120 protein-coding genes, 1 tRNA gene and 2 pseudogenes (2 of these 123 running past the window's edge) are annotated in these 112,717 nt (G+C 56.9%); 62 read left to right on the top strand and 61 right to left on the bottom strand.

Going from position 1 to position 112,717, the window contains the following annotated elements; translation table 11 throughout:
- A protein-coding gene (locus L53_RS09990; protein WP_034814772.1) for a long-chain-fatty-acid--CoA ligase crosses the window boundary here: on the top strand, nt 1-1,149 show its 3' portion. Its footprint begins 423 nt before the window's first position; only the last 1,149 of its 1,572 coding nucleotides appear in the window; its start codon lies beyond the left edge, outside the window; its stop codon occupies nt 1,147-1,149.
- A gap of 55 nt (nt 1,150-1,204) precedes the next feature.
- Here the strand turns inward: L53_RS09990 and L53_RS09985 are convergent, their stop codons facing one another.
- From L53_RS09985 to L53_RS09960, 6 genes are all read right to left on the bottom strand, one after another.
- Nucleotides 1,205-1,474, bottom strand: a complete 270-nt coding sequence (locus tag L53_RS09985) for a hypothetical protein (RefSeq protein ID WP_034814770.1) — start codon at nt 1,472-1,474, stop codon at nt 1,205-1,207.
- A gap of 274 nt (nt 1,475-1,748) precedes the next feature.
- Entirely contained in the window at nt 1,749-2,270 is a 522-nt protein-coding gene (locus L53_RS09980) for a CarD family transcriptional regulator (protein WP_034814768.1), read from the bottom strand.
- A gap of 245 nt (nt 2,271-2,515) precedes the next feature.
- Nucleotides 2,516-2,860, bottom strand: a complete 345-nt coding sequence (gene fdxA / locus L53_RS09975; protein ID WP_034814766.1) for a ferredoxin FdxA — start codon at nt 2,858-2,860, stop codon at nt 2,516-2,518.
- An 85-nt stretch (nt 2,861-2,945) separates the two neighbouring features.
- Nucleotides 2,946-3,392: a TerB family tellurite resistance protein gene (locus L53_RS09970; protein ID WP_051607791.1), complete on the bottom strand. Its 447-nt coding sequence runs from the start codon at nt 3,390-3,392 to the stop codon at nt 2,946-2,948.
- Nucleotides 3,389-3,676, bottom strand: a complete 288-nt coding sequence (locus L53_RS09965; RefSeq protein WP_034814764.1) for an RNA-binding S4 domain-containing protein — start codon at nt 3,674-3,676, stop codon at nt 3,389-3,391. The genes L53_RS09970 and L53_RS09965 overlap by 4 nt, the downstream gene beginning before the upstream one ends.
- Complete coding sequence (locus L53_RS09960; protein ID WP_233347734.1) at nt 3,673-6,384, bottom strand: helicase-related protein; 2,712 nt, start codon at nt 6,382-6,384, stop codon at nt 3,673-3,675. The genes L53_RS09965 and L53_RS09960 overlap by 4 nt, the downstream gene beginning before the upstream one ends.
- A 218-nt stretch (nt 6,385-6,602) precedes the next feature.
- Between L53_RS09960 and L53_RS09955 the strand changes: the two genes are divergently transcribed.
- A complete protein-coding gene (locus L53_RS09955) occupies nt 6,603-7,739 on the top strand; it encodes an acyltransferase (RefSeq protein WP_034814760.1) in 1,137 nt (378 codons plus the stop codon).
- Between the two features lie 6 nt (nt 7,740-7,745).
- Here the strand turns inward: L53_RS09955 and L53_RS09950 are convergent, their stop codons facing one another.
- Nucleotides 7,746-8,561: a UDP-2,3-diacylglucosamine diphosphatase gene (locus L53_RS09950; RefSeq protein ID WP_034814758.1), complete on the bottom strand. Its 816-nt coding sequence runs from the start codon at nt 8,559-8,561 to the stop codon at nt 7,746-7,748.
- A gap of 135 nt (nt 8,562-8,696) precedes the next feature.
- Between L53_RS09950 and L53_RS09945 the strand changes: the two genes are divergently transcribed.
- Complete coding sequence (locus L53_RS09945; RefSeq protein ID WP_034814756.1) at nt 8,697-9,071, top strand: hypothetical protein; 375 nt, start codon at nt 8,697-8,699, stop codon at nt 9,069-9,071.
- Between the two features lie 35 nt (nt 9,072-9,106).
- On the opposite strand, the gene L53_RS09940 is transcribed toward L53_RS09945, so the two are convergent.
- Both L53_RS09940 and L53_RS09935 read right to left on the bottom strand, forming a co-directional pair.
- Nucleotides 9,107-10,036: a DMT family transporter gene (locus L53_RS09940; RefSeq protein ID WP_034814754.1), complete on the bottom strand. Its 930-nt coding sequence runs from the start codon at nt 10,034-10,036 to the stop codon at nt 9,107-9,109.
- On the bottom strand, nt 10,033-10,935 hold the full coding sequence (locus L53_RS09935; protein WP_034814751.1) for an aldo/keto reductase family oxidoreductase: 903 nt from the start codon (nt 10,933-10,935) through the stop codon (nt 10,033-10,035). The genes L53_RS09940 and L53_RS09935 overlap by 4 nt, the downstream gene beginning before the upstream one ends.
- Before the next feature lie 183 nt (nt 10,936-11,118).
- On the opposite strand from L53_RS09935, the gene gap reads away from it, so the two are divergent.
- From gap to L53_RS17140, 11 genes are all read left to right on the top strand, one after another.
- Complete coding sequence (gap, locus tag L53_RS09930) at nt 11,119-12,126, top strand: type I glyceraldehyde-3-phosphate dehydrogenase (RefSeq protein WP_034814749.1); 1,008 nt, start codon at nt 11,119-11,121, stop codon at nt 12,124-12,126.
- Between the two features lie 91 nt (nt 12,127-12,217).
- On the top strand, nt 12,218-13,414 hold the full coding sequence (pgk, locus tag L53_RS09925; protein WP_034814747.1) for a phosphoglycerate kinase: 1,197 nt from the start codon (nt 12,218-12,220) through the stop codon (nt 13,412-13,414).
- Between the two features lie 298 nt (nt 13,415-13,712).
- The gene (locus L53_RS09920; protein WP_034814745.1) at nt 13,713-14,606 is read left to right on the top strand and encodes a fructose bisphosphate aldolase; all 894 of its coding nucleotides are present in this window, start codon (nt 13,713-13,715) and stop codon (nt 14,604-14,606) included.
- Nucleotides 14,607-14,711: 105 nt separating this feature from the next.
- On the top strand, nt 14,712-16,820 hold the full coding sequence (locus tag L53_RS09915) for a M3 family metallopeptidase (RefSeq protein WP_051607790.1): 2,109 nt from the start codon (nt 14,712-14,714) through the stop codon (nt 16,818-16,820).
- Between the two features lie 5 nt (nt 16,821-16,825).
- A complete protein-coding gene (locus L53_RS09910) occupies nt 16,826-17,062 on the top strand; it encodes a DUF1272 domain-containing protein (protein ID WP_034814743.1) in 237 nt (78 codons plus the stop codon).
- Nucleotides 17,059-17,280 carry a DUF2798 domain-containing protein gene (locus tag L53_RS17760; protein WP_034814741.1) on the top strand — a complete coding sequence of 74 codons (222 nt, stop codon included), beginning with the start codon at nt 17,059-17,061 and terminating at the stop codon, nt 17,278-17,280. The genes L53_RS09910 and L53_RS17760 overlap by 4 nt, the downstream gene beginning before the upstream one ends.
- 61 nt (nt 17,281-17,341) lie before the next feature.
- Nucleotides 17,342-18,022, top strand: a complete 681-nt coding sequence (gene thiE / locus L53_RS09900; protein ID WP_034814739.1) for a thiamine phosphate synthase — start codon at nt 17,342-17,344, stop codon at nt 18,020-18,022.
- A gap of 118 nt (nt 18,023-18,140) precedes the next feature.
- Entirely contained in the window at nt 18,141-18,707 is a 567-nt protein-coding gene (gene efp, locus L53_RS09895; protein ID WP_034814737.1) for an elongation factor P, read from the top strand.
- 8 nt (nt 18,708-18,715) lie between these two features.
- On the top strand, nt 18,716-19,534 hold the full coding sequence (locus L53_RS09890) for an inositol monophosphatase family protein (RefSeq protein ID WP_034814734.1): 819 nt from the start codon (nt 18,716-18,718) through the stop codon (nt 19,532-19,534).
- A gap of 98 nt (nt 19,535-19,632) precedes the next feature.
- Nucleotides 19,633-21,129: an NAD(P)/FAD-dependent oxidoreductase gene (locus tag L53_RS09885; RefSeq protein ID WP_034814731.1), complete on the top strand. Its 1,497-nt coding sequence runs from the start codon at nt 19,633-19,635 to the stop codon at nt 21,127-21,129.
- A gap of 71 nt (nt 21,130-21,200) precedes the next feature.
- Nucleotides 21,201-21,359: a hypothetical protein gene (locus L53_RS17140; RefSeq protein ID WP_198019785.1), complete on the top strand. Its 159-nt coding sequence runs from the start codon at nt 21,201-21,203 to the stop codon at nt 21,357-21,359.
- 5 nt (nt 21,360-21,364) lie between these two features.
- Here L53_RS17140 and L53_RS09880 read toward each other — a convergent pair whose 3' ends face one another.
- The gene (locus L53_RS09880) at nt 21,365-23,197 is read right to left on the bottom strand and encodes an ABC transporter transmembrane domain-containing protein (RefSeq protein WP_034814729.1); all 1,833 of its coding nucleotides are present in this window, start codon (nt 23,195-23,197) and stop codon (nt 21,365-21,367) included.
- A 157-nt stretch (nt 23,198-23,354) separates the two neighbouring features.
- On the opposite strand from L53_RS09880, the gene rpmE reads away from it, so the two are divergent.
- The 3 genes from rpmE to L53_RS09865 all read left to right on the top strand — a co-directional run bounded on the left by rpmE (nt 23,355) and on the right by L53_RS09865 (nt 25,076).
- Nucleotides 23,355-23,573, top strand: coding sequence for a 50S ribosomal protein L31 (rpmE, locus tag L53_RS09875; RefSeq protein WP_034814727.1), 219 nt, complete (start codon nt 23,355-23,357; stop codon nt 23,571-23,573).
- 164 nt (nt 23,574-23,737) lie between these two features.
- Nucleotides 23,738-24,226 (top strand): thermonuclease family protein, encoded by a 489-nt coding sequence (locus L53_RS09870; RefSeq protein ID WP_034814725.1) that lies wholly within the window; start codon nt 23,738-23,740, stop codon nt 24,224-24,226.
- An 85-nt stretch (nt 24,227-24,311) separates the two neighbouring features.
- The gene (locus tag L53_RS09865) at nt 24,312-25,076 is read left to right on the top strand and encodes a hypothetical protein (RefSeq protein ID WP_051607789.1); all 765 of its coding nucleotides are present in this window, start codon (nt 24,312-24,314) and stop codon (nt 25,074-25,076) included.
- Here the strand turns inward: L53_RS09865 and L53_RS09860 are convergent.
- The gene (locus tag L53_RS09860; RefSeq protein WP_084333316.1) at nt 25,065-25,649 is read right to left on the bottom strand and encodes a TlpA disulfide reductase family protein; all 585 of its coding nucleotides are present in this window, start codon (nt 25,647-25,649) and stop codon (nt 25,065-25,067) included. The genes L53_RS09865 and L53_RS09860 overlap by 12 nt on opposite strands.
- 63 nt (nt 25,650-25,712) lie before the next feature.
- On the opposite strand from L53_RS09860, the gene argH reads away from it, so the two are divergent.
- The 7 genes and pseudogenes from argH (at nt 25,713) to L53_RS09830 (ending at nt 32,608) form a co-directional block, all read left to right on the top strand.
- Entirely contained in the window at nt 25,713-27,086 is a 1,374-nt protein-coding gene (argH, locus tag L53_RS09855) for an argininosuccinate lyase (RefSeq protein ID WP_084333353.1), read from the top strand.
- Between the two features lie 6 nt (nt 27,087-27,092).
- Nucleotides 27,093-27,323: a lipoprotein gene (locus tag L53_RS09850; RefSeq protein ID WP_034814721.1), complete on the top strand. Its 231-nt coding sequence runs from the start codon at nt 27,093-27,095 to the stop codon at nt 27,321-27,323.
- 10 nt (nt 27,324-27,333) lie between these two features.
- Nucleotides 27,334-27,597: a hypothetical protein gene (locus L53_RS09845; RefSeq protein WP_034814719.1), complete on the top strand. Its 264-nt coding sequence runs from the start codon at nt 27,334-27,336 to the stop codon at nt 27,595-27,597.
- A gap of 3 nt (nt 27,598-27,600) precedes the next feature.
- Complete coding sequence (gene lysA, locus L53_RS09840; RefSeq protein ID WP_034814717.1) at nt 27,601-28,875, top strand: diaminopimelate decarboxylase; 1,275 nt, start codon at nt 27,601-27,603, stop codon at nt 28,873-28,875.
- Nucleotides 28,872-30,503, top strand: a pseudogene (locus L53_RS09835) (DUF4175 family protein); the annotation flags it as partial. The gene lysA and the pseudogene L53_RS09835, both read left to right, overlap by 4 nt.
- Nucleotides 30,493-31,590 (top strand): DUF4175 family protein, encoded by a 1,098-nt coding sequence (locus L53_RS16805; RefSeq protein ID WP_084333312.1) that lies wholly within the window; start codon nt 30,493-30,495, stop codon nt 31,588-31,590. The pseudogene L53_RS09835 and the gene L53_RS16805, both read left to right, overlap by 11 nt.
- Nucleotides 31,591-31,645: 55 nt before the next feature.
- Entirely contained in the window at nt 31,646-32,608 is a 963-nt protein-coding gene (locus tag L53_RS09830; protein ID WP_051607852.1) for an MBL fold metallo-hydrolase, read from the top strand.
- On the opposite strand, the gene L53_RS09825 is transcribed toward L53_RS09830, so the two are convergent.
- The 4 genes from L53_RS09825 to L53_RS09810 form a co-directional block, all read right to left on the bottom strand.
- Nucleotides 32,605-33,177, bottom strand: a complete 573-nt coding sequence (locus L53_RS09825) for a cob(I)yrinic acid a,c-diamide adenosyltransferase (protein WP_034814712.1) — start codon at nt 33,175-33,177, stop codon at nt 32,605-32,607. The genes L53_RS09830 and L53_RS09825 overlap by 4 nt on opposite strands.
- Before the next feature lie 10 nt (nt 33,178-33,187).
- On the bottom strand, nt 33,188-33,400 hold the full coding sequence (locus L53_RS09820; RefSeq protein WP_034814710.1) for a twin transmembrane helix small protein: 213 nt from the start codon (nt 33,398-33,400) through the stop codon (nt 33,188-33,190).
- 79 nt (nt 33,401-33,479) lie between these two features.
- On the bottom strand, nt 33,480-33,788 hold the full coding sequence (locus L53_RS09815) for a cell division protein ZapA (RefSeq protein ID WP_034814708.1): 309 nt from the start codon (nt 33,786-33,788) through the stop codon (nt 33,480-33,482).
- A complete protein-coding gene (locus L53_RS09810) occupies nt 33,781-34,062 on the bottom strand; it encodes a DUF4164 family protein (RefSeq protein ID WP_034814705.1) in 282 nt (93 codons plus the stop codon). Before L53_RS09810 ends, L53_RS09815 begins: the two co-directional genes overlap by 8 nt.
- Before the next feature lie 101 nt (nt 34,063-34,163).
- Here L53_RS09810 and tkt point away from each other — a divergent pair, with 101 nt between their 5' ends.
- Nucleotides 34,164-36,140 carry a transketolase gene (gene tkt / locus L53_RS09805; protein ID WP_034814702.1) on the top strand — a complete coding sequence of 659 codons (1,977 nt, stop codon included), beginning with the start codon at nt 34,164-34,166 and terminating at the stop codon, nt 36,138-36,140.
- 42 nt (nt 36,141-36,182) lie between these two features.
- On the opposite strand, the gene L53_RS09800 is transcribed toward tkt, so the two are convergent.
- Complete coding sequence (locus tag L53_RS09800) at nt 36,183-36,545, bottom strand: hypothetical protein (protein ID WP_034814700.1); 363 nt, start codon at nt 36,543-36,545, stop codon at nt 36,183-36,185.
- A 5-nt stretch (nt 36,546-36,550) separates the two neighbouring features.
- Nucleotides 36,551-37,024: an MmcB family DNA repair protein gene (locus tag L53_RS09795; protein ID WP_034814697.1), complete on the bottom strand. Its 474-nt coding sequence runs from the start codon at nt 37,022-37,024 to the stop codon at nt 36,551-36,553.
- A gap of 201 nt (nt 37,025-37,225) precedes the next feature.
- Between L53_RS09795 and L53_RS09790 the strand changes: the two genes are divergently transcribed.
- Entirely contained in the window at nt 37,226-38,113 is an 888-nt protein-coding gene (locus L53_RS09790; protein WP_034814695.1) for an RNA polymerase factor sigma-32, read from the top strand.
- Here L53_RS09790 and L53_RS09785 read toward each other — a convergent pair.
- Nucleotides 38,110-38,877: a thermonuclease family protein gene (locus tag L53_RS09785; protein WP_051607788.1), complete on the bottom strand. Its 768-nt coding sequence runs from the start codon at nt 38,875-38,877 to the stop codon at nt 38,110-38,112. The genes L53_RS09790 and L53_RS09785 overlap by 4 nt on opposite strands.
- Nucleotides 38,878-38,970: 93 nt before the next feature.
- Between L53_RS09785 and L53_RS09780 the strand changes: the two genes are divergently transcribed.
- Nucleotides 38,971-39,047: transfer RNA gene (locus tag L53_RS09780), tRNA-Arg, on the top strand.
- A gap of 268 nt (nt 39,048-39,315) precedes the next feature.
- Nucleotides 39,316-40,389: a GGDEF domain-containing protein gene (locus L53_RS09775; protein ID WP_034814693.1), complete on the top strand. Its 1,074-nt coding sequence runs from the start codon at nt 39,316-39,318 to the stop codon at nt 40,387-40,389.
- Between the two features lie 23 nt (nt 40,390-40,412).
- Here L53_RS09775 and L53_RS09770 read toward each other — a convergent pair whose 3' ends face one another.
- Genes L53_RS09770 through L53_RS09735 form a run of 8 tightly spaced genes read right to left on the bottom strand, consistent with a single transcriptional unit; the run spans nt 40,413 to nt 46,016 of the window.
- Nucleotides 40,413-40,727 carry a hypothetical protein gene (locus L53_RS09770; protein WP_156947882.1) on the bottom strand — a complete coding sequence of 105 codons (315 nt, stop codon included), beginning with the start codon at nt 40,725-40,727 and terminating at the stop codon, nt 40,413-40,415.
- Between the two features lie 20 nt (nt 40,728-40,747).
- The gene (locus tag L53_RS09765; RefSeq protein WP_034814688.1) at nt 40,748-41,830 is read right to left on the bottom strand and encodes a flagellar biosynthesis protein FlhB; all 1,083 of its coding nucleotides are present in this window, start codon (nt 41,828-41,830) and stop codon (nt 40,748-40,750) included.
- 8 nt (nt 41,831-41,838) lie between these two features.
- Entirely contained in the window at nt 41,839-42,594 is a 756-nt protein-coding gene (locus tag L53_RS09760) for a flagellar biosynthetic protein FliR (protein ID WP_051607787.1), read from the bottom strand.
- Nucleotides 42,594-44,672, bottom strand: a complete 2,079-nt coding sequence (locus L53_RS09755) for a flagellar biosynthesis protein FlhA (RefSeq protein ID WP_034814686.1) — start codon at nt 44,670-44,672, stop codon at nt 42,594-42,596. The genes L53_RS09760 and L53_RS09755 overlap by 1 nt, the downstream gene beginning before the upstream one ends.
- A gap of 7 nt (nt 44,673-44,679) precedes the next feature.
- Nucleotides 44,680-44,943 carry a flagellar biosynthetic protein FliQ gene (locus tag L53_RS09750; RefSeq protein WP_034814684.1) on the bottom strand — a complete coding sequence of 88 codons (264 nt, stop codon included), beginning with the start codon at nt 44,941-44,943 and terminating at the stop codon, nt 44,680-44,682.
- Nucleotides 44,944-44,958: 15 nt separating this feature from the next.
- Nucleotides 44,959-45,255, bottom strand: a complete 297-nt coding sequence (locus L53_RS09745; RefSeq protein WP_034814682.1) for a flagellar hook-basal body complex protein FliE — start codon at nt 45,253-45,255, stop codon at nt 44,959-44,961.
- Between the two features lie 11 nt (nt 45,256-45,266).
- On the bottom strand, nt 45,267-45,650 hold the full coding sequence (locus tag L53_RS09740; protein WP_034814680.1) for a flagellar basal body rod C-terminal domain-containing protein: 384 nt from the start codon (nt 45,648-45,650) through the stop codon (nt 45,267-45,269).
- A gap of 3 nt (nt 45,651-45,653) precedes the next feature.
- Nucleotides 45,654-46,016 carry a flagellar biosynthesis protein FlgB gene (locus tag L53_RS09735; protein WP_233347727.1) on the bottom strand — a complete coding sequence of 121 codons (363 nt, stop codon included), beginning with the start codon at nt 46,014-46,016 and terminating at the stop codon, nt 45,654-45,656.
- Between the two features lie 82 nt (nt 46,017-46,098).
- Between L53_RS09735 and L53_RS09730 the strand changes: the two genes are divergently transcribed.
- A complete protein-coding gene (locus tag L53_RS09730; RefSeq protein WP_233347725.1) occupies nt 46,099-47,421 on the top strand; it encodes a FliI/YscN family ATPase in 1,323 nt (440 codons plus the stop codon).
- Here the strand turns inward: L53_RS09730 and L53_RS09725 are convergent.
- The 6 genes from L53_RS09725 to L53_RS09700 form a co-directional block, all read right to left on the bottom strand.
- Entirely contained in the window at nt 47,418-48,260 is an 843-nt protein-coding gene (locus L53_RS09725) for a DUF1217 domain-containing protein (RefSeq protein WP_034814678.1), read from the bottom strand. The two genes, L53_RS09730 and L53_RS09725, sit on opposite strands and share 4 nt — an antisense overlap.
- Before the next feature lies 1 nt (nt 48,261).
- The gene (locus tag L53_RS09720) at nt 48,262-48,696 is read right to left on the bottom strand and encodes a flagellar biosynthesis repressor FlbT (RefSeq protein WP_034814676.1); all 435 of its coding nucleotides are present in this window, start codon (nt 48,694-48,696) and stop codon (nt 48,262-48,264) included.
- Nucleotides 48,696-49,085 carry a flagellar biosynthesis regulator FlaF gene (flaF, locus tag L53_RS09715; RefSeq protein ID WP_034814674.1) on the bottom strand — a complete coding sequence of 130 codons (390 nt, stop codon included), beginning with the start codon at nt 49,083-49,085 and terminating at the stop codon, nt 48,696-48,698. The genes L53_RS09720 and flaF overlap by 1 nt, the downstream gene beginning before the upstream one ends.
- A 65-nt stretch (nt 49,086-49,150) precedes the next feature.
- Nucleotides 49,151-50,734 (bottom strand): flagellin, encoded by a 1,584-nt coding sequence (locus L53_RS09710; RefSeq protein ID WP_034814672.1) that lies wholly within the window; start codon nt 50,732-50,734, stop codon nt 49,151-49,153.
- A 145-nt stretch (nt 50,735-50,879) separates the two neighbouring features.
- A complete protein-coding gene (locus L53_RS09705; RefSeq protein ID WP_034814670.1) occupies nt 50,880-51,263 on the bottom strand; it encodes a hypothetical protein in 384 nt (127 codons plus the stop codon).
- Nucleotides 51,256-51,576 (bottom strand): hypothetical protein, encoded by a 321-nt coding sequence (locus tag L53_RS09700; RefSeq protein WP_034814668.1) that lies wholly within the window; start codon nt 51,574-51,576, stop codon nt 51,256-51,258. The genes L53_RS09705 and L53_RS09700 overlap by 8 nt, the downstream gene beginning before the upstream one ends.
- Before the next feature lie 237 nt (nt 51,577-51,813).
- Between L53_RS09700 and L53_RS09695 the strand changes: the two genes are divergently transcribed.
- On the top strand, nt 51,814-53,091 hold the full coding sequence (locus L53_RS09695; RefSeq protein ID WP_198019784.1) for a flagellar hook-length control protein FliK: 1,278 nt from the start codon (nt 51,814-51,816) through the stop codon (nt 53,089-53,091).
- A 12-nt stretch (nt 53,092-53,103) separates the two neighbouring features.
- The gene (locus tag L53_RS09690; RefSeq protein WP_034814663.1) at nt 53,104-53,772 is read left to right on the top strand and encodes a flagellar hook assembly protein FlgD; all 669 of its coding nucleotides are present in this window, start codon (nt 53,104-53,106) and stop codon (nt 53,770-53,772) included.
- A gap of 44 nt (nt 53,773-53,816) precedes the next feature.
- On the opposite strand, the gene fliL (L53_RS09685) is transcribed toward L53_RS09690, so the two are convergent.
- Genes fliL (L53_RS09685) through L53_RS09650 form a run of 8 tightly spaced genes read right to left on the bottom strand, consistent with a single transcriptional unit; the run spans nt 53,817 to nt 60,588 of the window.
- Nucleotides 53,817-54,362: a flagellar basal body-associated protein FliL gene (gene fliL, locus L53_RS09685; protein WP_034814661.1), complete on the bottom strand. Its 546-nt coding sequence runs from the start codon at nt 54,360-54,362 to the stop codon at nt 53,817-53,819.
- A gap of 9 nt (nt 54,363-54,371) precedes the next feature.
- The gene (locus tag L53_RS09680) at nt 54,372-55,082 is read right to left on the bottom strand and encodes a flagellar basal body L-ring protein FlgH (RefSeq protein ID WP_034814660.1); all 711 of its coding nucleotides are present in this window, start codon (nt 55,080-55,082) and stop codon (nt 54,372-54,374) included.
- On the bottom strand, nt 55,079-55,486 hold the full coding sequence (gene flgA / locus L53_RS09675; RefSeq protein WP_051607784.1) for a flagellar basal body P-ring formation chaperone FlgA: 408 nt from the start codon (nt 55,484-55,486) through the stop codon (nt 55,079-55,081). The genes L53_RS09680 and flgA overlap by 4 nt, the downstream gene beginning before the upstream one ends.
- Before the next feature lie 4 nt (nt 55,487-55,490).
- Nucleotides 55,491-56,276, bottom strand: coding sequence for a flagellar basal-body rod protein FlgG (gene flgG, locus L53_RS09670; RefSeq protein ID WP_034814657.1), 786 nt, complete (start codon nt 56,274-56,276; stop codon nt 55,491-55,493).
- Between the two features lie 28 nt (nt 56,277-56,304).
- Nucleotides 56,305-57,018, bottom strand: coding sequence for a flagellar hook-basal body complex protein (locus L53_RS09665; protein WP_034814655.1), 714 nt, complete (start codon nt 57,016-57,018; stop codon nt 56,305-56,307).
- Nucleotides 57,018-58,763, bottom strand: coding sequence for a hypothetical protein (locus tag L53_RS09660; protein WP_034814653.1), 1,746 nt, complete (start codon nt 58,761-58,763; stop codon nt 57,018-57,020). The genes L53_RS09665 and L53_RS09660 overlap by 1 nt, the downstream gene beginning before the upstream one ends.
- Nucleotides 58,763-59,629: a flagellar motor stator protein MotA gene (gene motA / locus L53_RS09655; RefSeq protein WP_034814651.1), complete on the bottom strand. Its 867-nt coding sequence runs from the start codon at nt 59,627-59,629 to the stop codon at nt 58,763-58,765. The genes L53_RS09660 and motA overlap by 1 nt, the downstream gene beginning before the upstream one ends.
- 41 nt (nt 59,630-59,670) lie before the next feature.
- The gene (locus L53_RS09650) at nt 59,671-60,588 is read right to left on the bottom strand and encodes a FliM/FliN family flagellar motor switch protein (RefSeq protein ID WP_198019783.1); all 918 of its coding nucleotides are present in this window, start codon (nt 60,586-60,588) and stop codon (nt 59,671-59,673) included.
- 168 nt (nt 60,589-60,756) lie between these two features.
- Between L53_RS09650 and L53_RS09645 the strand changes: the two genes are divergently transcribed.
- From L53_RS09645 to L53_RS09625, 5 genes are read left to right on the top strand one after another with little or no spacing between them, the layout of a single operon-like run.
- Nucleotides 60,757-61,611 carry a flagellar motor protein MotB gene (locus L53_RS09645; RefSeq protein WP_034814648.1) on the top strand — a complete coding sequence of 285 codons (855 nt, stop codon included), beginning with the start codon at nt 60,757-60,759 and terminating at the stop codon, nt 61,609-61,611.
- Nucleotides 61,612-61,656: 45 nt separating this feature from the next.
- A complete protein-coding gene (locus L53_RS09640; RefSeq protein ID WP_034814647.1) occupies nt 61,657-62,967 on the top strand; it encodes a flagellar hook protein FlgE in 1,311 nt (436 codons plus the stop codon).
- 28 nt (nt 62,968-62,995) lie between these two features.
- The gene (gene flgK / locus L53_RS09635) at nt 62,996-64,444 is read left to right on the top strand and encodes a flagellar hook-associated protein FlgK (protein ID WP_034814646.1); all 1,449 of its coding nucleotides are present in this window, start codon (nt 62,996-62,998) and stop codon (nt 64,442-64,444) included.
- Between the two features lies 1 nt (nt 64,445).
- The gene (locus L53_RS09630; RefSeq protein ID WP_034814645.1) at nt 64,446-65,426 is read left to right on the top strand and encodes a flagellin; all 981 of its coding nucleotides are present in this window, start codon (nt 64,446-64,448) and stop codon (nt 65,424-65,426) included.
- Between the two features lie 2 nt (nt 65,427-65,428).
- Nucleotides 65,429-66,541 (top strand): flagellar basal body P-ring protein FlgI, encoded by a 1,113-nt coding sequence (locus tag L53_RS09625; RefSeq protein WP_034814643.1) that lies wholly within the window; start codon nt 65,429-65,431, stop codon nt 66,539-66,541.
- A gap of 46 nt (nt 66,542-66,587) precedes the next feature.
- Here the strand turns inward: L53_RS09625 and L53_RS09620 are convergent, their stop codons facing one another.
- The 5 genes from L53_RS09620 to fliF are packed head-to-tail and all read right to left on the bottom strand — an operon-like array spanning nt 66,588 to nt 70,871.
- Entirely contained in the window at nt 66,588-67,709 is a 1,122-nt protein-coding gene (locus L53_RS09620) for a FliG C-terminal domain-containing protein (RefSeq protein ID WP_034814641.1), read from the bottom strand.
- The gene (fliP, locus tag L53_RS09615; protein WP_051607782.1) at nt 67,706-68,488 is read right to left on the bottom strand and encodes a flagellar type III secretion system pore protein FliP; all 783 of its coding nucleotides are present in this window, start codon (nt 68,486-68,488) and stop codon (nt 67,706-67,708) included. The genes L53_RS09620 and fliP overlap by 4 nt, the downstream gene beginning before the upstream one ends.
- Nucleotides 68,472-68,795 carry a FliM/FliN family flagellar motor switch protein gene (locus tag L53_RS09610; RefSeq protein WP_051607781.1) on the bottom strand — a complete coding sequence of 108 codons (324 nt, stop codon included), beginning with the start codon at nt 68,793-68,795 and terminating at the stop codon, nt 68,472-68,474. The genes fliP and L53_RS09610 overlap by 17 nt, the downstream gene beginning before the upstream one ends.
- On the bottom strand, nt 68,795-69,304 hold the full coding sequence (locus L53_RS09605) for a hypothetical protein (protein ID WP_233347723.1): 510 nt from the start codon (nt 69,302-69,304) through the stop codon (nt 68,795-68,797). The genes L53_RS09610 and L53_RS09605 overlap by 1 nt, the downstream gene beginning before the upstream one ends.
- 46 nt (nt 69,305-69,350) lie before the next feature.
- Entirely contained in the window at nt 69,351-70,871 is a 1,521-nt protein-coding gene (gene fliF / locus L53_RS09600) for a flagellar basal-body MS-ring/collar protein FliF (protein ID WP_034814637.1), read from the bottom strand.
- 127 nt (nt 70,872-70,998) lie between these two features.
- On the opposite strand from fliF, the gene fliL (L53_RS09595) reads away from it, so the two are divergent.
- Genes fliL (L53_RS09595) through L53_RS16400 form a run of 3 tightly spaced genes read left to right on the top strand, consistent with a single transcriptional unit; the run spans nt 70,999 to nt 72,608 of the window.
- A complete protein-coding gene (gene fliL, locus L53_RS09595; protein ID WP_156947881.1) occupies nt 70,999-71,499 on the top strand; it encodes a flagellar basal body-associated protein FliL in 501 nt (166 codons plus the stop codon).
- A gap of 4 nt (nt 71,500-71,503) precedes the next feature.
- Nucleotides 71,504-72,019 carry a hypothetical protein gene (locus L53_RS09590; protein ID WP_034814634.1) on the top strand — a complete coding sequence of 172 codons (516 nt, stop codon included), beginning with the start codon at nt 71,504-71,506 and terminating at the stop codon, nt 72,017-72,019.
- A complete protein-coding gene (locus L53_RS16400) occupies nt 72,003-72,608 on the top strand; it encodes a MotE family protein (protein WP_051607780.1) in 606 nt (201 codons plus the stop codon). The genes L53_RS09590 and L53_RS16400 overlap by 17 nt, the downstream gene beginning before the upstream one ends.
- A 25-nt stretch (nt 72,609-72,633) precedes the next feature.
- Here L53_RS16400 and L53_RS16395 read toward each other — a convergent pair whose 3' ends face one another.
- Nucleotides 72,634-73,404 carry a response regulator gene (locus L53_RS16395; protein ID WP_051607779.1) on the bottom strand — a complete coding sequence of 257 codons (771 nt, stop codon included), beginning with the start codon at nt 73,402-73,404 and terminating at the stop codon, nt 72,634-72,636.
- A gap of 170 nt (nt 73,405-73,574) precedes the next feature.
- Between L53_RS16395 and L53_RS17575 the strand changes: the two genes are divergently transcribed.
- From L53_RS17575 to L53_RS09570, 3 genes are all read left to right on the top strand, one after another.
- Nucleotides 73,575-73,700: a hypothetical protein gene (locus L53_RS17575; protein ID WP_255342014.1), complete on the top strand. Its 126-nt coding sequence runs from the start codon at nt 73,575-73,577 to the stop codon at nt 73,698-73,700.
- A gap of 148 nt (nt 73,701-73,848) precedes the next feature.
- Nucleotides 73,849-77,043 (top strand): PAS domain S-box protein, encoded by a 3,195-nt coding sequence (locus L53_RS16390; RefSeq protein ID WP_084333306.1) that lies wholly within the window; start codon nt 73,849-73,851, stop codon nt 77,041-77,043.
- Nucleotides 77,044-77,263: 220 nt separating this feature from the next.
- Complete coding sequence (locus L53_RS09570) at nt 77,264-80,041, top strand: TonB-dependent receptor (protein WP_051607777.1); 2,778 nt, start codon at nt 77,264-77,266, stop codon at nt 80,039-80,041.
- 573 nt (nt 80,042-80,614) lie between these two features.
- Here the strand turns inward: L53_RS09570 and L53_RS09565 are convergent.
- Entirely contained in the window at nt 80,615-81,424 is an 810-nt protein-coding gene (locus tag L53_RS09565) for a 2-keto-4-pentenoate hydratase (RefSeq protein WP_034814628.1), read from the bottom strand.
- A 148-nt stretch (nt 81,425-81,572) separates the two neighbouring features.
- On the opposite strand from L53_RS09565, the gene L53_RS09560 reads away from it, so the two are divergent.
- From L53_RS09560 to L53_RS09515, 10 genes are all read left to right on the top strand, one after another.
- Entirely contained in the window at nt 81,573-82,958 is a 1,386-nt protein-coding gene (locus L53_RS09560) for a polysaccharide lyase family 1 protein (RefSeq protein ID WP_233347721.1), read from the top strand.
- 50 nt (nt 82,959-83,008) lie between these two features.
- Nucleotides 83,009-84,058 carry a LacI family DNA-binding transcriptional regulator gene (locus L53_RS09555; protein ID WP_034814626.1) on the top strand — a complete coding sequence of 350 codons (1,050 nt, stop codon included), beginning with the start codon at nt 83,009-83,011 and terminating at the stop codon, nt 84,056-84,058.
- Between the two features lie 189 nt (nt 84,059-84,247).
- Nucleotides 84,248-84,889 (top strand): RpiB/LacA/LacB family sugar-phosphate isomerase, encoded by a 642-nt coding sequence (locus L53_RS09550; RefSeq protein ID WP_034814623.1) that lies wholly within the window; start codon nt 84,248-84,250, stop codon nt 84,887-84,889.
- A 47-nt stretch (nt 84,890-84,936) separates the two neighbouring features.
- Nucleotides 84,937-85,698: a 2-dehydro-3-deoxy-D-gluconate 5-dehydrogenase KduD gene (gene kduD, locus L53_RS09545; protein WP_034814621.1), complete on the top strand. Its 762-nt coding sequence runs from the start codon at nt 84,937-84,939 to the stop codon at nt 85,696-85,698.
- Between the two features lie 23 nt (nt 85,699-85,721).
- Nucleotides 85,722-86,720, top strand: coding sequence for a sugar kinase (locus tag L53_RS09540; protein ID WP_034814619.1), 999 nt, complete (start codon nt 85,722-85,724; stop codon nt 86,718-86,720).
- A gap of 27 nt (nt 86,721-86,747) precedes the next feature.
- Complete coding sequence (locus L53_RS09535) at nt 86,748-88,337, top strand: carboxylesterase/lipase family protein (RefSeq protein ID WP_034814617.1); 1,590 nt, start codon at nt 86,748-86,750, stop codon at nt 88,335-88,337.
- Between the two features lie 3 nt (nt 88,338-88,340).
- Entirely contained in the window at nt 88,341-88,853 is a 513-nt protein-coding gene (locus L53_RS09530; protein WP_198019782.1) for a hypothetical protein, read from the top strand.
- A gap of 161 nt (nt 88,854-89,014) precedes the next feature.
- A complete protein-coding gene (locus L53_RS09525; RefSeq protein WP_156947895.1) occupies nt 89,015-90,019 on the top strand; it encodes a TRAP transporter substrate-binding protein in 1,005 nt (334 codons plus the stop codon).
- Nucleotides 90,016-90,525, top strand: a complete 510-nt coding sequence (locus tag L53_RS09520; RefSeq protein WP_034814613.1) for a TRAP transporter small permease — start codon at nt 90,016-90,018, stop codon at nt 90,523-90,525. The genes L53_RS09525 and L53_RS09520 overlap by 4 nt, the downstream gene beginning before the upstream one ends.
- Nucleotides 90,516-91,793 (top strand): TRAP transporter large permease, encoded by a 1,278-nt coding sequence (locus L53_RS09515; protein ID WP_034814612.1) that lies wholly within the window; start codon nt 90,516-90,518, stop codon nt 91,791-91,793. The genes L53_RS09520 and L53_RS09515 overlap by 10 nt, the downstream gene beginning before the upstream one ends.
- A gap of 159 nt (nt 91,794-91,952) precedes the next feature.
- On the opposite strand, the gene L53_RS09510 is transcribed toward L53_RS09515, so the two are convergent.
- Nucleotides 91,953-92,954: a LacI family DNA-binding transcriptional regulator gene (locus tag L53_RS09510; protein ID WP_034814611.1), complete on the bottom strand. Its 1,002-nt coding sequence runs from the start codon at nt 92,952-92,954 to the stop codon at nt 91,953-91,955.
- Between the two features lie 245 nt (nt 92,955-93,199).
- Between L53_RS09510 and L53_RS09505 the strand changes: the two genes are divergently transcribed.
- Complete coding sequence (locus L53_RS09505) at nt 93,200-95,155, top strand: sodium:solute symporter family protein (RefSeq protein ID WP_034814609.1); 1,956 nt, start codon at nt 93,200-93,202, stop codon at nt 95,153-95,155.
- Complete coding sequence (locus L53_RS09500; protein WP_051607775.1) at nt 95,152-97,560, top strand: glycoside hydrolase family 3 protein; 2,409 nt, start codon at nt 95,152-95,154, stop codon at nt 97,558-97,560. The genes L53_RS09505 and L53_RS09500 overlap by 4 nt, the downstream gene beginning before the upstream one ends.
- A gap of 7 nt (nt 97,561-97,567) precedes the next feature.
- Here L53_RS09500 and L53_RS09495 read toward each other — a convergent pair whose 3' ends face one another.
- Both L53_RS09495 and L53_RS16800 read right to left on the bottom strand, forming a co-directional pair.
- Entirely contained in the window at nt 97,568-98,722 is a 1,155-nt protein-coding gene (locus L53_RS09495; protein ID WP_156947880.1) for an AI-2E family transporter, read from the bottom strand.
- A gap of 140 nt (nt 98,723-98,862) precedes the next feature.
- Nucleotides 98,863-99,036 (bottom strand): DUF1328 domain-containing protein, encoded by a 174-nt coding sequence (locus L53_RS16800; protein ID WP_034814608.1) that lies wholly within the window; start codon nt 99,034-99,036, stop codon nt 98,863-98,865.
- A gap of 163 nt (nt 99,037-99,199) precedes the next feature.
- On the opposite strand from L53_RS16800, the gene L53_RS16795 reads away from it, so the two are divergent.
- Nucleotides 99,200-99,361 (top strand): entericidin A/B family lipoprotein, encoded by a 162-nt coding sequence (locus L53_RS16795; RefSeq protein WP_084333302.1) that lies wholly within the window; start codon nt 99,200-99,202, stop codon nt 99,359-99,361.
- A 433-nt stretch (nt 99,362-99,794) separates the two neighbouring features.
- On the opposite strand, the gene L53_RS09480 is transcribed toward L53_RS16795, so the two are convergent.
- The 3 genes from L53_RS09480 to L53_RS09470 are packed head-to-tail and all read right to left on the bottom strand — an operon-like array spanning nt 99,795 to nt 102,271.
- Nucleotides 99,795-101,441 carry a sensor histidine kinase gene (locus tag L53_RS09480; RefSeq protein WP_034814605.1) on the bottom strand — a complete coding sequence of 549 codons (1,647 nt, stop codon included), beginning with the start codon at nt 101,439-101,441 and terminating at the stop codon, nt 99,795-99,797.
- A gap of 34 nt (nt 101,442-101,475) precedes the next feature.
- A complete protein-coding gene (locus L53_RS09475; protein WP_034814604.1) occupies nt 101,476-102,072 on the bottom strand; it encodes a sigma-70 family RNA polymerase sigma factor in 597 nt (198 codons plus the stop codon).
- Nucleotides 102,073-102,082: 10 nt separating this feature from the next.
- The gene (locus L53_RS09470; protein WP_034814600.1) at nt 102,083-102,271 is read right to left on the bottom strand and encodes a NepR family anti-sigma factor; all 189 of its coding nucleotides are present in this window, start codon (nt 102,269-102,271) and stop codon (nt 102,083-102,085) included.
- A 166-nt stretch (nt 102,272-102,437) separates the two neighbouring features.
- Here L53_RS09470 and L53_RS09465 point away from each other — a divergent pair, with 166 nt between their 5' ends.
- Nucleotides 102,438-103,232, top strand: coding sequence for a response regulator (locus L53_RS09465; RefSeq protein WP_034814598.1), 795 nt, complete (start codon nt 102,438-102,440; stop codon nt 103,230-103,232).
- Between the two features lie 79 nt (nt 103,233-103,311).
- Here the strand turns inward: L53_RS09465 and L53_RS17010 are convergent, their stop codons facing one another.
- A complete protein-coding gene (locus L53_RS17010) occupies nt 103,312-103,476 on the bottom strand; it encodes a hypothetical protein (RefSeq protein ID WP_156947879.1) in 165 nt (54 codons plus the stop codon).
- Between the two features lie 38 nt (nt 103,477-103,514).
- Nucleotides 103,515-104,351: a Crp/Fnr family transcriptional regulator gene (locus L53_RS09460; RefSeq protein ID WP_233347719.1), complete on the bottom strand. Its 837-nt coding sequence runs from the start codon at nt 104,349-104,351 to the stop codon at nt 103,515-103,517.
- Between the two features lie 95 nt (nt 104,352-104,446).
- Here L53_RS09460 and L53_RS09455 point away from each other — a divergent pair, with 95 nt between their 5' ends.
- Genes L53_RS09455 through L53_RS09445 form a run of 3 tightly spaced genes read left to right on the top strand, consistent with a single transcriptional unit; the run spans nt 104,447 to nt 105,843 of the window.
- A complete protein-coding gene (locus L53_RS09455) occupies nt 104,447-104,746 on the top strand; it encodes a YqjD family protein (RefSeq protein WP_034814596.1) in 300 nt (99 codons plus the stop codon).
- 3 nt (nt 104,747-104,749) lie between these two features.
- Nucleotides 104,750-105,148 carry a hypothetical protein gene (locus tag L53_RS09450; protein ID WP_034814594.1) on the top strand — a complete coding sequence of 133 codons (399 nt, stop codon included), beginning with the start codon at nt 104,750-104,752 and terminating at the stop codon, nt 105,146-105,148.
- Between the two features lie 47 nt (nt 105,149-105,195).
- Nucleotides 105,196-105,843, top strand: a complete 648-nt coding sequence (locus L53_RS09445; protein WP_034814593.1) for a hypothetical protein — start codon at nt 105,196-105,198, stop codon at nt 105,841-105,843.
- A 6-nt stretch (nt 105,844-105,849) separates the two neighbouring features.
- On the opposite strand, the gene L53_RS09440 is transcribed toward L53_RS09445, so the two are convergent.
- The 5 genes and pseudogenes from L53_RS09440 to L53_RS09420 form a co-directional block, all read right to left on the bottom strand.
- A complete protein-coding gene (locus L53_RS09440) occupies nt 105,850-106,455 on the bottom strand; it encodes a sigma-70 family RNA polymerase sigma factor (RefSeq protein WP_051607772.1) in 606 nt (201 codons plus the stop codon).
- 412 nt (nt 106,456-106,867) lie between these two features.
- The gene (locus L53_RS09435; protein WP_034814582.1) at nt 106,868-107,746 is read right to left on the bottom strand and encodes a 3-hydroxybutyryl-CoA dehydrogenase; all 879 of its coding nucleotides are present in this window, start codon (nt 107,744-107,746) and stop codon (nt 106,868-106,870) included.
- A gap of 170 nt (nt 107,747-107,916) precedes the next feature.
- A complete protein-coding gene (locus L53_RS09430) occupies nt 107,917-108,618 on the bottom strand; it encodes an SDR family oxidoreductase (RefSeq protein ID WP_034814580.1) in 702 nt (233 codons plus the stop codon).
- 94 nt (nt 108,619-108,712) lie between these two features.
- Nucleotides 108,713-109,613, bottom strand: a pseudogene (locus L53_RS09425) (electron transfer flavoprotein subunit alpha/FixB family protein).
- Nucleotides 109,613-110,359 (bottom strand): electron transfer flavoprotein subunit beta/FixA family protein, encoded by a 747-nt coding sequence (locus L53_RS09420; protein ID WP_034814577.1) that lies wholly within the window; start codon nt 110,357-110,359, stop codon nt 109,613-109,615. The pseudogene L53_RS09425 and the gene L53_RS09420 overlap by 1 nt, the downstream one beginning before the upstream one ends.
- A 253-nt stretch (nt 110,360-110,612) precedes the next feature.
- On the opposite strand from L53_RS09420, the gene L53_RS09415 reads away from it, so the two are divergent.
- The 3 genes from L53_RS09415 (at nt 110,613) to L53_RS09405 (ending at nt 112,418) form a co-directional block, all read left to right on the top strand.
- A complete protein-coding gene (locus L53_RS09415) occupies nt 110,613-111,371 on the top strand; it encodes a YebC/PmpR family DNA-binding transcriptional regulator (protein WP_034814575.1) in 759 nt (252 codons plus the stop codon).
- 109 nt (nt 111,372-111,480) lie between these two features.
- Entirely contained in the window at nt 111,481-112,101 is a 621-nt protein-coding gene (locus tag L53_RS09410) for a hypothetical protein (RefSeq protein ID WP_034814572.1), read from the top strand.
- A gap of 5 nt (nt 112,102-112,106) precedes the next feature.
- On the top strand, nt 112,107-112,418 hold the full coding sequence (locus tag L53_RS09405) for a transcriptional regulator (protein WP_034814570.1): 312 nt from the start codon (nt 112,107-112,109) through the stop codon (nt 112,416-112,418).
- Nucleotides 112,419-112,421: 3 nt separating this feature from the next.
- Here the strand turns inward: L53_RS09405 and L53_RS09400 are convergent, their stop codons facing one another.
- Nucleotides 112,422-112,717, bottom strand: the 3' portion of a protein-coding gene (locus L53_RS09400; protein WP_034814568.1) for a GNAT family N-acetyltransferase. The gene runs 148 nt beyond the window's last position; 296 of the gene's 444 nt are visible here — the last part of the coding sequence; the start codon falls outside the window, past its right edge — the gene reads right to left on this strand; the stop codon is at nt 112,422-112,424.

The raw sequence follows: 112,717 nt of genomic DNA, 5'->3' as shown, positions 1-112,717 counted from the left end.
TGGAAGGCCTACACGGCATGGCGTGACAGCCAGCTGACCGATCCACCGGGCCTCACGACCCGCGACGACGATGATGTCATCCAGCTTTATACATCCGGCACAACCGGCATGCCCAAGGGCGTGCAACTGACCAATGGCAACTACCGCGCCATCTTTGAGCAGGCCGGCATGCTGGAATGGGCAAGCTATGATGTCGGCGACGCGGTCATGAATGCGATGCCCCTCTTCCATGTGGCGGGTGTAAACATCGGTATCCTGACGGCCGCGCAAGGCGCCAAGGCTGTCGTACTGCGTGAAATCGATCCGGCAGCAATCTTGAAACTGATCCCCGAGCACAAGATCGCCCATGCGTTCTGGGTGCCGGCCGTTATCCTGATGCTGACCCAGATGCCAAATGTGCGCGACATCAACTGGTCGAGCCTGAAGCAGGTTTTCTATGGCGCCTCTCCGATTGCCGAGAGTTTGCTGCTCGATGCGCAGGACATCATGGGTGCGCGTTTCACCCAGCTCTACGGACTGACCGAGACGGGCGGCTGCGGAACCTATTTGCCGCCTGAAGCCCATGACCCGGCCTGGGGAAAGCTGCGCTCATGCGGCGTGCCCTATCCGGCCACAATCGTGCGATGCCTCGACGCAGAAGGGAATCCCGTCCCCACCGGCGAAGTTGGCGAGATCGCCATCAAGTCCGCCTTCGTCATGAAAGGATACTGGAACCGCCCGGATGCCACAAAGGAATCGGTCGACGCGTCCGGGTTCTTCCGGACAGGAGACGCGGGCTATTTCGACGAAGACGGATTTCTCTATATCCACGACCGCGTAAAGGACATGATCGTGTCCGGCGGCGAGAACATTTATCCCGCCGAAGTCGAGAATGCGATCTTTGGCCACCCTGGCGTGGCGGACGTGGCAGTTATTGGCGTGCCCGACGAAAAATGGGGCGAGGCCGTCAAGGCCATCATCGTCGTCAAGCCGGGCGAAGCGCCGACTCAGGACAGCATAATCGCCTGGGCGCGCGAACGCATTGCCGGCTATAAATGCCCGAAGACGGTAGAGTTCATAGAGGTGCTGCCCCGTAATCCGTCCGGCAAAGTCTTGCGCAAGGATTTGCGCGAAACTTACTGGAAGGACCAGGCGCGTCGCATCAGCTGATCAGAAGGCGGATGGCATGGCGTCCCCCATGCCGTCCGCTATCAATCATATTGGACTAGTTGGCGAGGCTCAGCCAGTCGCGGGCTGAAGACAGCGCCACTTTGACTTCTTCCGAGCTCAGCATATCAGCCATTTCCTGACGCTGCACGCGGGCCTCTTCATGTCCCTTGGACACAGCGAGGTTGAACCATTTGTGCGCAGAGATCAGATCCATCTCCGATCCGACACCAGCGGCACAAGCAAGGCCGGCCTGATAGAACTCATCTGCATTCGCGTCGGCGCCCAAAAGGCCACCTGGCTGTATTTCAATATCCGAAAAGGGCATCTTGTTTCTCCTGTCACCCTGCCTTCGCCGCCACCCTGTTTCGGGCATGTCAGCCAAGACATCCATCCGTCACCAGAGCATTCCGGCGACAGGCAAAGAGTGCCTTCTCTCCTTTGCCGTATGGTTAACAGGAACCTGCCCAAACCCCGGCTATTTTAATATTCCGGGTCCGGTTGTTCATTTTTGATGCAATTTGAGGACTTCGGACATGAAAAACCCCCGCACGGCGAGGCGGCCGTACGGGGGTTCTGCATGATCGAAAGGAGTTGGAGGCTTAAGCAGCCACTTTCTTCTTTGCGAGAGATTCTGCGAGTTTTTCCATGGCGTCGCCCTTCTCGATATTCTCGACGGCGGCGAGTTCACGAGCCATACGGTCCAGGGCGCTCTCATAAAGCTGGCGCTCGGAATAGGACTGTTCCGGCTGATCTTCGCCGCGGTGCAGGTCGCGAACGACTTCCGCAATAGAGATCAGGTCACCGGAATTGATCTTCGCTTCATATTCCTGAGCCCGGCGCGACCACATGGTCCGCTTGATGCGCGCACGACCACCCAGGGTCTTCAGCGCATCTTCGACCAGCTTGGAACCCGCCAGTGCGCGCATGCCAGAGGCTTCGGCGCGATTGGTTGGGACGCGAAGGATCATTTTGTCCTGATCAAAGGACACCACATAGACCTCCAGGTCCATGCCGGCCACAGTCTGCTTCTCAACGCTCGTGATCTTGCCCACCCCGTGTGCGGGGTAAACGACGCTTTGACCCACTTCAAACGCCAGTTCCGCAGATGCTTTTTTAGCCATGTTGGATATCGCCCTTTTCTACGCATTTAGAGCCGACAAAATCCCCCCCAGTCCGACGCATTTGACGGTCTGAGTTGAAGTTTCCGGATCTTTTCAGTTATTACTCAAGTCTGAACGATAGCATAAATGTGCAGCTTTTTCAACAGACACGCCCAGATGCTAACCAAGAGTAAAGTTCCCAAGGTCGCTGATTTTGTTAACGTTTATTGAGAAACCCAGCAAAATCAGGGTTCGGACGACCCGATTCAGGCGTCGCCTTCACCCGGTTTGGGGCTGAAATATTTCTCCAGCTTACCGGTTTCTTGCGCAAATTCTTCCCGGTCTGCCGGCGGTTCCTTCATCCGGGTGATATTTGGCCAGGTCTGCGCATACTCGGTATTCAGCTTCAGCCATTTGGCGTCCGGGTCATCCTCGGTATCGGGCTTGATGGCCTCCACAGGGCACTCCGGCTCGCACACACCACAATCGATGCACTCATCCGGGTGGATGACCAGCATGTTCTCGCCTTCATAGAAGCAGTCGACAGGGCAAACCTCGACGCAATCCATGTATTTGCAGCGGATACAGGCATCAACGACAATATAGGTCATGGGCAGGAGGGCCTTCTGGGGTTTGTGCACCGGCGAAATGGCGCGCGCAGGCGCTCATGTCAATGAGGTGTTCTGACAGGAGTCTTCAGGAAGCGTCGGCGATCCGCTTTTCCGCCGCCTGGCGAGCCTGTGCGCGAGAAATATCGTCAATATGCAGCAGCGAGGCGACATGGCGGATATAGGCATCCTCGATATCGCTTTTTTCGCCATCAGCAAGCGCCACCCGGTACAGGCCTTCAATGATGGAAATCCGCTCCGCAATCGGCAGCTTCTTCACATGCTTGGTAAACTGGTGGGAACCGACCGCCTCTTCAGCCAAGGCTTCGCCTTCGGCCAGCACGGCATCCGCCTTGTCTGCATCGAATTTGAACGCTTCCAACAGGATTTCGGCGATCATGTCGCTTTCAATGTTCACATAGACCCCATCAGACAGGGCAGCCTCGACAAGTAGTGCCGCAGCCGCGACTTGCGGGTCCATCGGTCTTTCGGCGGGCGTTTTCTGCCGGAACAGATTTTTCAGCGTGTTCATCATGTGTCGGTCTCCAGCGTCGTGTACATTGCCGCCGCCTCTTCTGCCGGCCCTCTCCGAGTGCCCAGATCCAGCACTTCGACGGTCCTGATATGCGCGCCTCGCGCCAGCGTGACAACATCTCCAACGCAAATAGCGGTGCCCGGCTTGTTGACGCGCCGGGTCTGGCCATTGCGGGTCAATCGGACGCCCCGCTTGCGAATATACGTTCCGGACAGGGCGCGAGTCTTGAAAAACCGTGTCCGCCACAGCCACACATCAAGGCGCAGCGTTGGCGTGTCCGTCATTGAAAGGGCTTGTACTCGAAGCTCGTATCAGCTGCGCTTTCAGCGGCGGCATCCGGCTTGGGTTTTGGCTTGCGTTTCTTTTTCTTTGGTTTGCTAGCCGCCTGCTTGGGCTCCGGCAGCAGGGCTGCGAGCGCCGCGAACGGGCTGTCCGGGTCCGGCTGGCGCGACTGCGAGGCACTGCGGGAATTGGACCGCCCGCCCCCGCCTTGCTGTTTTGGTCCGCGTGGACCTTTCGGGCCTTTGCCACCGGCATTCTGATCTCGGCCGCGCTGGGGCCGCCCGCCTTCAGACCGCCCCTCGGGACGGGCGCGGGACGCATAGCGCCACAAAGTAACGGCATCCGTTTCCTTGTCCTTTTCCGCAGGCGCAAGGCCAAAGCCTTTCAACACGGCGGGCCAGTCATCGGCAGGGCAAGAGACGACGGAGGCCAAGTCGATCTCGATGGGGAAAGCGTTCTTGGAGGCTTCCTTGCGGCGCTTGGCGATCTCCCAGCCAAGACGTTCGGCAAGGTCTGCGCGCACAGCCCGGCGGCCGAAACGGAGATAGCCATTGGCGGCAAGCGCCTCTTCCGGCCATGTGCCATCGAGTGCAAATGACCCGGCCCCTTCTGGTGCCAGTGGGAAAGGCTGACCTTCAAACACAGCGCGCAGAATGGCGATCATGCGCTGGCCTGCAGGCTTTTGCGCATCCGGCACATGTGCCGCGACACGGCCTGCTCTCACGCCAACGCCTTTGAGGGCTTCACGCTGGTCGCCGGTCAGACGCAGACTTGGGTCATCCTGGCGAAGATCAACCGCAGCGCCTGTTTCAAGAAGACGAAAGGCAATCCCGCGCGCGAGGCCTTCCAGCGCATCGCCCGCCTTTTCAACGGCCAGCTTTGTATGAGTTGGCAGGATCTTGGCGGTCTCGGCCGCGGCCCATTGCTCCAGCCGCTGGCGCGCAGCTTCACGCTCAGCTGGGTCGACTTCGGATGCGCCGACAATCTCGACGCGCGGCGCCATCCAGCTCGATCCCTTGGCCAGATGGGCCACGGGCGAATTGATGTGTTCGATCTGGCCTTCATCATTCAGTTTGAACGCATCATCCGGCGCCGCCACGATCAGCGACAGGCGTTCCAGGATCAGCGGGCGCACAGCGGCCTGGGCTGCGCTGCGCACCGCCTTGCCTTCGAGTGTACGGGCATCAAGAACAGGTTCGAAGGTCAGGCCTTTCAGGCGTCCAACGACATGGCCTTCCACACGGACATCACCTTCCGGGGTCAATTCGGTCACGAGGGCGTCTTCCTTCTTCAGGCTGGCAAGCAAAGCGGTGGTTCGCCGGTCCACGAACCGGGCAGTCAGCGCTTCGTGTAGCGCGTCTGACAGGGAGTCTTCAATCTCTCGTGTTCGATCCTGCCATTTTTCCGGGTTTTCCAGCCAGTCAGGCCGATGGGCGGCATAGGTCCAGGTCCGTATATTGGCAAGCCGCTGCTGCAGCTTCGCAATATCACCCTGGGTCGATGAAAGATCATCCAGACGGCGCTCCAGCCCCTTGTCGGCAAGGCGCGCATCCGGATTGGCGAGCGTTTCAGCAAGGCCCAGCACGAGCCGTGCATGGCCTTCCGGCCCAGCTTTGCGGAAGTCTGGCAGGCGGGCCAGATCCCATAGCCGCCGCACTTCGCGCGTACCCGCCACATTCGGCCCGATGGCCGCATCTTCCGACATTCGGCGCAACACCCATTCATCCAGCGCATGCGGATTGTGGATCAGGGATGGATGCCCGGATGGGGTCTCAAGGCTCAGGATCAGGCGGCGCAGGCTGGAGAAGTCGAGTGCCGAGTTGCGCCATTGCAAATGATCCACGGGATCGAACCGATGCGCCTCGATGGCCTGCCATGTCGCTTCATCGAATGGCGGACAGGTCGCTGTCTCCCCAAATTCACCATCGGTACGGAACCGCCCGGCCCGGCCCGCGATCTGTGCGCATTCTGCTGGTGTCAGCAGGCGATGGCGCCGCCCATCGAATTTCGAGCGCGAGGCAAACACGACCCGGTCGACATCAAGGTTCAGCCCCATGCCGATCGCATCTGTTGCCACGATGTAGTCGACTTCGCCGGACTGGTAGAGCTCAACTTGCGAATTTCGCGTGCGCGGGCTCAGCGCGCCCATCACAATCGCCGCTCCCCCCTTCTGGCGCCGCAGCAATTCGCCAATCGCATAGACCTCATCCGCGCTGAACGCGACGATGGCTGTACGCTTCGGCAGTTTGGTGATCTTGCAATGCCCGGTATAGCGAAGCTCTGAAAACCGCTCGCGGGGCTCGGTCTCGGCGCCAAGGTCCAATTTGCGCAACACACTGCGCATCGTGTCGCTGCCCAGCAGCAATGTCTCGTGATTGCCGCGCAAATTCAGGATACGGTCGGTGAAGACATGGCCCCGATCCTGGTCTTCGGCCAGCTGGATCTCGTCAATCGCGACGAAATCCACTTTCAGATCCACCGGCATGGATTCCACTGTGCACACCCAGTATCGCGCCGTACGCGGAACAATGCGCTCCTCACCGGTAATCAGCGCGACATGGGCCGCGCCCTTGCGCTCGACCACACGATCATAAACCTCGCGCGCCAACAGGCGCAGCGGCAGGCCGATCATGCCGGTGCCAAAGCCCGTCATCCGCTCAATGGCGTAATGCGTCTTGCCGGTATTGGTAGGGCCGAGAATGGCCTTCAAGGTCGAACTCATCGACGTTGCGTGGCGGGGCCGCCAATGAAAGTCAAGTTGAGCCTGCAATCGGCCCACACCGCCTGCTCCCGAACTAGTCAATCTGCCCGGAAACTGCCCTTGATCCTGCCGCATGGGAAAAACCCGCCCGCCTATCCAATTAGAGGTTGCCCGGTCCGTTAGCGTCTCCTACAGCCCAGCTCAGACAGTGGGGACTGCGCGTGACAATGACCGCCATCAATCAGGCTCGCTCCACGGGCCAGAGATTTTACGTCCTGGATGGCATGCGCGGGATCGCGGCGATTATCGTGATGCTCTACCATTATATTGGAAGCGGCCAGTCCAGACTGCTCATGAACAGCTATATTGCCGTGGACCTGTTCTTCATCCTCAGCGGCTTTGTCATCTACCATGCCTATGCCAAGGCCCTGCGTAGCGGCATGCCAGCAGGCGTCTTTGCCAACAAACGGATTTCCCGGCTCGCCCCGACTGTCGCGGGCGGCGTGGTACTCGGCGCCATCGCAATGCTGATCGTGTTTGCCGAGACCGGACGGGCCTTCAGCCCCTTTCAGTTTGCCCTGACCCATATCGGACATTTCGCTTTCATCCCGGCGCTCAGCGATTACGAGATCCCTGCGAACGGCACGCTGGAACTCTTCCCGTCCAATCCGCCGCTCTGGTCGATCTTCTACGAATTTGTCGCCAGCATCGCCTTCATCTGGATTGCACGCCTGCCGAAATGGCGACTGGTCGGCACCTGCCTTGCCGCCTTCTCGCTCTACCTGTTTTGCTGTCTCGCGCTGGCCCGCCTGTCCGGCAATGACCTGACCGCCAATGTCGGCTGGAGCCATCAGACCTTCTTCTTCGGCTTTCCGCGCGTCTTCTCGGCCTTCCTCGCAGGGATCATCATCTACCGGCTGGTCCAGAATCCTGCCGGCCCAATGGCCAGATACCTGCCGCGCTTTACAGGCCTGATGCCCACGCTGATCGTCTTCGCGCTGACGCTCGGCATCCTGATGTTCCCGGTTTACGCAAAGGGCGCCTATCAGTTCGTTGCCATCGGCCTGCTCTGCCCGCTGCTCATCCTGATCGGCGCGCGCGCCCAGCCGGGCAGCCTCTGGCTCACAGGGATCTGCGAACGCCTCGGCCTGATCTCGTTCCCGCTCTATTGTGTGCACGAGCCCGTGCGCCACCTGACCGGTGTTCTGCTGCGCCGTACCGGTCTGACGGACATACCGGCCGAATTGCGCGTCACCCTGACCGTGATCCTCGCCCTGCTGGCCTCGGGTGCCTTGCTCTGGCTCCTCGGCCAGTTCCAGGCCCGCCGCCGCCTCAGCGCCAGTTTGAAACCGTTTTTGGGATAGGATGGATCAGGCCATCGCCTCGGCGCGGACCAGCTCTGCGACCGGCGCTTTCTCGTTCACCACATGCGGCTGGAAGTGGAGCAGTTCCCAGCGTCCGTCATGATGCTCGACGAGGGCCGTGCAGCTCTCTACCCAGTCGCCATCATTCATGTAGGTGATGCCGTCGATCTCGCGCATTTCGGCAACATGGATATGGCCACAGATCGCGCCATCATACTCCTTGCGGCGGCAATAGTCGGCCACATGGCCCTCGAAATTATGGATATGGTTCAGCGCCCGCTTGGTGCGCTTCTTCAGGGCCTGCGACAGCGACCAGTACGGCATGCCGAACCAGCGGCGGATCGCGTTCAGCTTCGTATTGGTCCAGAGCAGGAAATTATAGGCATGATCGCCCAGATGCATGATCCATTTGCGGTCAGCCCGCATCATGCCGTCGAACATGTCGCCATGTACGACCAGATAGCGCTTGCCATCTTCGCCCTCATGCACGGCGCGGTTCTTCACCTTGATGTCGCCAAAGGCGAGCCGGAACTGCAGGAAGGCGCGCAGGAACTCGTCATGGTTCCCGATGATATAGGTCACGTCCGTGCCGCGCTTTGCAGCCGTCAGGATACGGCGGATAACGTTCGTGTGTGATTGCGGCCAGTACCATTTCTTGCGCATCCGCCAGCCATCAATGATGTCGCCCACCAGATAGAGCTGTTCGGATGTATGCGTCTTCATGAAGGCGCACAGCGCATCGGCCTGGCATCCGGCACTGCCGAGATGTACATCGGAGATGAAGATCGAACGATAATCAGGGCGAGGATCGGCACGGGTCATGATGCCCGCCCTTAAGTGCGTTCGGTATGAGTTTTATGACAGTTTACCCCCTATTTTCGTCACAAAAATGCAATAAAAACAGGGTTAACAAAAAGACTTGTCCTCCCCCTCCGCAGGCGGAGGTATAATCAGAGCATGGATGACGCCTTCGCCACTTTGCGAAACCTGCCGCCGCACCTGCGGCCGTACCGGTTCTGGATCTGGCTACAGGTCGTGATCCTCACCTTTCACGTGCGCTATATCCAGCGGGATATGCGCGCCATGATGGTGCAAATCTCGCCCCGTGGGGAAGTAGACATCGTTGCCGTCGGCGACGTGCCGGGAACGATCCACCCTGATCCGCTGGCCTTTGAGCCCTCGAAGGGCTTCCGCCTGGCGATGGGTGAAATGGATTTGGCGGCCAGCCCCTGCCGTCACAATACCGCTGTGGCCCTGCGCGACCGGCACGCGCCTGCCCCGTCCCGATACCTGACGCGAAGTGTCCTGATGAAAATCCAGCTATCCTACTAGGCGCCTTCACGGGCGTCGCATGTGCAGGAACAGGCCTAGCCTTCCTTCACGCCGCCGCCGCGCCGGGCAAGCCAAACGCCGCCCAGGATCAGGGTGAAGGCAATCAGCGCCTGCCAGCTCTGCGTCTCGCGGAAGAACACCCAACCCAGCACGGCGCTGACCACTGGAATCGCATAGCCCGTCAGGGACAAGAATGTCGCGCTCGTCCGCGCGATCAGGTACATGTACAGCGCCTGTGCAATTGCCGTCGGGATCACGCCAAGCCCCACCACGGCGGCCCAATGCGTCCAGTCGGCATTGACCTCGGACGGGTGCACCGTGAAGGCCAGCGGCCACGAAACCACCGCCGCCAGCGTGACGAAACCGGTCGCGAACGGAATGGCCTCGATCCGGGGCGCGCCCCGCGCCATCAGGCTCGCAAGGGCGTAATTCATCGTCGCAAGGATCAGCAGCAGCTGTGCCACAACACTCGCATCGCCAAGTCCCTTCATCGCATCCGGCCCGAACAACACAGCCACCCCGGCAAAGCCGGTCAGCACGCCAATCGCGGTTCCGCGATTCATCCGTTCATCCGCAAACAGAAAGGTTGCCCCACTCACCACGAAGATCGGAACCGCCGCCGTATAGAGCGCGGCGAGGCTGGAATTGACCGTCTCCTGAGCGGTCGTGATCAGGAAGAAGGGAAAGACGGAGCCTGCGAGCCCCATCCCGATGATCGCCACCCAGCGCTTGCGGTCTCTCAATGGCGGCAATTTCTGCCCCCGCGCCAACATCAACACCCACAAGACTGCCGCACCAATCGTCAACCGCCCCGGCAGCACCCAGGCCACCGGCAGGCCCATATCCGGATTGCCCTTGTCCACCGCCACCCGGGTCAGCACATAGGCGCCCGCCCAGAACAGGGTCAGCAGGGCAAACAGCCCCCAATCAGCGGCAGAGCGAGTTTGAAGCTGGGGCCCCTTCATGGCATCGCCGCGCCGCGCAACGCCTCTGTAATACTGTACCAGTCCGGCCGGCTGAGCTGGATTTCCAGCGCGCGCGTCGCCGCCTTCAGGCGCGCCGGAGTCTGCGTGCCCAGCAGAACAATGGGCTGCGCCGGATGCATCAGGACGAAAGCCAGCGCCACATCGCTGCGGCTCACGCCATGCCCGGCCGCGATCCTGTCGAGCGCCTGATGCACATCCACCAACCTCTCAGGGTCATCAGGCTGCGGTGTATAACCATCGGCCAGCCGACCGCCCGCCAGCGGCGACCAAACCAGCGCCGCCGCGCCGACTTCCTGGCACCAGTCCAGTGTGCCGTCATCCAGCGGTGCCAGGTGAAGGGCTGAAAATTCCGGCTGCGTGCTTACAAGCTTCGGTCCCAGATGTGCCTGCAATGCGCGGGTCTGTGCGACAGTAAAGTTGGAGACCCCTGCTGCCCCGATCTTGCCGTCCGCCAGAAGGCTTTCCAGCGCGTCGGCAACTTCTTCCCACGGGGTCAACAGATCCGGCCGGTGAATTTGGTAAAGGTCGATCTGTTCAACGCCCAGCCGTGCAAGCGACGCTTCGCAGGCCTCGATCAGGTATTTACGACTCGAATTGTAGGGCGCGGGGGGAATAATCCCGCCCTTGGTCGCCAGCACCATTCTCGTGCGCCGCGCAGGATCGGCCTTCAGCACCTTTCCCAGCAAGACCTCGGCCGCGCCAAATCCATCCCCGCCAAATCCGTAGACGTCAGCCGTGTCGATAAGAGTCATGCCCAGATCGAGCGCGGTCTCAACAAGATTCTCCGCATGGGACAATTCATGTCCCAAAAAGCGCCAGCAACCGAAGCCCAAGGCACCCGCGCGCAGTCCGCTCGTTCCGATCCCTACCTGACGCATGAAACCGCCTCCTCGTGACTTCAGGCCATAAGAGGCCGCTGAAGCCAAGTCCACGACTGATCTCTGTTAGCGAAAACAGGCAGTAAGCGGCGCGAGGCCGCATGGGCAGCGGGTGGACGAAATTGCGCGGGCGTCGTAAAGGGCCAGCAGATTTATAGCCTGCCGCTCCAAAGGAGATTTTTCATGGCCGTTCGCGTTGCAATCAATGGTTTTGGCCGCATTGGCCGTCTCGTCCTTCGTTCGATCATCGAGCATGACCGCAAGGACATCGAAGTCGTCTCGATCAATGACCTCGGTCCCGTGGCCACCAATGCCCACCTGCTCCAGTATGATTCCGTTCATGGCCGGTTGAACCAGACGGTCGAAGTGGACGGTGACACGATCATCGTCGGCGACCGCAAATTCCTCTGCACCGCCGTACGCGACCCCGCTGACCTGCCCCATGCCGAGCTGGATATCGACATCGCAATGGAATGTACCGGTATCTTCGCCGACAAGGAAAAAGCGTCTGCTCACCTCAAGGCGGGCGCCAAACGCGTGCTGGTCTCTGCTCCGGCGACAAATGCTGACAAGACCATCGTCTTCGGTGTGAACCACGACACGCTTACCAAAGATGATCTCGTCGTCTCCAACGCATCCTGCACCACCAACTGCCTGTCGCCCGTCGCCAAAGTGCTGAACGACACGGTCGGTATCAAGCGCGGCTACATGACGACGGTCCACTCCTATACGGGTGACCAGCCAACCCTCGACCGGATGCACAAGGATCTCTATCGTGGCCGCGCGGCTGCGATGTCCATGATCCCGACATCGACCGGCGCAGCAAAAGCCGTTGGCCTGGTCCTGCCGGAACTGAAGGGCAAGCTCGACGGTTCCGCCATCCGCGTCCCAACGCCAAACGTCTCGATGATCGACCTCGTCTTCGATGCCGGCAAGCCAACCACGGTCGAAGAAGTGAACACGGCCATCAAGGCCGCCGCTGACGGTCCAATGAAAGGCGTGCTCGGCTATACTGACAAGCCGCTCGTCTCCGCAGACTTCAACCACGATCCGCACTCGTCCACCTTCGCGCTCGACCAGACGCAGGTTATCGAAGGCACCATGGTTCGGGTCCTGTCCTGGTACGACAATGAGTGGGGCTTCGCGACCCGCATGAGCGATACTGCCCTCGCCATGTCCAAACTCATCTAAAACCCTTCTCCAGAGCGCTTCCCAACCGGGAGGCGCTCTTTTTTCCATGCCGCATCGCACCCGGTTGGCCGGGCATTCTGGAGGAAATACCATGTCCAGCTTCAAACGCCTTGCCGATGCCGGCGATCTGACCGGCAAGACCGCGCTCGTCCGAGTCGACTTCAACGTGCCCATGGAAAACGGCCTCGTCACCGATGACACGCGCCTGCGCGCTGCCGTCGACACGGTCCAGACGCTGCGCACGCAAGGTGCGAAAGTGGCCCTGCTCGCGCATTTCGGCCGCCCGAAGGGCCAGCGCGTCGCGGAGATGAGCCTTGCGCCGATTGCAGGCGCCTTCGCCAAAGTGCTCGGCTCGAATGTCAGCTTTATCGCCGACTGCAAGGGCGAGCATGTGAAGCAGGCCATTGCTGATCTCGACCCTGCCGGCGTGATCCTTCTGGAGAACACCCGCTTCTATGCAGGCGAGGAAAAAGGCGACCCGGAACTGGCGAAAGAAATCGCCGCGCTCGGCGACATCTACGTCAATGATGCCTTCTCGGCCGCGCACCGCAAGCATGTCTCTACGGCTGTCCTCGCGACCCTCCTGCCCGCCTATGCAGGCGTGAACATGGAAGCTGAACTCGACGCGCTCGACAAGGCGCTCGGCACGCCGGAACGTCCCGTGCTGGCTGTGGTCGGCGGCGCGAAGGTCTCTTCCAAGATCGACCTTCTGAAGAACCTTGTCACCCAGGTCGACTCGCTGGCGATTGGCGGCGGCATGGCCAACACATTCCTGGCCGCGCAGGGGATCAGTGTCGGCAAGTCCCTCTGCGAGCATGATCTCGCTGAAACCGCCCGCGAGATCATGCAGGTCGCTGAAGAAAACAACTGCAATATCCTGCTTCCGGTCGATGTTGTTGTCGCGAAGGACTTCAAGGCTCACGCCGAGAATCGCACCTGCGCAACGGATCAGGTCGCAGACGATGAGATGATCCTCGACGCTGGCGTCAAGACGGTCGCACAGCTGGTTGCCGCGATGGGCAACTCAAAGACACTGGTCTGGAACGGGCCGCTCGGCGCGTTCGAACTGACCCCTTTTGACAAGGCCACCGTTGCAGCAGCCCAAGCTGCGGGTATCCGTGCAAGTGACGGCAAGCTGGTCGCCGTGGCTGGTGGCGGCGATACGGTAGCCGCGCTCAATCATGCCGAGGCCGCCGACGAGTTCACCTTCGTCTCAACCGCTGGCGGCGCCTTCCTTGAATGGATGGAAGGCAAGCCCCTGCCCGGTGTGGAAGCTCTCAAAGCCTGATCCCTTTTGAGACAGCCTGCGGCAAATCGCGCAGGCGGCTGCAAATGACAACGTTCTCATCGGTTTGCTGCGCGGCGTCAGAAAAAATTGATGTTCCAGATGAAATCGATTTCAGGCCCTGAATCCCACACGTCTCTGGCAGTCCTTTCCCCCGAAACTGCCCGTACTGCCTGAGATTCGGGCGGGTGCGAGCGCGCTCACATCAATCCCTGTCAGCCTGTTGACCCACAAGACAGGCACGGTACTTGAATGCAAAGTTTGCAAATTCCACGCATGCAAGGGACGCCCCGTTAAAATCATGACCAATCCTCAAATGGCCCGGCAGATTGCCGACAAGAATGGCTTCATCGCAGCGCTTGACCAGTCGGGCGGCTCAACCCCCAAGGCTCTGCGCCTCTACGGCGTGAACGAAGACGCCTATTCCAATGACGAAGAAATGTTCGGCCTGATCCATGAGATGCGTGCCCGCATCATCAAGGCACCAGCCTTCAATGGCGAAAAGGTCATTGGCGCGATCCTGTTTGAACGCACCATGGATGGCGAAGTCGATGGCACGCCAACCGCCGAATACCTCTGGAACGCCCATCAGGTCGTTCCCTTCCTGAAAGTCGACAAGGGCCTCGCAGACGAAGCCAATGGCGTCCAGATGATGAAGCCGATGCCGGACCTCGATCACCTGCTCGAACGCGCGGTCGGCAAGGGTATCTTCGGCACCAAGATGCGCTCGGTTATCAATGCCGCCAACCAGGAAGGCATCGCTGCCATCGTTGCACAGCAGTTTGACGTTGGACGCCAGATCCTGGGCCACGGCCTGATGCCGATCATCGAGCCTGAGGTCACGATCACGATTGCCGACAAGGCCGAGGCCGAGGATATTCTCCTGGCCGAGATCACCAAGCAGCTCGACGCGCTGGGTGAGGACAAGCAGGTAATGCTGAAACTGTCCCTGCCGACCAAAGCAAACCAGTACAAGTCGCTAGTCGATCATCCGCGCGTGATGCGCGTTGTCGCGCTTTCCGGTGGATATTCTCGCGAAGATGCCTGCGCCAAGCTTGCCAATAACTCCGGCATGATTGCCAGCTTCTCCCGCGCCCTGACCGAAGGCCTCTCGGCCCAGCAAAGCGACGAAGAGTTCAATTCCACGCTTGCCGCCACGATTGATCGCATTTGTGCGGCATCTAGCGCCGGATAGGCCGGGTTTTTCCTAGACTCGCGCCTGACGCGAAAGCAAAGTGCCGCCCATGTTAAACATGAGGCGGCATTTTTTTGTTAGTCAATCGAGTGGGGACTTAAAGGCATGATCAAACACACCGTAACAGGCGCGGTATCCGCGCTGTCGCTCCTGGCGGCTGCTTCTTGCATGGCAACCGTCGAGCCGACAGCGTTGGAACAGGCAGAGGCAAACACGCCTAGCCTGCAGGACGAAGCCAGCGCGATGCTGGCCGAGCTCGTCGTCAATCCGGCCTCTGCGGAAGTGTTCGAATCCCGTTGCGAGAATGCGATGCTGCTCGCCGGAAAGTTCATCACCGATCTTGAAACCCGCGACACGCCGCCCGGTGTTCAGGACATTCAGGATTTTGACTTGCTGACAAATGTCGCCTTTTCGGTTGGCTATGGAGAAGCGGCTATCGTGGCCGAAGCAAACCCGGACGAAGCGTTGAGGGAAGTCGGCAGCGCATGTCAGGAAGACACAGCCAGCATCATCTCGACGCTCTCCCTGTCCGGCCCCATCTACGAACGCATGGTCGCGATTGATGCCGACGCCCTCGATGATCGCTCCGCCCTCATGTTGTCCCGCATTCTGAGAGACTATCGGCGCAGCGGTGTCGACAAGGACGAAGCGACGCGAACGCGCGTAGAGGAACTGAACGCCGAACTGGCGCAGATCAGCACTGAGTTCAACAAGAACCTTCGCGAAATTGTCGGACAGGTCGAAGTCGATTCAGTCGACGCGCTGGAGGGACTGCCACAGGATTATATCGACGCCCACACGCCCAATGAGGATGGCAAGATCGTCATCACGACCAACTATCCGGACCTGATGCCTGTCTTCAACTACTCCCCGAACGAAGATTTGAAGAAATCCCTCTTCATTGCCTCGGCCAACCGTGCGTATCCGGAGAATGTAGAGCCACTCCGGAAACTGCTCGAGAAGCGCTACGAACTTGCACAATTGCTGGGCTATGAAAATTACGCGGCCTATATCACCGAAGACAAGATGACGGGCTCGCCAGAGGTTGCCATCGACTTCCTCGACGGTGTCGAAGCCGCCGCCCGAAACGCCGCTGAAATCGAATACGAACGCCTGCTGTCTTTTCAACAGAACAGTAATCCCGACGCGACGCAGGTCAGCCAGTGGCACAGCGGCTATCTTTCGGAACAGATTCGCCAAACCGACTATGCGCTCGACGCCCAGGAAGTGCGCCAGTACTTCGCCTACAATGACGTTCGGTCAGGCATATTTTCGTTGGTACAGGACCTGTTCGAAGTCGAGATACGTGACTGGACCGATGCTCCGATTTGGCAGGAAACCGTAACCGCTCACGAAATCTACAAGGATGGCGAACTGGTCGGCCGTTTCTTCCTCGACATGCATCCGCGCGAGGGCAAGTTCAAACACGCGGCCGCCTTCCCCATTCGGTTCGGCCCAACATCTGAAGGCGTGCCAGTTGCCTCACTGATGTGCAACTTCCCTGCGGGCGATCATACGACCGGTCTGATGGAGCATAGACAGGTCGAAACCTTCCTCCATGAATTCGGCCACCTCATCCATGCGATGTTCTCTGGCCAACCAGACTACGCCGATCTCAGCATGAGCAGCCTTGAATGGGATTTCATTGAAGCCCCGTCACAGATGCTGGAAAACTGGGTGTGGGATTATGATACGCTGGCAAAGTTCGCCGTAAACTCCGACGGCGAAACCATTCCCGTCGAACTGGTCGAGAAGATGAACGCCGCGCGTGACTTCGGCACCGGCCTCGGCACGCTCCGCCAGCTGACATATGCAGGCGTCTCGATGAACTACTATAATCGCCCACCCTCCGAGGTCGATTTCGAGAAAATCTGGCTCGAACAGGAAGCTGGCCTCAGCCCGTTCGAGACCCTGCCCGATCTTCACCGGTATGCCAGCTTTGGGCATCTCGATGGCTATTCGGCAATCTACTACACCTATCAATGGTCGCTCGCGATCGCGACGGACATGTTCTCCGAGTTCGAGACGAACGGCTTGCGCGACGAAGCCACCGCCGAACGCTATCGGGAGCTCGTCCTGAGCGCCGGGTCCTCAAAACCGGCCGCCAAACTCGTGCGTGATTTCCTCGGACGCGATTGGTCGCCCGAAGCTTATGAGCAGCACCTGATCGCCGGCGCAGCGTCCGCGCCGATGACGGAAGCTGAAAAGGATTAACACCGATGCTGGAGATGCGTCCGAACTGTGAACGCTGCGATACCGATTTGCCGCCGGACGAGGTTGGAGCGTTTATCTGTTCGTTCGAATGCACGTTCTGCTCTGACTGCATGGACGGTCCTCTCGATGGTCGCTGCCCGAACTGCGGCGGCGACCTCGAGCCCAGGCCAATGCGCCAGGGGCAAGCACTTGTTGCCTATTCCGCCAGCACCACCCGCAGGCTGAACAAGCCCAAAGAATGAGGTGGCAGATCGTTTATTCCGGCATTCTGTCCGCAGGCATGAGCGGCCTTGTCGCCCTGATCGTCAGCGCCATCAATACCGGGGTCGACGGCGGACTGCTTCGGCGGTGGCTCGCGGCATGGGCCATCGCCTTTCCGGTTGCGTGGTGCGCGGCGATAGTGTGGGCTCCGATCGCACGTCAGCTCGCCCGGCTGATCGTCAGGCCACCGCAAAGCTGACCGGGAGACCGCCGCAAAGGATGGCTTCCGGCCAAGGCCGCCCTGCGCTATAGCGCGCCGCATGAGCAAGACTGAAGATTATGTCCGCCCGCGCACGCGGCTTTACCTGATAACTCCGCCCCGCATCGAGGATGTGGAGGGGTTCGCCGCCCTGTTGGAAACGGCATTGTCAGCAGGCGATGTCGCCTGTCTCCAGCTGCGTCTGAAGACTGACACCGGCGAGATCGACGTCGACGCCACCCGCGCCGTTGGCGCAGCCGTTACAGAAATGGCGCAGGCCTACGGCGTTGCCGTGCTGGTCAATGACAGCGCGGAACTCGCCGTCGAGATTGGTGCAGATGGCGTTCATGTCGGGATGGATGACATGCCGGTAAAGGACGCCCGAGAGATCGTTGGCCCGGACATGATCGTCGGCGCAACCGCCAAGAACTCACGTCATACTGCCATGCAGGCATGCGAGGCTGGCGCAGATTATGTCGCCTTTGGTGCGTTCTTCCCGACCCGTACCAAGACCGGTACGGTCGAGGCGAATCCGGACCTTCTGGAAATATGGCAGGAAAGCATGGAAGTGCCCTGCGTCGCGATTGGTGGCATCACAGTCGAAAACGCCGAGCCGCTCGCTGTAGCTGGCGCTGATTTCCTCGCGGTCTCATCCGGGGTCTGGGATCATCCTGAAGGCGCGCCGGTAGCGATTGCCCACTTCAATGCGCTTCTTGACCGGCTCGATGCATCGAAGGCGTGACGCTGCAAGCTCGCTGTAAAACCCTGCATCAACCGGTCCCGCATTAACACTCCGCCCGCTTGACCGTTTCGGGCCAAAGGCTTACGCCCCCGCCAAACCTTCAAAAGGACACGCCCCAATGGTCAAGATCAACGGCAATGAAATCAAACCCGGCAACGTCATCGAACATGACGGCACGGTCTGGCGCGCCCTGAAGACGGCTTCGGTCAAGCCAGGCAAGGGCGGCGCGTTCAATCAGGTTGAACTGCGCAACCTGCTGAATGGGTCGAAATCGAACGTGCGCTTCCGTTCTTCCGAGACCGTTGAGAAGGTCCGTCTGGAGCAGAAAGACCATCAATTCCTGTTTGCGGACGATGACGCTTTCACCTTCATGGACCAGGAAAGCTTCGAACAGATCGCGATCCAGCGAGACTTTATCGGCGACCAGGGCGCTTTCTTGCAGGACGGTATGACCGTCTCCATTGAGTTTTATGGCGAGACGCCGATTGGTGTTGATCTGCCGGAACAGGTGATCCTCGAAGTTCAGGAAACCGAGCCGGTTGTGAAAGGCCAGACGGCTGCCAACAGCTTCAAACCCGCAATCTGTGACGGCGGCGTCCGGGTCATGGTTCCGCCCTTTGTCGGCACCGGCGAACGCATTGTCGTCCAGACAGCCGATTCCACTTATCTCCGTCGCTCCGACTAGGAACTCCCATGTCCAAACCCTCCCCCGTTGGCACCGTCATGATCGCCGCTGCACGTGCAGCTGGCCGTTCGCTTGCCCGTGATTTCGGCGAAGTCGAAAATCTGCAAGTGTCCAAGAAGGGCCCGGCAGACTTTGTCTCCAACGCCGATCATCGCGCCGAAGAGATCATCTACTCAGCGCTCGCGAAGGCGCGGCCCGGCTATGGCTTTGTCATGGAAGAACGGGGCATTGTCGAAGGCACAGACAAGTCGAACAGATTCATCGTGGATCCTCTCGACGGTACGCTGAACTTCCTACACGGCCAGCCGCACTATGCTGTCTCCATTGCGCTCGAGCGCGAAGGCAAGCTGTTGACCGGAGTGGTCTATGACGTCGCGAAGAACGAGATCTTCTGGGCTGAGACCGGACGCGGCGCATGGCTGGAGAACCGCAAGCTGCGTGTTGCCGCTCGCACCCGCCTCAATGAGGCTGTGGTGGCCACCGGAACGCCCTGGCACGGCAAAGCCGAAGAAATGCACGCGAATTTTGCCCGCGAAATGCTTGCGATGACGCCTGCATGCGCTGGCATCCGCCGCTATGGCTCCGCAGCTCTGGATCTCGCTTACGTCGCCGCGGGACGGTTTGACGGATTCTGGGAACGCGACCTGAAACCCTGGGACATTGCTGCAGGCATCGTGCTGGTGCGCGAAGCGGGCGGAACCGTTGCCGAAATCGATGGCGGCGACTTCATGAAGACCGGCTCGGTTCTGGCAGCCAATGAAGAGCTCCATCCGCTGATCGAACAGCAGCTGCGCCATGCTGCGGCCTTCGCGCGGAAAGCGGACTAAACCCTTCCGTAGCGGCAAGGCCTCCTGACACCAGAAAGATCGTGACACCCGCGTCATTTTTTGGCCTTATAGGCTGAAAAAATGGGCAGGAAGCAGTCATGATACATACCGATACCGACGTTCTCATCATCGGAGCGGGCCTTTCCGGCATCGGCGCCGCGGTTCATCTCGAAAAGAAGTGTCCAGGCCTCGGCTATCAGATATTCGAGCAGCGTGGCGCAATTGGCGGCACTTGGGACCTGTTTCGCTATCCGGGCATTCGATCTGACAGCGACATGCATACGCTCGGTTACAACTTCAAACCGTGGACCGAAGCGAAGGCCATTGCCGATGGGCCTTCGATCCGGAAATATGTCGCGGACACCGCCAACGAATATGGCGTCACACCCCACATCAAATTCAACACGGCCATCGTCGCCGCCAACTGGTCCACGCCCGACCAAGCCTGGCATGTGACGCACGAGGATGAATTTGGTGCGCGTTCAATCACGACGTGTCGTTTCCTGTTCATGTGCGGCGGCTACTACCGCTATGACGAGGGCTATCGGCCGGACTTCCCGGGCGAAGACGCCTTCAAGGGCCAATTCATTCATCCGCAGCATTGGCCGGAAGACCTCAACTATTCCGGCAAGAAAGTCGTCATCATCGGATCTGGCGCGACCGCCATGACACTGGTGCCTGCCATGACCGACAAGGCTGCGCACGTCACCATGCTCCAGCGCTCGCCAACCTATGTTGTTTCGCGCCCGGCGGTAGACAAGTTCGCCAATTTCCTGCGCAAGATACTGCCTGACAGCTGGGCCTACTCCTTCATCCGCTGGCGGAATGTCCTGCTGCAGCAATTTTTCTTCAAACAGACCCGTTCAAATCCCGACAAGGCCCGCGAGCGGCTAATCGGCATGGTGAAAGAAGAACTCGGCCCGGACTATCCAGTCGAGACCCATTTCAATCCGTCCTATAACCCGTGGGAACAGCGGTTATGCCTCGTGCCGGATTCCGATCTTTTCAATGCGCTGAAGTCTGGCAAGGCGAGCGTCGAGACCGATCACATCGAGACGTTCACCCCCAACGGGATAAAGCTGAAATCCGGCAAGGAGATCGAGGCCGACATCGTCGTCACCGCGACCGGTCTGCAATTGCAGTTCATGAATGGCGTGGACGTGTCCGTTGATGGCACCCGCACCGATGCTGGACGGCTCTTGAACTATAAGGGCGTGATGCTCTCCAACATGCCAAATCTGGCGGTCACCTTCGGCTACACCAACGCCTCATGGACCCTGAAGGCCGACCTGACATCTGAATATGTCTGCCGCCTTCTGAACTACATGGACCAGCATGGCTACACGTCGGCCATGCCGAAACTTGAGCAGTATCCCAACCAAACTGAACCGTTCGTGGACTTCTCATCCGGGTATTTCCAACGCGTCATGGACCAGTTCCCCCGCCAGCACACGGAAAAACCGTGGAAGCTGCACCAGAACTACAGCGCTGACGTCAAGAACCTGCGCCGCGGGCCAATCGCCGATGGCGTGATGGATTTCACAAAGGCCGAAGAGGCCGCCAGCAAGCCGCCCGTCTTGCAAGCCGCAGAATAGCGTTTTGCTATATTTCTTTTGTCGAGCTCCCTATATTGAAAATACAGGGTCTTGATGAAGGGAACAAAGATATGTGGCTATGGCTGTTATGGTGGTGCGTAGACGATCATCTCGCGGCGGCGCTGGATGCGCCGGGGCTGGGAGAACTGCCCATCTGGGTGCCGCTGGTTCTGTCACTTGCCTTCGCGTTCACGATTGATGGCAAGGTCAAGAAACTCCGCAAGAAATAGGTGGGTCAACCCTCTGCAAACTGCAATTCGGCAAGGCGGGCATACAGGCCGCCCCTTGACACGAGTTCCTCGTGACTGCCTTCCTCGACGATGCGTCCATGTTCCATCACGATGATCCGGTCAGCCCGGCGCACGGTGGAGAGCCTGTGTGCGATCACCAGTGTCGTGCGGCCCTCGGCGGCGTTGGAAATGGCCCGGCGCACAGCCGCTTCGCTTTCGGAATCGAGCGCTGAGGTGGCTTCGTCCAGCAGGAGCACCGGCGCATCGCGCACAAGCGCCCTGGCGAGCGCAATGCGCTGACGCTGGCCGCCTGACAGGCTCCTCCCCTTCTGGCCGAGATCCGTCGCAAGGCCGTCTTTTTCAACCAGGAAGTCAAACGCTTCAGCCATGCGAGCAGCCTGCTCAAGCAGGGCCTCGTCAGGCGTGTCGGTACCAAAGCCGATATTCTGCGCTGCAGTGCCTGTGAACAGCGCCGATTCCTGTGGCGCATAGGCAAATTGCTGACGCCAGTCACGCGGATCAGCCTGCATGGCTGAAACTCCGTCAAGCGTGACCGTGCCTGACGGCACATCGAACAGGCGCAAGGCAAGGCGAAAGACCGTCGTCTTGCCTGCACCGCTCGGCCCGACAAGCGCCACAAACTCGCCCGGCTTTACCGACAGGGAGAAATGATCAAGCGCCGAGACAGCTTCATCGCCATAGCGGAAAGTAACATCCTCAAAGGCAAGCGCGCCGGTCACCTTGCCCGGCAGGGCAACAGGGTTTTCTGGTGCGGTGATTTCGGGTTCAGCGTTCAGCACTTCAGCGGCACGGTCGGCCGCGCCGGCCGCGCGCATGACTTCGCCATAGACTTCCGCCAGCATGCCAAAGCCCGATCCTGCATAAAGCGCGTAGAGCACCATGGAGGCGAGATCGCCAAAGCTCATGGACCCAGTTGCGACGGCCCGCGCACCCATCCAGAGCACACCCACAAAGCCGCCAAACAGCAGCACAGAGACCAAAACGATCATCAGCGACCGCGCCCCGATCCGGCGCATCGCCGCATCAAACGTCGCCTCGACCGCCTCGGTAAATGCTCCCAGCCGGCTTTGTTCCCGATTATAGGCCTGAACCAGTTCGATTGCGTCTAGCGCCTCGGCAGCTTCCGCGCCCGCATCCGCCAGTCGTGACTGCGCCCGGTTCGACATCTTCCGGATCACCCGGCCAATCGCCATGACGGGCAGAACGGCCACCGGCAACATGGCCAGCAAGGTGAGGCCGAGCTTCCAGTTCACGACCAGCATCATGGTCAGCGCGCCCGTGGTGGTCAGCAGCGTCCGTGCGGCCAATGACGCCGACGAGCCAAGAAAGGTTTCGATCAGCGTGATGTCTGCTGTCAGGCGCGACACCGCCTCGCCAGACCGCATCTGCGAATGATAGCGGGGCGACAGTTTCAGCAGGTGCGCATAAAGATCCTTGCGCAGATCGGCCGCAATCCGTTCGCCAAAGCGCGACACGAAATAGAACCGGATCGCGCCAAGCACGCCTGACAGAATGGCCGCCAGCGCAACCCAGAGAAATGCGCGGTCGACCAGCGCCAACAATTCCTCGGCGCTGCCCTGCGCGGCCTGGCCCGCATCCGCGGCGCTGCCGAGCAGCAAAGGTATCGCGAGACTAACGGCCGCCGCCGCCACCAGGAATACGAGTGCGATGGACACGGTCACCCAATGACGGGCGACATAGGGCATCAGCAAGGCCAGTGGTTTCAACGACTTTGCCTTGGGCCGGTTGATCGCTTCGCCGCCTGCTGGTTCTGTTGCACGGCGGTCTTCTGTGAAGGAGCTGTCTGTATCGGTCATGCCCGTCTATAAGTCCTTTCAGATTCCCTGCCAGCAGCCTCTTGCAGAGGTCGCGTCTTTCAGTTACACGCGCCACTTCGAAAACAGGCTGAGACAAGCCCGCGCACCCAAGCGATGGCAGCGCGGTTGTCCTTAGAGTTCAAGAGAGGCGAAGGCCATGAAAAAAGAAGGTCATCCCGACTATCACTTCGTCACCGTAGTGATGACAGACGGAACCGAATATCAGACGCGCTCCACCTATGGCAGCGAAGGCGACCGCCTTGTTCTGGACATCGATTCCAAATCACACCCGGCCTGGACCGGCGGCGACGGCAAGATGCTCGACCGTGGTGGCCGCGTCTCGCGCTTCAAAGACAAGTTCAAAGGCTTCATGTAAGCGTTCTTCGCTTCGCATGATGCGTACAGTGGAAAACCCCAGCCTTTTGGCTGGGGTTTTTCCGTTTGGCCCCTATTTCCAAAACCGACCCCACATCTGACCGGTTAACCCTCGCTTAACCCGCCATCGCCAGCGTGCGCCTCACACTTTCAGGAGGCACGAACATGTTGTGCGGCATTCAAGTTAAATCTGTCCTGTATTCCGTGGCGATCCTTGCCGGCCTCGGCGGCGCAGCCGCGCTGGCAGCTCAGGCCGCTATCGAACAGGACGGCCTCGTCTATTGGTCCGACGGCGATTCCGGGCGCCTGCCAGACGGCACCAAATTCCGCCTGCATGGTGTCGACGCGCCTGAGACGCGCAGTCTGAAACAGCTTGGCGGGGCCGACTGCGAAGCCGAACGCGAACAAGGTTATATCGCCAAGGAAAGGGTGATCGAACTGACTCGTGGCAAGGAAATAGCTGTGACACGCGATTATGGTCTCGACCGATACAAGCGGCTCGTCGTTGATATCAGCATCGATGGTGAAGATCTCGCCACGCGCCTTGTGGCCGAAGGCAGTCACCAAGTCTGGGACTATGATGGCGGTGCTCCAAAGCCAGACTGGTGCAGCCTGCACCGTAGATCGACAACATCTGGCCAAGTCAGCCCGTAGTTCTGCGAAGCAGGCCGCTGCATTGCCCCGTAGCGTTCCTGTCTCTAGGTTCTGCTGAGAACGTACGACAGGAGCCACGCCAAAAATGATTTCCCGGAAGACGGCCGCTGCCGCATCTGTCCTGCTTGGTAACGCGGCCCTGTCCGCTTGCAATGACCCGGCCCCGGCCCGCACGGCGGCACCGGAAACTGCACCACCAGAAAATTCACTGCAAATCGAAACGGACCGCGCCCTGACAGGCAATGAAGTCAGCACATCCGTCGGCGTACGCATCCTGACGGCAGACAAGCGCGTCGCTGTACTCGCCGGTCATATCGAGGCGGGCTTGGCACTCTACCGCGCGGGCGCACCAGACCTCGCAGCGGCGCAACTCAATCACGCGGTGTCGCTTGAAACCCAGTCGGAACGCGACGGATTTGGCGAATTTGGCTTCGAAACCGGCGTCTATGAGACTGTCCACGCCGCCGCAACAGCCGGAACACCTGCAGAGGACGTTGAAGACGCGCTCATCGCCGCCAAGGCCAACCTTGCCGAGACGCTGGAGGCGACAGGTCTCGAACAGCTGGATCTTGTTCTCTTCCTGCTGGAACTTTGCGGCGACGAATATGGGGTCGGCGTTATTGATGCCGCGATTGACCGCGCCCCGGCCTATCAAGCGGCATATGGCTATGCGGCGACCGCGCGCGACGTGGCCCGTAATATGGAAGGCGCGGATGACCTGGTGCTGGAACTGGAATTGCTGGTCCGCATGTGGCCCGGCGACGGTCCGGTCATGGTCGATGCGGTTGCGCCTGAACCGGCCATGGGAACCCAGATCGCCCGGGCCCGACTGGCAGCCTCAATTCTTTAGCAGCGCGTCAATAAATCCGACCGCTTCGATAGAACTCCAGTCGGCATCCCCGGCCAGACGCGCGATCTCCACGCCGCTCGCATCGTACAGGATCGTCGTGGGAAAGCCCTGAACGCCACTATCGTAAACGATCTCATACTGTTCCGGCGTTGCGCTGTGGAACGTGATGTTGCTCGCACCCAGTTCACCGAGGCGCTGCGCGGCATGGGAAAGGTCTTCCTGGGCATCAACGCTGATCGCAACCACTTCAAACCGGTCCCCGCCCCGCGCGGTCTGAAGCGCTCCGAGCGACGGCATTTCCTTTTCGCAGGGCGCACACCATGTGGCCCAGAAATTCACCAGAACAACTTTCCCCATGAACGCATCCAGCGAAACGGCTGAGCCGTCTTCCAGATAGAAGGGCGCGTTTGAGGCGGATGTTCCAGCCTGAGCGAAATCAAGTTTCTCGATTTCGCCTCTCGCATAGGCTTCCAACCTGTTTTCTGAAGGTTTTCCACCCCCTGCGCTCATCAGCGCATAGACAATTGCGATCAGGCCGATCAAGAAGAGGGCGATATAGGCCAGACGGGTCATGGGGCGCGGTCTCCAACACGAGTTTGAAGGGATATGGCAGTGACGACAGGCAAAGGCCAGACAATGTGGGGCGGACGCTTTGCCGCGACCCCGACCGACATCATGGAAGAAATCAACGCATCCCTCGACATTGACCGCCGGATGGCCGCTGAAGATATCGCCGGCAGCCGCGCCCATGCTGACATGTTGGCTGAAATGGGCATCATCTCCGAGGCCGACAATGAAGCCATTCAGGGCGGCCTTGATACGGTTGCCGAGGAATTAAGGAACGGATCGTTCCCTTTCCGCCGGGAGCTCGAAGACATTCATATGAATGTCGAAGCGCGCCTGAAGGAGCTGATTGGCGAACCCGCAGGTCGACTGCACACGGCGCGATCGCGCAATGACCAGGTCGTCACCGATTTTCGCCTCTGGACCCGCGGCGCACTCGACGAGGCCATGCAATTGGTCGCTGGCCTGCAGAGCGCTCTGGTCGGTCGCGCCGGCGAGAATACAGAAACCGTGATGCCGGGCTTCACGCACCTCCAGACCGCACAGCCCGTCACACTGGGCCATCATTTGCTGGCCTATGCCGAAATGCTGGAACGCGACCGCTCGCGCTTGCTCGATTGTGCCGAGCGTTTGAATGAGTGCCCGCTGGGCTCTGCGGCGCTGGCTGGCACTGGATTCCCCATCGACCGAGACATGACGGCGGAAGCGTTGGGCTTTGCCCGCCCCATGGCCAATTCGCTGGATGCGGTGTCGGCTCGCGATTTTGCGCTGGAGGCCTTGGCGGCCCTGTCTATCGCTGCGACGCATTTGTCGCGCCTTGCCGAAGAGATTGTGCTCTGGACCAGTGCGCAGTTCGGATTTGCACAGCTCACCGACGCCTGGTCGACCGGCTCGTCCATCATGCCCCAAAAGCGCAATCCGGATGCCGCCGAGCTGATCCGTGCCAAGGCCAGCCTGATTACCGGCCTCTACAGCTCCCTGCAGGGCGCGGTCAAAGCCCTGCCATTGGCCTACGCAAAGGACCTTCAGGACGATAAGCGCCTGACCTTTGAAGCATTCGACACCTATAATCTTTGTGTTCGTGCCATGACCGGCATGATCGAGACGATCAACTTCAAGCCCGAGAATATGCGCGCGGCAGCCGCGAAGGGATTTTCGACGGCCACTGACCTTGCCGATTGGCTGGTCCGCGAGCTCGGCCTTCCCTTCCGGGATGCCCACCATGTCACTGGCCAATTGGTCGCGAAGGCTGAGGAGAAAGCCTGCGATCTGTCAGATCTGACATTGGCCGACATGCAGAGCGTGAACGCCAAAATTACCGATGCGGTATTTGATGTGCTGACAGTTGAGGCGTCTGCCTCATCTCGGACATCTTATGGCGCTACAAGCCCTGTTCGCGTTGCCGAACAAGTGGCACAGTGGAAACAGAGACTTCGACTGGAGTAGTCATTGATGAAACGCCCCCTTCTTCTCGCCGCGGCGCTGCTCGCATCTGCCAATCTGGCCGCGTGTGGCCTGACCGGGGATTTGAAACGCCCAGACCCACTTTGGGGTGAGCAAACTGATGGTCTGGAACCTGCTGAATTGCCGGACCAGAATCAGAACAATCTGCCAAGCCTACCGGACCGTGAAGACGAAGGCAGCGATACCGGAGCCGATGATGAATTGCTCGGCGGCGCGTAGGAAGCATTCCATGAAATTACCCAAGCCAATCTCCGCCGCGCGATGGATCGCCGGCATTACGGCCTTGTGCCTCGCCGCCGCATGCCAGAGCCAGCCTACGACTCTGGTCGTCGAAGCCGTTGCACCCGTCGAAACGGTTGAACCGGTCGCGGTGGCAACGGAACTCGACACAACCGAACCAGACGGCCCGATCACCAATCAATGGGGCGGCGTCATCCCAGACGCCAAACCGACGACGCCCATAGACAATGGCGCGCTCGGCGAAATCGAGTAGTTCATGCACCACTTTACTTATCAGGATGGCAGCCTTCATTGCGAGGGCGTGAATCTCAACAAGATTGCAGATGAGGTCGGCACACCCTGTTATGTGTATTCGTCCGCAACCCTGGTGCGACATGCCCGCGTCATCGCGGCGGCGTTTGAGGGGCAGGATTGCCTGATCGCCTTTTCGGTAAAGTCGAATGGCAATATTGGCGTCCTGTCGACACTTGCCCGCGAAGGCTGCGGCGCAGACGTGGTCAGCGGCGGCGAGTTGCAGCGCGCCCTCAGGGCAGGCATCCCGGCCGAGCGGATAGTGTTCTCAGGTGTCGGCAAGACCGCCGAGGAAATGCAGCTGGCCCTGCGTGCAGGCATTCACCAGTTCAATGTCGAAAGTGCCGCAGAGCTTCGGCGCTTGTCAGAGGTTGCCAGCATGACCGGCACAGAAGCGCCTGTGGCCATCCGGGTCAATCCGGATGTCGCGGCCGGCGGTCATCCGAATATCTCTACCGGCAAAAAAGGCGACAAGTTCGGCGTGCCGTGGAGCGATGCGGAAGACCTCTATGCTGAAGCCGCCACCCTGCCCGGCATCCGGATTGTGGGCGTTGATGTACATATCGGCAGCCAAATCGGCGATCTTGTCCCGATGCGCGCCGCGTTCGAAAAGGTCGTGGGCCTCACCAAGCGCCTGCGCGAGGCCGGTCATGATATCGGCCGGATCGATCTCGGCGGTGGGTTGGGCATCCCCTACAAGGACAGCGACGCGCCAGCCCCGCCATCTGATTACGCGGCGATGATCGCTGAGGTAACACAGGATCTCGGCGTTCAGGTCATTCTAGAGCCCGGTCGCGTGATCACGGGTAATGCAGGCGTCATGCTCAGCACGGTTCTTTATGAAAAAGCCGCGCCGGAGACGGATTTCCTGATCATTGATGCAGGCATGAACGACCTCATGCGTCCGGCGCTTTATGATGCGCACCACGACATTCTGCCGCTCAATCAGGCTGGTGCAGGCGCAGAGCGCAAGACTTACGATGTGGTTGGCCCGATCTGCGAGTCGACCGACAAATTTGCCAAAGGCCGCAAGATGACTGCTGTCCGCCCCGGTCAGCGAATCGCGTTCATGTCTGCAGGTGCCTATGGCGCTGTGCTGTCATCCTCTTACAATGCAAGACCGCTGGTTCCGGAAGTGCTGGTAAATGGATCGTCATTTGACATCATCCGTCGCCGCCCGGACTTTGAAGAAATGATCGCCCTCGAAAAGGTTCCTGATTGGCTCACAAAGAAGGCATGAAGGCGCTCAACGCCAAGGTTTCCGCCACGCGGCGGAAGCTGACGGTCTACGCCTTTTTCAAGGCGCTCTGGCCCTTCCTGACCTTTGTTGCGATCTTTCTCGCCATCGCCTTGGCGGGCGTCATTGATCGCATGGGCTCGGCCATGGCCGCTGTGGCGACGATCCTGTTTCTCGGCGGGTCTATCCTCTTCATCCTGCAAGGTGGACGGCGCTATACGCCTGTCAGCCGCGAGGATGCAGCTCGCCTGCTCGACCGACAGTCAGACCTGCGGCCTGTCTCGTCGCTAACCGACCGCCCGGCGAGCGCGAGCCGAGGATCCCAGAAGCTGTGGCAGAAGCATCGCCTGCGCCTGTTGAAAGAAGCCCAACGCCTGAAACTGCCGTCTCTATCGCGCGAGTGGAGCCGCCTTGATCCATACTGGATGCGCGCGGTCCTTCCGGCGCTTCTGGTCCTGATGGGTGTTTTTGCGGGTACGGATGCGAGCGCCCGCCTGCATCGCGCCCTGTTTCCAGATTATGGCGCTTTGGTTGGTGCAGACGGCATGGTGGTCGAAGCGTGGATCACGCCCCCTGAACACACGGGCCGCGCACCCATTTTCCTCACTCCGGAATTGCAAAATGTCCGCGTGCCGGAGGGCTCGGAAGTCACCTTGCGCACCGAAGCGCATAGCGCGCCGAAATTGGTTCTGAAGGGCGAAGCGACACGTAAGCAGAAATTCGAACCGACCCCCGATGGCGCCTTTGAAGCCCGCGCCCGGATCATGGAAGACACGCGCCTGTCGGTAAACTGGTGGGGCGAGCGCGCCAGCTGGCGCCTACTGACCTCGCCTGATGAGGCCCCTGAGGCCCGCTTCGTGAAAGCGCCTGAAATGGGCCGGCAAGACCGGACCGAAATTTCCTGGTCGATTTCTGATGACTATGGCGTCTCGGCCCTGGAATTGCGGATCACTCTGCAAACCCCAAATCCAGCCGCGCCAAATGAAGCAGACCATGTCGCCGTGCCGTTATCTGGTGCGGCGCCGACATCGGCCGAGGACATAACCCAACTGGACCTGACCCGTCATCGCTGGGCTGGTATGCCGGTGACGCTGCGCCTGGTCGCCACAGATGGGGCGGGACAGACCGGCCTGAGCGAACCGGTCGACTTCAAGCTGCCGGAAAAACTGTTTCTCGATCCGATCGCGCGCGTTGCTCAGGAAGTGCGTGTGACTGTGCTGCGCGAACCTCGCGACTATGCAGAGCTGGCAAAGAATGAAGACGCATTGCGCCAGGATGCACTGAATGTCACGGCGTCAAACCGCCTCGGGACCGCGCCGCCTGATATCCAGAAGGCCGCCCTGATGCTCGATGCCATGACCTATAAAGGCGAGCGTTACATTCGCGATCAGGGCGTGTACCTTACCTTTCGGACAGCCAAGGGTATTCTGGATGCAGCGGCCACGAAGGATGAGGCCGAACAGGTTGACCCCCTGCTCTGGGCACTGGCTCTACGCGCGGAATATGGCAGCGCTGCAGATGCCCTGAGACGGCTGGAAGCGGCGCGGCGTGCACTGGAGCAGGCCTTGCGGGACGGGGCCTCTGAAGGTGAGATCAAGCAGCGGATGGAAGCCTTCCGTGATGCGGCCAACGAATACCTCGCTGCCAACCCCCCAGCCGCAAATGCAGATGGATCAGGAAGCGATGTCCGGTGGGCCCGATCTCGGCGGGCAGGATTTCGAAGACATGCTGAATGCGCTGCAGGACCTCACGGAGACCGGCGCAACGGACCAGGCCCGGCAGCTGTTGTCCGACATCACGAACATGCTGCAGAATCTCGAATTCCAGCAGGGTCAGTCCGGCTCGGGTGGCATGCCGGGCATGCCCGGTCAGCAAGCCGATGGCGAACAGGAAGACCTGCCGCCCGAAGAACAGGAACTGACCGATGCCATGCGGCGTCTGTCGGAAATCCTGCGGGAACAGCGCCAGCTGAATGATGACACGCTGGCCCAGGAACGCGGCGAGCGTCCCGGCCAGTCTGGACAGGAACAGGGCGGCCAACAGCCAGGTCAGCAGTCCGGGCAACAGTCTGGCACGCAGCAGGGACAGGATTCCGGTCAACCCGGTGGCGGAGAAGCCGGTAGCGGTCAGACTGAAGCCCCACAAGGCGGCGGCGAGGAAAACGGCGAACGCCCCGGTAGCGGCGGCGGCGAATTTGCCGAAGGCAATGAGGGCGAAGGTACAGGGCCCGGACAATCGGAGTCACTTGCCGAGCGACAAGCCCGGCTGGGACGGCTGGTTGAGGAGTTCGCCCGCGAACAGGGTCTGGGCGCCGGAATCGAGGGCGAGAACGCCCTGGAAGGCCGGATCGATACGGACGCGTTGGAAGATATTCGGCGCGCCCAGAGACAGGCTGAAGATGCGCTTGAGCGTGGCAATGAGCGCAGGGCGGCACGTAATCAGGAAATGGCAACAAATGCCTTGTCTGAAATTTCCCGTGACCTCGCAGAACGGCTCGACAAGCTGGAGCGAGAACGCAACGGACAGGACGCCCAGCAAAGCGACCCATTTGGGCGTCCGTCGGGCGGGCCGGGAAACAATGGTGAAGAGGTCAGCATTCCGGACGCCACCGAACGCCAGCGCGCCAAGGACATCCTGGAAGAATTGCGCCAACGCTACAATGAATCCGATGACGAGGAAGAGCGCGAATATCTCCGCCGTCTGCTTGATCGGTTCTGACCCTTGCCCTCCCGTCCATTCCCTGACTTGATGCGGGCGAGGACGGGAGAACATGATGGCTGAACGCTGGACCTACACACATGGCCTGAAGGATCTGGGAAACGGGCTCTATGCCTGGCTGCAGCCGGATGGCGGATGGGGTTGGTCCAATGCTGGTTTGATCCGGGATGGTGACCAGTCTCTGCTCGTGGACACGCTGTTCGACATGCCGCTCACCCGCACCATGCTGGGTGCGATGCAGGATGCGACCGGTCTTGCCGCAGAGGACATTGGTGTCATCGTCAATACGCACGCAAATGGCGATCACTGCCATGGCAATGGCTGCTGTCCGCAGGCGGAGATAATTACATCAGAGGCCAGCGCCAGGGAAATGATCGAAGTCCCGCCTGCCATGCTTGCCCAGTTCAAAAAGCTCGGCGGACAGCTCGGGTCTGCCGGCAGCTATTTTGCCGACGTCTTTGCGCCGTTCGATTTCGATAGTGTGGAAGAACGCGCGCCGACTCAGACTTTTTCTGGCCAGATGGATATCAAGGTCGGTGACAAGGCAGTCGAGCTCATCGAAGTCGGCCCCGCCCATACGGCCGGCGATGTGCTGGTGTACCTGCCGGGCGACAAGACTGTCTTTACCGGCGACATATTATTCATCGATGGCACACCGCTGATGTGGGCTGGCCCGGTCTCCAACTGGGTCGGCGCCTGCGACCGAATATGCGACATGGATGTTGATGTTATCGTGCCTGGTCATGGTCCGGTCACCGACAAGGCTGGGGTGCGACGGGTGGCTGAGTATCTCAAATTCGTGGACGCCGAAGCCCGCAAGCGTTTCGAGGCTGGCCTCAGCGTGCGCGATGCCGCGATGGATATTGCACTCGGAGCTTATTCAAGCTGGGGCGACGCCGAACGGATCGCTGTCAATGTGGACACGCTCTATCGGGAATATCGTGGCGACGGCGTAGTCACGCCCGTTATCGAACTCTTCGACCTGATGGCAGAAGTCCGGGACACGCAGCGCGCCTAGCGGTTCGCGCCGGGCACCCATTTCACGTCATCTGCGCCATTATTGTTTGCGACACGGCCCGCGACGAAGATCCAGTCTGACAAGCGATTGATATAGGCGAGCGCCTCAGGGCTGACGATTTCGTCTTCCATCGCAAATACTTCCGCCACTTCCCGCTCAGCCCTGCGGCACAGCGTACGGGCGACGTGGAAATGCGCGGCGAGTTCGCTGCCGCCCGGCAGAATGAAGCTGTCCAACGGCGCGAGGTGCTCGTTCATCGCGTCAATTTCAGTTTCCAGTCGTTGCACCTGACTTTCAATGATGCGCAACGGAGTCCATTCCAGCGGCTTGCCCCGCTCTGGCGTGGCAAGGTCGGCGCCGAGATCAAAGAGGTCATTCTGGATACGGCGGATGGCGGCAAGCATATCACCCTCGGCCTTGAGCGCGGCCACACCGAGGGCGGCATTGGTCTCGTCCACCGTGCCATAGGCCACAACACGCGGGTGCCATTTATCAACAGGCTCACCCGTCGAGAGGCGTGTCTTTCCCTTGTCTCCGGAGCGCGTGTAAATCTTGTCGAGCTTGACCATGTTGTTGCCCTCAGAATCCTATCTTGATGGCACCAACCACCATGCCTAGACCGACGAGCAGCGCGATCACGATAGCCTGTACCAGAACCCGCAGGCGCATAAGCTTGTTGGAACGGCTTGCCTGATTGTCATCGGTCCGTGCCAGATTGGCGATGCCGAGCCCCAGAACGATTACCAGCGCCGCAAGCGCGATGTAGAAGCCTGTCATCAGAATGGTTTGCATGAGGCAGCCTTTCAATCAGCATGAAGGTGAGAGCATAGAGCGCGACAGACGGTTTGCCACGCGCAAAGCGTCGCGGGGATCAGCTGCCGCTTTCCATGCGTTCCGCCAGAGACGTAATCCGGCTTGCCGCCTTGACCAGGGCTTCGGCGGCCCTGGCTTCGCTGGTGGCGCTGCCGGGCGCTGAGCGGCGCGCTGAATCCAGTTCGTCCAGCAAGGCCAGCGCCGTGATCAGCAGAAGGCGCTCATCGCCAATATCACCCACCGCGCCTGCGATCTGGGTAACTCGCGCGTCGAGTTGTTTCGACAGGGCCTCGATACGGCTTTCCTGTCCGGGCGCGCAGGCAATGGAATAGGACCGGCCGCGCAACTGGATATCCGCTTTAGCCATCCTGCTGCCCTTCCCGGCCGATCGCCGCGCGGACTTCTTCAATGGCTGAGCCAAGTGCTTCGCTCGCCTCGTCGGCAAGCGCCTGCAATTGCTGCTCACGCGCCAGCGACGCATCAAGCTGCTGGGCAAGGTCAGAACGGTCAGAAACGAGAGCGGCAAGCTCAGCTTTGATCACGTCCGGATTGCCGGCGCGGGCCATCAGACTGTCGAGCGCGCCTTCCAGTCGTGACAACGCCTCGTCGAGCTGGCGGATGGCAGGATCGATTTCACTCATATACACAATGAAGTAACGGTATTATTCCAATCCGCCAAGCGACTTGACGCAACGGCCTTAGTCTGGCCTACGACTTCCGCAAACCAAAGGAGACCAGCAGAATGGCTGTCACGAACCGCGACATGGCTAATGCCGTCCGCGCCCTATCCATGGACGCCGTCGAGGCGGCCAAATCAGGTCATGTTGGCCTGCCGCTCGGCATGGCAGATGCTGCAACCGTACTGTTCCGGAAATTCCTGAAATTTGACCCTACCCAGCCTGACTGGCCGGACCGAGACCGATTCATTTTGTCGGCGGGCCACGGCTCGATGTTGATCTATTCGCTGTTGCACCTCACTGGGTACAAATCTGTCAGCCGGGACGACATCCGCAATTTCCGTCAGCTGGGCGCCAATACGCCGGGCCACCCGGAAAACTTCGTCACCAAAGGCGTAGAGACGACCACAGGCCCGCTTGGCCAGGGCATTGCCACCGCTGTCGGTATGGCCATGGCAGAGCGCCACCTGAATGCGCGCTTCGGCGACGATCTTGTGGACCACAAAACTTATGTGATCGTCGGCGATGGCTGCCTCATGGAAGGCGTCAGCCAAGAAGCCATCACGCTGGCTGGCCACATGAAACTCGACCGCCTGATCGTGCTCTGGGACGACAATTCAGTCACCATTGACGGCAATATCGATGTCGCTGACTCCACCGACCAGTGCGCACGGCTTGAAGCCTCGGGCTGGATCACCCGCAAAGTGGATGGTCATGACGAGAAAGACATCGAGGCCGCCCTGAAGTGGGCTCAGAAACAGAAGCAGCCTGTCTTCCTCGCCATCAAGACCATCATTGGGTACGGCGCGCCAAAGGTCGCCGGAACCGGAAAGGCCCATGGCGGCCCCTATGGGCCAGAAGAGATTGCTGGCATTCGCGAGAACATTGACTGGCCCCATGCGCCATTCGAAATTCCAGACGCCATCGAAAAAGCCTGGAAGAAAGTCGGCGAGCGTGGCGTCGAGGCTCGCAAGGCCTGGAAAGAGCGTCAGATGGCCTCCCCGCACAAGGGTGAGTTCAATGCGGCCATGGCCGGTCGCCTGCCGAAAAATCTCTCAAAGGCGATCATCAAACACAAGAAGGCTGTGGTGGAAGGCGGCGAGAAGAAAGCCACCCGTCAATGGAGCGGCGCGGCACTGGAAGTCATCACCAATCTCGTGCCCGAAACGGTTGGTGGTTCAGCTGATCTGACGGGGTCCAACAATACTCGGACCTCTTCAACCACGGCAATGACACCGTCTGACTGGGCCGGTCGTTATGTCCATTATGGTGTTCGCGAACACGGTATGGCTGCGGCGATGAACGGTATGGCGTTGCATGGCGGCATCATCCCCTACTCCGGCACATTCCTGGTTTTTGCAGACTATAGCCGCGCCGCGATCCGCCTCGGCGCCCTGATGGGCGCACGCGTGGTACATGTCATGACCCATGATTCCATTGGTCTTGGCGAAGACGGCCCGACCCACCAGCCGGTTGAGCAAGTCGCCTCGCTCCGCGCCATGCCGAATATGCGGGTCTTTCGCCCTGCAGATGGCGTTGAAACGGCCGAGTGTTGGGAAGTGGCGCTCAGCAATGCCGAAGGCCCCGCCACAATGGCACTGACCCGGCAAGGCTTGGCACCGTCGCGCAAGGAGCATACGGACGAAAACCTCAGCGCGCTCGGTGGCTATGTGATCTCGCCATCAGGTGTGAAGTCGCGCGAATCTGCCGTGCTGATCGCGACCGGTTCGGAAGTGGAGATCGCCCTTCAGGCCCAGGCCGACCTTGCCAAAGAGAAGATCCATGTCCGCGTTGTGTCGATGCCATGCATGGAATTGTTTGCCGAGCAGGACGAGAAATACCAGCGCGACACACTCGGGGGTGACCTGCCAAAAGTGGCTGTTGAAGCCGGCGTGCGCTTTGGCTGGGACCGCTGGCTTGGACCTAAAGGTGCCTTTGTCGGCATGGACGGTTTTGGAGCGAGCGCGCCTTACCAGAAACTGTATGAACACTTCGGCATCACCGCAGACAAGGTGGCTGAGGCAGTAAAGAATCTGATCTAACTGGTCTTGAATAGGTCCATCTGGCGAGGATCAATGTAGCGTTTACGGCGTGGTTTGGTCCGGCCAGACCGGAAATAGAGATTCAGCCGCCGGCTTTTTCTTGGATGCCTTTGGCAAAGGCATGATCCCCGCCTGATCGTCCAGCTTCCACCAGGTCACAGCCAGGACAGGGTTGCCCTCATTGTCTTCGTATTTTTGGAGATGCCCGTGTGGGCCATTTTCACCTGCATGCGATGACAAGTAGGCCTCGGCCTCTTCTTCGGTGACATCTATCCAATCGGTCGCGAGCGAGTCGATCTTGTGCTCTGGCACCAAGGCTTCGGCCTCTGCGCGTGTACGCGCCACCTTCACGCCCGGCTTCAGGGCGTCTTCTACACGTGTCGCAATGGGAAAGGCATGACTCATGAGGGTCAGGTAAGCAAGCCCGGTGCCGCCGTCCAGCCAGTATCTGCCGACTGGGTCAATCGCATGGCCGCCAGACGTGCCAGTCGCAGGGTGACGGCCTTGCGCCGAGCTGCCGACAATTTGTCTTCTGGCGCCGCCCGAACTATCGCCCCGCCAAATGCGTCGGCCACGATCAAGCCGGTTTCATCCGGGATCAGATCGTGCGGAAAATCGTTGGCGACCGCGAAATAGAGTTGGTCGCAATAGGGCAAGTATTCCGGCCATTTAGAATCCGCGCGGAAATCGGCAATTGAGGATTTCACCTCTACGATCCATATCTCACCGGACAGGCCAATCACCGCGATGTCCGCTCGGCGATTGTTGGCTAGGCTCATTTCCGTTACGCCAAAAAAGCCGAGCCCGCCGAGCAAGCGCCGGGTTCCCCGGACGATTTCGCCCGCCCGCGTGTCCGGAACACCAAGATCTGCCAGCTCCGTCATGAATCCTTCAATTTTGTTCGCCCAATGTTCCGAAAACCGTAAGGTCGATGCCACCTACAGGTCAAGCCCGCGCTGCGTAGGCGATCGCGCTCTCCATAAAGTGATTAAAATCGGGAACGAATCTGATCCAGCGCGCGCTCTTGCCCGTAGAGACTGTGTTAGTTTGGTAACAAGCCACCTCGCAGAAGGAGATGACCCGTCATGGCAAACGCCTATAGCTCCAATGGCCCGGCGGATCGATCATACGTCAAGAAGGCCATGAAGACCCCCATGCTGGAAGCCGAGCATGAACTGGAACTGGCCCGGCGCTGGCGCGAGGAGGAAGATGAACGCGCACTTCATGAGTTAACTCGCGCCTATCTCCGCCTTGTCATCGCAATGGCCTCGAAATTCCGCCATTACGGCCTTCCCATGCCGGACCTCGTCTCCGAAGGGAATGTCGGCCTGATGATGGCCGCGGCCCGCTTTGAGCCCGACCGCAAGGTGCGCTTCTCAACCTATGCAAGCTGGTGGATTCGTTCTTCCATTCAGGATTTTGTGCTTCGCAACTGGTCTATCGTACGAACAGGCACGACCTCTTCACAGAAATCTCTCTTCTTCAACTTGCGTCGCCTGCGCGCCCGAATCGATGATACTGGCGACGGTGTAATGACCAAGGAAAACCGAACCTGGATCGCCGAACATCTCGGCGTACCGGAACGGGATGTTGAGAACATGGCGTCACGCTTATCTGCGTCTGACCGATCCCTGAACGCCCCCATGGCCGTTGATGGCGACGGTGAATGGCAAGACTTGCTGCCTGATGCCGCGCCGATTCCGGAACAACAGGTCATGGAATCGCGCGACTCGACACGCCGCAAGGAGTGGATCGCCAATGCCCTGAAAGCGCTTAACCCGCGTGAGACGCATATCATCATGCAGCGACGCCTGTGCGAAGACTCTGTCACGCTTGAAACGCTGGGCCACGAACTTGGAATTTCCAAGGAACGTGTACGGCAGATCGAACATCAGGCACTCGGCAAACTACGTCGCGCGCTCGAACGTATTGTGGGAGACCCGGACGAATCCGGCCTGCTGCCCGGCACCTAATTGGTTGGAGCTTCCACCAATTCAAAATTGAGCGGGTGGGATATTTCCATCTCGTCCCCTCGCACATAACCGCGCGCCAATACACCCAGCCCCGGCGCCTCCTGGCACAAAGATGCCGCGGCCGTCTGGATCTGCAGCCGGAGTGCCGAGTTCTGCAGCGACAAGTCACAGACTGCACCAAACCCTTCAGCTCCCCGCATACCGGATACCTGTCCGCGCACGAGCTGGAAGCCTTCATAGGCCTTCGGTAAATCGCTGGCATAGGGAATGCGGTATTCCACAGCACGCCACAGGCCGATCTCCTCGCGACGCGCATCACGCTCAAACTTCAGCAAGGGCGCATTCGCCGCCGCAGTGTCCGGGTAAACACGCACGCGGGCCCCGCCCCTCTTCACCATCTCGGCGTTAAGCCAGAGCGTCGGCCCAAGCGCGTCAACAGTCTGGGCATGAGCCAGTGCCCGGTCGTAGCGGTCACGCGTCAGGCCCCCATAGTGGAGCTGGACTTCCCGGCCGAGCACCATGTCTTCCATCATGCGCTTGGACTCGGTATGATAAGGTTGTGGCGCGCGATCCCGGTAACCTCCCGAAGGCGCCTCAATCCCGACAAGCCGGACGCTTTGCCCGGTATCGAGAACAATCGTGTCGCCATCAACAACGCGTACGACCCGACCGCGCTCTCCCGGCTCCAGACTGTCCAGCGGACCCGGCGCACCGCACGCAACAAGGGTCATGAAGACCACCAACCCCACCTTCAATCGCGCCATACCACTCGCCCATCCTCAGCGTCGCAGCGTAGAGCCGCCAATTGGCGACTTCAATCCTTCCGACTATTCCCGTATAGCCAACCCTACTCATGCGGTCCCGTAGCTCAGCAGGATAGAGCAACAGATTCCTAATCTGTAGGTCGCGCGTTCGAATCGCGCCGGGATCGCCAGACGCAGTTCCGCATGTGAGCGGAAACATCGTCAATCACCATCTCAGTGGATTATAGAGCCCGCCGAAACATTGGCGGCGTGCGTTCAACTGGCGAAGCACCCGACTTCTGCTGCGAACTCAACACAACGCCCGGAAACTGGCGGGTAATCTGGTGTATCGTTCGTGCCAAGCCGCGAATTAAAAAGCCCACATTTAACGATATTTGAAGATCGCCTACCCAAGGTAAATCTCGACGTTAAATGAGTTGCCGATGGGGACGGGTTCAGATGAGCGAATCCAAGACGCCAGTATTTGTATGTCCTGAGGACCAGCAAGCCTTTGCCAAGGTGTATGAGCATGCTGATACTGCCAGCCAGTTGATCGCAGAACATGGCACGCCGCCATTCCCCAATACATTCGCGCTGATGTACGCTTATGCAGCAAAGTCCGACAACAAGGTCGTGGTCGCGGTCGACGAAATGCTGGAGCGGGGCGCGCTCTGCCAATATGAAATAGATGAAGTCTACAACCTTCATTTGCGCCCGACCGACGATCACGCCAAGCGCGAGAACATCGGACGTGAAGTCGAACAGCAACTCTCCAGCATCCTGGACCTTGTGGGTACCAGTATGGAGAACAGCGACCAGTTCGAAGTGGCGTTGACGGAAATTGAACGCGACCTGTCTGATTCCAGCTCGTCAGCTGCCCTCTCCTCCGCAGTTGCGCGCCTGATGTCGGAAAGTCGTCGGATGACCGATCAGAGCCGACGCCTTAGCGATGGCCTGATGGCCTCCATGAAACAGATCGAACGCCTGCAACATGAACTCGAGGCGGTTCGCAATGAGAGCATGCGTGATCCGCTCACCTCCATCTACAATCGACGCGCCTTCGACCTACGCGTTGCCGCTGAAGTTGAGGCGGCAAACAAACAGGGTTCGAGCCTCTGTCTCGTAATGGCAGATCTAGATCATTTCAAACGCGTGAACGACAATTTCGGTCACAGGGTGGGCGACGAGATTCTGAAGATTTTTGCGTCAATCGTCACCAATAACATCAAGGGCAAGGATCTCGTAGCGCGCTATGGGGGCGAGGAGTTCGCAATTATCCTACCTGCAACAGGCCTGCAACAGGCCACGCAGTTGATTGATCGCATCCGTGAACAGATGTCTCAACGAAAGCTCGTCCTGAAGGGAACAAAGACGCCCATCGGCGCTATCACGGCCTCGTTCGGTATTGCCCAGCACCAGCCAGGTCTGGCAATCAGTGGTCTGATCGAACAGGCTGACCAGCGATTGTACTTGGCCAAGAGCAATGGCCGAAATCGTGTGCAGTCAGACGATCTGGCCTCCAACGCAGCTTGATCCTCAAGCCCGCACGTTTGACATCATGATCCCGCACGCATCTGAATAAGCTGGTCTTCGGAATTTAGGATCCGTTTAAGCTCCTCTCGCGCAGCGTTGAACCTTTGCTGCGCGTCCGCAATCTCCGACCGCTTGCGATCCATATCATGCAGAACCCTCCTGGAATGACCGTATTGGCTTGAAAGCATCATCGCACGCACATCTCCGCCCGCCCGGTCAGCACTGGCGAACTCCTCCTGCAATGCATCCAGTTGCTTCCCAAGATCGCGCAGCTCGGCTTGCACAATAGCAAGGGATTGCTCCGCTTTCTGACGCTTCAGCGCGACGAGCTTCAGCAATTTCGGGCGAGAATCTCTCATTAGCTGCCCCCGGTCTGCTTACGAATGCGGTCGACGAAACTGATTGCAGCCGCCACGGCAGCGAAATGGTCAGGATGGATTTCCTCATCAATATCCACCAACCGGTAGATGGACCGAGCCGACGGTGGATCCCGGTAGATTGGGATATCATTGGCCATGGCAGTTTCGCGGATCTTGGCGGCCAGGTGGTCGACACCCTTGGCGACACAAACGGGCGCGCGGCCGCCCTCCGGATCCCATTTCAAGGCGACGGCATAGTGTTCCGGGTTGACCATGACGACGGTCGCTGTTTTGACGTTCTGCATCATCTGGTTCCGGCTCATGCTGGACGCCTTTTCGCGCCGCTTCTGCTTGAGCTGAGGGTCGCCCTCGCTTTGCTTCTGCTCCTTCTTGATGTCCTCTCGGCTCATCTTGAGCTTGTTGGAGTGCAACTGCCGCTGCAGCGGCAGATCAATCGCGGCGAGTACGAACTGAAACACGCCGAAGATAAGGAAGAGCGTTAGCACCTGCCCGAAGGTGAAATTGAAGAAATCGCTGAGTTCTACTGCGCTACTCGCATAGTAGTGCTGTGCAAACCCGTACAGGAACACAGCCGCGAGCCCGCCAGCAAAGAACATTTTTGCCATATCCTTCAGGAAGTCCAGCAGGCCCTTTGTGCCGTACTTCTTCTTCAGGTTTTCGGTTGGCGAAATCTTGTTGAACTCGGGTTTGATCTTCTTCGCCGAGAAGGCAATCGATTGCTGGATAACCAGCGTGGCGAGTACAAGGGCCGCCATGATCGCAAACAAGGGTATCACCTTGACCAATGTGCGCGCCAGCCAAGCTTTCGTTGCTCCGCCACCGTCGTTGAAAACGTCCGCCGCATAGCTGTCAGCGTGATACATCAATGCGGAAAATTCGCTGAACATGGCCCCCGCCACAACGGCACTGAACATGATGGCAGCGATGATAACGCCAGCGAACAGGGCAAACGTATTGGCTTCCTTGGACTGGGCGACATTCCCTTCGCGACGCGCCTCACGTCGCTTCTGTTCGGTGGCCTCGAACTCCTTCTCGCCACCACCTGATTGATCCTCGGCCATTGCCTACCTCACCACCAGCCGATCGAACCGGAGACCCGATCCATCCAGACTATCAGGATTGTTGACACCGAAATGGCCAGAAGCACAAACCCCGCTCCGATCATAAAGGGGGCGCCCACAAATGCCACCATCAGCGATGGCAGCGCCTTATTAATAAAGCCGAGCGAGATGTTGTAGAGCAGGTTGATCGCCACAAAGGGCCAAGCGATCAGCACGGCAAACTTTATGGCGTTGAACATGCCCTCAATGACAAAGGACTGATCGAACTGCGTGAGCCCCCCAACCGGAATTTCGATGTATATTTCAGCGAGTCTAACAAATACGCTGACATGGTAGTCTGCCGACAAGAGCAGGACGGCACCCGCCATGGCCAACATGTTCGAGACCACCGTCTGCGCCTCAGCATCCAGCGCAATGCCGAGCATTTGCGAAAGCCCGATCGTTTGGGCGATCAGTGATCCGGCCATGTTCAGAATCCAGATGGATGTGCGCAGCAATACACCCAGGCCCAGCCCGATTATGGTTTCCGCCCCCAGGAGACCGACAAAGTTCGCAATTGAGATATCAACAGGTGCCGTGACGATGCCGGACATGGCAAACAGGGTGGCCACGCCCAGTAACAGCGACATGCGCACACGCATCGGCACGGTCTGGTCGCCAATCCCCGGCATCAGGAATACGACAAAGGTCAACCTGGCGACGATCAGCATGAAAAGGATAATCCAGGCCGAAAGTTGTGGCCCGATTGGAAGTCCTTCCAGCATCAGACGACGCCGACGATGTACGGCTTGCTCTTGGAACCGATTTCCTCATACGCCAGAACGGAGTTGCGCACGCCCTTGCTCGCCAGAACAGTTTGCAGGAAACGTCTTCGTCGGGACGAGGTTGCCACGGAGGCAACGACACCTTTTTGAGCCATTTCGTTCAACTTGGCCTGCACCGCTGTCGTCAGTTCTCCAAACATTTCTGGAGGCAGGGCAATATCCGATCCGCCATCCTCGCGGGAGATTTCGTGCTCGTTGAACTTTTGTTCCCAATTGGTGGAGAGCTGGAGCAGCGGAAGGCGGCCTTGACCGTCCTGAAGGCGATCGACAATTTGGAATCCGAGCCGCTGGCGAACGAGTTCCACAATGCGCGACGGCGCGCTTGACTGGGCTTTGACCTCGGCAATTGTTTCAACAATCAGGAACAGATTACGAATCGACACGCGCTCCTCAAGCAGCAGGCGCAGCACTGATAGCAGAAGTTCAGGACTAACCTTCCCGGGAATGTATTCATCAAGGAACCGCCTGTTGGACGCAGCACGTTCGCTGTCGCTGATATGAGTCAAGGCATCCAGCGTGTCCAGCATAACCATGCGTGTAAAGACGAGTGTGAAGTTTGCCTGAATGACTTCAAGCATGTGAGTCGCGAGAACTTCCGTCGGCTCGACCGCTGGGATACCAGCAGCAGACAGCTCTTGCTTCTTTGTACTTGGCAACCAGCGGGCGGCTGCCTTGTAAACGGGTTCTTTGACCTTCTCACCCTGTAGGTGTGGCAGTTGCCCATCTTCCATCAACGCCAACAGCGAGCCCGGACGCACAAGACCTGTATCTACCCGCACACCTTGAATTCGAATGCGGTATTCGTTCTTCCCGAGCGTTGGGTTGTCCGTCATCCTGATGGAAGGCAGAACGAAGCCATATTCTTCTGCAATATACCTTCGAATCTTGTCGATTCGGCTTTCGAAGCCACCCGCCCCCTGCAGCACCATGCCTACCAGATCTGGGGCAACCTCCAGGTGGATCTCGTCGGAGTGAATGGAGTCACCAATGACAAGGCTAGTTTTCGGCTCTTCAATTTCGCCGGCTTCCGCTTTCGCGGCCTGGTCGCGCTCCCGCCGGCGAATATAGAAAGATGCCGCCGCGAACGCCGCTGCAGCCAGCATGAAAGGAAGAAACGGAAGACCCGGAAACAGCGCGAAAATTGCGAGGATTCCCGACACGATCATCAGGGAAGTGGCATTCGCACCCAATTGCGCGCCGAGCGCCAGATCGATCGCACCGTCCTCACGGCCTTTCGCCAGAAGCATTGCCGCTGATACTGATACGATAACGGAAGGGATTTGGGAAACGAGACCATCCCCTACCGTCAGAATGGAGTAATTGTTCAGCGCCTGAGTGAAGCTGAGCCCGTGTGCGGCAAGGCCAAAGCCGACGCCCGCAACGAGGTTCAAGGCGGTAATGAGCAAGCCGGCGATCGCATCGCCCTTCACGAACTTTGACGCACCGTCCAGTGAACCCAGGAAGGAAGCTTCTTCCTGCTCCTTCTGACGACGGTTGCGCGCCTCTTCATGACTGATAGCACCGACAGCCAAATCGGCATCGATGGCCATCTGTTTACCCGGCATCGCGTCCAGAGCAAACCGCGCACCGACCTCTGCCATTCGGCCGGCGCCTTTGGTGATGACCATGAAGTTCACAATGACCAGCACCGCGAACACAACCAAGCCTACAAACAGGTTTCCGCCCATGATGAACATGGCGAAGCCTTCGATGACATTGCCGGCAGCGTCGGTACCCGTATGGCCTTGGCTGATGATCAGCTTGGTAGATGATACGTTCAGCGCCAAACGCAGCATCAGCGAGGCCAGAAGAACGCTCGGGAATGACGAAAAGTCCAAGGGCTTTTCGATAAAGATACTGGTCGTGAATATGAGAATGGCAAACGCAAAGGACGCCGTGAGACCGATGTCCATGACCCAAGCCGGGACCGGTAATACCATGATGAGAATAATAGCCATCAAGCCGATCGCAAGGATGGCGGTCGGCTTTGACAAGTCGAAGAAGCGTGAGGTCGGCATGGAGGCCCTAATTTGAAATCATGGGGAGAACGGTATTGTTGAAGAAATCAAGGCAAATTCGGGTCATGTACCCAAGCGACAGGAAGAACACGACAACGACGGCCAGAATCTTGGGCACGAAGGTAAGCGTCATTTCCTGAATGGAGGTGAGCGCCTGTAGCAAGCCAATCACAAAACCAAGCACCAGCGTGACCGCAAGAATGGGCAGCGCCATCATGGCGGCCGCCCAGAGCGCACCGCGAAGCACTTCAAAGATCGCGAGTTCGGTCATGTATAGCCGCCCTGATCAGACCGGCATCCGAAGCAATTCCTGATAGGCTTCAACGACCTTGTCCCGAACAGTCACGGCGGCATCGAGGACCAACTCGGCCTGAGCTAGCGCTTCGACCATGGCATGGGGATCCGCGCCGGACACAGCCGTCTGCATAGCTGTCTGCTCAGCCTCCTGTAGAGCAGCTTTGAAGGTGGAGAACCCCTCTGCCACCCCCGACTTTTCGGCCGGGTTTGTTGCTGGCTTGTCGGAAACCTGAGTCGGCTTGACCGAACCGAGCGCTGCGTATGCACTGAAGCTTACATTGGACATTCTGCCCCCCTTTAACGCCTGAGAATATCGAGAAGTGACTGGTACATGCTTCGCGCCTGCCGGAACGAGTTCAGGTTGGCCTCATACCCGCGGTTCGCTTCGCGCATATCAGCCATTTCAGTGACCAGCGACACGTTGGACGCCGTCACATATCCTTCGGCATCCGCCAGAGGGCTAGCCGGATCATAACTGCGCTCGCCTTCGGTTTCGTCGAGCTCGACCCGTGTCGCAATGAAGGCGTCTGCGGCAGTCGGGGTCTGCTCAATGGACAAAATCTTGCGACGGTAACCAGGCGTGTCGGCATTCGAGACGTTCTGGGACGAGATATCGATTCGTTTCGACTGGAGTTGCATACCGGAGACGGCTTGCATCATCGTGGCTTTGAGCGAGTCCATGAATTACCCTTTCCGGCCAATGGCTGTGCGAAGCAGGTCGAGCGACTTAGTGTAGACTGACAGCGCCATCTCGTGCTGACCCTGCGCGTCGGTTGCGCGGAACATTTCGAGCTCGAGGTTTACAGAGTTCCCGTTGGGCGAGTTTGCGAAATCTGTCTCGAACGTCTTGAAAGCTGGGTCGCCGGTGTCGACGGCTCCGCTTGATGCAGCTCGCGCGAGAAAGTCCTGAAAGGCTTCGACATGTTGCGCCTTGTAATCAGGATCGTTGGCATGGGCGATATTTGTCGCCGATACTTTCTGGCTCTCAGCAGCATGGCGCGCCATGGCGCTGTAAACATTCAGGACATCCAGATTGAGAATCGCCACAGAATCGCTCCTAGTTAATACTTTGGAAGAATTGCCGGGGTAATTTGAAGAAAGAGTTAACGAATAGGCGAGATCTGTTTACTTGTTGCATCCGACCCCCAATTTCCCTGATCGCCTGCACCGAGTCTGGGGAACCGTCACGGAGGTATCTCCGGGACTGATCCTGATTGGCGGGATCAGCGAGTTTGCTCGCCTGGGAAATGAAATTCGAGTTCGCACGCGTCAGGGTGAAGTGTTCGGAGAAGTGCTCGCCGTCTCAGGCGGTCACGTGAAAGCGATGCTTTACGGCGAATCTGATGCAATCCAAATTGGCGATCGAGCTGTGCTGGAGCAGGAAGCTTATGTCGAGCCCGGCGATCATTGGCTCGGCAAAATTGTGGACTACCGAGGCACGATTTCCGGCGAAAGCGCCATAGCACCTGCCGGCAGCACTACCCGTCGCCCGCTAAGAGCACCACCTCCAGCGAACACAACTCGCAAAAGCCTCGGCCAGCGCCTTTCCACCGGGTGGATGATCACCGATACGATTCTACCAATCTGCCAGGGTCAGAGAATGGGCTTGTTTGCTGGATCGGGCGTCGGCAAATCTACCTTCCTCGGCTCGCTCGCCGCTGGCGTGAAAGCAGATCGCGTAGTCATCGCCCTGATCGGCGAACGCAGCCGAGAAGTGAATGAGTTCGTTCACAAGACTTTGCCCAAAGACGTCCTGTCCCGCACGGTCATCGTGGCTGCAACTGCCAATGATCCACCCGGGGCCAAGAAACGCGCGGCGCTCTGCGCGATCGCGACTGCCGAGCATTTCCGGGATGAAGGGCATCAGGTCCTGTTCCTGTTCGATTCCATTACACGTTTTGCGGAAGCGCATCGTGAAGTATCTCTCTCAGCGGGAGAGACTCCCGCCCTCAACGCCTTTCCGCCGTCAACCGTACGCGCCATTGCCGAAGTCGCTGAACGCACCGGCCCTGGTGCGCAAGGCCAAGGCGATATTACCGCAATCTTCTCCGTCCTGGTGGCTGGATCGGATATGGAAGAGCCCGTAGCAGACATGGTCCGTGGAGTTCTGGATGGTCATATCATCCTGTCCCGGGAGATATCCGAACGCGGACGGTATCCCGCGATTGATGTGCTGCGCAGTGTCTCAAGATGTCTGCCGGATGCTGCCAAGCCAAATGAGAACGAAATCATCAAGGACTACCGACGAACGATTTCACTCTATGAAGAAATCGCGCCGATGCTGCGCGCCAATCTGTATGAACGCGGGCATGACGCAGCCGGAGATCGATCCATCGAACGCTTCCCGCAGCTGGACAATTTCGTTTCAGAGCCGAATACCGGACATATCCCACAAGCCTTCCAGCACCTTCAGGACTTGTTGGACCCTGTTGAGGCCGCCGAAAAATCCTAGCTGGACACGATGCTGAGAAACAGGTTTTGGCTGGCGGTCGATCCGAAGCCTGCCGCGTTGTTCAGAAGCGTCAACGCCACAGATCCGGAAGAAAGCGAGGACTGGCCATTGGCGATCGAGTCCATCGTGTGAAAGCGTTGGATTACCTTGTCCATGACGTCCTCATTGGCCAAGTCTGTTATCTTGCTGATAGAAAAGACGCTCAATACGCGCTCTTTCAGAATATCTGCCTGCTGGTCGACGTCCAACTGCTGCCAAGAAGTGGGTAAATTCAGCGCTGTCTCGAAAACAGTTCGAGTCGGAACATCCCCCAGAATACGATAGAGGTTCGCAGAATCGCTCGATTCTTCTCGAACAAGGTCGCCAATCTTCGCCTGGAAATTCAGACTAAGCTTCATGTTATTATCAACATCGCCAACGGCGGACCGGAAAGAGGCCAGTTCGAAATTATCTGACAGTGTCGAAATCTTATCCGCAGACAGCGAGATTTTACCCTCACTCACCGCGAAAGTGCTGGCAAAATCTTTGTATGCCTGATTGTTCAGGCGAGTCAGGAAGGTGCTGTCGGGATCAGCCTGTTCGTCCATCACATGACGGATGTAACCGACTTTCCACTCCTCTCCCCCAAGATCAAAGGCCGTGAGAGAGATGCGGAGGAGCCGCTTGTCGGACAGGAAGTCTTCCATCGCGATTGGCGACGACATCTTTTCTTGAAAGTATTCGCGGTCGTTCTTGATACTGGCAGAGTCGGTGAACCCCTCCATCTGCTTCTCAAGCGTGGATTCCAGGAATTTCCACCCGCCATATCCTGTGATCGGGATGACCGGCTGATAGACCATGTCAGGCGACCTGCGCCTGCTCGGTAAACTGTGGTTTCAAACTAGCAACTTTTAGGAGTTCAGCTTCGATCGCAATGATGTTGCGCAGGTGGCAAAGTGCCGAATAGAAGTTTCCGCGATCTAGCATGGAGCGCAAAACGCTCAGCAGTTTGCGGTCTATGGTTTCGAATACGTCATCTAGCCGAGCACATTCTTCCAGAATGGCTGGCAGGACGTCTGCTTCGTTCAGATCGCCCGTAATGATCAATTGGATTGCGTAATATACGCGCTTGGTTGGCGTATCAACTTCTTGGGGTTTCATCGCATCGCGACAGCGCAAAATTCGAGCGTTGTCATCGACCACACGGACAGTGGAGGGCTTGTCCCCATTCTCCAACGTGGCGCCGTTCACGACAAACCGTTCACCCGCTGCGAGTTTGAGGACTAGTCCTGACATTATTCTGCCGCCACATTTGCAGGTGAGGAAGTTTGTCCTTCCAGGCCTTGCATAATTATTTCGTTGATCTCGACCAGTTCTGTGATCTCTGCCTTGCGCGCGAGAACCTGGTAGCTGATCTGGCGGACCGACTCAGAAAGCGCAATGAGATTGCGCTTGAGCGCTGGGTCCAACTCGTTGGCGTCGCTCATCAGGTCAGTTGAAAGAATTTGCCAGAGTTTCATATTGCGATCGATTGCGTCGGCCCAGACTGCGGGCGCTGGCATTTCGACCTCGTCAACGTTCTTAAGTGCCTGCGTGATGTCCTGAAACAGGGCGTATTCAATCTGTCCGGTATTGGCAGTGCGGCTCGTGACCTCACCATATGCCTTGTAAGCCAGTTGTTGCATGCACCCTCTCTAGTGTTGGTAGTAAGCGGACCCAGGCGCCAATCAGCGCCTGGATCCTATTGAAATTATCTGAACAGCGACAGGAGTGTCTGCGGGTTCGAGTTCGCAATCGACAGCGCCTGAACGCCGAGTTGCTGTTGAACCTGCAGGGCCTGAAGCTTGGCGGATGCCGCTTCGATGTCTGCGTCGACCATGGCACCGATACCGGCGGTCATCGAGTCGATCAGCGTCTGGACGAATTCGCCCTGACCTTCGATCTGGGTCTGAGCCGAGCCGAATGCTGTTGCGGCGTTGATTGCCGTATCCAGCAGGTCTTCGATTGTGTTCAGAGCTGCCGTAGCATCCTCAGTCGTTCCAACGCTCAGGTCAGCGATGGCGCCAAGGCCGCCTGCAGCAACTGCCGCATCCTGGGACGCGAGAGCGGTCAGGTTCACTTCAACGTCGCTACCATCGGCTTCCAACGTGAGTGTTGCCGCATCCGAAGCTGGGTCTGCTGCGTCAGACACCGTGACGTTCAGATCAGTGATGCTGGCATCGTCCAGAAGCGCCTTAAGACCAGCCGCAACGTCATTATTAGTGTCGCCGTCGACGGCGGTATATGTATAGTCATTTCCGTCGGCACTGACAGTGAACGTATCACCAGCCGCAAGCGTGCCACCAGCAATCGAGATATCAGCAGAATCGCCATCCGAGATGACCGACTGGACATATGTAGTGGAGATCGTGCTGTCGTCGAACGTGACGTCGCCGCCATTGGCTATCAGAGTGATCGTTGCGTCGTCTGTAGCAGCGTCAGCACCGTCCGCGCCACCAGCGGCATCGAGGTTCGTCACTGTTGCCGCATCAATAGCGGTCCGAAGCTTGGCTGCGATTGTGTTGGTTGTATCGCCATCAACTGCCGTGACCGAGATGTCCTCTCCGCCAACCGTGAATGCGAAGACATCCCCTGCTGCAACAGCGCCGCCTTTGATAGTCAGTGTAGTGGTGGCACCGTCAGTGATCGTTCCATCAGAATCATCAGATGCGATTGTACCAGCTGAGCTGGCGACTTTGTCCGTATCTGTATCAGTGGCGCTGTCGGCTGTCGAAACAAAGCCTGCATCGCCAGACACTTTGTCAGCAGCGTCAACAGCTGCCGACGTCTGCAGGTCCTGACGGGCAACCGTGATGGACGTGGCAGAAACCGAGCCGTCCGAACCGCGGTCGAGGGAGGCGAGAATGCTGATGCTCTCGTCGCCCTGCAGCAGGTTCTGGCCATTGAACTGAGCGGCGTTGACGATATTGCTGATCGCGGTGCGCTTGGCATCGATATCCGTCTGGATCTTCGCGCGGTCGTCAGCATTCAGGTCTTCCTGAGCGGAAACGATCAGGTTTTTCATGTCCTGCAGGAGGCTGGTGACCTGCTCGGAAGCAGCACGGGCAACACCCACAGTCGAAGAACCCTTGTTCAGGGAGTCCGTGATTTGGTTGAAGCTGTCTACGTCCGTCGCCATGACGGTCGAGATAGCCCAGATGGCGGCGTTGTCTTTTGCAGTGGCGACCTTTTTACCGGTCGAAATCTCGGACTGGACCGTCTCGAGGTTGCTGTTGATTCCGCGCAGAGTCTGCAGCGCAACCATCGCACTATTGTTAGTCAGAATACTGGACATTTTGAATGTACCCCATGTTCGTCAGGCGAGCGGCTATGTCGCTGCCTAGGTTCGATCTCACGTCGTCCTGACGTCGGGAATTCCCGCAACCCATCTTGGTTCGCCGTAACTGAGTATACAGGACCCGTGTACAATCAGTTAACCGTCATGCCTTCTTAAGATAATTCCCGGTGGCGTTTGAAAATGGAGTTTGCAATCCATTGGATTGATAGGCGCCGACATAAGAGTCCTGAGATACACGGCCTAGCCGGGTAACCATGTTCTGAAGGCCATTCTGAACCGCGCGGAAGTGAATGGAGTTCTCGCTTGCTGCCTGTATAATACCCCTGAGACGAGCTTGAATGGTCTCCGCTCGCAGCAGCTGACCAGCTTCCTGCAGCAAAGCCTCGAAAGCCGCCATGGCTTGGACCTTCTCTTCAGACAATTCCACGACACGGTGAACTTGGCCCGAGAGGAGAAGATGCTTCTCGGCTGACAGGACGCCTTCAATCCGAGACATGATGTGTTGAGCGTGCGTGGTGTCAGTCATCGGTCACAATTCCCATCTGTTCAGCGCCATCGCTTGAGGCTGGTGTGCCAGTTGCGTTCAGCCCCAGAGGGTGCTTTTCGGCGAGGTCTTCGGCAATTGCCTCAATGATCATTCGCGAGAAGGCAGAGGCCGCTTCCCCTCCTGACTGGGTGAAGGCCTCTTCTAGCCCAGTATGGCTCAACATTTCGGACCAGAGCAGCTGTTCGAACCTTATACCTATTTCTTCGACGGCAGACTTGCCTGGGCCGTTTCCGGCGAGCGAATTGCCAGACAGGGCCGGTGCTTGCATGCCCGCAACTGGAATATTCGTCATAGCTCTCACTCCTCAAGTCCGGTGACTACGAAACGAACCGCGTTTGCTTAAAACTTATTTTACCAGTGTTGGGCCAAACAGGGTTAAGAGAAACCTAATCTGGATTAACCTATGACGCCTTTTCTGAGCTTCGATGGAATGTCCGCAGTCGATGCGTCCGGCAGTGCGCCGCACGCATCTCCGTTAGCGGACGGCGAATTAGGTAAGGCTTTTCAGAAGCAGTTGGCAAAACAAGATATGCCTGAAGGTGAAACGCCAGATCAGATCATGATGGCAAGCGTGAACACTGATACCGCAAACGCGTCGTCGATCACCTTTCTGAATCTGGAATCTGAAAACGTCATAGATGTAGAGTTAGACCCAGCCGCCCCTGACGCAACCGAATTCGCAAGCCTCCAGGAAATCCCGGAAGTCTCAGCGTTACCGGTCGCCTCGAAAGTCGATCCGGATACTGTCGAAGATACGGAGCCAGATATAACGGTTCCCGTCGCGACCACCCACGACATGACAGTGTCGGCGGCCTCGCCCGAGCTAGCTACACCAGCAGTCAGAAGCGATATTGAGGTCGAGCTTGCAGACACCGAACCTCGGTCCGCAGACGCGCCCATGGAGGGTTTTTCGGAAATCTCTGCCACTGATGACGCGCTCCCGGTTCAAACAACCACAGCTGAGCCCCGCGAGGCCACTGACGCAAAACCTGATGCGGTGATGGAATCGGCTATTGCGCACAACGCCCCTGAGATGGGTGTACCAGCCCACCCGGCTGGCGAATCCGATGTGGAGGGCCCCCACCCTCAGCAGACCGCCTTCACTACCGCCGCAACTCCGCAGTCCACTCCATCTGGCGACACAGCTCAGGATGGAACGCCGCAAGACCGGAAATCACCTGACCCCATTCCAGTATCGTCCAATACTTCAGCGTCTACGGAGTCAGCTCAAGGGTTTGCGCCTGGAACGGCAACAGAGGTTGCCGGCCCGACATCTGATACGGGGCGAGCATCATCATTGGGCTTGTCAGCCGTAACAAGTACTACGCCGACAATCTTCGCCCCATCGATGCAAGCCGTAGTCGCCCCCGCGCAACCTCAAGCCAATTATGTTGCCGTACCCGCCGATATTCCGAGCATCATTTCCCAGGAATTGTCATCAGACACGCAGTCGAACCGCGTGCGAATACAGCTCGATCCGCCAGAACTCGGACGGGTCTCTCTTGAATTCAAGTTTGACTCGCAAGGCCTACAGCACGTGCTGGTCACAGCAGATTCAGCTGAAGCAATTCGCCGAATACGAGCCTTTCACCCGGACCTGGTCTCGGTCCTCGACGAGCACGGCTTGTCTAGCCAGGATATGACCTTTCGCGAGCAACCCTCTGATCAGAACCCGGCTCAAAGCTGGTCGAACACTGACGTCGACGCCCTGGACAGCGACCCAGATAGTTTGGCCGTCGCTGCATCCCCCCTTCAACAAGCCACCCCCTCCAGAACCGTCACCAACGGCCTGGATATACGGGTATAGGAGTTCGACTTCATGAGCACGATCGAATCGACCACCGCCGCGCAAACGCAGACGACTGCCTCTTCGGCAGCCACCCAACAATTTGGTGAGGAGTTCAATAACTTCATCAAACTGCTCACTGCGCAGGTTCAGAATCAAGACCCACTCTCCCCAATGGACTCGACACAGTTTGTTGACCAGCTCGCGACGTTTTCCTCGCTTGAACAGCAGGTTCAGACAAACTCTGCACTGGGTGGAATTTCGTCATTGATCGGAGAACTTCACACCATGTTCGCCAGTGAATGGCTGGGCGAGACCGTAACGGTTGAGTCGTCATGGGTGCCATACACAGGCTCCGAAATCCGCTATCTGGCCAACACGCCTACCGAGGCTGACGACGCATACCTGACCGTGCGGGACTCCGAGGGAGAGCTTGTCTGGTCTGAAAAGCTGGACATGGAGCACGGCGTCCACACATGGAATGGTCAGACCAATTCCGGTAACACCATTACGACAGATGAGATTTTCGAGTTCAACATCGACTACTACCGAGGTGAAGAATACATCGGATTGGGAGCGCCTCAGGTCATTACCACCATCACCGATGTCTCAACCGAGAATGGCGGGCTCCGCTTCGGCACCTCATCTCACCTATCGGCCGACCTTACGAGCGTGAACAAATATTCCGAGGCTGTGAGCTAGCCAAGAAAGCCGCCAGGTCCTCGCGATGTCAGGCAAATGGCAGATCACAGATCCTGACGGGCCATGTCCAGTATCAGTACGTTATGAATGCCGTTCGGAATCTCGTTCTGGAGGTTCGTAAGGATCATGGCGCGCAACGTCTCATAATTGTCGACATCGGTGATAGAGTTAAGCGTCCGCCCCCCACTACTCAGTTTCACCAAAGTGGTCATGATGTTGTCGCGCAGGACGGGCTCTTTGGAAAACAACTCTTGCGAAATACTTGTGTCGACTTCGAGGTTGAGGTTCAGGATCACAAGGCTTTGCACCCGATCATCCTCAATCATGGGGACGACGAACTCCCGCGTGAACTTGTAATATGTCACTTCGCCACTGTCAGCAGCGCCGTGCTTGTCACTTTTTCCGTGGGAGTCTTTTTCCTTCTTGGCCTTTTTTTCCTTCTTGGGCTCCGCGGGCTCATCACTCTCATGGCCATCACTCTCGTGCGCAGGCGCCGGCGAAGACGAGGAACCGGACTTCAGAAAATAGGCACCGCCACCGCCAGCAGAAATTGCGAGCAAGGCTACAATAGAAGGAACGATTTGCTTCATTTCAGGATCCTAGAAAGGCACGACCTTGTCGATAATTTTCTGGCCAATCCGCTGTTGCGGAACCGACGTCGCATCACCGCTGTTGAGGTATGAAATCTGCGCATCTGCGATCTTCTCATAGGTTACCGTATTGGTCCGGGTGATATCTTGCGATCGGATCACGCCGCTTACCGTCAGCATACGAACTTCGTTGCTTACGCGCGTTTGCTGGTAGCCCTGAATGACCAGGTTACCATTCGGCTCCATCGCAACTACGCGTGCCGCAAGCGTAAAGGCGATCTTCTCGGCCCGATTCATCGCACCGCTTCCGTCCATTGACGAGCCACGATTATAGTCGACGCCAGGTGACAATGACGCCCCGCCAGGCAGCACACCGTTTGCCCACTCCGGCAAACCGAACAGCGCATCGACATTCACGTCAGCGCTGCTATTGCGATTTCGAGACAGAGAGCTTTGCAGGCTTGCCTGATCGTCCATCTCAACAACGACAGTCAGCAGGTCGCCGATAGCCTTTGCTCGGCGCATGCTGAGCAGAGCATTAGGAGCGGTAGTCCAAAGCGACGCATCGCTTGTACCTTCGGGCTCAACATAGGCCTGCTGCATCACCGCCGGCATGGTGGTCGCAGGTGCAGTCATATCGAATGTTGCATCTGCCGAAGGCACAGAGCCGCAGGCTGTGAGGCCAAGGAATGCTGCGGTGAATGTAAGATAATGTTTCATTGCACAAGCACCCATCCGTCTTTCTGAACAATACCGTTTACGATCTTCTTCGAATTCAAATTCAGGATCGCGACTGCTTCATCTTCAGTCGCTTCCCCCATCGCTCGGCCAGTCGTCGTGATTTCCAATGCTCCACTGACGAATTTCACCGTCACGAGTTGGTTGCGGCGCACAAGGCGCGCGGGGCGCGTATCATCCATCGACAATTCTTGTCCGACATACACCGTGCGGCGAACTTCTCGGCCGAGCAGAGGGTTATCGGTGTCGACCAAAGCACCCGTCTCCGTCGATATGTTGGCCGCCGTAACCGTGTCGCCGGCGCGAATAACTTCCTTGACCACGAGCGACGAGCCACCAAGCATTTGCGCCGCCAGCCCTAATCCCAAAGCAATAGCTGGTATCATTCTGTTACCTCACTCGTGTTGTGGCAGCCAACATCTCGTCAGCTGCGGTAATAACCTTTGAGTTGAGCTCATAGCCTCGCTGGGCTTCGATCAGTTCCGAAATTTCCTGAACCACGTCGACGCTGGATTCCTCGAGGAAGCCCTGGCGAAGAAGCCCCATCCCCTCAGTCCCCGGCACGAGTTGGTTAGCCGGACCGGAGGCTTCGGTTTCTCGGAACATGTTGTCGCCCATGGCCTCGAGGCCTTTTTCGTTGATGAAGCGGACAAGCGAGATGTTCCCAATGGCCTGACCGTCAGATCCATCGTCGAAATAGGCTACAACCTCGCCATCTCGGCTGATGGCAACGCTTCGCGCATTCTCCGGAATGACCAAGCCATCTGCCAGCGGGAATCCATCCATTGTGACGATCTCACCCTCGGCGCTTCGGTTCAGCTTGCCATCCCGCGTATAGGCAGACTCGCCAGACGGCAGCGTGATCTCAAGAAAGCCCGTTCCGTCAATCGCAAGGTCAAGCTCCGCGCCCGTTTGGCGGAGGCTTCCCTGAGTGATTTCCATGGACACCGATGAAGGCTTTACGCCGGTACCCAGCTGGATACCCGCCGGAACGACGGTACCAACCTGCGACGTGATCGTGCCTGGCGTAAGATGTTGCTGGTACATGAGGTCCGAGAACTCGGCGGTGCGCGGGCGATAGGCCGCCGTGCTCATATTGGCGATATTGTTCGAAATGACTTCGACGCGCATCTGTTGAGCGGCCATTCCTGTCGCGGCGATCTGCAATGACTTCATTTCATTCCCCTACGGTTCTAAGCCAGCTTCACAGCTGGCGTATCGTCTTGATCAATTGATTGATCCGATCGTCTTCTTTCTCGATCAGTGTCTGACCAGCCTCATAAGCGCGCTGCACCTCAATCAAGCGAGATACTTCGAGGATTGAGGATACATTGGATTGTTCCAGCGTGCCCTGCATCACTGAGGGCTCTTCGATTGGCTGATGACCATTCGGAGCTGCAAACATGGTGCCGCCCTCTTGATTGAGTTCGCCATCGGGCATGACGACCGCAACCTGCCCCAATATTTCTTCGCCAGACGAAAGGGTACCATCGGGAGCAATTGAAACTTTGGTAACTTCCTGCGGGATCGCGATCGCTCCGCCGCCGGCCCCTTGGACCTGGTGGCCAAAGGCGTCAACAAGGTTGCCCTCTGCTGACAGTTGGAAAGCCCCAGAGCGGGTGAGACGTTCGCCGGCCGGCGTATCAAGGACAAAGAATCCGTCTCCATGAATGGCGAGATCGAATTGACCGCCCGTATGCTTCATTCCGCCTTGGGAAAGGTCGAAATTATGCCCGGCAAGGCTGCCCATGGACAGGCTCTCAGACTGGTCGCCTACGGCAGCAATGTGCTCGGCAAAAATGGCATGGTTGGACTTGAACCCAGTTGTGCTGGAGTTCGCCATATTATTGGCAATTACCTGCATCTCTCGAAGCAGACCATCTTGTCGGGTCAGAGCCGCATAGATCGCATTAGACATCAGGGCATCTCCTGAAAATTCGAATTTAGCGCCGCGCTGATTTGACCGAGATGTTCCGGAATCTCACTCAACTTGATACGCTGGAGCCTCGGTTCGGCCTTGCCAAACTTCAAAGCGAGAACGGCATCAATACGCGGCCGATAGTCTTCCTGAGTAATCCGCTCTGCAGCTGAATAGACTGCCGCCGGTAGGATCCAATTGCCGGAAGCGGCATCTGTTTCAATGAGGTCGACCACGGTTGGCGTGTCCAATACGACTCTTGAGGCAACTTTGGCGAGCCAGGTCCGGTCGTTGGTCAGCACAGCAGACATGGCAGAGAGACGCATAACATCGGGATTGTCAGACTGGGTCTGTGTGAGATCCCGCAAACTCGCGAAGTCCTGCATCCGAAAGGCCAACGCTGCTCGCTCTGACGTAAGGCCTTCGCTGTCCGGCATGTCTTCCGCCAAGGCCGTCATCACACTCAAGAGGCCGACGTTGCCTGCAAAGCGGGCGGCCGACTCGACGATCCGGTCGTGATCAGAATTGTCAGAAAGCAAGTCTTTATTCTCACCCACGGCGCTCATCGCCGCGAGGCCGGCGAGACGATCTTCGCCTTCAAAATCCTTCTGGAGACGGGCGGCCAGCTGATCCCCCAACAGTTTCCTCGTTTTGGGGTCCTGCATGGCAGGAAGCTCAGCGAGTTCGGAGATCATTTCGTAGTCGGAAATTTCCCCAGGACCTTTCAGCATTGTCTCCAAACTTGCACGAACGTCTGATCCACGCGGCAATTGCTGGACATTCTTCAGCAGGTCACCAACAAGCTCATCCTGCAAACTAGCCTCAACCTGCAAACCATGCCGCATGAGGACGGCTGCTGTCTCGGAGCGCAACTCTGGAACGTTGAGGAATTCTCGAAGCTGGCGCTCACGCTCTATCCCTCCCTGGTTCATGTCAATCATAGCGCGGGTAAACGCCAGGCGCTGTGACCGTCTGATTTCTTCTGCCGAAAAATCCGCCATCAGTTTCTCTGAAAGGAGCGTCTTTCCCATGCGGTCAAGAGAAGGGATTGCCAATGAGGCCGCGCGCACCTTGAGCCGATACGGCAATCGTCGATAGCTCATCAGGTTGCGATCCAGAAGATCCACACCTTTCTCGTCGAGCAGCGACAAGCGCGCAAGCGACAACCAGATGTCACCATACATATTGCAGGCTGCGACCTGCTCGAACAGCTCGATGTCAGGCACCGAGCCGTCTTCAAGCAGCCGAGACAGATTGCGAATATAGCGGCTATCAGCGTCTTCCATACCAGACACCTGAAGGCGTCCCTCAGCATAGAGACCTATCGATATGTACGCCATGGCCACGTCTGCGGGTGTCAGGCTAATGCCCGTGGCTACCTGCTGAGCACGCCAATTCAGGAAATGTTCGTAGGTCGAGAACTCCTCAAACGCCTGAAGGTCTAGGACGGCATCGCTGATGCAGGCTGAGTCGACCTCTACGGGCGCCGTAGCGTCGGTCGGCGACAACCGACCGCGAAACAATTGCGTAGGTTTTGAGGGTGCGGACTCGGGGACTGGTGCCTGATCTGCCGGCGTCAGCAACCCCTCCCCTATTGCCTCATCAACGAACTCTCGAAAATGTACGGAAAGCTCATCTGCTTCGGTCATGCGCCCAGCGTCTTCCGCGTTAGCTGGCGCTTCTGCGAACGCCGAAAGGCCCGCCATGAAGGCGAGCCCGGCAAGCATGGGGAGGCGACTCGTCATCACGCGGCCTGTTTCAACCCCCGAATCGCTTCTTCCACTTCATTGAAAGATGGGCGTACCCGCGTTGGTGCGTGGCGGCGGGCCACTTCGACACAGATATTGACCGGGTTCTTGTGAAGGTTCGACACAAGAACCTCGCCAATCATCGAATAGAAATTATGCTCTTCCAGCCGAATATGTTTCACACGTGTCGCGAACGGTCCGACGATGCCATAGGCGAGAAACACGCCCAAAAAGGTCCCGACAAGCGCGCCGCCAATCATGCCGCCCAGAACTTCCGGTGGCTTGTCGATGGATGCCATCGTCTTGATGACGCCGAGAACTGCCGCAACAATCCCAAGAGCAGGCAAGGCATCAGCCATGTTCTGCAGCGCGTGCGATCCATGCAATTTCTCTTCGATCAGGCTATCCAGCTGCTTCTCCAGAAGCTCTTCGACCTGATGCACATTGTCGAAGTTCATAATCATGGAGCGGATCGTGTCGCAGATCATTTCGATCGCGCGCTTGTCCTTCAGGATCTTGGGATATTTGGCAAAAATATCGGAGTCCTGAGGAGCTTCGATATGGGTCTCAATATCCACGGGATTCTTCTTCAAGACATTCAGAAGTTCGTGCATTAGGCAAAGTAAGTCCTGATAGTCCGCCTTCTTCCATTTGGGGCCCGCAAATGCGGCGACCATGTCCCCACCGGCATGCTTGATCGTGGTCATGTCATTGCCGGCAAGAAAGGCACCTGTGGCCGCTCCGCCGATCATCATCATCTCGAACGGAAGCGAATGCATGATGATATCCAGATGTCCACCAGCGAGCATGTACCCGCCGAAGACCATCACTACCGTGACAACCAGACCTGCTATTGCGTTCACCTACATACTCCTTCGATTCCTCCGCTGACACGGGGACTAATTCAAATTTCCGCAATTTCTCTGATGACATCTTCCGGAACCGGCGAACGCAACTTCAGCGCCCTGAAACCTTTCCAGGCACCTAATTCGCCCTGACTGATCGGCAAAGAGCCGCTGACCGTGTCCGCGCTCAGAACCAGTTTGTCCATTTTGGCATTTGGTAGCGTGATCACCTGCCCCACTTCCAATTGTGAGCATTCGCCAATCGTCATCGACATGGATTCCAGCACCGCGTCGAGCACAACCGTCGTGCTTCGCACCCGCTCCCGCAGGACATCCCGACCACTCTCATCAGGAGCGGCTTTTGGCTCAACGCGCTCCTGAAGTGTGCGGACAAGCTTTTTTACGTCGTCCATCTTCAAGACCAGTTGAATCTCTGGCGCATCGTCACCGCCTTCCATCAACCAGCTGTCTTCACCACCACCACCGCCCAGCGTATAGACGACGCTCAAGTAGGTGGTATCTTGGTTGAATGTGTCACTAGAGGCGGAGAAATCGGCGAGATGGGGTGAACCAACATTCGCTTGCTTCGTCGCCGAAGCGACGACTTGCGACCACAATCCGCGCGCAGCATGTTCGGACATAAGTCGCAGAAACAGGTCCGGCGCGCTTTTCAGAGTATTTGCATCCTGTCGCAACCGCCTTGCCGCATATTTGCGGGCACCCATGGAATTAATTGCGACAGCCACGACCGGGCCAACAGCCTCTGAAACAGAGACAAACGCATACGAACCCTCGAACGATCTGGCAGGTTCGCTCCCCGTTAGGACTTTTTGACTAGAAATGGCAGGGATAATGGTTAAGCCATAAACGTCCTGAGCCCAGTGACCGATAGCAGAAGATAGCGTCGCCCAGAGCGCGTCGCACATCCGGACGGCCGGAGGTAAGCCTCCCGCAGCCTCTATCTTTTTCTGCAGCACAGAAGACACAAGACACCCGCAAATGTGAATACCAGTTCCTCTGGTAGGAATTCAGTAATTTGGTTGCTGAATAGTTACCAAGACCGCATCAAACGACCGTCCGAGATTATCCGTAATTTGATTTCGCCCTGTTATTACGGACATTCTTGAACACAGGGCGGACACCAAATGGTCGATCCTAAGTCGACAAACACGCAACCTATCATCATCAAGCGCAAGAAGGTGGTCAAAGCTGACGGTCACCATGGCGGCGCCTGGAAGGTTGCCTATGCTGACTTCGTCACCGCGATGATGGCGTTCTTTCTGCTAATGTGGCTGCTGAACGCAACCACGGAAGATCAGCGGAAAGGTATTGCCGACTATTTCAACCCAACCATCCCGATCAGCCGGATCTCAGGCGGCGGCTCTGATGGGTTGAACGGCTCTTCCATGTTCACCGAAGACACTTACGCCAAGATGGGCACAGGCGGCACGCGCCAACAAACGGTCGACTCACCAAAAAGAGAAGCCCAGTCCGGTGCCAGCAAGGAAGAGGTCGCAGAAAATCTCCATAACCTTAGACAAGAACTAGGCGAGAAGTCTAAACAGCTATCTGAGCATTTGATGATCAAGATGTCTCCGGAGGGCATGGTGCTCGAAGTAATCGACTCGGATAGCTCGCCCCTGTTCGCCGTTGGCAACAGCAACCCCACCCCCCTCCTGAAGGAATTGCTGGCGTCGATTTCCGGTTCGCTTGACGCGTTTCGTAATGACATCAAGATTGTTGGCCATACCGACAGCTTGCAATACCGTCTGGATGCGAACTACGACAATTGGAACCTGTCCACCGACAGGGCCAACGTCATCCGCAAGCTTCTGCTCGAAAAGGGCATGATGCCATCACGGTTACGCGAGGTCTCCGGCCGGGCCGATACTGATCCACTCGCTCCGGAAAATCCTTCGGCGTCCCAAAACCGAAGGATATCGATCATCATCCTGACGGACGGCCAGTCCAAAGATGAATCAAGGTTATCTGCTTATTAACAAATCCGCTCCAGTGATAGAGTACATCTGTCGTAGGAGTCGACCATGAGCATTTCTTCATCCCTGAATGCGGGCGTGATGGGGCTGAACTCAAATTCAAGCCGTCTTTCCGCCATTTCTGACAATATCGCGAACTCATCAACTTACGGCTACAAGCGAAGCCAAGTTGATTTTTCAAGCATGGTTCTGCAACAGCAGTCCTCTGCTTACGCCGCAGGCGGCGTCCGGGTTACGGCCTTCAAGGACATTGCCGCAACGGGATCGCTCATCTCTACGGGCAACGCAACCGACCTTGCGGTCTCGGGCCGCGGCTTAGTTCCGGTTACGGACAATACAGGCGTGAATTCGCTCTCGTCGGAGCGCAGCCTGATGATGCTTCCAACGGGCTCATTCTACGCAGATGAAAGCGGAAACCTCCGGACGCAGAGCGGGCTCTTCCTGCTTGGTTGGCCTGCGAACTCCGACGGTGAAATCGGCAATGTCAGCCGCAACAGCGGTACCGACCTTGAGCCTGTCAACATTGCGGCATCCCAGTATACTGCCTCCCCAACATCGCGCATCGAACTCGGCATCAACCTTCCGGCCGATGCTACTACAGCTGGTGGAACGGGTGAGAGCTACACTCTGCCGATAGAGTACTTCGACAATCTGGGCCGGGCCCAAACATTGTCTTTGGAATTCAGCCCGAACGTTCCCGCATCAGGCTCAAGCAATGCCTGGTCGGTGGAGATATTCGATAGCGCAGGCGACCCGGCCGTTTCGATTGGCGATCTGGCCGTCAACTTCTCCGACAGCGCTGTAAATGGCGGCCGTATCGACACCGGTGGTGTCACCGCGTCCAACGGTGCGACCTATGATGATACGACCGGCACCGTAACGCTGAATCTGCCCCACGGTGATGTCGAGGTATTCATCGGCCGACCGAATGACAGCGCTGGTATTACTCAGCTCTCCGCCAATTTCTCACCAACTTCGGTTAGTAAGGACGGAGCGCCTATTGGTGACCTCCAGTCCGTGGAGATTGACGAGAACGGCTATCTGCAAGCCATCTATAATACCGGCTTCCGCCGGACCCTCTACCAGATTCCGGTTGGTGATGTTCCGAATATGAACGGACTGAAGGCATTGGACGGTCAGGCCTTTCGTGTTTCTGCGGAAAGCGGAAATTTGTACCTCTGGGACGCTGGCACCGGGCCGGTTGGCAGCATTGAGGGCTACGCCCTGATGGAATCCACAACCGATATCGCTGCGGAGCTTACAGACCTGATTGAAACACAGCGCGCCTACTCTTCCAGCGCGAAGATCGTGCAGACGGTCGACGAGATGCTGCAAGAGACAACCAATCTGAAGCGCTGATCCGCAACTCTGACAGGCGAGCTCTGCTTTGAGTATTTCCCACGCCATCAACGCAGCACAATCCGGCCTGAAGGTATCTGGCCTTCGGGCCGATATTGTCGCCACGAACGTCGCAAACGCATCAACGCCGGGCTATGTCCGGCGTTCTGTGCTGGTGGGCGAGACATTGCTTGGCGGCCGGACCAGCGGCGTCGCAGCTTCGGGTATTTCGCGCTCTGCCGATTCTGCGCTGTCTGCAGAGCGCCGAAGCCTTTCCAGCGATGTTGCGCAGTCCAGCTTGATGGCTAGTACATGGCAGGTGCTCTCATCCCGGATAGGGGATGACGCTGAAGGCACCGGGCTTTTCAGCAAGTTTTCCAAGTTTGAGGCGGCGCTGTCTGCCTCTGTCACCTCTCCCGAATCCAGCACCCAACTGGCGGCTTTGCTGGACTCGGCCAACGCTGTTGTGACGGAGTTGAACGATCTTTCGCAATTGGTCAGCCAGCAACGCTCGGAAGCTGATCGCGAGATCGCCGACGGCGTGAACGTCGTAAATGCCGCGCTGAAGCAGGTCGAAGAACTCAACGGTTTGCTGGCGGGCATGGACCGCTCGACATCCCAGGCCGCCGCACTGATGGATGATCGCGACAGAACACTTGATACAATCGCAGAATATCTGCCGATCGAAGCGATTCCGCGCGACGGTGGAGTTGTCGATGTCATAACCGTCGAAGGTGTCTACCTCGTTGCGGGAACTGCCAAGCAATTGGAATTCTCGCCCGCCAATTCATTTGGCGCGGATATGACACTGGACAATGGCGCACTTTCGGGCCTCTCGGTGAATGGGCAGGAACTGACGCCCGGTGCGTCCAGCTACGCCGCTATATCAAGTGGTATGTTCGGCGCGCTTTTCACCTTGCGCGACACAGACCTTCCAAATTTTGGAGCCCAACTCGATACGATCGCCAACGATCTCGTGACCCGCCTGTCCGATGACTCGATTGATCCGACAAAAGTACCCGGCGATTTCGGCCTGTTTGTCGACACAGGCACGCCGGGCGATCCGGGTCTCGCTGGACGCATTGACCTGAACGCCCAAATTGACCCAACCCAAGGCGGTAGCCTTTGGCGGTTGAGGGATGGCATCGGCGCCGCAGTTGAAGGTCCGCCCGGAGACAACTCCATTCTTTCGGCTATGTCCAACGCCTTCACCAAGATACAGTCGATGAATTCGAACGGTATTCAGGGCGGCTTCTCCGCAACCGAATTGGTTGCACACGTCGCATCACTCACCGGGCAAACCCGCATCTCTCACGAATCAGTGCTTTCATCGGCATCCACGCAGCACGACCTGCTGATTGAGGCCGAATTGTCTGAGACCGGTGTCGATATCGATAGTCAGATGCAGGACCTACTTGCAATCGAACAGGCCTATGCAGCAAACGCCCGAGTCATCGAGATTGCAAATCAGATGATGCAGAAGCTGATGGAGATCTGATATGGACCGCTTCTCTATTTCCTCCGGCCTGATGACTGCCAGCCTTGGTCAGCACATTTCTGAACTGCGGACCCAGATCGGCAAAACATCAACGGAAGCCACCACGGGTCGATATGAGGACCTTACGCTTCATCTATCTGGCAGGATCGGTAAGGCCATGCTTGGTCAGAAGGCGCTGGCGGACATCTCCACCGATCGCGAAGTCCTGAACCTGCGCGCGACCCGACTGTCGTTGATCCAAACAAGCCTGGGCACAGTTCAAGAGAGTTCAAGTGGCATCGCCGCAAACATGCTGAGCGCTATCGGCGGCGAGCATGATACAGAAGTGGGTATTGCAGCGCGGGACGCGAAGGCCGCCTTGTCTGCGTCGCTCTCGTCTCTGAATGCGCGATATGGAGACCGCTTCCTCTTCGCAGGGGACGCGACATCCACCCTTCCCTTTTCCGATCAGTCCGCACTTTTGGCTGACATCGAACTGATTGCAGATAGCGCAACCGACAGTGCCGACTTTACGACTCAGCTGGATGACTATTTCACCTCGCCGACAGGCGGCTGGTTGCAGAATATATACCAGGGCAGCACGATCGCGTCCGACCCGGAGAGCGTTACAGCAGACAATGACGCAATCAAGTCGCTCATCAGAGATTTAGCGGTATTGGCAATTTCTGGTCCGGATGGTCCACTCGCCTCTTTAGACGGTTACAAAACGCTTGTTCAGGAAACATCTCTGAGCCTGTCGTCGAGCGAAACGCAAATTACCAATCTACGGGCAGATCTCGGCGTATACGAAGAGCGGAATGCGATCGAGCAACAAACGCTCGACACGGAAGAAACACTACTGACCGCGTCGTTCAACGATTTGACTGCGCGAGACCAGTATGAAGCTGCGACGGAGCTGCAATCGCTGCAGACGACATTGGAAGCTTCCTACCTGATTACTGCCCGCTTGTCCCAACTGTCACTCCTGAATTATCTGGGCTAAAAATGATGCTTCGGAAAACACTCCTCATCGCTGCGCTCTGCTTTGGTCTCTTCGGGGGGGCCGCCCCTGCCGATGCGCAAACCCGGCTCCGGGATATCGTCGATGTTGAAGGCGTGCGGCAGAACGATCTTATCGGTTATGGTATCGTGGTCGGCCTCAATGGCACGGGCGATTCAGTCCGCAACTCACCGTTTACAGAAGACTCGCTGACATACATGCTTGAGCGTCTTGGCGTGAATGTCCAAGGTGAGGATATCAAGCCCAATAATGCCGCAGCTGTTCTTGTGACAGCCACTCTGCCCTCCTTCGCACGTAACGGATCGACCATAGACATATCGGTCGCCTCGATCGGAGACGCCAAGAGCCTCGAGGGCGGCACCCTGATCCTCACGCCCCTGAAGGGCGCAGACAATGAAGTTTATGCGGTCGCCCAAGGCAGCATCATCGTCTCCGGTATTGACGTTCAAGCCGCCGCGGCGCGCGAAACGCGTGGTACGCCGACAGCAGGTGCGATCCCGAATGGAGCTCGCATCGAGCGGGAAATCGGCTTCGACTTCAACGACCGCGAGAGCCTGACACTCGCCCTGCGCGATCCAGATTTCACGACAGCCGCCCGCATCGAAGACGTCATCAACTCGGCCTATGGTGCCCAGATCGCCTATACTCGTGATCCTGGCACGATTGATCTGGACCTTCGCGGGATCAATGGGACGCCCTCACGTATCCTCGCAGATATCGAAAACTTGCCTGTCAGCGTATCTGTGCCAGCGCGTATTGTGATTGATGAGAAATCTGGCACGATCGTACTCGGCGAGGATGTCACCATTTCCAAAGTTGCGATTGCTCAGGGCAACATCTCTATCAAGGTGGTGGAAAGCCCCGTCGTATCCCAACCGAACCCGTTTGCACGTGGCGAGTCCATCGCCCTGCCTCGCTCACGCATCACAATTGGTCAGACCGGCAGTAAGAATATTGCGATGCTACATCCCAATGTGTCGCTCTCAGAGCTGATATCTGGGCTGAATGCGCTAGGGGTTACACCTCAGGAAACAGCCGATATCATTCGCACAATGAAAGCAGCAGGCGCGCTCCACGCAGACCTGATCATACGTTGACCAAGTAGGTAAGATAAATTGTACAGGAGCTGACCCGTGTCAGGCCCTACTCGGCCTCGTCGTCTTCTTCAGGCTTGCCAACCTTGATCGCCCCTTCCCGCTTGAGCGTCATCAGGGACATCAGGAACTGACGTTGGAGCTTCTCGCCTTTCTCCGCAGATATTTTTCCTACGTCTTCGAGCTGTAGACGATACTGGTCCGCCAAGCGCGACGAGATGTTGCCGAGCAAATAATCCGAAACTTCCGATCCGCCTTCGCGAAGACTCGCAAGGAGTTGGACCATTGTCTCTTCGCCAAGTTCCCGGAATACAATTGCAACAGCTTCTCGTGGCAAAATTTCTGGCAGGCTGCTGATGGTAAACATAACCCGCTCGATGCTTTTCATCTTGCCTTCATGCTCGCTGCTGAGGAAGGCCATGATCCGGTCACGCTTGTCGCTCGGGACAAGGCTGAGCATTTCACCAATGGATTCCAAGTGGGCCGTATCTTCGGTTGCGCCCGGACCAGCTTCTGTATTGTTCAGCAATTCAATCTCGACCATGTGGGCAAGCACGGAATAAATTTCGGGATCTGGCGCTTCATCTTCAACGAGATGACCAACCACCGGATCCAGTTGCTCCTCACCCAGAAAGCCGATAATTTCCGACGCCGCAGCGACATCCAATCGGCGCAGGATTAGCGCGATGATATTGGGGGTCAGTGTCAGAAAATAAGTTGCAACCTGCTGCGCATCATAATTTTCAAGCCGCTCCCAGGTGTCGCCAACCTCTTCCACCACGACTTCCTGTTGAGGCTCGCCGGTCCCGTATATCTGATCATAGCGTTTCTGATCGAGGATGTTCGCGATGACTTCACGCGCCTTGTCCTGTCCTCCGGAGAACGAACCGCTTGCGGCGCGCAATTCTTTCAGGAAGTCTACAGCAATCTCGACAAGCTGTTCACGAGGAAGCTTGGAAACAGTTTCCAACGCAGCAGCGACCTGAGCCATGGTCTGGTCATCAAGACGTTCAACGATGGGGCGCGCTTCAGCTTCGCCAAGCATGGCAATGACGACCGCTGCCTTCTGTGCACGCGTCAGACCCGCAATGCGTGAGGAGCCGGTCTGTGGCCCAGTTCTGGATACGGCTTGCCTTTGTGTCGGCTGTTTCAACTCTACGACCGAACTCATCCGGCATATCCTCGCAAAAGTGCTTCCGTTATCTTCAACCAGCCATCGGCCAGAACTATGAATCCAACCTTAAAAGGAAGCGAAACTACGGTCGGCGGCACCATCATCATGCCGACGGCCATCAGAACCGATGAGACGACCAGATCAATAACAAGGAATGGCAGGAAAATTACGAAGCCAATCTGGAATGCATGCTTGATTTCGGATAACATGAAGGCCGTTGAAAGCAGAGCAAATGTAGGCTCCTCCCCTTCCACCACAGGGCGGTTCACCGCATCGGCGAGAACAGGGATAGTTTCTGGATCGACACGGGCCGTCATGAATTCCCGGAAAGGCGTTGTCGCGGCCGTCCAAGCCTGCCCCTCGTCTATCGTTCCCTCCATGTAAGGAGAAATGCCTGAAGACCAAGCTTCCATGAAGGTGGGCTCCATCACGAAGAAGGTGAGGAACATGGCAAGCGCCATAATGAGCATGTTTGGAGGCGCCTGCTGTACGCCGATGGCCTGACGCAGAAATGAGAAGACAATGATCATGAATGGCAGACAGGTCGCCATCATGGCGATGCCTGGCGCAAGACTGAGCACCGTCACCAGAACCAGCAGAAGTACGACGGAGCCACTCAGGCCCCCCTCACCGCCATTCCCAAGGAATCCATCCGGAATGGCTATCTGAGCGGGATCAACGGATTGCGCGTACGCTGCGCCAGAAAGCGCATACAGAAGAACTAGTATGAACAAGCCGCCAGCAAAACGCGGCAGGTGTTCAAGTCCCCGTAGCATCGGGATCCTCCGCGATCTCCGTAATTTTTACGCCTAAACCGCCCTCCTCCGTTTCGATCAACTCGCCTCGCGCGATGAGCCGGTTGTCGACCGAAAGAGATACAGGATCTTCTATACGTGCCGCGAGCGCGATCACCGAATCCGGTTTCAAATCCAGTATTTCAGAAACGGTCAGACGCTTTTGGCCGATGGAGACGATCACATTGACCGGGACGTTATAGATGGATCGGTAGACTTTGCCGCCAGGCAAAATCTCATCCTGCTCAATGATGTTTTCGTCCGAAGGCGTCATTTCGGGAATAGCCATCACAATGTTTCCTTCTGATGCGTTTGCATAGACTGCAGTCGGCCAAGGCAGGCCTCCAGCAACCCGTCGAATTCCAACGACAGTCCGCCCGTTACCCAAGACACTTCCACATCCTTGCGCTCGGATGCGGGTGTCGGAGAAACAACGCACCGGTTCGCAAGTTTATTTGAGCGTTGAACAACATTCTGGATGTCGTTTGCGAGAAGCTCAGGAGCTGTGATTTCCACCCGATTTGCTGATTCCGGTAACAGGCTTGGCAACTGTCGACCAATCTCCTCTGCCAAGAACAGTTTTGAGAGTTCCGGGAACAACTTTTCCGCTATCGCCGTAACCCAGTTCGTCGTTTGAACAAGTAGAAGATCATTCGTGCGTTCAATCTCTTCCGACAATCGCGTCAAAAGGATTTCCACATTTGGATCGAGTGTCGGCACAATTTCGGCGGGCACCTCGGGCTCATGAACATCTACAGCGGTTGCAGTGTCCGCCATTGCACTGACGCTGCCAGCCATGTCGTCGGTAGTCTGGTCAAATCTCGGCAGGTTGGCGAAGGGCGACTCACTCATTGACCAACGCCTTCCGGTCTTCGTTCAGCCATTCCTGAAGCAGGCTCGCCGTTTCATCCTGGCGCTCCCGAGTATAGTCTTTCAGATAGTCCAACGGGTCGACTGGGTCGTTGGTCAGCGCAGGAGTCGTGCCGGCGATTGCACCTGCCTCAGTGCCCAGATCAGATTTCGGTCCCTGAGCCAGCAAGGGTCGGACGACGCCGAAGCCGAGAACAATCACCACCAAACCCAGCAGAATAGCTTGCAAGGCAGACCAGAAATAGCGTTCCGTGAGCGTCTCAACGAGGCCGGGAGCGGGTGTGAGCTCCTCGACCTCCAGTTCCTGGAACGGCATCAAGTCTACGGTCAGGGAGTCACCCCGGTCGGCGTTAAGACCGGCCCCAGACAGGATCAATTGTTCAAAATCGGCCACCAGGCTGCGCATCAACGGAGCAGAGTCTTCGGCGTCGGCATCAAAACCGAGGACTTGCTCGTTTAGCAGGACAGCAACAGATATGCGTTCGATTTCACCCGGTAGTGTTTCGGTTTCACGGCGTGTCTCGTTGATGTCGTAGACAACACTCTCGGTCGAGTTTTTCACTGTGCTGTTGCCACCGCCCTGGCTTCCAGCCCCTTGCGGGAGGTTGCTGGAAACGGTGACACCTCCGCCCCCACCACCGCTGGCTTCGCTGGTGTCATTGCTGGTGCGATTGCGAATAACGCGTGAATTCGGATCGAACACCACTTCGGACACGCGCTGGCGTTGGCGATTGACATCGACCGTCACGGACACTCTCGCATTACCCGGGCCGACACGGGCCTCCAGTAAGCGCAGGATCTTTTGTTCCAGAGTGCTCGACTGACCCTCGGCGACGATTCCCGGTTCTTCCATGCGGTCGATATTGGGCCCCGCCAGCATACCTCGCTTCGGATCGATCACGGCCACATCGGCCGGATCGAGTCCGGACACGGCGAGGGCGACGAGGTACTGGATAGCCTCAGCCTGGCTCGCACTGATCCGGTTGCTGGAAACCAAGGTCACGGATGCAGTTTGTGATGGGCCGGATCGGGAAAAACCCGATCGAAGGCTGGCGCCGATATGCACTCGCGCGGATGATACACCCGGAATGGCCAGCACGGTGCGGGTCAGTTCGCCTTCCTTCGCTCGCCAGTAAGTCGCATTGTACATTTCCGACGTGATCGAGAAGCCATTCACATCATCAAGCAGCTCATAACCGCTGACAGACTGCTGCGGCAGCCCGTCCTTGGCCAGCGCAAAACGAACCGAGTCGCGATCGGAGTTCGGAACAAAGATCGCCTCGCCGCGGATCTCATATTCGACGCCGCGCTTTTCGAGCTCAGCGATCACTTCACCGGTGTGCATCGGGTCCAGTCCGGCATACAGCAGGCCCATGGGCTGCTTGACCGCACCTTGAACGAGTAACGACATGGCGAAGACCACACCGGCAACTGCACCCACAAGTGCGAGTTTCTGCGCCGTTGATAGCGCCTTCAGTGTGTCTAAAAGTTTCATAGGCCAGAAAACCCCGATCCCAACGCCATCATTCCATTGGTTAATATTTTCCGCGAAATCATTAACGCTTCCTTTACCCAGAAATTAATAAGCCTTTGTCAGCAGCAATTTTTTATTGGGTAACGTTTTGGCCTCTGACGCGAACACAGAACTTCCTGAAGAAAAGTCTTCCGGTGGTGGGTTGATCCCGCTTGTGGTGTTGGCTGTCGTCAGCATGGCTGGCGCATTTGGGATCGTCTATTTCCTGTCGCCCAGTGCCCCTGCGGCAGCACTTGCATGTGCGCCAGGCGAAGGTGGCAAGCCGGCTCATACGCCGCTCGCGCTGGAAGATCACGTCTATGTAGAGTTGCAAGAAATCCTTGTTACGATAGGTAATGAGCCGGCCACTCGCTATGTTAAGATCAAGACTTCTGTCATCTCAGACAACAGTCATGTCAGCGCGGTAAAGAAAGCCGAACCCATGCTGGTCGATGCTTTCGTTGGCTACCTCCGTGCACTTCAGCTCTCTGATTTCGAGTCAGCTGACTTCTACCCGAAGATGAGGGAGCAACTCGCGATGCGATCCGAAATCGTGCTCGGTGCGGATGCTTCGCACGGCGTGCTCGTAACCGAATTCCTGCTACGGTAAGATTATGCCTCTAGATCCCTCCGACATAGCGCTCTTTCTCGTTTCGTTTGCGGCTTGCCTCTACTGTGCCCTGCTCAGCCGCAGGCTCAAGGCCCTGCAAAATACCAAGGATGGCTTGGGCGCATCCATTCGCGCCATGTCCGAATCAGTCGCCGCAGTTTCATCAGCGCGACACGAAGCGAAGGCTCAATCTGGAGAAATAGCAGTTCGACTTACCGCAATCCTCACTGAGGCGCATGACGCTGGCAAGAAGCTGACGGAGTTGAAAGATGCACTCGAAATGAAGGATCGGGAGATCTCCCGCAAGATTCAGGCAGCTGATGCCGAGATTCGCACAACAATGCGCGACGCACTTGCTCAGTCATCAGATCGGGTCGCGGAGATCACGCGGCTGACCAAGCGCCTTGAAGCCGTCTCCAACCAGGCAGCCTCCAGTCTGGACAGTTCCGACTATCTTTTCGAAGACGATGATACGACCAAGACCAAAAGGGTATATGAGAGCTATGGGCATAAAGAGTAGCGGACGCACTCATGTTCTTCTGACGATCGGCGCCTTGTTCACGATCGCAGGCGGGACCCGGTGGTTGCCCCAGGCGTTTGCAACGACAGGTGCGGAATCACTCAGCAGCCGTCCATCTGACGTGCTGCCCAAGAGTTATGTCGACGATTCCGATACTGTGCGGAAGGTTTGCCTTACAGGCGACCTCGTCGAAGCCATGGAGCAAGACCAGAAGACTATCGAGCAACGCATTTCGGACCTGCGAGCGGAAGAAATCCAGTTTCAGAACCGGAAGATGGAACTGGACCAGCAGGCCGAAGACCTCAAATCAATCCAGATCCAGCTGGACGATAGATGGCAACGCATGGCAGAGGCGGCCAATGAGGACATCCAGCACCTTGCCCAGATGTACGGCGCAATGAAACCAGATCAGGCCGCAGGGATCTTCAACCAAATGGACGCCGGCTTCGCAGCGGGCTTCTTGCGGCTCATCCCGAGCGACCAAGCCGGCCTGATCCTTGCCAATATGGAAAACGAAAAGGCATATGTTGTCAGCGTCAAAATCGCGTCGACCAACAGTGACCTACGCGACGACGCGGTCCTGCCTTAGGCGAACCCCTTCGAACTCAGCCACATTAGGCAAAAATGGATGCGTTCAAGTGCACGGCGTTGTTCACAGCTTCCCGTACGCGCCAGATATCGAACGGCTTTGGTACCACCCCATCCCGATTCTCACACCCGTCTTCCTCCAACCGCTCGGGGTGCGCCGTAATGAAAATAGTCGGCACCCTATAGCCGAGAGTTTCGCGAATTTTGTGAACGACTGTCCAGCCACAGACGTCGTTGCCCAAATCTATATCCGAGAGGATTAATCCAATGTCCCGCTTTTCTGCAAAGGTCATGGCTTCGTCGCGCGTATAAGCAATTCCAGCGACCCAATGACCAGTTTGCTCCACCAGCACGGAAAGCAATTCCGCCATATAGGGCTCATCTTCAATGATCAGCACGCCGGTACGCGAGGCAGCTGCAACAACTGGCTCAACACGAGCAATAATGTAGGTGACCTCATCAACATGTAAACCGGTGATCCGCGCCAAATCTTCTGTCCCAAATCCGCCGATTATGGACAGTAACAGCACTCGCCGGTCCACGATCTCCAATCCATGTAGAATGGGATGAACACGGTCATTCACCGAATGGGCTTGGGCGATCTGATGCAGCCTGTGGTCAACTTGACGAAACAGGCATGCCCGATCCACGCCCGTTGAGCCTGCGGCCCGGACTGATCCGATCAAGTCTCCCAATACATCGCAGACTACCTGGTCGCCAGCATCAATCGATCCCAGCAACAACTGCGCATAGGATCTCAAGGATTTGAGTTCTGAAGAAACGATATCCGCAAACATCTTTGCCCCTCGGTCCCTTGCCTCAATCAAGAGAGTAATTCAGCCGTTTACTCAAAGCATTGTACCACAGAATTTCTCCCACTGCGGGAAAACAGATGATCTAAACTCAATTGAAACAAGTTTCCATCCAAATCAGCAGCTAATCGATTTACCGAGTGAGGGGACACACGATGGTGATACAGGCACCAAAATGTCAGATCAGTTATGGCGATCGCCCACCCCGCGATCTTTCTGAAGCGATCGGTACTGCTGAAAACAAAGGCAATCTCTGGGCATTTGAGCAGGCGCTGCTGTGAGCGCCATATTGCGTTAGTCACATTCTCACTGAGAATGTCTCTAAATGAGGCAGCTTCCGCATGATTTCGCCTGCGGCAGAGCACGGGCAATTAAGCAATCCGTCTGCATGCAGATTGCAAGACGGCAACACAAAAACGGATCTGATCCATGCCAAGCGCAGCTCCTAACACCCCAACGGCCACTAGGAAACCTAGTCGCGCCACCAGCCGCATCGGTGTGCTGGCTGGAAGCCTAGGTGTCGGAATCGTCATTTTCGTCGTTGCGGTCGCGATGATCGAGTTGACGCGTGGCGCTGGGCGTGTGGCTGCCGTCTGGCCCGCGAACGCGATCCTGATTGTATTGCTTCTGAAGAACCCGCGCAGGAACTGGGTTGCTCTTCTCACGGCAATGATGGTCGCGCTGGTGCTGGCAAACATCTATTCAGGAGACCCGATTCTTCGAGCGTTCGTCTTGGCTCTCGCGAATGTAGCAGAAGTCTGCTGCGTCGCCTTTATTTTCATATACCAGCGCAAGATACGCTTCATTAGCCTCGCGGGAATTTCCACCTTAATCGTCGGTGGATTCGCCGGCAGCCTTTTGTCATCCCTTATAGCAGCAATAGGATTGTACACGACTGGAGAGAACCTCGTAGTCTCTGAAGCCCTTGTCTGGTTTTCAGCGGACTTTCTCGGCATAGTTCTGTTTACTCCAATAATCTGGTCTTTGGCGGACCGCTCAAGAAAGTTCGTCAGCACATCGCCTGACCTCCAGTATATTCTCAAGCTTGGACTCTTGTGTGCGACGACTTTCTTCGTTTTCGCCCAGAGCGACTATCCATTCCTCTTCCTCGTACCTCCCGCGATCGTATTCCTCGCTTTTGGAGGAGGTGTAAAAGCAGCCGCCATCGGACTACTCATGATCACGGCAATCTCTTTGCCGTTCACCTTGGCCGGTACCGGCCCAATGCATCTGATGTCAGCCGAAATCACATCCAAGATTTTGGCGCTTCAACTATTCCTCGCGACGAACTCCATTCTAGGACTCGCCGTTGGAGCAGCCTCTTCGGATCGCCGTCGACTGATCAATCATATCAGGCGGTCTCGAGAGCGCTTGTCGCGCAAGTCACGCGAACAACAGGAAATGCTGACAAAGGCGCATCTGGCCGAACGCATGGCGGGCGTCGGGCACTGGACTCTGAACCCGTCCACCCAGGAAGTGGACTGGTCGCCGGAAGTTTATGCAATTCACGGCGTTACAAAAGAAGAATTCAACCCGATGTATGGCGACGCGGTCATGTTCTACGCTGAGGAAGACCGCGATCGTGTGCGCGCTTTGGTTCAGCGAGCTGTCAACAAGGCGGAAGGCTGGGAATTTCAAGCTACTATTGTTCGAAAGTCGGATGGCAAAAGGCGACGCGTGCGCTCTATCGGCGATTTTCTCTTGGACGAGACGGGCAAGGTCGAGCGAGTATTCGGCGTGTTCAAGGATGTCACCGATGAACAGGTAGTGCTTGAAGCACTCGCAAATAGTGAATCCAAGTACCGGACCCTCGCGGAAAACTCTACAGACATTATCGTAAAGTTCGGCTTGGACGGGGTCATCACCTACGCGTCTCCAGCATGCGAGATTCTGGGCATCTCGCCAGAAGACGCCATCGGCCTGTCGACCTTGGATTTTACGATCCCGGAGGACCGACCACATGCCGCAGAGCTCACACAAGCGCTATTTCAGAACAATGCCGTTGATACGTCTGTACAGAGAGAATTTCGTGCCAAGGACAAGCACGGGAACATCATTTGGCTCGAAGGCAATCCGAAACTGATTCAGGGCGAAGATGGTCGTCCACGGGAAGTAATATCGACTTTCCGGGATATTACGGATCGAAAGGAAAGGGAACAAGCATTGGCCGAGGCGCGCGCTGAGGCCGAATCCGCTGGCAAGGCGAAGACAGAGTTCCTCTCGAATATGAGCCACGAAATTCGTACGCCCCTGAATGGCATCCTCGGATTCACGCAACTGTTGGAGCAGACGGATCTGGATGATGAGCAAAAGCTGCTTGCTACCCGCGCGATGAAGGCCGGACGCCTGTTGAGAGATATTGTCAACGATATTCTGGATTACTCCAAAATAGAGGCAGAAAGCATCCAGTTAGAAGAGAGGGCTGTCGACATTGCTCAACTTGTTCAGGACACGATTGATCTGGTGCACGCGGGCAGAGACTCGCAATCCGTACCGCTGACATCTACCGTGGAGAGCAAAGGTGCGCTCATTGATGAGGTGCGGCTGAAACAGATACTCACAAATCTAATCGGCAATGCCGCAAAATTCACGACCGAAGGAACGGTCCAAGTCAGCGCCTCCCTAGAGGGAGACTTGCTGAAATTTGAAGTGGCCGACACGGGCCCTGGCATTCCCCATGACAAACTGGAAAGCGTCTTCGAGGGGTTCAAGCAGGCCGACAATAGCGTAACGCGAAAGTTTGGCGGAACGGGCTTGGGGCTCTCCATAAGTCGATCTCTTGCCCGGCTTATGGGGGGAGAACTGCACCTGGAAAGCGAGCTTGGACAGGGTACGGTTGCGAAACTGGTATTGCCGTTCAAGCCTGCGGAAGTACCGATGTCCGACTTCCGCTCAACTGCCAAGACTCCCCAACTCGCTAAGCTCAAGATCATGGCCGTGGACGATGTCGCCATGAATTTGGAACTGATTGAATTGGGGCTCGGAAAGTTCGGTCATTCGGTTCGGGGCTTTCTGTCTGCGCATGATGCGCTGACCTCCCTTAGCAAAGGCGACACGTATGATGTCATCCTGATGGATGTCCAGATGCCGGAATTCGATGGCATTGCCGCAACACGCGCAATTCGGGCGCTGTCCGCGCCAGCCAGTCAAGTTCCGATTGTGGCACTGACCGCAAACGTCCTACCCGAGCAGATCGCTGAATGCATGAAAGCTGGCATGACGGATCACGCTCCCAAGCCGATTGATATCGTTCAACTGAATGCACTCGTTTCATCTCTCACAAGCCAGTCGGCTGGTCCGGCCGCTTCTACCAGCGAGCAACTACCCACCAAGGACCCGATAGAAGAACTGAAGCTCAAATATCGGGACTACCTCAGCACGGTACCTGCAGAGTTTGCGGCCATTTTAAATAAAGAAGACCGCAAAGTGGTGCTGGAAGAGATTCGTCAATTGTCTCACTCTATTGCCGGCAGCGCTGGAAGCTTTGGTTACACGGAAATCTCCACCGCCGCATTTTCTCTGGAAACAGTCGCGCGGGATATGAGTAAAAGCGGTAAGTTCTCGGAAGAATTGGTTGAAAGCCTAAGCGAATTTATTCGGGTCACAGAGCAACTTGTCGCCTGACGTGGGCCCCACTGCACGCGCCGATTGCCCTTCATACATTGAGCGCGATACCCGTGAAATAGGGATCCGCCGGCACCCTGATGCACCGAATTACCCCAAGAAAGCTTAACCCCGGATCACGAATCGAAACGAGACAGACTTGAACAGTGGGGTGAAATAGGATAACCATTCCTGACACCGGTGTCATTCGGTGATAAAATATATCGGGAGGAAAATTAGAATGCGGGTATCCACCAGAGTCAGAATCCTTGCGGGCGCGTCCCTGGCCAGCCTAATGCTGTCAGGTTCCATAGCGTATGCGCAGGAAACCATAGATGAACCATCGGCAGATGAGACAGACCAAGTACTCGACAGTGTCGTGGTAACCGGTTTCCGTGATTCACTTGCTGAAGCGCTTGATCTCAAGAAACAATCGACCGGAGTGGTCGACGCGATCGTCGCTGAAGACATTGCCGCTTTTCCGGACCTGAACCTCGCTGAATCGCTTCAGCGCATTCCCGGCATCGCGATTGATCGTCAGGCTGGCGAAGGTCGACGCATCACGGTGCGAGGCCTCTCGGGCGACTTCACGCGTGTGCGCATCAACGGTATGGACGCCTTGTCCACCGGTGGTGGATCAGACGCCTCTGGTGGTACAAACCGCAGCCGCTCGTTCGACTTCAATACATTTGCGTCCGAGCTGTTCAGCCAATTGGTGGTTCGAAAATCACAGTCCTCTTCCATTGAGGAAGGATCGCTTGGTGCAGTTGTCGAGCTTCAGACGGCGCGTCCTCTGGACTATGATGATGGGTGGACCTTCTCGGCATCCGCGCAGGCCCTCTACAATGATCTCGTAGAAGAAACATCGCCTCGCCTTGCCGGCCTTGCTTCCTACAAGAACGACACTGGCACATTTGGCGCGCTGGTTTCTGCAGCATTTCAAGACCGCACAATCCGTGAAGAAGGCTTTTCTTCTGTCCGGTTTGATGATCAGGGCACATTCCGCTCTGTGAACGGCGCAGGCTGTATTGGCGCGGACCCGATGCCAGCTGCCTGTGAGGAAGTCCGCAACTCCTATTATGCGCGCATCCCGCGCTATGGTCGCCTCACTTATGATCAGGAACGCACCGGCCTAACCGGCGCACTACAATTCCGTCCAACTGACCGGACCACTATTACGGTGGAAGGACTCTACTCTGAGCTGGATGCACAGCGCGACGAAGAGTTCCTGCAGGTCTTTGTACGATCGAATACCGACAATATTGCGGTAACGGACTACAACGTGAATAGCGATGGCGTTCTGGACTATCTGCAAGGCGATGTCCTCGCCGATACGAGCAATGGCATCATCCCGATGCGTAGCGAACATCGCCGGGACTACTACACGACCGAGTTCACGCAGCTGACACTCGAAGTCGAACACGATTTCTCCGACACGCTGCGGGGTTCTTTCTTTGCAGGTCAGTCCTCATCCAGCTTCGATAACCCGGTTCAGGCGACAGTTTTCTTTGACGCCGCCAACCCGGTCGAAGGTTATAGCTATGATTTTCGGAACGATTTGAATCTCCCGGCCATCAGCTATGGCAACACGGATGTAACGGATCCGTCCCAATTCCTGTTCACGCAGTTCCGGAATCGCCCTCAGGGGTCTGACAATGATTTCGAGACCGTTCGGGCCGATCTGTATTATGACTTCTCCCCAACCATGACCTTGTCGGGTGGACTGAGCTTCAAGAAATATGACTTCTCGACACGCGAAATCCGTATCGACGGCAATGTCGCAGATCTCGACGGCTTCACCGAGTCGCCAGTCGTCAGCGGCGACTTGGTTGGACTGGTAAGCGGTTATGGAAACGGACTGGACTACGGCTCCAACGATACGTCGTGGGTTAGCGCAAATTGGGATGCTGCCATCGACTTGAGCGGCATCCTGGATATCACAGGGGACATCGGTTCACGACCTCAAGACAACCGTTCGGTCGAAGAGGAAGATTTGGGCGGCTACGTCCAGCTCGACTTCGAAACTAACCTGTCAGGCATGAATCTCCGTGGAGATATCGGTGCGCGGTATGTTGAAACGACCACCACTGCTTCGGGTTATGTGCCTGGCAGTGGCGGACTTGCGCTCCGCACGGTGGAAAACTCCTATACAGATTTCCTCCCGGCGCTGAACCTTGTTCTGGAGGCCTCCGACCAAATTCAGTTCCGCGCTGGCGTCGCCAAAGTCATGGCCCGACCATCGCTCGGAAATCTGACACCGGGCGGTAGCCTCGATACGTTCAGCGGCGAGCCCTATACATTCAGCATCGGAAATCCTGAGCTCGATCCCTACCGGGCCACAGCTTTTGACCTGAGCGCCGAATGGTATTTTGCAGAGGAGAGCCTTCTGGCTGTGTCGTTCTTCTACAAGGACGTGGAATCCTTCTTCCTGACCCCTGCCAGCAACGAAGTGGCTTTCAGTTCACTCGGTCTGCCGGCCAGCGTAGCCTCTTCGACCAGCCCACTGGGAGAAGATCTGGCGAACGGGCTTGATCCGATCGTCGCGGTCAGCCAGGTGGCAAATGGTGGAGAAGCCTCGATCCAGGGTCTGGAACTTGTATACCAGCAACCCTTCTTCTTCCTGCCAGGACTTCTACAGAATGCGGGATTTGTAGGGAACCTAACCTATGTCGATTCCGACGAAATCAGAAACTTCTCGGAAATCTCGCACAACATGACTCTGTACTACGAGACAGACCGGTTCTCGGCACGCGTATCCGGTGCGTACCGGGATGAATACCAAACCCGAGCTCCAAATAGTTCGGGACGCACCGAAGGTCGCGAGGAGCGGGGTGTCGCATCGACCTACAACGTGGATCTGTCGATGTCATACGCGCTGACAGATCAGCTCGACCTGACCTTTGAGGGCATCAATCTGACAGATGAGTTCGAGCACCAAACCTTTGACCAACTCAATCTTCCAACCCTCTACCATCATACCGGTCGGAACTTCCTACTCGGTGCACGGTATACATTCTGAGACGACTCATGGTTTTGGATCGGCGGTAAAAACTACATCACCGGTCCAACACTACTGAAACAATCATGAAATTGCGTTCCTCCCAAGACGCATGTTCAGAGCGGCCCTTGCGAAATTCTCGCAAGGGCTGTTTTTCATGGCAAAGCACTTCAACGGTGTTATGACCTGACGCTAAAATTCGCCTCTGCAAGGCAAAACGATTGTCACCACGGCTTGCTGCACACCAACTCCCAAAGCAACAGAACCGCTTCCCTGCCTGATTCCCAGAGATCCGGGCCATGAAGCGATGCTGCGGATCGACTGGAGCGAAGGCGCAGGACTTCTACCGTTTTGCATTGCAGGGCAGTGTTGCGGGTCTAGCTAAGGATCTGATGGATGTGGCATGCATTGATATAGTCAGGAAACGGCCACGCCCGAATGATTTGCGCGGGCTTCACATGTCTCAAGGCCAAGTTCGCAACAACAATTACGCGTTCACGTTGATCGCCCACCTACGGGGCAAAAGACACAAACTCGACGTTCGGACGGGAGAGCGCATGGTCACCTCTATCCGTTCCTGTACTGTGTACTTTCCTAGACTACGGTACCGGCAAATTTTCCGACGGAGGACAACCGGAGATCGATATCCCGGGCACCTCGGGTTCTAATCATGGCTTTCTGACCTACACTCGCCGCGTGAACACCTGTCACCGCTCCGGTCGAGATTGCCATCCCCTTCTTCAACGGCATTCCGCGACGCGCGGCGTTTTCTAGCATGAAGCGCAAGGATTCAATCGGACCTCCGGGAATCCCGCTCGCATCTCCTGTGCCGACAGTAAGTCCATCAATCGTGGTTTCAAACGGCCAACGGTTAAATTCCAGAGACCGCCATTCAGGCAATTCATCGCCAATGATCAGACCATGATTGTTGCCGAAATCAGATATTGTCACCAGCGGCCCGTGATCATTGATTTCGGAAAAAGGGCTGCTGGCGATTTCTACACCCGCATGAATCGAGCCGACCAAGGCGATCGCGTCCTCTGCGGAATACTCGGTCTTCGAAGGTTCTGCATCGGACGAGACAATCAGTACACACTCCCCTTCAACCGCCGAAAATCCTTCTGCATAAACGGGGGTTTCCATGACTCCGACAGTCTGATTGTGGATTTGCGATTTGAAAATCGGGCCCGCCAAGCGATCCGTTCCATAACGATCAATGTCTGCCCCATTAATGCGGCCAACTTTCCAACCAGCTAGCTCGTCGGGCCACATATCGATGGCGGCATCCTGTATGGAATAGGCCTCGGAAATGGATTGGGGCACAGTGCCCGGATACTCAACCAGACTTCCGGCGGCAAGTCGCGCCTGAACGAATTTTTTTGCTATATTTTCAACTACGCTCACGCTTTTTCCTCAGCCTGCCTATCTTGGGGTAGACACTATAGGAAACCGGTGTCATTTTCAAACCTCCATAGTGATAAAAAGTGATCCGGAACGAGCGAATACTTGAAATCGGTCGGCAAATCCGGGGACAAGAAGTGAGGAAACACCCATGGCGAGACCGAATTACGCTCCCTTCCCAAGAATGATTGCTGCGTCAGCGCTGTTGGTCCTGTCCGGCTGCGCCACCGCACAGCCGCTAGGTGTCGCTCCAGCGGAGACTGAAACAACAGCCTCTGTACCAGTTGCCCCGTGGATGGGTCCGCTCGGGCCAGCAGCAATGACGGCGGGAGGGCGCGGCGGAGAAATCGTCAGAGTGACAAGCTTGGAATCCGATGGACCTGGTACACTCAGAGCAGCGCTGGAGGCCGATGGTCCCAAAATCATCGTATTTGAAGTGGGCGGCGTCATTGACCTTGATGGCAACAATTTGCGAGTTAGCTCGTCCAACACAACAATTGCGGGCCAGACCGCGCCGTCACCTGGCATTACCCTTATACGTGGTGGCATGGTTATCACCGGCGACGACATTATCGTTCAGCACATGCGTATTCGCCCGGGCGATCTGGGTGAAGGCTTACGAAGCGGCCGAGACATAGATGCGATCACGACGATCGCAGCTCACAATGTTATTGTCGACCACTGTTCGCTTAGCTGGGCGACGGATGAAAACCTGTCCGCTTCCGGCCCACGTTTCACCGGCGAAACTCCCAAAGACTGGCGCGAAGGCACATCACACACAATCGCCTATACCAACAACATCATCGCTGAAGGTCTGTCCCATTCGACACATGCAAAGGGAGAGCACTCAAAGGGATCGCTCATACATGACAATGTCAGCGATATCCTGATCTACGGAAATCTATACGCTCACAATTTCGAGCGCAGCCCGCTTTTCAAAGGCGGCGTACAGGGCGCGATTGTGAACAATCTCATCTACAATCCCGGCCAGCGCGGGGTTCACTATAATCTGCAAGGACTGGAATGGGGCGACGTGCCTGCGGAGACCGGCCGCATGGACCTGATCGGCAATGTTATGCGCGCAGGCCCCTCGACCAGCGAACGGTTGCCACTACTCATGATTGGTGGCGATGGCGACTTGGGCCTTCACATGTCCGGCAACGTCTCCATTGATCACTGGGGTCATGAAGCGCCGGAGCTTGGGCGTTACACAACATCCGCCACACGCATTGTAGAACAGTCTGAACCTTCTGATATTGTTGCAGGGCTGCCAATTCTGGCTGCGAACCAAGTTGAGCGCTACGTCCTGAAGAACGCTGGCGCGCGCCCTTGGGACAGGGACTCCGTTGACGTCCGCATTTTGGCCGACACGGCGGAGGGGCGCGGTGAAATCATCGACAGTCAAAATCAAGTCGGCGGATATCCGACCGCGAGTCCGACCCACCGCGCCTTTGATCCGGCCCTGTGGAATTTGGAGACGATGCAACCTGCCGCTCCAGAAGCGCTGGACTCCGGCTTGAAAGCCAAGGGGACTTGAAGCCACCCCAAATCACGTCAAAAAGAGACGATGCATAGCAAGGCTTTCCCATGAGCGACGATGAACACGAGGCCAAACCGGTCCGAGACCGGTCTCAGGTAACAATTATAGACATTGCCCGCATGGCGGAGGTGTCCAAGAAAACCGTGTCACGTGTCATCAATGAATCACCGCTTGTTCGCGAGGAAACGCGCAAGAAGGTCAAACAGATCATCGCTGAGACGGGCTTCACACCAAACCCCCAAGCACGCGCACTGGCTTTCCGGAAATCCTTTTTGATCGGCCTCGTCTATGACAATCCAAGTCCGCAATATGTCGTCAATATGCAGCGCGGGATACTCGATACATTGGGTGATACCGCCTTTCAGCTGGTCCTACGGCCCTGTGATCGTGGGGAAGAAGGCTATCGCGAGCGCGTCCGATCCTTCATCCTGCAACACAAGCCGCATGGCATTATCCTGACTCCATCCGTATCTGAAGATGAGGAACTTGCCGAGATTTTAAGAGAGGAGGAATGCGATTACGTTCGCATCGCCTCACTAGAACTGGACATTCCGTCGCGCAGCATTCGGACCCACGATGCTCAGGGGGCAGAAATGGCCGCCGCGCATTTGGCACAACTCGGCCACAAGCGAATCGGTCACATTCACGGACCAAAAACATTCCGGTCTGCCCATGAACGCCTGACGGGGTTCAAGCGCGGCCTTGAGGGCTACGGCCTTGAACTTGCTCCGGAATTGACGGTTGAAGGCGCCTACACATTTGACTCCGGTGTGACCAGTGCCACGCGGCTTCTCAACCGCCATGACCGACCCACAGCTATCTTTGCCGGTAATGATGAAATGGCCGTTGGCGTCTATGTCGCCGCTCGGAAGGCTGGCTTGAGAATTCCCGAAGACCTCTCGATTGTCGGTTTTGACGATACACCAATATCCGCAAGGATCTGGCCGCCGCTTACCACGGTTCGGTCTCCTATCCGCGAAGTTGGGCGCGCCGCCGCAGACCTCTTGGTGAAGCGTGGAGCGGGCTCCGACGGTAGCCAGGAACTACAATCCTTTCAGTTGGAGCTTGTTGTGCGAGAATCGACCCGCACAATCTAATTCTCTCCCGATCAACCGGTTGTCAGTCTGAAACGCAGATGTTATGACACCGGTTACCAAATATGCCGTACCGCGGATCGCCGCAGTGACGACAGTCCTGATCCAGATTTGGAACCTGACCACGGACGGACTCTATCCCAGCGGCGCTTTTCGAAGCGAAGTACTCAAGCAACAAAAGGAATACCCCCCATGAAGATTGCGCTCATTATTGAAAATAGCCAGGCTGCGAAGAGCAGCATTGTCCATGACGCGCTTACTTCAGTTGCAGAGCCCCTCGGCCATTCCGTTGCCCATTGCGGAATGTCCGGCCCGGACGACGAGGCACATCTGACTTATCCAATGATCGGCATCATGGCTGGCATTCTGATCAACTCAAACGCAGCAGATTTCATTGTTACAGGTTGCGGCACAGGCATGGGTTCCAACCTCGCATGCAATGCAATGCCCGGCGTATTCTGTGGCCTCGTCATCGATCCAACAGACGCCTTCCTGTTCGCCCAGATCAATGACGGCAACGCGATTTCCATGCCGTACGCGAAGGGCTTCGGCTGGGCAGCTGAACTCAACCTCCAAGACTGTTATCGTAAGCTTTTCGAGGGTGAGCCGGGCCTGGGCTATCCGAGAGAACGCGCCGCTGTCATGGCTGAGAATCGCGGGATTCTCACTAAGCTCAAGGAAGCCTCCTGCAAGGACATGCTTACCGGCCTCAAGTCAGTCGATCAGGATCTCTTGAAGGCTGCGGTCTCTGGCGAGAAATTCCAGGAGTTCTTCTTCGCAAACAGCCAAGACGCGGCCCTCACCGACTACGTAAAGCAGGTACTCGCCTCCTAGGCCTCGAGCGGACAACAATCGCAACAAGACGACATTCGGAGCGACCCATGAAGACCAATCCCTTCAGGCTTGAAGGCAAGAGCGCCATTGTCACCGGAGCCAACACAGGCCTCGGCCAAGGCATGGCTGTTGCGCTGGCGGAAGCGGGGGCAGACATCTGCCTTGTCGGCCGAAGCGCACCGACGGAAACCCTGGACATATTAGCCGGGACAGGTCGCAAAACGCACTCGATCCTAGCAGACCTCGGTTCGGCAGACAGTGTGGAGGCTATTGTTACCGAAGCCAAATCGGCTCTCGGCGCCGTGGACATACTCGTCAACAATGCTGGGATCATCAAACGCAACGATTCGATCGACTTTACCTTTGACGAGTGGGATTCGGTCATGAATGTGAATCTTCGTACGTTGTTCTTCCTGAGTCAGGCGGTCGCACGTGAAATGATTGCCGCCGGCAAGGGTGGCAAGATCGTCAACATCGCATCGATGCTCTCGTTCCAAGGTGGCATTCGCGTACCATCCTATACTGCCTCCAAGAGCGGCGTAGCCGGACTGACCAAGATCCTCGCCAATGAATGGGCCAAGCACGGCATCAATGTGAATGCGATCGCCCCCGGTTACTTCGCGACCAACAATACAGCGGCCTTACAAGCCGACGAAACGCGCAACACCGAAATTCTGGGCCGTATTCCAGCGGGTCGCTGGGGCCAACCGTCCGATCTCGGTGGCGCGGCAGTCTTCCTGTCATCGAGTGCATCTGATTACGTGCAGGGCATTACGCTGCCTGTCGATGGTGGCTGGCTGGCCCGCTGAGCCGGGAGAAAGGTTGACCAGACATGGCGGCCACAATCGTCTGCTTCGGAGAACTCTTGCTACGCATGAGTGCGCCCGACAATCAGCGTCTGATGCAATTGCCATCATTGAACGTGCATGTCGGTGGCGCCGAGGCGAATGTCGCCATCTCATTAGCCCAATTCGGGCATACGTCCCGCATGGTCAGTTCCCTACCTCAAAACGCGCTTGCCGACGCGGTGGTGAAGGATTTGAGGTCGCACAACGTTCAGACCAATTCGATCCTGAGGCGCGAAGGTCGTGTCGGACTGTATTTTCTCGAAACCGGGGCAGTCCAAAGACCATCTCGTATAACGTATGACCGGGCTGGAAGCAGCTTCGTTGAGACTCCCGCCGCGACCTATGATTGGCCGACATTGCTTGGAGATGCGCACTGGTTACACATTTCCGGGATCACGCCAGCCACGGGCGCCAACGCGTCTGAGGCGGCGTTGGCTGCGGTGCGCACTGCTGTCGCACAGGGTGTAAGCGTCTCTTTCGACGGAAATTATCGCGAACAGCTCTGGAAGACCTGGTCCGGCAATGGTCCGGAGATTCTTGCTGAATTACTAGAACACGCCACCCTCGCCTTCATAAACGAACTGGATGTGCAGCTCGTTTTTGGCAAAAAGTATCCTTGGCGGGAAGATGCGGAGAAGGCTGTTTTCGAGCGGTTCCCCCGATTGGAATATGTTGCATCGACATTACGCGAACAGGTTAGCGCAAGTCACCATCGCCTCACTGGCCGCCTCGCAATACGCGATGGCATCTGGCATTCGCCGGAGATGGACTTGCCCGGCATAGTGGATCGAATCGGCGGGGGCGATGCGTATGCAGCCGGAATCCTGCACGGCCTGATCTCACGTGACACGCCGCAGAAAACTGTAAACTTCGCAACGGCCGCAGCTGCGATCAAACATTCCGTAAGCGGAGATTATAACAGGACGAATGTTGGAGAGGTGGAAGACCTTCTGACGCAAACGGATCTCGACGTACGCCGCTAGAGTATAGAAGTTGAGAGGGCTTGAAACATGACGATGAACCGACGGGCCTTTACTCGCGGCACCGCCGCTCTTGCACTCAGTTCTCCGCTCATGGGGCTCGCCGACAAGCGGTCCGAACATCCTGTCGCCGCCACCACACACGGAAAGGTTCGCGGTTATCGTCACAAAGCGGTCAATATCTTCAAGGGCGTTCGCTATGGTGCGGATACGGCGCCAACGCGTTTTGCCAAGCCACGCCCCCCTGCCCCTTGGGCGGATACGCGGGATGCGACCGAGTATGGGGCGACTGCTCCGCAATCAGGGAAATTGGAGAATGTCAGCGAAGATTGCCTATTCCTGAACATTTGGACGCCAGGACTGGCTGATGGTGGCAATCGTCCGATCATGGTCTATTTCCATGGCGGAGCGTATGCCAGCGGTTCCGGATCTTCACCACTCTATGATGGGACGAACCTGGCGATCAAGGGTGACGTAGTCGTGATCACCGTGAACCATCGGCTGAATGCGTTCGGGTATTTGTCACTCAATCGACTCAACAAGGATTTTCCCCACTCGGGCAATGTCGGCATGTGGGATCTTGTGCTTGCACTGGAATGGGTACGCGACAATGCAGTCGCCTTCGGAGGCAATCCGTCGCGAGTTTTCGTCTTTGGTCAGTCCGGTGGGGGGGCAAAGATTGCCACTCTGATGGCCGCGCCGTCCGCCAATGGCCTGTTTCATTCCGCAGCCACAATGAGCGGTCAACAGGTCACCGCCTGTGGTCCCTTGAATGGCCAGCTTCGCGCACAAGCCTATCTCGACACGCTCGGCATCGCACCGGAAGACACAGCTGCGTTACAGGCAGCTCCGATGGAGACCCTCATTGACGCACTCGCAACGCGTGATCCGGTCAATCCTGCGCATGGTCTGTATTTTGGTCCTGTCCTGGATGGACGTTTTCTCAACCGCCATCCCTTTTGGCCTGGCGCTCCGGGACAGTCCTCATCGATCCCCATGATCCTCGGGAACACGAAGGACGAGACTCGAAACCTGATTGGCGCAAAGCATCCTGACACATTCCACCTCGATTGGTCGGACGTTCGAATACTTCTAGCAGATCATATGCGGTGCGACATCGACCCAGACGATGTCGTAATGGAGTATCGTGCCCTCTACCCATCCTATTCGCCGAGTGATGTATTTTTTGCAGCCACTACGGCCGGGCGGTCGTGGCGCGGACAGGTGGAAGAGGCAGATATGCGCGCGACTGAGAACGGCCCGACTTGGGTTTACCAGTTCAACCTCGGCTCGCCAGAAGAGGGCGGAAAATGGGGCGCACCGCACACGATGGACATCGCCTTTGCCTTCGACAATTTGGACCAATCAGGCACGTATGGCGGCACAAAGGTTCCCTCAACAGGCGAGTATGCACGCGTCGCAGACGAACTGTCTCGCGCCTTCATCTCCATGGCCAGGAAAGGCCAGCCCAATCATCCCGGGTTGCCGGACTGGTCTCGACATACGCTGCCAAACCGGGAGACACTGGTATTCGGCACCACGACCCGGCTCGAGAATGACCCGCGCAAAGGCGAGAGGGAACTCTTCGCCAAAGTACCTTTCACTCAATGGGGGACCTGATCCATGAAATCTGCCACTCACATCATCGTCGCTGCCGGCATTCTGTCGGCCTGCTCACCAACTCAAGTGCCGGAACCTCAAAGCCAAGGCGACATTGTTACCGAAGTGGCGCCCGCAGACCTGCCCGGACCGGTGCAATCTGCCGTCTCCGAGGCCATGCCCGACATGAAGGTACTGGAAGTGCTTCGGAAGGAACGCGGCCAGCGCGTCTATTTCGATGTCGAAGGTGAACGCGCCGACGGATCCGAAATCGAACTTGATATCCTGTACGCCGACGGCGTTGCAGAAGTTGTTGAAATTCAGCGGGACCTGCCCTGGACCGCCGTACCTGCAGACGTTCAAGCCGCCGCCACGGCAGCAGGCGCGGCTGAGCCGGTCCGAATCATCGAGAGTACGCAAACCGATGGCAGCATCATCTATGAATTGTTCGCCGACGGCATGCCAAAAAACCCGGCCATGGAAGTACAGTCGAAAGACGGGCAAGTGGAAGTGCTGGCTGAACGTTGGCCACATTAAAGTTGGCCAGGCACCTTGCAGAATAAATGACACCGGTTACCATGGGCAGTGATCGCACGAGCCGCCTCTCTAAAAGAGGCCTTTGAAATGGCCGTACCGGGGAGGAGAGATATGAGGCGGGATCAGTTCCTTTACACGACTGTACGTGCGGTGCGCCCATGATGCGTGGCATACCAGTTATCTCACGTCGGCAAGCCCTGATGAGCATGGCAGCCGCCACAAGTTTGGCTGCGTGCAATCAGAGTTCGGGCCGGGACTTGCTGAGTGCAGACTCTCATCCGGAAGAATATCCGACCGTTCAGGCCGTCAAGGAGATGGGGCGCCTGTTGGACGAGCGCAGCGGGGGCAGGCTTCGTATCAAGATGTACGCGGGCGGACAGCTCGGCTCGGAGCGCGACACGCTAGAAATCACCTCGTTCGGGGGTCTTGACCTGAACCGGGTAAACCTCGCACCGCTTAACTCGATCGAACCCCTGACGACCATCCCTGCGCTACCGTTCCTGTTTTCCTCAACTTCCCATATGCGGACGGCACTCGACGGACCTGCAGGCGACCGAATTCTCGACTCGCTCGCGCCGCACGATCTCATCGGCCTGTGCTTCTACGATTCTGGCGAACGCAGCTTCTACAATACGCGCAAGCCAATACTGTCACCAGACGATATGGCTGGCATGAAAATACGCGTGCCGAATTCCGACCTCTACGTCGCCATGATCAAGGCACTCGGCGCCGACGCAACGCCTATGTCGCTCGGTGAAGTCTATCAGGCATTGGTCCAGGGCGTAATTGATGGCGCAGAGAACAATTGGCCATCCTTCGAAAGTGGGCGCCATTTTGAAGCTGCGCCCTTCTACAGTCTAACCCGGCACATCATCGCGCCAGAGGTCCTCGTCATGTCGGCCAGCCGCTGGCGAAAACTTTCGGATAGCGACAAGACACTGGTCCAACAAGCGGCTCGCGATTCGGTACCCTTCATGCGCAAACTCTGGGACGAGCGTGTCGCCGCGTCCCGTGAAAAGATCCTGGCTGCGGGTGTGTCGGTGAATGACGTGGCAGACCTTGGTGCCTTCCAGCAGAAGATGCGTCCGGTCTGGGATCGTTTCGTCAAAACCGACACCCAGAGAGAGATTGTTGCAGACATCGAAGCGCTAAGGCCTGGCGCATGATACGCCTCCTGACCAACATCACGCATTTCACCGCAGACTGGCTAGTCCGAATTGCAGCAATCGGACTGGTCCTGATGACGCTGATCATCGGGTGGCAAGTGTTCGGCCGATATGTCTTGAACTCTAGCCCCTCCTGGTCTGAACAAGCCTCGCTCGCCCTGATGATCTGGTATGTGTCGCTCGCGGCTGCCGCAGGCGTCCGAGAAGGCTTTCACATCCGAATCGTGGCGCTTGAGAATGCGGTTGGTCCGAAGGTGCGACTCTGGATGCGGATCATTTCAAACATCATCGTCGGCGCGTGTGGGCTGGCCATGCTGGTATGGGGCGGCCAATTGGTTGCCAAGACTTGGAGTCATGTCATTCCCTCGCTCGGACTGCCTCGGGGATTGGCCTATCTCGGCCTACCCATTGCAGGCGCGTTGATGGCAGTGTTCTCGCTCGAACGGATCTTCGAAGAACTTTCCGGCGAAAAAGTCACAGACGAGGAGGACCCAAGATGGAGTTGATCATTCTGGTCAGTGTTTTGGTTGTCCTGCTCGCGCTTGGCGTGCCAGTCGCATATTCTCTACTCGGTTCGGCCATGGCGACGTTCTTGGCCCTCGACATCCCGATGGTCGTGGTTTTCCAGCGCATGGCGGCCGGCGTCAGTGTCTTTACGCTGATGGCGGTTCCCTTCTTCATCTTCGCTGGGGACCTTATGTACAGGTCAGGCATCGCAAAGCGATTGGTCGAAGTTGCCGAAGGCGCTTTCGGGCGCACACGGGGTGGACTCGGCCTCGTCAATGTTGGGGCGTCCACCATGTTTGGTGCCGTCTCGGGCTCGGCTATTGCCAGCGCTTCAGCCATGGGATCCACGCTGATGCCCCTTATGCGTGAGCGTGGATATGACGGCGACTATACCGTCAATGTGACCGTGACCGCTGCCATTGTCGGCCTACTCATTCCACCCTCACACAACATGATCATCTATTCCGCCGCCAGCGGGATCGGCGTGTCGATTGGAGATCTGTTCCTGGCTGGTATCGTGCCCGGCGTGATGACCGCAGCCTTGCTTATGTTCGTCGCCTGGCGCGTCGCTGTCCTGCGTGGGTATGCCAGCGGTGCCTTTCCTGGCTGGCGCAGCTTTACGCGCGCACTCCTGTTCGCCATCCCCGGCCTGATGACCGCAATCATCATCATGGGCGGCATTCTGTCCGGTATCTTCACTGCCACGGAATCTTCTGCCATTGCGGTCATCTATACGATCGCTATCGGAGCACTGGTCTACCGAACGCTGGGCTGGAGGCGCTTTTCGGAAGCCGCCATGCAATCGGTAAAGATCACGGCGATGGTGCTGCTTATCATCGGTGCAGCGACTGCATTCGGCTACGCGCTTGCCATCCTCGAAGCACCAGCACAGCTGGCCGACATGATTACGTCCACCACCAGCAATCCGATACTTGTTCTGCTGATCGTGAATGTCATCCTGCTTGTGCTCGGCACATTCATGGACATGTCGCCTCTCATCATCATCACAACTCCGATCTTGCTGCCGGTCGTCATGGAAGTGGGTGTCGATCCGGTTCACTTCGGCATTGTCATGATGCTGAATTTGGGGATCGGGCTGGTGACGCCGCCAGTGGGCTCGGTGCTATTTGTCGGATCGGCAGTCGGAAAAGTTCCGGTGGAACAGGCAGTGAAGACGATCTGGCCGTTCTACGGCGCGCTCCTGCTCGCGCTCATGATCATCACATTCGTGCCCGCGCTGTCTCTCACACTACCGAACCTGTTTTGATCGGCGCCAACACGCCCCTCCATCTCCTCATTCTCGGCGTGAGCCTTTCGCTGACGACAGGCACGATAGGCCAATCGTCTTCCGCTCCTAAAAATGGGCATGTGGACTGACCTTGTTCTCAACTGGGACCGAGCGCGCATGACATTTCAAACCACTCGGCTAGCCAACTTCTCGAACACTCGCCCTTACCACCAATTCGGTTGATAGCATTTCATGTATCCCCGTCACAGCGTGGCCTCTGAGAATGTCACACATATGGATCATGGCCACTTCTCCTATTCTTTCTGCGGGCTGCATTACAGTGGTCAGGGGCGGCGTACAGTATTTTCCGAATTCGATGTTGTCGAAGCCGGAGATCGACAGGTCGTTCGGCAGGTTGAAACCAAGATCATGGGCCGCGCGGATTGCGCCAATCGCAATCTCATCACTCATACAGAATAGCGCCGATACATTTCGCTCGCGTGACAATAGGCGCATGGCCGAATTCTCCCCACCCGCCATCGAGTAGGGCCCGTACGCCACCATGGTCTCATCGAACGGTAGTTCCCGTGCAGCCAACGCATCGCGAATTCCCGCCAGCCGCTCTTGCGTTACCAGCCGGTCTTTCAGGCCTGCCAACACCCCGATCCGGCGATGCCCACACGCAAGAAGGTGCTCCGCCATCATTGCCGCTGCGCTGCGGTCATCGATACCAACCGTCGGATACCGGCCGCGCGGATCGGCACTGATCGCCTGTACAAAGGGAATCGCGCAGTGTTCTCCCTCATGGTGCAACTGGTCGAGCGGCCGCTCGCCCAGCTGGATCACGCCGTCGGCACGATAGGTTTCCACCATCTCCACACCAACGGATTCGATGGCCGCATCGTCTCCAGTGTCAGACACGATCAAATTGAACTTGTTCTCTACCGCGACACGCTCAATGCCCGAGACAACCCTAGCGAACAGAACGTTTGCAATGTCCGGCACCATGACAAGCACCGTATTGGTACGCTTCTCCCGAAACAATTGAGCCAATGAACTCGGCTTATATTTCAGTTCTTCAGCTGCGGCCAGGACGCGTTCGAGCGTCGTCGTGGACAGTTTGCTCGGATCTGAAAATGCCCGCGACACTGTCGCCGGGGAGACAGCAGCCAGCTTCGCGACGTCCCTGATCTGAGCCATTAAGTTCTCCGGCAAGCCATTTCGGCTTTCTTGGACTCCCCATCGGTGCACCTCGCCCGAACTGCGGAACCATCCAATCATCAAACACCATGACCGCTTGCAATGAAACCGGTTGTATTGAATGTTCTCATGGTCAGGCACGCACAGAACGTTGGCGACGGCGGCTCATTTGGCTGCAAGGAGGAATTCGGTGCACCGCCGCCCGCCCGGGGCGAACCGCGCGCACTAACTAGGAGTCGGGGACCGTGAGTCTACATCCGATTGATATGGCCGTGATCGCGGCATACATCGGCTTGACGCTGTTCATCGGCTTCTGGATTTCCACCCGGGCCAACAAGGGTATGCGGAGCTACTTTCTGGGTGGCAATCGGTTGCCCTGGTATGCGCTGGGCCTGTCGAACGCCTCTGGTATGTTCGATGTAGCTGGTACGATGTGGCTCGTATCCATCCTGTTTGTCTATGGTCTGAAAAGCGTCTGGATCCCATGGCTCTGGCCTGTCTTCAACCAAGTATTCCTGATGGTCTTCCTATCCATCTGGTTGCGCCGGTCAGGCGCGATGACCGGGGCAGAGTGGATTACCTTCCGATTTGGCGATGGCCCAGCCGCACGGTTAAGCCATTTGATCGTCGTGTTGTTCGCGTTGATCTTGGTGCTCGCCTACATGGCCTACGGCTTCCTCGGCATCGGCAAGCTCGCAGTCCAGTTCATCCCGCTGGACCTCGCGGGCTTTCTTAATCTCGATGTTTTCCTACCTGCTGCCCTGAAGGCGCCCAATCTCGCCGGTGACCTTCTGGCCCAGAGGGAAGCCGCAATGGTCTCGCTCAATGAGAAGATTTTCGGCGTCATCCTGATCTTCCTTACATCGCTCTATGTCATCAAGGGCGGCATGTACTCCGTAGTCTTTACGGAAGTCATGCAATTCCTCGTCATTACGATTGCCAGTGTCGGTATTGCCGTGATCGCCATGATGCATGTTGCACCGGAGACGCTGGCTGCGGCGGTCCCCGAAGGATGGAGCAACCCCTTTTTTGGATGGGAGCTTGGCCTTGATTGGTCCAGTCTGCTTCCCTCTGCCGATGCCAAAATAGCGAGTGAGGGCTACTCGCTGTTCGCAATATTCTTCATGCTTGTCTTGCTGAAAGGCATCTTCACATCACTTGCCGGACCGGCCCCAAACTATGACATGCAGCGCATCCTTTCAGCACGCACTCCAATCGAAGCGGCCAAAATGAGTGCGCTGGTCAGCATTGTCCTGAATGTCCCCCGCTATTTGCTGATCACCGGCCTGACGATTCTCGCGCTGGTCTATTTCAGCCCCTATTTGCGCGAGATGGGCACAGATGCGGACTTTGAGGCCGTGCTGCCATTTGCACTACGCGAATTCATTCCAGTGGGGCTGCTCGGCCTTACCCTCGCCGGCTTACTGGCCGCGTTCATGTCCAGCTTCGCCGCCCCCCTTAACGCCGCCCCAGCATATGTCGTAAATGACATCTACCGGAAATACATCAGGCCGAATGCATCCGAGAAGACCTATCTCAGAATCAGTTATCTCGTCTCCACGATCTTCGTAATCGTCGGCACGCTCATTGGAGTGTTCCTGACCAGTATCGACAATGTCATCAACTGGATCACGGCGGGTCTCTATGGCGGATACACGGCCGCCAATGTGGTGAAATGGTATTGGTGGCGTATGAATGGTTATGGTTACTTCTGGGGTATGCTGACGGGTATCCTATGCGCGCTTGGCTTGGGTTTGCCACACGTGGACATCAACCCATTACAGGCTTTCCCATTCTTCTTCGCCGCATGCCTTGTCGCCGTCGTGATCGGCTCTCTGGTGACCAAGCCAACCGAAATGGAAACGTTGGAACGGTTCTACCTGAGAACTCGTCCATGGGGCCTTTGGAGACCCGTCGCCAATTCACTCGCCGCCAACGGTCGAACTGTCATCCCCAATACGAACTTGAAGCGCGATCTGATTAACGTGGCCGTTGGTATTGTCTGGCAGACGACTTTGATCTGCGTCCCCATTTTCCTGGTCATTCAGGACTGGCCCAAAATGGTTGCAGCGCTTTCAGTTGTGACCATCACCAGCATGTTCCTGAAACGCAACTGGTATGACCAGATGAAAGACTATCCCGAAGACTACTCTCCCGACGAGGAGCCAGCACACCGGTCCGGCGTCGGACTGAATTTATGACGGCCCCACGTAATCCTACGCTGGTCCTATCCGATTGGCCGAAGGCGCAAAAGCCGCACCTCCGGTGCGAGAAAACAGAGGCTTTGATTGAGCGAATTCTAGAGTGGCTGACACCTGCGCAGAAGGTTGGGCAAATCATTCAGGCCGACATTGCATCTGTGACGCCTGGGGATGTGGCGGCCTATCATCTCGGCTCAGTACTGAATGGCGGCAACTCTGCCCCGAATGGAAATCAGCGTGCCAGTCTCGCGGACTGGCTGGAACTCGCCGATGAATTTTGGGCGGCATCCATGCGTGCAGATGGCCCTCGTATTCCCTTATTGTGGGGCACCGACGCGGTTCACGGCCACAACAATCTGATTGGGGCAACAATCTTCCCGCATAATGTCGGACTGGGTGCCGCGCGGGATGCAGAACTGGTGGAACGCATAGGCGCCGCCACCGCACGTGAAGTACGTGCATCAGGTATGGATTGGGCATTCTCTCCGACCGTCGCCGTCGCACGCGACAGCCGGTGGGGCCGGGCCTATGAGTCCTATTCGGAGTCCCCCGAATTGGTCGCCGAGCTGAGCGCCGCCCTGGTCCGCGGCCTACAAGGTATTTCGGGCAACGAGAACTTCCTCGGTGACGCCAAGATACTCGCTTGCGCGAAACATTTTATTGGTGATGGCGGCACTCAGGCGGGACGAGATCAAGGCGAAACGATCGCCTCAGAAGCCGAATTGCGGGAGATCCACGCAGCCGGGTACTACGCCACTCTCGAAGCTGGAGTGCAGACTGTGATGGCCTCGTTTTCAAGTTGGGGCGGTCGGAAAATGCACGGACACGAAGCCTTTCTCGCAGACCTTCTAAAAGCCCATTGGGGCTTCGATGGAGTCGTCGTGGGAGATTGGAACGGGCACGGGCAAATTGAGGGCGCTACCCCAACCGATTGCCCCGACGCGCTGATGGCGGGGCTGGACATGTATATGGCTCCCGATAGCTGGAAAGGCCTGCATGCCTCCCTGTTGCGCCATCTCGAGTCCGGACGAATCACCCAAGAACGTCTGGACGATGCGGTCCGCCGCGTACTTAGACTAAAAATGCGTGCAGGCCTGTGCAGCCAACCCGCTCCCAGCGAGCGGATTCTGGTTGTGCGAGGAAGTATTGTCGGGTGCACGGCACATACGGACCTTGCAGCTGCTGCCGTCCGGAAATCTGCTGTTTTGCTAAAAAATGCAAATCAGGTTTTGCCTCTGCAATCGAACCAAAAAATTCTGGTTACGGGGCGCGCTGCGGATGATCTCGGCATGATGTGCGGGGGTTGGTCACTGTCATGGCAAGGCGGAAATCTCAACCCGGCCGACTATCCGCATGCCGAAACCCTTCTGGCGGGCATCAGACGCGTTGGCAAAGAGCATGGCAGTAAAGTTACCTATTCACCCGGCGGGCGCATCAAGGACTCGCCGGACATTGCCATTCACGTATTTGGAGAGGCCCCCTATGCCGAGTTTCGCGGAGACCTGTCGACGCTCGATTTTCAGCCCCGTGACAAGAAAGGTGCCGACACGCTCAAACGGCTGCGAAAGGCAGGCATCCCCACCATCTGCATCTTCCTCTCTGGGCGACCGCTTTGGGTCAATCCATCATTGAATGCGTCCGACGCCTTCATCGCAGCATTTCTTCCCGGCACTCAGGCAGGCGCACTCGCTGATGTGCTGTTCGCAACGAATGGTCTCGACTTCTCCGGCAAACTATCTTTTTCCTGGCCTCAATATGCGGATCAATACGCGCTCAATATGGGTTCGCAGCCCTATGATCCTCTGTTTCCGTTCGGGTTCGGACTATCCATGAAGGACTGTGGGAACCTGCGGATACTGCATGAAGACGGTGTCGTCACTCAGCCCGACCATGGCACAATTTTTGAGTTAGGCCGAACCGCAGGAAGTTGGACGGTGCACCTTGAGAATAGTGAAATTGGGAAACCTTGGCATGGCGGCGAAGCCATCTCTGCTGCGGGAGCGATAGTGCTCAAGTCAGCTGACTTGGGACAACAAGAAAATGCCATCGAGATCGTTTGGAAGGGTGACTCCTTTGCGCCTGTCCTTTTCTCACACGAGAGACTGGACCTAACTCGGGAGGTCAACGCTGGTTTCTGTTTCACCTTGACTTTGGACGTTTCTCAGCAGGATGCAGGTAACATTGTTCTAGCTGTACTTTCCGAGTCCGGCCGGCATGAGATAGGCAGCTTGTCCGAACTTGAACGGGACGTCGGAGAGAAGGGAACATCGACTTTCCAAATTCCACTCCGAGAAGTATCTGAATCAGGTGCGGTTATATCCTTGATTGAGGGTATCGAGTTCTCGGCCCGAAGGCCGGCACGTATTGTCTTGTCGCACTTGGCCATGGTGATGCCCGACGGCTGAAGGGGACTCACCCTTCTTCCGAAAGTGGAGTATCTTTTTGGCGGAACACGAACTTCATCAATCGTGAATCCGAACCGGACAGGTCGTCCCGATCACCCAGGAATTTTCCGAAGCTCTCCAATCCATTCACATTGTCGGACACGACTTTTGCCATTAGCAGGATCGGCGTCGACAACAACATTCCCATAAATGACCAAACCCAGGCCCACAACGCAAATGAAATGAATACGACGACCGCGTTCAGCTTGAGGCGGCGCCCCACCAGCACGGGCGTTAAAAACTGTCCTTCTATGGTGTTTATCAGCCAATAAAGCAGCGCGGGCAGTAGCGCCTGGAGAGTGTTGTCAAAGGTCACCAACCCAGTCACGAGCGAAACCGTGATTCCTCCGATGGAACCAATGTACGGAATATAATTGAGCAAGAATGCGCCCAACCCGAACAGCAGCGGATTGGGCATCCCGATCGCCCACATAACCGAACCGATGACCATGCCGAGCACTGCATTGATCGCTGTAATGGTGAAGAGATAAGTTGAAAGCTGGTTTTCTATAGTGCGCGCAGCTGCCAACGCTCGTCGCTTGTCCTTGAGCTTGGGCATCACCTGCACAAGCTTCTCATAGAACATGTCACCCGATGCGATAAGGAAGAAGCTCAACGTCAACGTCACGATCAATTGGCTGACCACAGCCGGCGTGGCTTGGGTCATTACACTGACGAAACCTGGCTCTCGTATCGCGACTGTTTGCTGTTTACCCTGACTTGTAAGCGCATCAATCTGATCGCCAGCCTTCAATACCGGCTCAATTGTACCAAAAAGACCACTTAATTCGCGGCGAACTTCAGCAGCGAAAGTCGGCGCGTCACTCATATACTGCTGTAGAGCTTCAGATATGAAGTAGAACAGGACTCCGAGCACAACGAGAAGACTGACCATGATTATGCCGGCTGCGGCACCCGCAGGAATTCCGATCCGGCCAAGTGCGCGCCTCACAGGACTGAAAGTCAACGCAAGAACAAATGCGGAGATAATTGGAACAAATACACCTTGGGCAAGACTCAGTGTCCCAAGCGCGAGGATCCAGAATATTCCGGTGATGGCCCAATTGCGCACCACATCCCGCTTGTTGTCTGGAGCATCCGGGGAAGCCATGTATTCTTTCACAGCCTATACCTCCTCCCGGTGACGCCTCAATTTACCTACGCCGCTGCAGGAAAATAGTTCCATTGCGGTCTTTATAGAAAGCAAGCACAAAAAAGGGCGCTGCAGTCGCAACGCCCTTTTCAAAAAAGATGCAAACCTCACTAGGTCACATTTCGTCCACGGACGGCCCGCGCCACGAAGGACAAGACCAACAGAACAAGGAAAACGAAAAACAGGATTTTGGCGATACCTGCCGAAGCACCAGCGATACCACCAAAGCCGAGAACTGCGGCGATTAACGCCAATACGAAAAATGCGATTGCCCAACCGAGCATGACTATAACTCCTTTTCTCAAACAAATCGACGCAACGTGGTCGATACGATGACAATACAACCCGGTAGGGGGCATCCCAGTTCCCGAATATTTTTTAGTCGACCATTGGAACTAAGGGAGACGGGTAACGTTTGTTTACTGCTTAAAGCGGAAAGGAATTATCATGAAGAATACCGTGAAGATCGCAACACTCGGTGCCTTGGGTGCCCTCGCCACCCTGCTGGCCGCCTGCAACACCGTCGACGGCGTTGGCAAGGATGTTGAAGCTGGTGGCGAAGTTATCCAGGATACCGCACGAGACGTTGAGGAAGACATCAACGACTAAACGGGCCGCAAATCCCACCTGAAAAGACACGCTCGAATCGAGCGTGTCTTTTTTTGCTCGTATGTTTGGAAGTGAGCCGTATTCGCAGGGCAGCAAAAACTATTTAGTGTGTGGAATGAACCGCTTCGCCGGAACAGGAGATCAGCAAAACTCGTGTTCGCTTGCTCGTGCGCATCAGCTCTGTGTGTTTGCGCAAACAGGTCCAGATCTGCCCAAGTCCGATAATCAGCACAGAAAACATCGCGCCCACGCGACGCGGACCATTCAAGCGACGGAATATATCAAGGTGGGAGCCCAAACAGCGGGATTGGCGTTGAATGTCTATCTGGAGGTGTACTGCGTTGACCATGGATAATCTACGCGCCCAAGCGATGCGAGTTCCGCGTCCTTGTGCGTACTGATTCATAAGGCGGACCGTATGTGGGTCTTCTACTTAAATATCCATGACGAGCTTGTGCGAGCAGCCAAGCCCAGGTCGCGCTTCAGTCGTGAATTCAGCTGACAATTGTCTTGCAAAAGCAACCATGAGTTTGGAACCCAATCCGGAATCCTCATCAGCCGTATCATAACCGAGTCCGGTGTCCCTGATCTCGAGAATAACCTTCTCGCCTGCCAACGACAGGTGCACCGCAACTTCGCCGCCGTCTTCCTCAAACGCATATTTCATAGCATTAGTGACTGCCTCAACGATGAACAGCGCCATCGGAATGGCATCGTCGGCATCCCGTTGTATCTCGGCATAAGATTGGACAAGGTTTATGCCCGCCTCAGACATGCCCAATGCATCTGAGAGATGATTGAGAAGCCCGGTGAGGAAGGGTCGCATATCGACGGTTTCCAAGCGCTCATTCTGGTAGAGAGTCTGGTGCACAATCGCCAAAGCATCAATACGGTGGCGCGTCGCCGCAATTGCGTCCCGGGCCTGTGGGTCTTTTAACTGCCGGCCCTGCAAGTTCAGGAAGCTTGTAACAATCTGGAGATTGTTCTTCACGCGATGGTGAATCTCTTTCACGGCCGCATCGCGCGTGGAGATAGCCTCTTTGAGATCCTGGTCGCGATGGTCGATATCTTTCGCCATGACCTCCATTGCGGTCGCCAAATTGCGGATCTCCGAGGGGGCATCAACAAAAGAATTACCCGCTTTGAATTGATACCGGCCCGCACCATAGATGCGAACTGTGCGGGTCAAGCGGGAGATCCATCTCAGCACCAATCCATCAATCGCCATCCAGGCTGCTAGCAGTGTTACTGCGAACGCAAGTAATGGGAGCCCAAACGAAGTCGCAGGCCGCAGAAAGAAGTCATTCCACAAACCGTAGGAAGGGCGCGCAATCACTGCAAATATGTTGGAATCGCCGACAGGTCGCAGCACGACATCGGTGGAGCCCCCGCCGGCTTGCTCCGCCCGGAACAATTGGGCGGCGCGAGTTTCCTTCACCTGCTCAATCCATTCGGACGAAACTGGCCCTACAATGGGATCACCGAACACCCTGCCAGTCTCATCCGCGATGGAAAGGGAAACGTAGTCTGGCAGATAGCCGGCCTGCACAAGATTGGCGAGCTCAATTGCACTCAACGCAAACGTGTGGATGCCAACGAAATTTCCAGCCTCGTCCTCGACGCGTTTATTGAGCGCAAAGAGCCACTCGTCGCTCGCGGACCCAAAAAATGCGTCACTCCGAGCAAAGGAGTCTCCTCCGGCCCGCAACCTGTCATGCAAAACCTGATTGTCACGGCTGAGTGTGGGAGTGCCTACAGCGGCGCAGACAACTTCACTGTCCTTGTCGAACGCAACAACGTTGGTGAGCGACGGCAGGTATTCAGACAGTTCATTGTATACGCCACTGCACTCGCCTGCTGTCAGTCGCGTCTCATAGAGTGAGAGCAACAGTTCTGCCTGCTGCAGGGATTGGTTCACACCGTCAATCGCTGCGCCCGCAACGACGACCAGATTCTGAGCCTGACTTTCCCGAATGTCCCGAGCGTCAATATAGGCTTTGAACGCAGACAGTAGGAGGACCGGAGTTAGTGCAGCTGCCAAGGTCAGAACGAGCTTATTGCGCAAAGGTGCTGCGTTCATGCCTTTGCTATCCCCCCGGTCTAGCCCACTCCGGTTACCCGACACCGGCAATGTCATCTGCCTGGCGCATGATATCATTGAAGGCGTCTTCCGCCCTCATTTCGGAGTCGTCGCTAAATCCTGCCCCGTTTGATTCCAGAATCTCGACCACAGCTTTCCTGGCCCGAGACACCCGGCTTTTGATCGTTCCGACGGCGACGCCACAAATCTCTGCAGCTTCCTCATAGGGCAAACCGCCGGCACCGACGAGAATGAGGGCTTCACGCTGGTCGATTGGCAACCTGCCGAGCGCATTGCGCATGGCGAGCAGATCGAGCGTGTCGGATGGATTACTATTAGACACCAGCGTTGCTTCGGCAACCTCAGGATCAAGCGGTGTGCGGCGCCAAGACCGGCGCTTTTCTGAATAGAAAACATTTCGGAGAATTGTGAAGGCCCACGCCTTCATATTTGTGCCGGCCTGAAAGGATTGCCGCGCATTCCACGCTTTCAGCATTGCATCCTGAGCAAGGTCATCTGCAAGCGTCGCATCACCGCACAAGCTGCGCGCGAAAGCCCGCAAGTGTGGGATCAATGCAGCAAGTTCGCGTTTGAATTCAGCATCGCTGAGTTTTTCCGTATTGTCTGTCATGGAAGCCCCCTCAGGATTTATCTGAGGTGGAAGATGGCCGAGCCCTATCGGCTTCTTCGAGAAGCCTCAGGAACTCATCGGGCACATCTTCTTGCGCTACTTCGTCATATACGCGGCGCAATTGTTCACCAATGCGCTGCGTCCGCCTCTTACTGCCGAGGTCGGATTTGACGGAGTTTTTGCGTCCGTTCTTTTCCATTCCGTCCAAACTATCCTGATTCACGATCTGATACCTAACTATATGAGTCTGATAGTTAAACAATCCGGCACCATATAAGTTCCACACTAATGCAGTATTTTGCACTAGGGTGGAACCGAAGCTGCTTTCATGAATTGTTAATGCGGTCCCAGAAGAGAGGTTCCCAATGAGTTTGGTACAATCGTTTGCCCCCCATCTGCCCTTCTTGCGCCGGTACGCCCGGGCGCTAACAGGCAGTCAAGACAGCGGAGACGCGTATATTCGCGCATCGCTTCAAGCGCTCGTCGAAAATCCGGAAGTTGTTGATAATGTGGAAGATCCTCGTCTTTCGCTCTACCGTTTTTTCCATGTCATCTGGGGTACGACAGGTGCCCAGCTTGAAGGAAAAGATGGCGGCAAGGGCGACCCTGCAGACAAAAGACTTCAGTCACTCGCCCCCATCCAACGGCAAGCTTTCCTGCTGACAGCCCTTGAGGGATTTTCTGCTTCGGACGCAGCCTACATCCTCGGCATTTCCGAAAAAGAGCAGCGTGTTCTCGAACAAGATGCGCAAAGAGAAATTGAAGGCGAGCTCGCAACGAAAGTTCTCATCATCGAGGACGAGCCCATTATTGCAGCAGATCTCGAAAGCCTGGTCGAAGACCTCGGCCATACGGTCACCGGAATCGCAACCACACATCGCGAAGCGCTCTCTCTCTTCGGCGCAAATCCGCCAGGACTGGTTCTCTGTGACATCCAACTTGCAGATGGATCGTCCGGTATTGATGCCGCACACGACATTCTGGCAGATCACGATGTGCCGATCATCTTCATCACGGCATTCCCCGAACGCCTGCTGACTGGTGAGCGCCCAGAACCGACCTACCTGATTCCAAAACCGTTCCAGGAGAATACGGTGAAGGCAGCGATCGGCCAGGCGCTATTCTTTCATCCCGCCAACGAAAAGCGAGTGGACGCCTAGACTTCTTATGTCGCGGAATTAGAAGGCCGCCTGTACACGATGATGTACGGGCGGCCTTAGTTATTGGATTCAAGATCCGTTAGACGCTGGCAGGCGCAAACATGCCGGTCAATGCCAGCACCAGCAACATGCCGACGAGAGCGATGACGATACCTATCCCCATAACGCTCAACAAGCCTGTCCGGCGACGGCCCTGGCGTGCCTCGGTTGTAGAGACCTCTTCTTGATGGGTTGTGTCTGGCATGGGTTATTCCAATTCTGTTTGAGTGTGATCCCCTGGGATCAGTTGTCTTTACGGGGAACGCGGGGATGATGCGTGTGAGACGAGATAGCGCCGTTTGACAAAGACGAGTGGGAACCACTGCCCAGGTCTGCTGGCGCCGCGAAATCGAGTTTGCGAACATGGAGATAGTCAGTGTCGAACTGCGACAGACTCTCCATGCGCTTTCTGTCGAGAATAGTGACCTGGCCTCTGGACTCATCAATGAGTCCTGAGCGGCGTAAGGCTGACATTGTCCTTGATACATGAACCGGTGTCAGGCCGAGCGCATCTGCTAGATCCGTCCGCGTCAAAGGCATGGGGAGGTGATCTTTTGCTCCCCCTGTTGCCGCTCTCAATCTTCTTTGAAGCTCAAGCAATAGGTGTGCGATACGCTCCTTGGCAGACCTGCGACCGACGCGGACAATCTGTTCACGCAGGATAGATTCTTCCTGCACCGCTGCCCACCAGAATGCTGCGGCGACATCGGCATCGCTGCGCAACACATTCATGAATTGATCCGCTGCAACCGTCGCCACGACAGTGCGCGTCACGGCGGTTACTGAGTGGTCCGCCTTTACACCCGCAATCACTTGCATATCGAACACGTCACCTGGCAACATGAAGTTGACGATCTGGCGACGACCGTCATCAAGAGAACGATGGCGAATTGCCCAACCATCCTTTACAATGAATATCTTTGCGGGAGTTTCCCCCACACGAATGATATCATCGCCGGACTGAAACGCGCGGGTCTGAAAATCGATTTGATCAAATTTGGTCCACGCGTCATCGTTTAAAGAGGCATATTGGGAAAGTCTGTTTCTGAATACGTCCATGCGATCAAAACGTATGTTCACATGTAAGGTTCCGTCGCATAAAACTGCTAGCATCCGATGGAACGAATTTCTTGATCAGCCGTTGTATTGGCGCACACGAAATCAGGAGATTTAACGTGAACACCAAAACAGCCACTACACTAAAAGCTGAGACCGAAGGCGATTACGCTGCGCTCAAGGATGACATCGCCATGCTTCGCGGCGACTTGAAAAGCGTGATGGAAGACGTCCGGGGCTTGGCGAAAGTCAAGGCGCAAGCCGGAGTCGAGAAAGGCAAGGAAATAGCCGAGAAAGCCTCTGGCCAGTTCAAGGAAACCCGTGACGAGGTTGAAACGGAAATTCGCAAGAATCCGCTCGCCGCTGTCGGGATCGCGTTTGGCGCCGGACTTATCCTCGCAATGATGAGGGGCAAATAATTCATGGACGCGACAAAGCTTAGGCTGTTCGCGGCTGTCGCCGGAATCGTATGCGGTTTCGGCGGCATGTTTGCTTTGTCTGTTGCCGGAATATTGGCGCTGGCATCTGTCATCGGTTTGACGGCCGCCTGCTTTACAGTGGCCGCCATCCTTGTGGCAATTTCTGCCCTGATGCTGTACATATTTCTTCTGCCTTATCGCAAATCATCAGAAGAGATTGATGATCTGGAGGAGTCGACAGCCAATGCGTTGGCAGACCTACCGTTCGACACTCTGAAATCCTTGGTTCAGAAATATCCTGTCTCTGTGTCCGCGGGCGCGATGTTGCTTGGATACACGCTTGTGCGTGATCCGAAGACGGCGACACGTCATGCCCAGAGGCTTTTACTCGGTCTGCTGTAGCGACACCAATTGCAGACAAATCATGCCAAAGCTCCTATATTGGCAGGATGAGATCATTTCTGCTTGTTGCCTCAGCGGTTGGCGCTGGACTGGCTTTTGGCCGAAGATACCTCGAACGCGGGGTATCCGCCCAGAAGAACAAGGTGATCGAAACAGCCGCCGTGGAAACGCGTCGCCAGATCAAGCGCCATGCGGATGATTTTCTCAAAAAGAGCTTTCGGTCGTTCGCAATCGCGACGGCTATCAAACTGCTTATCCTCGCGACGCTTTGGGGACTTTTCCATGGCGGTGTTATTGGGCGGCCTTATTTTATCTGGGGTGTGACAGGGATTCTCGCCGCGTTTCTTGTTCGTGATATCTGGGTAACGTGGCCCTTTGTTCGGCTTGGGATAGTAGAACTTTCTCGCTATGGCTGGCACCCCGAGCGCGCGCTCGGTGAGGTCGTCGCCGGGCATGTATTTCAGCAAGTCCTGACGGAAGCCCAATCTGCTCCGTCCACTCGCTCTTCGAAAGTCATGCTGGTGCTTGCGGGTCAATCCCGCGAAGGGATCGAGCATGATATTGCAACCTCTGTCGCCGCCATCGCTCGAGATACGTCTTGGTCCGATCTGCGACCATTTCTTGTGTCCGCTGCCATCAAGACGGCCGCATTGATGATCATTTATTCGGTGAGCGTTTTCCTGCTCATGGCCTGATGTCGATCACGCAGCCTCAGCCATAAGCCCTTCGGCGTGCATTACCAACTGGTGTAATGTGGACCGTGCAGAAAGCTCAGGCGTGTCATTGGAGATTGCCGGAACAATCCCATTCAACTCATCCATCAGTACGGCGCGCGCCCGGCTTACCCGGCTTTTGATCGTTCCAGGTGAGCAGTCCATGATCGCGCCCGCTTCCTCATAAGTGAGACCCGCTGCCAGAACCAGTATGACTGCATCCCTCTGCTTGATCGGCAAAGCGTAGATTGCCTGCACAGCATGCGAGGCTTCGCTCAGCATTTCAGCTGATGTGTGATCAACAAGCGTTTCTTCGAGAAATCCGCTTTCAACATCAACATTGCGCCAAGCGCGACGACTGTGCTGGAGATACTCATTTCGAACAATCCGCAAGATCCACGGTCTCATCTTTGCGCTTCGGTCAAAAGAATCCGCCGCTGCCCAGGCTTTGAGGCATGCAGACTGAACAATATCGTCGGCAAGCGTTGCATCATGGCAAAGGCTACGAGCGAACGCGCGCATTTGGGGCAACAACGCCTCTAGCTCATCAACAAAGGACCAGCTTGGGCCAGGATTTTCGGCGAAATCGGTCATGCCATCACGTATCCTATCGCTTTTGCGAGTTCTCCACTTCTCTCATGGAGCCGAGAAGTTGCCGAAGTCGGTAGGGAAGAGGCTCTGTAACCACAGCCGCGTACTCGGCCTGAAGGTGAGTTTCGAACCGCCGGGTCACGCCCGTCGCCTGCGTCATGAAAGCGGATGTTCTTCTGCGTTCGGGACGTCGGGCGCTCATACGCATCATTTATCCGTCCGCCAAAATAACAAATCATGAATTCGTCCCCACTATACGATCTGCCTTCACCTCATATTGAAGTAAATCAGTGTCGGGTTAACGAATCAAAAATTACTATTGGTTGAATAGCAGTCAACCAGGCGCCACCTCTGCGGAACAAAATGCCTCGGAAGACACCCTCTTATCTGTGAAAAGAAATGAAGGAGAATGATTCTACCTCGTTGGAACCGGCTCAGGTCCGGAATAGTCGTAGAATCCCTTGCCGACTTTTTTCCCAACCCAGCCTGCCTCAACATATTTCACGAGCAACGGACAGGGCCTGTATTTGGTGTCGGCAAGACCATCGTGCAAAACTTGCATAATCGACAGACAGGTATCGAGCCCGATGAAGTCGGCAAGCGTCAACGGCCCCATCGGATGATTTGCGCCAAGGCGCATGGCCGTATCAATGCTTTCAACCGTGCCAACACCTTCGTAAAGAGCGTAAACGGCCTCATTGATCATGGGCACAAGGATCCGGTTGACGATAAAGGCCGGGTAGTCCTCGGCATTCGTGGTCGTCTTCTCTAGGCGCCCTGCAAACTCGATGGCGGTCTCGTAGGTTTCCTGATCCGTTGCGAGCCCACGGATCACTTCAACCAGCTTCATCAGCGGAACGGGATTCATGAAGTGCAGCCCGATAAACCGTTCGGGACGGTCGGTGACGGACGCGAGCCGTGTGATCGAGATGGACGACGTATTCGTCGCCAGAAATGTACTCGCAGGCACGATTTCGCAGATCGAGCGGAAGATCTGTTCCTTGATTTCTCGGCGCTCTGTGGCGGCCTCGATAACAAGGTCTGCGACCTCATGGTCCTTCAAGACAGTTGTTGGCTTGATACGCCCGAGTGCGGTGTTCATATCGCCTTGGCCGTATTGTCCCCGACCAACCTGACGAGCCATATTATGTTCGATCGCCTTCATACCTTTGGCGAGAGACTCTTTGGAAATATCGCTGAGAACGACGTCGTATCCGGCTAGCGCGCTGACATGGGCGATACCATTCCCCATCTGGCCCGCGCCAATCACGCCAATTGTCTTCAGGTCTGCCATAAGTCTCGTCCAGATCGTCGTAAAAGAGAGATGTCATATCCTGTTTGTGCAGTGCGTCAAACACAAGTCTGGGATGCAGTCGCCGCGGGTATATCCGCAATCCTGCAAGATGGCCCCCTCTGCAGCGGATCCGACAACACCGAAGCGGCTAACCCAGGATCGAGCCCGCGCTAGGCGGTGTAAGTCATCCTGCGCGTCATGCCGCCGTCCACTGTCAGCACCTGACCCGTCACAAAGCCAGCTCCTGACAAGTAGGCCACCGCATGTACGATATCCTCAACTTCCCCCACTCGACCGACTGGATGTTGCGCGTGCGCCTCACCAGACAGCTCGTCACCAGTTGAATTGATCCAGCCGGGCGCAATTGCGTTGGCCCTGACATCCGGCCCAAGACCGATGGCCAGCGCATGGGTCAGGCCAATAATGCCTCCCTTTGCTGCTGCATACCCGTAGGTGTCAGGCTCCGATTGATAGGCCCGGGTCGATGTCATACTGACGATACTCCCCTTGGCAGCCCGCAAATAAGGCATGCATTCCCGCGCCATCAAGAAGCTACCGTTCAGATGCGGTGCGATCCAGCTATTCCAGTCATTGATGCTCATCTCTTCAAGGGGCCCGGCGACCGGGTCGGCTGGCCCGCCATTGTTCACGAGCAGGTCAAGCTGTTCGAACCCTGCTTCTGCGACCGCGGCGCAAATACTCTCTTCGGATGACAGGTCACACCAAATCGGCTGAATCCCGACTTTCGGGAGCGAGGCAAGACCATCATGATCGATATCCAGCGCAGCGACGCGCCAATCTTCATTGGCAAAATGCACGGCAATTGCACGGCCGATACCCGACGCTGCACCTGTTACGATGGCTGTTCGCATGCAATCTCCTGATCATGGCTTAGCTCGCTCTATACAAAACAACCCGCAACTTCCCTAAGGAGTTGCGGGTTGAATTCAGTCAGAGCTGAAAAGCTTACAGCGCCTCGGTCAGTTCCGGGACGGCATTGAAGAGGTCTGCAACCAGGCCATAATCGGCGACCTGGAAAATCGGAGCCTCTTCGTCCTTGTTGATCGCGACAATGATCTTGGAGTCCTTCATACCAGCAAGGTGCTGGATGGCCCCGGAGATGCCGACAGCGACATACAGTTCAGGCGCAACGATTTTGCCGGTCTGGCCCACCTGATAATCGTTCGGGGCGTAGCCCGCATCGACAGCGGCGCGCGAAGCGCCGACAGCTGCTTCCAGCTTGTCAGCCAGCGGCACGATCAGGCGGTCAAATTCTTCTTTCGAGCCCAGCGCGCGGCCACCGGACACGACGCGTTTCGCGCCAGCCAGTTCTGGACGGTCGGATTTGACCATCTGCTCCGACACGAATTCGGATTTGAATGGTCCTGCAGGTGCATCAGCTGCTTCGACCGAAGCCGAACCATCTTCGCCAGCGGCTTCGAAAGCCGTGCCACGAACCGTGATGACTTTCTTCGCATCGGAAGACTTAACCGTCAGGATTGCGTTGCCGGCATAGATCGGACGCTCGAACGTGTCAGTATCGATTACGTCGGTGATGTCGGACAGTTGCATGACGTCAAGCTTCGCAGCGATACGAGGCGCTACGTTCTTCCCAGTCGTGGTGGCCGGAATGAAAACCGCGTCATAGCCAGCCATCATCGGCACAACCAGCGCTTCCATGGCTTCGGCCATTTGCTTTGCCACCGAAGCGCCATCAGCGTGGACAACCTTGCGCTACGTCGCCTGCGCCTTCGCCTGCTACCAGGATATCAACGTCGCCGCCGAACTTGGCAGCCGCGGTGACAACTTTGTGGGTCGCGTCGTTCAGGGACGCATTGTCGTGTTCAGCAATAACCAGAACAGCCATTAGATCGCTCCTGCTGATTTGAGTTTCGAAACAAGCGTCGCAACGTCCTCGACCTTTTCGCCCGCCTCGCGCACAGGCGGCTCAGTCACTTTCACAACTGACAGGCGCGGCGAGATGTCGACGCCATAATCGCCGGGAGCCTTCTCATCGATTGGCTTCTTCTTCGCCTTCATGATGTTTGGCAGAGACGCGTAGCGCGGCTCGTTTAGGCGCAAATCGACGGTGACAATTGCCGGTGTGGCCAGTTTCACGGTCTGCAGGCCGCCATCGACTTCGCGGGTCACGGTCAGGGCGTCGCCGTCCTTCTCGATCTTGTAAGCGAATGTGCCTTGTGGCCAGTCCAGCAACGCTGCCAGCATCTGGCCGGTCTGGTTGGAATCGTCATCAATGGCCTGCTTGCCGAGGAGCACCAGGTCCGGGCTCTCTTCCGCAACGACTTTTGCAAGGATTTTCGCAACTGCCAGCGGTTCTACGGTTTCGTCAGTATTGATCAGGATGCCACGGTCGCCGCCCATGGCCAACGCTGTGCGAATGGTTTCCTGAGCCTGTTTCGGACCGATGGAGACGATCACAACTTCGGTCGCCGTGCCGGCTTCCTTCATGCGAACTGCTTCTTCGACAGAAATCTCGTCAAATGGGTTCATCGACATTTTGACGTTTGCGAGATCGACACCCGTCTGATCGGGCTTCACCCGAACTTTGACGTTATAGTCGATGACGCGTTTGACCGGTACCAGGACCTTCATACAACCGCTCCAGACATTAGTTGGAATTAAACTCGTGTGGGGTGTGCCTAACGCCCGCACAGAAAAGACGCAAGGTTGACGTTGACGTAAGTGTCAATTTGGCGCGGAAAATTTTGCAAAGCCGGGCTTCACGACCTGCGAAAACGCCATCCAAGGCCATAAAGGCCCGTTACACAGTAGGAGCTTGGCCGTTTCGCAAACCTGCGCTAAACGCCTCCCTTCTCCTGATCAGACCAAATTCGACGAGGGCTCCATGGCAGGCCATAGTAAATGGGCAAATATCCAGCACCGCAAAGGCGCACAGGACAAGAAGCGCGCCGTACTCTTCGCGCGCCTGTCAAAAGAGATCACGATCGCGTCCAAGATGGGCGGGCCCGATCCGGACGGAAATCCACGCCTTCGACTTGCGATTCAGAACGCCAAGGGCCAGTCCGTCCCCAAGGACAATATCCAGCGCGCCATCGACAAGGGCCAGGGCGGCGGCGGCGAAGATTATGTGGACATCCGCTATGAAGGCTTCGGGCCCGGCGGTGTTGGCGTAATCGTCGAGGCGTCAACGGACAACAAGAACCGTACGGCGACCGATGTGCGCACAGCCTTTTCGAAGAATGGCGGCAATCTGGGCGAAACGGGCTCTGTCTCGTTCAGTTTCGATCAGGTTGGAGAGATCGAATATCCTCTCAGCGTGGGCACCGAAGACGAAGTCATGGAAGCGGCGATCCTTGCGGGCGCACAGGACGTGGTATCCGACGCCGACAGCCACTGGATCTATACCGCTCGCGAAGACCTCCAGACCGTGGCCGACGCGCTGACCGAACATTTTGGCGAAGAAGTCGAAGCCAAATCGACGAAATTGATCTGGAAGCCGCAGAACAATGTCCCGGTAGACGGCGACGCCGCCGACACGTTGATGAAGCTGCTGGATGTGCTCGACGAATTGGATGACGTGCAGAATGTCTACGACAATTCCGAACTGTCCGACGCGGAAATGGCACGCCTCGCCGAGGGCTGAGTCAATCTACTGACCAAGTTCAAAGCTCCGTATTGGCATCCATGTGGATTGCTTGACATTTCCGAACATCAATATACTTTGTATTTCAAAGTTATTTGTGGAGACGAATATGAGCCCTCAATCCCTCACCGACGATCTTGCCTATGTGCGCGATCTGGCAGAAGCCGGACAGAAGGCGCCGCTCCTCGGTGGCCGCTTCCTGATCTTGTGGGGCGCCCTAACTACACTGGCCTATCTCGGTCACTACGCCATTGCGACTGGCATGTGGGGTCTTGCGCCCGTGGCGTTCGCTTTCCTCTGGATCGGCTATGTCGTCCTCGGAATGGGCGGCATGTTCATCATGCAGGCGGGCTTCTCTGCCCACAAGCCGGGCGCCGCCTCAGTGGGAAATCAGGTTTCTCGCATCGTTTGGCAGGCGGCAGGTTATTTTCTTGGCGCTTACTTCATGGGAGCCTTCATCGCGGCCCTGTTGGGCCAAGGTACCGCCGCCTTCATGTGGTCAGTCCCAATGGTGATCGGGCTCTATGGCCTGGCCCAATACGTATCCGGCGTGATGGCACAAAACCGCATCCTCTCTCTTAGCGGCAGTGCCGCCATGGCCAGCACATTGCCAGCGGTGCTCCTCATGCAGACGCCTTACATCGTGCTTCTCGGATCAGCCGTAGCGGCGCTCTGTGTCCTGTTACCCGGCCTTCTATTGATGCGGAACGAACCCTCGGAAACAGTGTAACGCCCATGCCCGAGAAAAACCCCTTCGATCACAACGACATCGACGATGTCATCCATGGGCGTCTCCGCCTCGGCATCATGGCTTACCTTTCCAGTGTCAGTCCCGCCATTTTCGGAGAGCTGCGCGACAAGGTCGGGGCGACAGATGGAAACCTGTCCACGCATTTGCGGAAACTGGAAGAGGCCGGATATGTCGAACTGGAAAAGCGCTTCGTTGGCCGCCGGCCCCAGACACGTATCCACTTGACTGAGCCGGGCCGAAAAGCCTGGATGGGCTGGCTGGACCGGATGCAGGCGCTGATGCGGGCAGCAGAATAAGGGTCAGGGTCCGATCAGGCGAATCTGTTCATTGCCGGCTTCGCCGGTCCGGGCAAAATCCTTCCAGCCCAGCGCCTCATAGGCCTTCCGCGCCGGCGAATTTTGCGCATCGACATCAAGCAGTAGCGACTCTCCCATCACGTCTCGCCCGACATGCAACAGGCCGCGACCAACGCCGCACAGGCGCCAATCCGATGCTACAAAGAGATGATCGACATAGCCGGAATCGGGACGCAGCGTCAGGAAGCCGACCACGCCCGCCTGCGGCTCCTCTGCGACCCAGGCCCGCGCCGTCGGCA

Origin of the sequence: Hyphomonas sp. L-53-1-40, assembly GCF_000682775.1 — a bacterium.
Classification (GTDB): Bacteria; Pseudomonadota; Alphaproteobacteria; order Caulobacterales; family Hyphomonadaceae; genus Hyphomonas.
Note: the sequence above shows the minus strand (reverse complement) of the source record. Positions and strands in the feature narration are given on the sequence as shown.

Bases quoted from the DNA above. Each gene is read 5' to 3' on its own strand.
- L53_RS09985 (WP_034814770.1), bottom strand. From the start codon at position 1,474: ATGCCCTTTTCGGATATTGAAATACAGCCAGGTGGCCTTTTGGGCGCC.
- L53_RS09980 (WP_034814768.1), bottom strand. From the start codon at position 2,270: ATGGCTAAAAAAGCATCTGCGGAACTGGCGTTTGAAGTGGGTCAAAGC.
- fdxA (WP_034814766.1), bottom strand. From the start codon at position 2,860: ATGACCTATATTGTCGTTGATGCCTGTATCCGCTGCAAATACATGGAT.
- L53_RS09970 (WP_051607791.1), bottom strand. From the start codon at position 3,392: ATGATGAACACGCTGAAAAATCTGTTCCGGCAGAAAACGCCCGCCGAA.
- L53_RS09965 (WP_034814764.1), bottom strand. From the start codon at position 3,676: ATGACGGACACGCCAACGCTGCGCCTTGATGTGTGGCTGTGGCGGACA.
- L53_RS09955 (WP_034814760.1), top strand. From the start codon at position 6,603: ATGACCGCCATCAATCAGGCTCGCTCCACGGGCCAGAGATTTTACGTC.
- L53_RS09950 (WP_034814758.1), bottom strand. From the start codon at position 8,561: ATGACCCGTGCCGATCCTCGCCCTGATTATCGTTCGATCTTCATCTCC.
- L53_RS09945 (WP_034814756.1), top strand. From the start codon at position 8,697: ATGGATGACGCCTTCGCCACTTTGCGAAACCTGCCGCCGCACCTGCGG.
- L53_RS09940 (WP_034814754.1), bottom strand. From the start codon at position 10,036: ATGAAGGGGCCCCAGCTTCAAACTCGCTCTGCCGCTGATTGGGGGCTG.
- L53_RS09935 (WP_034814751.1), bottom strand. From the start codon at position 10,935: ATGCGTCAGGTAGGGATCGGAACGAGCGGACTGCGCGCGGGTGCCTTG.
- gap (WP_034814749.1), top strand. From the start codon at position 11,119: ATGGCCGTTCGCGTTGCAATCAATGGTTTTGGCCGCATTGGCCGTCTC.
- pgk (WP_034814747.1), top strand. From the start codon at position 12,218: ATGTCCAGCTTCAAACGCCTTGCCGATGCCGGCGATCTGACCGGCAAG.
- L53_RS09920 (WP_034814745.1), top strand. From the start codon at position 13,713: ATGACCAATCCTCAAATGGCCCGGCAGATTGCCGACAAGAATGGCTTC.
- L53_RS09915 (WP_051607790.1), top strand. From the start codon at position 14,712: ATGATCAAACACACCGTAACAGGCGCGGTATCCGCGCTGTCGCTCCTG.
- L53_RS09910 (WP_034814743.1), top strand. From the start codon at position 16,826: ATGCTGGAGATGCGTCCGAACTGTGAACGCTGCGATACCGATTTGCCG.
- L53_RS17760 (WP_034814741.1), top strand. From the start codon at position 17,059: ATGAGGTGGCAGATCGTTTATTCCGGCATTCTGTCCGCAGGCATGAGC.
- thiE (WP_034814739.1), top strand. From the start codon at position 17,342: ATGAGCAAGACTGAAGATTATGTCCGCCCGCGCACGCGGCTTTACCTG.
- efp (WP_034814737.1), top strand. From the start codon at position 18,141: ATGGTCAAGATCAACGGCAATGAAATCAAACCCGGCAACGTCATCGAA.
- L53_RS09890 (WP_034814734.1), top strand. From the start codon at position 18,716: ATGTCCAAACCCTCCCCCGTTGGCACCGTCATGATCGCCGCTGCACGT.
- L53_RS09885 (WP_034814731.1), top strand. From the start codon at position 19,633: ATGATACATACCGATACCGACGTTCTCATCATCGGAGCGGGCCTTTCC.
- L53_RS17140 (WP_198019785.1), top strand. From the start codon at position 21,201: ATGTGGCTATGGCTGTTATGGTGGTGCGTAGACGATCATCTCGCGGCG.
- L53_RS09880 (WP_034814729.1), bottom strand. From the start codon at position 23,197: ATGACCGATACAGACAGCTCCTTCACAGAAGACCGCCGTGCAACAGAA.
- rpmE (WP_034814727.1), top strand. From the start codon at position 23,355: ATGAAAAAAGAAGGTCATCCCGACTATCACTTCGTCACCGTAGTGATG.
- L53_RS09870 (WP_034814725.1), top strand. From the start codon at position 23,738: ATGTTGTGCGGCATTCAAGTTAAATCTGTCCTGTATTCCGTGGCGATC.
- L53_RS09865 (WP_051607789.1), top strand. From the start codon at position 24,312: ATGATTTCCCGGAAGACGGCCGCTGCCGCATCTGTCCTGCTTGGTAAC.
- L53_RS09860 (WP_084333316.1), bottom strand. From the start codon at position 25,649: ATGACCCGTCTGGCCTATATCGCCCTCTTCTTGATCGGCCTGATCGCA.
- argH (WP_084333353.1), top strand. From the start codon at position 25,713: ATGTGGGGCGGACGCTTTGCCGCGACCCCGACCGACATCATGGAAGAA.
- L53_RS09850 (WP_034814721.1), top strand. From the start codon at position 27,093: ATGAAACGCCCCCTTCTTCTCGCCGCGGCGCTGCTCGCATCTGCCAAT.
- L53_RS09845 (WP_034814719.1), top strand. From the start codon at position 27,334: ATGAAATTACCCAAGCCAATCTCCGCCGCGCGATGGATCGCCGGCATT.
- lysA (WP_034814717.1), top strand. From the start codon at position 27,601: ATGCACCACTTTACTTATCAGGATGGCAGCCTTCATTGCGAGGGCGTG.
- L53_RS16805 (WP_084333312.1), top strand. From the start codon at position 30,493: ATGCGGCCAACGAATACCTCGCTGCCAACCCCCCAGCCGCAAATGCAG.
- L53_RS09830 (WP_051607852.1), top strand. From the start codon at position 31,646: ATGGCTGAACGCTGGACCTACACACATGGCCTGAAGGATCTGGGAAAC.
- L53_RS09825 (WP_034814712.1), bottom strand. From the start codon at position 33,177: ATGGTCAAGCTCGACAAGATTTACACGCGCTCCGGAGACAAGGGAAAG.
- L53_RS09820 (WP_034814710.1), bottom strand. From the start codon at position 33,400: ATGCAAACCATTCTGATGACAGGCTTCTACATCGCGCTTGCGGCGCTG.
- L53_RS09815 (WP_034814708.1), bottom strand. From the start codon at position 33,788: ATGGCTAAAGCGGATATCCAGTTGCGCGGCCGGTCCTATTCCATTGCC.
- L53_RS09810 (WP_034814705.1), bottom strand. From the start codon at position 34,062: ATGAGTGAAATCGATCCTGCCATCCGCCAGCTCGACGAGGCGTTGTCA.
- tkt (WP_034814702.1), top strand. From the start codon at position 34,164: ATGGCTGTCACGAACCGCGACATGGCTAATGCCGTCCGCGCCCTATCC.
- L53_RS09800 (WP_034814700.1), bottom strand. From the start codon at position 36,545: ATGAGTCATGCCTTTCCCATTGCGACACGTGTAGAAGACGCCCTGAAG.
- L53_RS09795 (WP_034814697.1), bottom strand. From the start codon at position 37,024: ATGACGGAGCTGGCAGATCTTGGTGTTCCGGACACGCGGGCGGGCGAA.
- L53_RS09790 (WP_034814695.1), top strand. From the start codon at position 37,226: ATGGCAAACGCCTATAGCTCCAATGGCCCGGCGGATCGATCATACGTC.
- L53_RS09785 (WP_051607788.1), bottom strand. From the start codon at position 38,877: ATGGCGCGATTGAAGGTGGGGTTGGTGGTCTTCATGACCCTTGTTGCG.
- L53_RS09775 (WP_034814693.1), top strand. From the start codon at position 39,316: ATGAGCGAATCCAAGACGCCAGTATTTGTATGTCCTGAGGACCAGCAA.
- L53_RS09765 (WP_034814688.1), bottom strand. From the start codon at position 41,830: ATGGCCGAGGATCAATCAGGTGGTGGCGAGAAGGAGTTCGAGGCCACC.
- L53_RS09760 (WP_051607787.1), bottom strand. From the start codon at position 42,594: ATGCTGGAAGGACTTCCAATCGGGCCACAACTTTCGGCCTGGATTATC.
- L53_RS09755 (WP_034814686.1), bottom strand. From the start codon at position 44,672: ATGCCGACCTCACGCTTCTTCGACTTGTCAAAGCCGACCGCCATCCTT.
- L53_RS09750 (WP_034814684.1), bottom strand. From the start codon at position 44,943: ATGACCGAACTCGCGATCTTTGAAGTGCTTCGCGGTGCGCTCTGGGCG.
- L53_RS09745 (WP_034814682.1), bottom strand. From the start codon at position 45,255: ATGTCCAATGTAAGCTTCAGTGCATACGCAGCGCTCGGTTCGGTCAAG.
- L53_RS09740 (WP_034814680.1), bottom strand. From the start codon at position 45,650: ATGGACTCGCTCAAAGCCACGATGATGCAAGCCGTCTCCGGTATGCAA.
- L53_RS09725 (WP_034814678.1), bottom strand. From the start codon at position 48,260: ATGGTCTATCAGCCGGTCATCCCGATCACAGGATATGGCGGGTGGAAA.
- L53_RS09720 (WP_034814676.1), bottom strand. From the start codon at position 48,696: ATGTCAGGACTAGTCCTCAAACTCGCAGCGGGTGAACGGTTTGTCGTG.
- flaF (WP_034814674.1), bottom strand. From the start codon at position 49,085: ATGCAACAACTGGCTTACAAGGCATATGGTGAGGTCACGAGCCGCACT.
- L53_RS09710 (WP_034814672.1), bottom strand. From the start codon at position 50,734: ATGTCCAGTATTCTGACTAACAATAGTGCGATGGTTGCGCTGCAGACT.
- L53_RS09705 (WP_034814670.1), bottom strand. From the start codon at position 51,263: ATGACTGACACCACGCACGCTCAACACATCATGTCTCGGATTGAAGGC.
- L53_RS09700 (WP_034814668.1), bottom strand. From the start codon at position 51,576: ATGACGAATATTCCAGTTGCGGGCATGCAAGCACCGGCCCTGTCTGGC.
- L53_RS09695 (WP_198019784.1), top strand. From the start codon at position 51,814: ATGCCTGAAGGTGAAACGCCAGATCAGATCATGATGGCAAGCGTGAAC.
- L53_RS09690 (WP_034814663.1), top strand. From the start codon at position 53,104: ATGAGCACGATCGAATCGACCACCGCCGCGCAAACGCAGACGACTGCC.
- fliL (WP_034814661.1), bottom strand. From the start codon at position 54,362: ATGAAGCAAATCGTTCCTTCTATTGTAGCCTTGCTCGCAATTTCTGCT.
- L53_RS09680 (WP_034814660.1), bottom strand. From the start codon at position 55,082: ATGAAACATTATCTTACATTCACCGCAGCATTCCTTGGCCTCACAGCC.
- flgA (WP_051607784.1), bottom strand. From the start codon at position 55,486: ATGATACCAGCTATTGCTTTGGGATTAGGGCTGGCGGCGCAAATGCTT.
- flgG (WP_034814657.1), bottom strand. From the start codon at position 56,276: ATGAAGTCATTGCAGATCGCCGCGACAGGAATGGCCGCTCAACAGATG.
- L53_RS09665 (WP_034814655.1), bottom strand. From the start codon at position 57,018: ATGTCTAATGCGATCTATGCGGCTCTGACCCGACAAGATGGTCTGCTT.
- L53_RS09660 (WP_034814653.1), bottom strand. From the start codon at position 58,763: ATGACGAGTCGCCTCCCCATGCTTGCCGGGCTCGCCTTCATGGCGGGC.
- L53_RS09645 (WP_034814648.1), top strand. From the start codon at position 60,757: ATGGTCGATCCTAAGTCGACAAACACGCAACCTATCATCATCAAGCGC.
- L53_RS09640 (WP_034814647.1), top strand. From the start codon at position 61,657: ATGAGCATTTCTTCATCCCTGAATGCGGGCGTGATGGGGCTGAACTCA.
- L53_RS09630 (WP_034814645.1), top strand. From the start codon at position 64,446: ATGGACCGCTTCTCTATTTCCTCCGGCCTGATGACTGCCAGCCTTGGT.
- L53_RS09625 (WP_034814643.1), top strand. From the start codon at position 65,429: ATGATGCTTCGGAAAACACTCCTCATCGCTGCGCTCTGCTTTGGTCTC.
- L53_RS09620 (WP_034814641.1), bottom strand. From the start codon at position 67,709: ATGAGTTCGGTCGTAGAGTTGAAACAGCCGACACAAAGGCAAGCCGTA.
- fliP (WP_051607782.1), bottom strand. From the start codon at position 68,488: ATGCTACGGGGACTTGAACACCTGCCGCGTTTTGCTGGCGGCTTGTTC.
- L53_RS09610 (WP_051607781.1), bottom strand. From the start codon at position 68,795: ATGGCTATTCCCGAAATGACGCCTTCGGACGAAAACATCATTGAGCAG.
- L53_RS09605 (WP_233347723.1), bottom strand. From the start codon at position 69,304: ATGGCTGGCAGCGTCAGTGCAATGGCGGACACTGCAACCGCTGTAGAT.
- fliF (WP_034814637.1), bottom strand. From the start codon at position 70,871: ATGAAACTTTTAGACACACTGAAGGCGCTATCAACGGCGCAGAAACTC.
- L53_RS09590 (WP_034814634.1), top strand. From the start codon at position 71,504: ATGCCTCTAGATCCCTCCGACATAGCGCTCTTTCTCGTTTCGTTTGCG.
- L53_RS16400 (WP_051607780.1), top strand. From the start codon at position 72,003: ATGGGCATAAAGAGTAGCGGACGCACTCATGTTCTTCTGACGATCGGC.
- L53_RS16395 (WP_051607779.1), bottom strand. From the start codon at position 73,404: ATGTTTGCGGATATCGTTTCTTCAGAACTCAAATCCTTGAGATCCTAT.
- L53_RS17575 (WP_255342014.1), top strand. From the start codon at position 73,575: ATGGTGATACAGGCACCAAAATGTCAGATCAGTTATGGCGATCGCCCA.
- L53_RS16390 (WP_084333306.1), top strand. From the start codon at position 73,849: ATGCCAAGCGCAGCTCCTAACACCCCAACGGCCACTAGGAAACCTAGT.
- L53_RS09570 (WP_051607777.1), top strand. From the start codon at position 77,264: ATGCGGGTATCCACCAGAGTCAGAATCCTTGCGGGCGCGTCCCTGGCC.
- L53_RS09560 (WP_233347721.1), top strand. From the start codon at position 81,573: ATGGCGAGACCGAATTACGCTCCCTTCCCAAGAATGATTGCTGCGTCA.
- L53_RS09555 (WP_034814626.1), top strand. From the start codon at position 83,009: ATGAGCGACGATGAACACGAGGCCAAACCGGTCCGAGACCGGTCTCAG.
- L53_RS09550 (WP_034814623.1), top strand. From the start codon at position 84,248: ATGAAGATTGCGCTCATTATTGAAAATAGCCAGGCTGCGAAGAGCAGC.
- kduD (WP_034814621.1), top strand. From the start codon at position 84,937: ATGAAGACCAATCCCTTCAGGCTTGAAGGCAAGAGCGCCATTGTCACC.
- L53_RS09540 (WP_034814619.1), top strand. From the start codon at position 85,722: ATGGCGGCCACAATCGTCTGCTTCGGAGAACTCTTGCTACGCATGAGT.
- L53_RS09535 (WP_034814617.1), top strand. From the start codon at position 86,748: ATGACGATGAACCGACGGGCCTTTACTCGCGGCACCGCCGCTCTTGCA.
- L53_RS09530 (WP_198019782.1), top strand. From the start codon at position 88,341: ATGAAATCTGCCACTCACATCATCGTCGCTGCCGGCATTCTGTCGGCC.
- L53_RS09525 (WP_156947895.1), top strand. From the start codon at position 89,015: ATGCGTGGCATACCAGTTATCTCACGTCGGCAAGCCCTGATGAGCATG.
- L53_RS09520 (WP_034814613.1), top strand. From the start codon at position 90,016: ATGATACGCCTCCTGACCAACATCACGCATTTCACCGCAGACTGGCTA.
- L53_RS09515 (WP_034814612.1), top strand. From the start codon at position 90,516: ATGGAGTTGATCATTCTGGTCAGTGTTTTGGTTGTCCTGCTCGCGCTT.
- L53_RS09510 (WP_034814611.1), bottom strand. From the start codon at position 92,954: ATGGCTCAGATCAGGGACGTCGCGAAGCTGGCTGCTGTCTCCCCGGCG.
- L53_RS09500 (WP_051607775.1), top strand. From the start codon at position 95,152: ATGACGGCCCCACGTAATCCTACGCTGGTCCTATCCGATTGGCCGAAG.
- L53_RS16800 (WP_034814608.1), bottom strand. From the start codon at position 99,036: ATGCTCGGTTGGGCAATCGCATTTTTCGTATTGGCGTTAATCGCCGCA.
- L53_RS16795 (WP_084333302.1), top strand. From the start codon at position 99,200: ATGAAGAATACCGTGAAGATCGCAACACTCGGTGCCTTGGGTGCCCTC.
- L53_RS09480 (WP_034814605.1), bottom strand. From the start codon at position 101,441: ATGAACGCAGCACCTTTGCGCAATAAGCTCGTTCTGACCTTGGCAGCT.
- L53_RS09475 (WP_034814604.1), bottom strand. From the start codon at position 102,072: ATGACAGACAATACGGAAAAACTCAGCGATGCTGAATTCAAACGCGAA.
- L53_RS09470 (WP_034814600.1), bottom strand. From the start codon at position 102,271: ATGGAAAAGAACGGACGCAAAAACTCCGTCAAATCCGACCTCGGCAGT.
- L53_RS09465 (WP_034814598.1), top strand. From the start codon at position 102,438: ATGAGTTTGGTACAATCGTTTGCCCCCCATCTGCCCTTCTTGCGCCGG.
- L53_RS17010 (WP_156947879.1), bottom strand. From the start codon at position 103,476: ATGCCAGACACAACCCATCAAGAAGAGGTCTCTACAACCGAGGCACGC.
- L53_RS09450 (WP_034814594.1), top strand. From the start codon at position 104,750: ATGGACGCGACAAAGCTTAGGCTGTTCGCGGCTGTCGCCGGAATCGTA.
- L53_RS09445 (WP_034814593.1), top strand. From the start codon at position 105,196: ATGAGATCATTTCTGCTTGTTGCCTCAGCGGTTGGCGCTGGACTGGCT.
- L53_RS09440 (WP_051607772.1), bottom strand. From the start codon at position 106,455: ATGACCGATTTCGCCGAAAATCCTGGCCCAAGCTGGTCCTTTGTTGAT.
- L53_RS09435 (WP_034814582.1), bottom strand. From the start codon at position 107,746: ATGGCAGACCTGAAGACAATTGGCGTGATTGGCGCGGGCCAGATGGGG.
- L53_RS09430 (WP_034814580.1), bottom strand. From the start codon at position 108,618: ATGCGAACAGCCATCGTAACAGGTGCAGCGTCGGGTATCGGCCGTGCA.
- L53_RS09420 (WP_034814577.1), bottom strand. From the start codon at position 110,359: ATGAAGGTCCTGGTACCGGTCAAACGCGTCATCGACTATAACGTCAAA.
- L53_RS09415 (WP_034814575.1), top strand. From the start codon at position 110,613: ATGGCAGGCCATAGTAAATGGGCAAATATCCAGCACCGCAAAGGCGCA.
- L53_RS09410 (WP_034814572.1), top strand. From the start codon at position 111,481: ATGAGCCCTCAATCCCTCACCGACGATCTTGCCTATGTGCGCGATCTG.
- L53_RS09405 (WP_034814570.1), top strand. From the start codon at position 112,107: ATGCCCGAGAAAAACCCCTTCGATCACAACGACATCGACGATGTCATC.